Below are 115,343 nucleotides of genomic sequence, written 5' to 3'. Positions count from 1 at the left end.
GCCCCGACGCGCCGTCGATGCTCGCAGCATTCTTCGACGAACTGAGCTCGCGAATGAAGTAGACCGACGGGGAACTCATGCCGGGGCGAGGTATCGATCCTCCTCAGAGCCGATCTGGAGTTCGTCCTCGGCGGCTGCGATGACTGCGTCGACGACCTCAATGGGTAGCCCGGTCTTGGTGGCCACTGCAGCGTGCTCGTGGCCTTCGCTGGCCAGTTTCAGGACGTGGACACACAGAACGGCTGTTTCGGCCTCTGTGGAGCTGTTCGGGGCCGAGTGACGCTGGTCGGTGCTGTCGTCTACAGCTGATGCTTCGAGTCGGACCAGCTGGATCATCAGGTGCGTGGTGACCAGCAGCACCAGCGGCGGCGCAGCAGCGGCCAGCGCGGCCACGGTGAAGGTCGAGCTGTAGTCCACCATCGAGACGTGCACGATGTTGCCGGCCGTCGATGCGATCGACCCGAGAATCAGCAAGGCCCACGCGAACCAGCGGTGTGAGGCGTCGACGACGAGCATGAGTGTTGCGAGGATTACCATTCCGTCGAGCACCAGTGGCAGAACCCATCCCAGTGTTGCCGGGTATCCGCTGGCAGTAGCGAGCTGCCACAACGATATTCCGCTCTTTGTGAAGGCGCTGATACCGATCACCGCATTGCCGATCACCGCGCAACGTTTGATGGTTGTCAGATTCCTCATCAATGTCCTTCGCTGGTGGTGATCGAAAAGTGGCCGGCCGCTGCCGTCGGGCGTGCTAGATCGGCGTGCTTGAGGGTGGGTGTGTTCGACAGTCGGTAAATCGACCACAGGGCGGTGAATGCGATACACCCGCCGATCACTATCTGAGCCGCGGTGTAGTCACCATTGTTCGCAATGACGAATGCATTCCAAGCTGTATGGGCCAGAACGAGTCCCGTGAGACTGCGGAGTCGATAGTAGACGTAGACGGCCACAGCGCCCCATACGAACGCCGACAACGCTTGCCCTGTTCCCTGGTACAGATGGATGGAGGCTCGAAACAGAGCTGAGCTCGCGATGACGATGCCGAGCATCCACGGCTGGACGCGCCAGACCAGTCCGACGACCCCGAAGAGCAACAAGACCGGAAGCGCACTGAAGAACGGTTCCTCGGCCAAGCCGGCGACGAGAAGGTGCGCACTGTTCCACCATTGTGCCGGGTTGCCGTAGTCACTGGTGCGCGAAAGGTTTTCGGCATCCTCGGGGGACAGCAACGAGGCCATGCACAGGCCGATGGGGAACAATCCTGCACTCATCAGCGTCCGCGCTCGCCACGTCCCAGGGAAGCTGTTCGGTTCGGTCTCGTTCGGTTCGATGAACCGGCGCACCGCCGCGACGAGAGCGAGACCGGCAACTGCGGCGAAGAAGAGAATTAGGAAGCCAATTTGAGCGCCGGGCATCGTCGGCGGGGTCGACTCGGTGACTACCTCGGATCCGGTACCGAGATGCCTCTGAACCGAGACTAATGCCTCGAAAGGCCAACACACGACTAGGTAGGCGGCAGCAAGCCCGAGCGGAACAGCAGCGATATACAGGCTTGAGTTCCAGTTGTTGTTGCGATTCATCGCGATTCACTCTTTCTTTGACATTCTCTCGTCGCGGCGACACAGGACAGTCATGGGTGCGGATACGAGTACTGAGCGTGGGTACGGCGGTCGAGGCTGATCAGTTGTCGAGTAGGCCCGCACCGCGGGCAATAGCGGGTAGGTCGATCGGTGGTGCCCATGCGGCCCACACGCGGGTTCGGCCGAGCTCGACGACACGGTCGTCCGGATAGAGCCGCCATGGGCCGACGCGGTCGAGCAGTTCACCGACGAGGGCGTCGGCGTGGAAACGGGTGGGAACGGTGACGAAGTCATCGAGCGGGCCCCGCTTATGTAGTGCCGCGACGGGGCGTGGTGCGCCTCTGGCGATCGCTACCTGCCGCAGGTCCGGAGAGCCGTGGGGACGGAGGATCGCCACGACATGGGGGTCCAGCCATCGTCGCTCTCGCCATTCCTTGCGGACACCGCGGCCACGGGGAAGATCGAGCCCGGTCAAGACAGTTCGTGCATTGTCGAGGGTCTGCTGTTCGACACGTCGGATTTCAGGAAGGGGAAATTGAAGTTGCTGCAACCGGCGGACGGGAATGGCCGCTCGAGCGCGAGGTGAGCCCTGCAGCCAACGCTGAACGGTACGGCGAGTCACCCCGAATGCCGCTGCGACATAGTCGATATCGACACCACCGTTGACCAAGGGGCCGTAGCACGCGGTGAATGCGACCTCGAGCTGTCGTTTGGTCCACCGCGGCCGCTTCGGGTTCATGTCGCTCTAATGGAGTGGTCCGAGAAAGACGCCGTATCCCATTTTGGCCTGCACAGCCATGCTGACGAGGATCAGACCCGCCAACGCAGAAACGACGCGGGTCTTCCACTGCTGAGACTTGGTCTCGAACATGTCTTTCTGATCCCTCCTGCAGAGCGCTGCCGTGCGCGATTCCACCGATACCGTAGCGGTTGCACCGGACACTCCGAACACCTGAACTCGCAGACTCTTATGGTCAGACCGGGTCGATGGAGATGTTGTCGATGCTCTCGAAGGTCCATCCGTCGACGTACCGATCGCTGGCGTAGCCGCTGAGCCACTTCGAGAGCGCTTTGTCGCCGCCGCGTTCGTACGCCGACCACATCGACTCGACATCGGATGGCGACATACCACTCTGATCCGGGGGGATCTGGATGGAACGATTGCGAATGTAGAACCCTCCCCCACCGGCGACGCCTTGTCGGCCCTTGATCTGTACGCGCGCACCGTATTTGGCGATCGACTTGCCCTGTTTGCTCTCTCGGACAGCTTTGATGGCGGCGCGCCGGCCCTGTTGCGTCGTCGCTGCCTGCCGCGACTTGGTGGTGAGCTTGCTCAGAGTCTCGGCCTTCGGCTTCGAGATTCGCTGGCGTCCCTCGGCGGCAACCCAGCGTTCCACCGTACGACGTGAGACTCCGAGATCGCGCGCAGCTGCGGCAGTGTTCACCCCGCCCCGAGTGCCCGGGCCGTACGCGGCGAGGAGCATCCCACGCATGTCAGGGGTGGTGCCGGCCTTGCCGGAGACATCGGCACCACGCCTGCCCGTCAAGCCCTGGAACAGTGAGCTGCGTCGGCGTTCGTCTGCTTCCAGGTTCTCTTTGAAGCCAGCATGCTTGCGCCCGGCCATTGGCTATTCCCCCTTGCCTGTCGTGGCATCCCAGTTCATCGTCAGCGCTTCCTTGCCCTTGTAGCGGCCACCGACGAGGAACTCGAGATGATCGCCGAGTCGAGCGGAGCCCTCCCACTTGTATTGGCCGAACCCTCGACCGAGCTGCTTGTCCTCCCCAGGCCAGGACGCGATCGGATCCGGATCGTTGCTGGTGTAGAGAACCGTGTCGTTCGTGATGGCCACCGGCCACCGGTCGGAGACGGTGCCGATCTTGACGATGCGACGAGTGATGTTCGCCCGCGCTTTGGCGATGATGTGATGGCGTCGCTCAGGCGAGAAACCTGCTCGTCCGGTCATATGAACCGAGGACCCCATCTGGCCGATCGTGCGCGTGTAGACGCCCTTGAGCAGATCTCTGGCCAACTGAGCGTCGACGTCGTCGACGTCCAAAGCTGTTCGTGCGTCCCGGATTCGCTCGTACCACGGATCGAGTACTCGGCCATGTTCGTTCCACACGTAGGCCTCGACAGGTTCGAGCTCGTAGCCGAGTTCTCCGGCGACCTGCAGACTCGGTGTGGTCACCCACAGCAGGCCCGGCCGGCCGCCGAGAGGCATCAATGGATGTGGGATGCGCCAGTCCCCTGCCTCGGGAACCTCTACCCGCCAATAGCCCGGCAGCTTCTTGTCGAACGCTCGCCCGTCTGGATGATGAGTGGCCGATCCGATCGGCATCTCCAAACCGGCGATTCCCGCAGCATGCGAGCCTCCTCGGTCGTACGCGTGGACGTAGATCATCGATGTCTCGTCGCTGGTCGGTTTGCGGGACCATGCGTAATCGTCCTCGAGGGAGCTGATGGTGGCCGGGCCGACGGGAGTCTGTGCCCCGAACATCCGCTCGCGGTCCTTGAATCGAGTCGAGATCATCAGGTCGAAACCTGTGGACTGCGGGGTGATCACCCACGGCATCTTCAACGCGCTGGCGAACAGCGACAATCGACGCGCGAGTTTGCTCGGGGACGGTCGGTCTCCGAGAATAGGGATATCGCGTGGATCGGCGTTCATGCCGGCAGCCAGGACGACCCACACACCGCGGTGCTCGCCCTGGGTGCGCCACACACGGGTCCACGCACCGAGCCGGTCACCGGGCTTGCCCAGGGTCCAACCGTCGGCGATTGCATCTGTGACGAACGCTGTGCCGGCAGTGGCCTCGCCGACGTCTTTGCGTCGCTGCGACGGATCGTCGCTCAGCGTGCTCAGATCCACCCCGAACTTCTCGGTCATCGCCGCGGTCACCCAGATCTGTCCCGGTTCGCTCTGCCACGACGAAGTCTGAGTGCCCAGACGCAGCTCCTGCACCAGCGCGGCGACATGACCGACGTGAGAGATGTTCTGTGGCAAATTGATTCGACTTCCGTCGGGCATCCAAATGCCATCGACGTCCAGGACGGCGGCAGGGGCAGCGAACGGGTTGGCCGCGGTCTTCGCGGGAGCTGAACGCCGAGGCTGCGTGGTCTCGAGCGGCGCACTGGGTTGCGCAACCGTAGGAGCACTCGACTCGGCGGCCTCGGAAGCAGCTCGACGAGCAGGTTCGTTCGACGGCCGCGGGCCAGTGGAGGCGGGTGCAGGCGGCTTCGCTGCGGCTGCGGTATCGGCAACCAGTGCAGCGCGGGAGGCAGCTGTGCTTCCGAACCAGCACTGCGCGTGCAGAACGTGGCCATCGAAGCGAAGGCCCGAGCCCACTCCGCACTTCACGCACGGGACGCTCGGCGAAATATGTTCTGCCACAGCGATATGGCCCTCGGCATCGGGGTAGCTTCCCACTGGAATGTCCTCCTGTTCGGAGTTGTCAGACGTAGCTTCCGCGTCGTTGGCACGAGAGCTGCCCGTCGTCGATGAGGTGTCGCTGTTCGATACCGAGAACAACGTCGCGAGGTCGGCCACTGCGGAGGTCGAACCCGGAACGTCGCTCGGTGTCGTACCGTCCGGTGCATCGTCGGGTCCGCCATCAGCGTCGAAGATGCCGATCTGACCGTCGTCGGGGCCGTCGCCGAGGATCGCCCACAGACGGAGAGCGGTCATCCGCTGCCGCCGTTCCTCACAATGGATGGTGCGTTGGACGGTGTAACGGGGTGTCTTGCCTGCGCGTTCCTCGGCGATCAGAACTCCCTCGTCGTAGAGGGCCCGCAGCGCCGTGCCTCGATCGATCTGTGGAGCATCGGACATCGTCGATGCCGCGGCTTTCAGAACCTGTTCGAGGGCAGTCGATTCGATCAACAGCTGCGCTTCACCGTCGCGTGGTCCGGGGTCGGTGAGCACGTACCCCAACCGGATCCCGCGTGCGTCTTCGCGGTACTTCTTGACGTCCTGATAGTCCGAGACCAACGTCCGTCGCCACCCCAACCGGCCGGCGAGCGGGCGGTCGGGTGCTTCACCGGTACGAACGTCGTCGACGTAGGCCAACCCGGTACGCAGTGCGTGCGCAAGGAGCTCGCGCACCCGCGCCCCGGTACGTGAAGGCAGATCGGGATCGGCCGCAGCGACGACCGCGTCGTGCAATCCGCCGTCGACGACGTCGAGAACTTGCTCGACCTCATCGGCATCGAGCGCGCCGACATCGAGCAGAAAAGCGGTGAACGCCTGCCACCCTGCCCACACTGCACCGACCGCTTCGGCCTGGCGCACGGTCTCACCCTGCTCACGTAAGCCCTCGGCGTAGTGCGCGCCCTCGTTGAAGACCTTTTCCCGCAGTTCCTCGAGGCGGGGGCACAACCACTGCAGGAACGAGGCCATCAGCAGGGCGCGTCCATGTCGAGACTGCTCACTGTCGAGTCGAATCAGCTCGTCGAGTTCGATCTCGTCGGACTGCAACGGCACCACCAACATGCGCTGAGCGCCGGACCCTGGTCGAGGCATGACCTCGGAGGTCACCATCGCGGACGATCGGGGGGCGGTGCCGTCGAGGATGCTCAACCCGTCGCGACTGGAACGGCTCCGTTGTTCGCCGTTGTGGACCATGCGCGCGAACTCTTCGAGCGCTTTCTGTGCAGCCCCCCAGTCTCGTGTGGGAGCGACATCATCGGCCCAGTACAGCGCATCTTTCGACGAATTCAGTTTGATGCGAAGCGCATTGAGAGTGTCACCGTTACCTGACATCGACGATGCCGGCCGCCGACGATCCCACAGCTCACCGAAGTGATGCATCGCGATCGACGCGATCGAGGTCTTGTACGAACCGGGCGAACCAATGAGCGAAAGAACCCAGGGGTTGGGTCCCAAGGCCGCGCGAAAGACGTGCCCGAGCAACGGAGCAGCGATTCGCACCGGCAGACGCGTCAGCATCGATCCCGAATCGACCATGAAGGCATCACGCAATCGAGGTGCATCGGCGATCGGGCACGGCAGGTCGTAACGCGAGAGCGGTCCACTGAGCAGAACCGGCGCAACACGGGCACCGGCAGCACTGATAGCGCCACCCGCGTGCACGTAGAACCACTCGTCGTTTCGGTCCTTACGCCAACCGGTGGAACGGAATCGAACCGTCCGGGCAATCGTCACTCCACCCGCCACTTTCAGGGCGTCGCGAAGTTTGGCGATTCCAGAGGGTTTGGAGTCGTACGTCGGCGGCCCGGGAAGAGAATCCGCCCAGGTGCAGTCCCGATAGTCCTGTGCGTCCACCCGCATACGCATGAACTCGCCCGTATCGGGATGGGTGTACCCGATGACGACAGCGGAAAGCTGTTCGGGCGACGGCGGATTGGCTTCCCGCTGCCCGACGATATCTTCGCGTCCGAGCAGGGTCGGTGCGTCGACGTCGAGGCCGTCGTCCTGCGATTCGAGGTATTCCATCTCCACGATCCGAGCATCGATGCTGAGCACCATTTTGGCGGTCTGCTCGCCATCTCGGTTGGTGACGATTTCGACGAGGCTTCCCTCTACGACCCGATACGTCGGTGCAGATATCTGAGCGCCGCGGGTGGCCGCCCCGACCAGGTGCAGTCGGGGTCCGTCAGGGAGCGGATGTGTCGATTCACCGGCGTCGATGTGGCTGGATCCGGTCGCCGGCGGCACCGCGTCGTGCTCGTCCTCGTCGTGCAGCAGCGGTGGAATCGGAGTGCGCGAAATATCGTGTGCGGCACGGGCAGCCGTGCGGGCAGTACGCCACACAGCGGTAGCGGCATCGACCGCTTCTTGCGACCACTTCGTGCCCTCAGCGGCAGCGAAACTACGCACCGCATCGACGGCTTCGCTCAACGGCTCGAACAGGCGCTCCGCCTCGACGGCCCAGCGCCCAGCGAGGCGGATCTCGTCTGCGCACTCATCCTGGTGACCTGATACTCGCCCGCGCTCGGCACGCGCAGCCGCTTCCTGAGCCGCCTTTTCGACCTCGGCGGCCTTGCCGCGCAGCTTGGCCAGCGCAGCATGTGCCGCAACCTCACCGACATGGACGGGAATCAACCCGTTCCACATATCGTCCGGATCCCACAGCTGGGCCTCGACGTGATCTGTGAAGTCTGATTTGTCATCTGTTGTGCCGGGTAGCAGCAGTTGTACCTCGGCATCAACTGCGCCGAGCAGCGACGCCAGTTCGATGCCGCGCTCGTATCCTGCGGCGTCACGATCGAGCACAACGCGCACTGCGGCACCGGCGAACACCTCGGCGAGCTGTGGCGGAAAGTTCAGGCCACCCTGGGCATTCGTGGTCGCGCACAGACCGAGACGCATCGCGGTCTCGACATCCTTTTCGCCCTCGAGCAGCCACACCGGCTGGCCGGCCGACAGCGCCGCTTGCAGCTGCGGCATCGCGAACAGGACCGGAGTGAACACCGCAGGCTTACGTTTGACGTACGTGCGATTCGGACCGACGAACAACTGCCGGAATCGTTTGTGTTTGACGCCGCACGAGGTGCACTCCTCGCGGATGACCTCCTGCACCAATACGCTGTCGGCATCGGTGTAGGGATAGCGCGCAACTTCCGACCAAGAGTGCTCGACCTCGGGCTCCGGCATCGGACCGGCAATCCGAGCAGGCAGACGCCCCAGACGCCCACGTCGTTTGCCCGCTGCCCGTTGCTGCGGGGATCTACCGACACGCGGTGCGCTCGGATCCCGACTCGGCAAGGGTTCGTCGAACAGATCGGACACACCGATATCGAGACGCTCGGCGATTTCTGCGGCCGTCGCTGAGCAGCCATGGCACCGCAGCAGCACCATTCCAGAACCGTGGTGGCCCGGAGTCCAGGTGACAGACAGCGAAGCGTGACGGTCGTCGTGAACGGGGCATCTCGCCTGAAACTGGGTACTCGATGTGGCTTTGAAGCCGCCGAGCTGCTCGAGGCGTGGACGGATGTTGTCCATCGACCACATGTGGCCGCGGTTGGGAGTCGGTGACGTCACGACTCACCGCCGACACGTAGATGTACGACGCGCGCTGGGTTCGGAGCGCAAATCACGGCGAGGCAGGGGTACTGAGCTATGATGTCAATACACCTCCTGTCGTGTTCGTGGTTGTTCCCGGTGGGTGGTTGGAGCGGAGCGATTCGCTCACTTGTGAATCCGGAAGACCCCCCTTCTCGCCGCCAAGCACGAGGGGGGTTTTTCACTGTCTAGGGGTAGGTCATCACGCGCCCAGCTTGTACTGTGCGGGATCGATTCGATCTTGGATGTAATGCGGCATGGGTAGATCATGGTGCAGCGCCATGACATAGACGTAGTAGTCGCTGAGGTCGAGGCCAAGGGCGTCGGCCTCGTTTTTGTAATGCGCATACTGCGTGTCGGGCGTGCGCACCATTGCGGGTATGCGAGGGCCCTTCGACTCTCTCCCAGGTTTGCTTCCAGCCATGCGATCACATTAAACGGATTCGGTAACAGAAACAGGGAGGCCGCGACATCCGGTGTGTCGCCTGCCTGTCGTGCCACGTTCACATGTTCCTCCGCACCTCGTCCGTACCCGCCCTCGCACCACACATGACAGGTAGATCCGTCTCGATCTACCTCTGTGACAGAAGTGGCGAAATCTCTCGACATTGTCTCTGCGGCACCGGACACGACGAACACCCCAGCTCGTCGAACCGACCCGCTGCGCAAGCCCCTTCATCGATATACGCGTGACCTTGGCTCTTTTATGTGGGGAGCATGGGGAGCATGGAGATAAGGGCAGCTCAAAGGCAAAAAAACGCTCCCCACCGGAGTGGGGAGCATGGTGGGGAGCACGGTGGGGAGCCAGGAGCAAGACGCTCTGGCCCGGCGGATCAAGAGATCAGATAGTCCTCAACGACCGCAGCAATCAGCGCGCTTCGTGAGGGGATGAGCGGACTTGCTTCTACCTGCTCGTCTATCCATCGGGTCTGGGCTACCCACAGATGTGGACGCACCTCCACTCCCCCGCTCGCGACCTTCGGGCGGGCCAGACGCGGCATGCCACCGCGTGGCGATTCGACGGCGCGAGGGGCGAAGAGGCGAACCAAGGTTTCCGGGGTGTGCGCGGCGAAGGCATCCTCGACGATCTCGCCGTAGGACTTCTTCTCCCGCTGAGATCGCGTCTTCCAGGCCTCTTTGACCGTCGCGGGAACGTAGACCGCGATCGGGCGCACATCTTCATCACCGACAATCGCAGCCAACGGCTCCGCTGTAGCGGTGTCGGCCCCGGTTTCGGGTGTGGTGGCTACGTCCTCGGTTGCGGCAGTGCTGCCCCCGGAGGGCGAGGCAGATGTAGCAACCTCGGTCGGAGGCTCTGGTGCAGGTGCTGCAGGAGCATCCGGTGCAGATGTCACGTCCGGAGCCTGTACGTGCGGCTCGTCGACGGCTCTTTCGGCAGCCACGTCGGTCGAGCGTGGTTCCACTGCGGCAGGCCTGGCGAGGGAACCCGTTCCATTGCGAGGGAAAATGTTGGCGAGGCCAGATCCACGGGGAGCGGGCTTGTCGAATTGGTCCGCCAGGCTGGGTCGCTTCTTGCGATCAGTGGTGCTCATGCGGGTGCTACCTCTTCTGCGTGATCGGCTTCGGCAGCAAGCTCGGCCAAGCGTTGCAAGACCTCAGCTGCTAGGGCCTCGTAGTCATCCGCCAACCCGGTTGCATCCCGAGAGAGCAGAAGGCTGGGTGGTTTCACCTTGTCCCTCAGCGCTTTCAACCGAGCCTTCTTTGCGCTAGCAGTAGCGCCTTCGAGTTCGTGAGCTAGGAGCCCATGCCGCCGCGCGTCGGCAGCGGCGCTCTCCATGTAGCGGATTGTCGTGCCGAAGATGGGGGCAATGGTGTCAGGAATGGCTTGCGTAATACTTTCCCTCACCTGGTCCTGGAGCCGTTGTGACCTACTGCCGACCGCAAACAGAAGCATGCCAGCCAATCTCAGTTGCGGATTGTGCTCCCGGGCACGCGCGAAGCGCTCGGCGACGCGGTCGAGGCCGTCGAGGCTGCCATCGTCGGCGCGAGTAGGGATGAGAACGGACGACGTGCAGTACAGCACCGCATCACCGATGATCACGTCGCCTGGCGGGGTATCGAAGAGAACAATGTCGTAGTCGGGAACGATCGGGGCAAGGACTTTGTGGAGGATCTGCCCCAGCGATTCGCCCCCGCGGCTGAGCCTGGAGAGCATCATGCCAGCAACGTCGACGAGCGCAGGACCAGCGGGAATGACGTCTAGACCGGGTCGGACGTCTTTGATGATCGGGGGTTGTCCGCCTGACATCAACGACATCAGAAGTTCTTCACCGGACTGCTTTTCGTAACCGAAATCGCGGGCCAGGTTGCCCTGAGGGTCGAACTCCCCGACGAGAACACGGTAGCCGGCAGCGGCGAACAGGCCTGCGAGGTTGGCAACAACCGTCGTCTTGCCCACTCCCCCTTTACCTTGGGTGACTGCGAGGGAATTTGATATTGCCATCGATAGAACCTTCCTTCCAGAGTCCTGGATCCGCGTGCATCTATTCGAGCGCTGCCGTGGAGAAGCGTGACCGGGAGGCGTTCACGGTGCCGAATCGGTACGTGCGAGCGGCTCGACTTGTCCCGCACGCTCTTGTGCGGGCGGATGCGCAGGTTGTCGTGCGTGGTTGTGTGCGCGAGAGTACGCCCAGTCACGCACGTCAGTCAACACGGTCTAAGTCGCGTAACACCATGCGTATCAATGCTCGCACTCTTACGCGGCAAAACACGCGCAATAAAACATGTAGTGCTGCGCCCTAGTAACAGCGTACCAATACGCACGTTAAGTCGCATATCAACACCCTTGTTAACACGTGAAGAAACACGGGCATTGATGTGCTGACCAAAACGGTATTTAACCCGCGTGTTGACGTGCGGAGTTCTACCCGGTATTGCATGCGTAGTATTACGCGTATTAACCAACGGTGTAACAAGCGTATTTGTACGCCCTCAAACACGCGGTTTAGTACGCGATGAAACCAACGCTTTACTGTGCGAGGAGTACTACGAAGTGCTACGCCCATTGTGTTGGGATGATTGCCCGGTAGACGGTAACGGAGGTAGGGGAGCAGAGCACTGGGATGATGAACGGGATCGAGAGTGGGTAGTTATGTCGGATCAACAAAGCGTCGATATGTGCGAATCAGCGTGCGATTCGAGCTGCGATCATGGCCGCGACTCCCAATCCGCAGGCTCTGCTGGCTTCGCGAAGGCTCAAGCGAAGTGTTGAGGGGAGAGGTATCGGTAGGGGAGTGCGAGGATTGCTACGTAGTTCGACGCGAGCCTGGCACGAATTTCACATAAGACGCCAGGTCAACGGGGGACTGTTCGCGTTCCAATCAGCGTAGATCCGAATAGCTCTGACGCAGTCGGCGGCGGGGATCGCCAGGCTCTCCGCGGGTCGTTCGCTGTTCGGCTATCCGTTGTTCCAGACCGATCTTCGACGCCATTTGGGTGGCCCACAGCAGGGTGGCGTCAGGGACTGATTCTGAGAGTTCAACGGTGAGATCTACAAGGGTGTCTTCGAGCAGTGTCTCGGCGGCTCGGTAGAGGCTCCACAGGTGGCTCAATTCCCAACTAAGAATGAGGGGATTTCCGAACATCATGCGCTCACAGGAACGTTGAATGCGCCGGACTTGAGGGTTGCTCAGAGCTGTCGGATCGTGCGGGTCGGCCCAGGTCGCAAGGTAGCTGCTCTGCTCGCATGTCCACGGCAACAGCAGGAGCGCATCAGTCGCGAAAGTCCAGCTCTGCGTGTCGAGAACGTGTTGTGACTGTTTGAGGGCGCGGCCCAGGGCTCGCTGGCAGGTCGTGGTGTAGTCGGCGAGCGCTAGCCGACATCGCTCCAGTTGTGCCAGGTCGTGCACTGTGTGGAACTGGTCCTGTCCACGAGTGAATTCGGTGGCAACGAGCGCGGCCTCGGTGTCCCACCAGCGAAACTGGGACTGACGATGGAACTCGCGGTGCCATCGTAGGTCGTCGAGCGTTCGGGCTGCGACGCCGCTGCCTGGCGCGGTGGCGGTGTCGGAGAAGCTCATCGTTCAATGGTTGCAGGTAAATGGTGGTGTGTCACCACCCCTCTGGCATCAGTTCTATGACTGTGCCCACGGCCGAAGAGGTAGATGTGGTGGTTTTCCTGGTGAGCTCTGCATGGCGATCGGTTCAAGATCGTCGGTGAACGACGCTGCGTTGAAGAAACATTGGCGGCAGATTGTGGACACACATGAAAGCCATCAAATCAAATAGCACTGAGTCACGAGAACCACATCAGTCCGACATGAGTGTCAAACGATAACAAAATCGTGTTGTGATCACGTGGCAGTGATCATAATCCAACTTGTCTTGGAGTCAAGAGGCAGCGCCGAGTGCAGTTCGGTTGAGAGTCAGTCAACGGCCCGTAGAAGTTGCAGAGGACATTGCTTGCGGCACGGACCGTCAGGGGTCGGTGCCGCGCCGCGTTTGCTTCGGAACTGAACGAGTGCGCGATCGACTACCTTGTTACTGAAATGTTATGTACCGCGTGTTGATCACCACTGTTGTTGAGGTGGAGATAGCCTTTGTCCTGGTGGGGAGGGGATGGGGTCCTCTTGCGGGACGAACACGGGGTTCGTTTTGCAGGGTTCGGTTCGGATCGACGCTGTTCGCGGTGTCCGGGAGACCCGGTATATCTCGTACGTCGCACTCAAGCCTGCGACTCAGGTACACGGGGACATCGGAAGGATCGTGAGTGAGGACCGACAGCGCTGAGAGTGCGAACGTGCCGACATCTCCGCCTGCGCGACAGTCGCTCGGGGCAGCCTTCATGCCACCGCCGCCGGCCGGATCGATAAGTGCTATGTCAGCGGAGGTGGTGCAGTTGAGTTCAAACGAGGAGGAGACATCCTCTGGTGCAGCTGAATTGGGGCACGACGACACGATTGTGCCGTCGACGGTTCATCTTGCTGTCGGGGTTGCACACGGTCTGGCGAAGGAGAGCAAACGGACAGGGAGAACCCACGGCGAGGTGGTCATCACTGCTATCGAGGATGTCCACAGCGATCTCGAAAGCCTTCTGTTTCCGGGAGGCAAGGTCGGCGGAGGTCTGTTCCGCGCCAGGGGAGTAGGTGGGAAGCCGTCTGAGGGTAAGGCGGAGAAGAAGGGAGTCACGGTCGGGTTGTACGCCGATGACTGGGTGATCATCGATCAACTGAAAGACCAGTTCAAGGCCCGTTCCCGCAGCCACCTCATCGGAACTGCCCTCAAAGCACATCTCGGCCTCGACGCCACGACACAAACGGAAAGTGACTGAGCTATGCCCATGTTCGGCAATCTCAAAGAAAAGACATCGACCGCCACAGTGGGGGAGCCGCGCAGCGCAAGAGAGGCATCTCCTAAGCCGGGCCATGACTTCACCGAAGTCGTATCCACCACCAAAGTGCGCCGTCGACGGTCGTACTGGATCGCGGGAGTCGCCTTGATGACCGTCGCAATCGTAGGAGCGGTCTTTTTGGTGAACGCCATGCGCGCCACCACGACAATTCTGGTGCTCGCCCGCGACGTGCCACAGGGGGAGACGATCACCACCGACGACCTCAAAACCGCAGAGGTCAACAGCGATGCGACCATCGCGACCGTTCCTGCCACAGACAAAGCATCGGTCGTGGGCCAGAGCGCAGCAGTTCCGCTCCTGAGCGGATCGGCACTGAACCCATCGTCGTTCACCAACGCCGTAATCCCCAGCGGGGACAACACTTTGGTCGGCATCACCGTCGCAATCGGCAAACTTCCCGCAGAGCCACTGCTCGCAGGCGACAACGTCCGGATCGTCGACACTCCCCGAGATCAAGACGATTCCCCGGTGCAGGGTCCGGTCACCGCGAACGCACAGGTCGTTGCCGTGAAGGACATCCCCGAGACCGGACAGACGACAGTGGACGTTCTGGTCAAGAAAGACGAGGCCAGCTGGATCGCCGCCCGAGCCGCCACCAACCGCGTCGCCATCGTCCTCGACTCCCGGGAGCGCTGAGCCATGCTCGTCACCCTGACCTCGATCTCCGGCTCGCCAGGCGTCTCGACGACCGGCCTGGGCATCGCTCTCACCGCAGACTCCCGCAAGCTGCTGTACATCGAGGCCGATCCGATCGGATCGTCCCCGACGCTGGCCGGGTACTTTCACGCGCGCCGCCGGCACGACCGATCGATCATCCAACTGGTCGAGCCGAACAGGCACGGCCGAATAGGCCCAGCCTTCCAGCACCAAATAGTTAGAATCGGGCCGTTCGATCCAGAGGAGCCGACCAAGGCGCAAGGATGGTTCGTCCCCGGCCTGGTCAATGCAGCTCAAACGGAATCGATGAAGTCGACGTGGGGCCCGTTGGGGGCACATCTGGCGTTGTTGTCGAAACAGGGCGGCGGTGACCTGCTCGTCGACGCCGGTCGCCTCAATCTACGGTCCGGACATCAAGACCTGATCCGTCACAGTGACGTTATCGCCATAATGCTCAGACCGACCAGGACCGCAGTGGCAGCGGTTCGTGCTGGCTTGGGCCCACTACAGCAGCATCTGGAGAATACGAAGTCGCCGGCCAGCATCGGCCTCATTGTCAGGGGTACCGAGCCCTACAGCGCAGCCGAGACCGCCGCGGCGACCGGCCTCGACGTCATCGCAGTCCTTCCCGAATCACCGGTACACGCGCAAGTTTTTTCCGAAGGTGCCTCGCTCAGTAATTGGCGGCGACGTCGATCAAGCTATCTACGCGCAATCGACGGAACCTGGCAAAAGATCGAGCGCTTCCACGAAACGCACCAGCCCGTATGGATCGCCAACTCGCCATACAGCTCACAGCCCGCGTAACGAGCCGACAAGGCCAAAGGGAGAACACCCGCATGACCAACAACGCCCCCGACTTCGACTACGACGAGCGACCAGCCCTACCCGACCTACCGATGTTTGCCGCCGATCCGATCATCCTCGACGATGGCGACAACGAGATAACTCGTTACAGGAGCGGGCAATACGGCTCCTCATCTGCAGGTCTGCTCGCCGCAGCCGGCAAGGACGGTCGCCACTCCCACCCGGAACCCGAGCGACTCGAGACGGTCCCGTTCACATCGCCATCACCATTTCCAGCTGAGCGGTCGGACGTCGCGAGGACCAACCACCAATTGGTCAAGCAACTGACCAAAGAAGCATCCGAAATCCTCTCTCTCCGTAAGACCCAACGAGCAGATCAGGCCCTCAACCCTGAGCTGGGCGTCACTGCCATGACCCCGGACGAGGAGCGTGAGTCGGGCAGGCAGATCGTCATAGATCTCGTCAGCAAAGAAGTGCAGTCCGCGATCGACACCGGTCACGAACAGCTGAGCGTCCAAGAGGAACAGACGCTGGTCAAAGCGGTCTTCGACACGCTGTTCGGACTCGGCCCACTTCAGCCGCTCGTCGACGACCCGAACGTCGAGAACATCCTCATCAACGGCGACAGCGTCATTGTGATGTACCCCGACGGGAGTCTGCAGGCACGACCGCCGATCGCGGACAGCGACGAAGAGCTCTACGACTGGCTCACCAACCTCGCGCAGCGCGCACCCGGTGGTGGACGACCGTTCTCGCAGGTCAACCCCAACCTCCGCCTCAATCTGCCCGGCGACATCCGCTTGTCCGCGATGGGCTACTCGGTCCGCCATCCCAGTATCGCCATCCGCATGCACCGCCACAAGGATGTGACCATCGACAAGATGGTCGAAATGGGTGTTATGCCCCAACTGTTGTCCGAGATCCTCAGCGCCGCAGTCATCGGTGGTGCCTCCATCGTGATCTCCGGGCCCATGGGATCAGGTAAAACAACCAACCTTCGTGCGCTCGCCAACTGCCTTCCCCTGCAAACACGGATCGGCACAGCAGAGACAGAGTACGAACTGTTCCTCGACAAACTCGACGGTCGCAGACCGTATGTTGTTGCAGCCGAGGCAATCACCGGCGGCGGCGAACGAAACGAGCTGACCGGAGCGCTACGCGGCGCGACGACGCTGTCCGACATCCTTTACCAGTTCGTGCGAATGCAGCTCGACCGTGTCATCGTCGGAGAGGTAGCCGGCGGCGAGATCATCGACATGTTCAAAGCAATGCAGATGGCCAAAGGCTCCCTGAGTACCACGCACGCCGAGCATGCCGCCGGCGCGATCGACCGCCTCGTCACCTGCGCCCTCGAAGCAGGAGTGCCGGTCGAGTACGCCTACCGCCAAGTGGCACACCACATCAATCTGATCATTCAGCTGCAGACGGACTACGAATTTACCGACACCGGCGAGAGGCGTCAGGTCCGATTCGTCAGCGAGGTCATCCATATCGAGGCCGGCGAAAACGCCATGCCCGCAGTAACCAAAATTTACGAAGGAAAGCCGGGCGGGACCGGCGAATACGGAACTTTGCCCCCAGCTTTGCTCCGCAAGCTCTACGCAGGCGGTTTCAGTCCGAACCAAATCCCCATCAACACGATCACAGGTGGTGGGCTCTGATGTACACGTTCACGGCCGTCGGTATCGTCCTTGTCTTTGCCGCCGGGATGTGGTTTTTTGCCAACGGAATTCGCGATCGCCGCGACCCGACTGCGCCGACACGCCACCGCACCTCACGTGCGCGGATTGCCCGGCGGACAAAATTACTCCTCGCCATCGGAACTGCCGTCGGCCTTGCTGCATGGCTCCTCAGTGGATGGTTCGTACTCTTCCCCATCATTCCGATCGCAGCAGTAGGCGTCCCCTACCTACTCGGATCGTCAGCCGCCGCCGACGACATCGAACGCCTCAATGCCCTCGAAGAATGGGTGCGCAACCTGACTGGAGTGCTCGCAGCAGGATCCGGCCTCGAACAGGCCATCATCGCAACGCACAGGGGAATGCCTCAAGCATTGCGTCCGGAAATTACGAGCCTCATCACGCGCCTGCGTGGCAATGTGTCGATCGACGAAGCGTTGCTTCGGTTCGCAGACGATCTCGACGATTCCACCGGCGACTACGTGGTCGGTGCACTGCGGCAGGCAGCTCGCCTGCGCGGCTCCGGACTCACCGCAGCCTTGAAGCGACTTTCAGAATCGGTGGCAGAGAACGTGCGCAACCGCAGAACGGCCGAAGCGGAACGGCAAGGGCCCCGCACGACCGCTCGCGGGGTCACCGTCATCACCGTCGTTGTCATCGTTGGGTTGTTCCTGTTCACCAACTACATGGACCCGTACAAACAGCCCCTCCTCCAGCCCGTTCTGTTCCTCGAATTCATCGGTTTCGGCCTGGTGCTCGGGTGGATGAAGCGATACACCTTGCCAGTGAAATACCCCAGGTTCATCGGCACCAAGGACCGCGACGCAGCAAACACCGCACGTGAGAGGAGCGCAGTATGAACAACTTCGAGCTCTGGGCGATCGCCCTTGCCGCTCTCGCCGCTCTCGGCTTGATCCTCCTCGTTCTCCGCATACTGCCGGCCGACCCAGCACTCGGCGATGCCATGGAACGACTGTCCGGTGCAGCCCCGGACCCGTACACCGTCGACACCCGCGGCGGTGACGACCTCACCGGTTCGGATGCCCTGTCCTACAAGGTCGGTGCCCGCTTCTACCCGCGGCTGCGATCGCAGGCGTGGTTCAGGATCCCGACCGCGGACCTGGCGATCCTCCGAGAAACTCCACAAAAGTTCATCGGAGACAAAATCCTTTCCGCTGCAATAGGTCTGATCATCGCGCCGATTTCGATCGCACTCCTGGCGCTGTTCGGCATGGCAGTGCCCCTGACTTTTCCCGTAGCCGGTTCCCTCGTCCTGGCGCTGGTGGGATTCTTCGCGCCCGACGCCGACGTCAAGACTCGCGCCGCTAGTGCCCGACTCGAATTCACCCGAGCATTGGCGGCGTTCATCGACTTCGTTTCGTTGAACCGAAGTGGCGGCGTCGCTGCATTCCAAAGTCTCGAACGCGCTGCCGCAGTGGGCGATAGCTGGGTGTTTCTACGTCTGGATGCCGAGCTTCAGAAAGCGTCCCTCGCCGGACAGGCACCATGGGCTGCTCTGTCCAATCTTGCAGCCGAACTGGCGCTGCCGGAGTTGGGAGATCTCGCGGACATCATGACCTATACCGGCGACCAGGGAGCGAGCGTGGCCGACACTCTTGCCGCGCGGGCCGGAGCGCTCCGCAGTGCCCTGCTCTCGAAAGAACAAGGCGAAGCAGGAGCCAAAACGAAGAAGATGGACGCACCTCTCGGCACCTTGGCCGTGCTGTTCATGATCATGCTGATCGTGCCGGCCGGAGTGAACATCATGGGCGGCGTCTAGACCGAACAACCCGAATGCGTTGTCATTCAACGATCAACTACCAAGTTTGAGCTGTGCAAACACCGATCCGTGCACTTCACCTGCTCGAAGTGTCCGGTCTTGGCGATAGTCTGACCGGCATCCAGAACCGTCATAACCAGGGCTTTTACATATCGAAGGGAAACGTCACATGGCAGCATCGCGCACAATCGCAAACCGGATCGCAGCAACCACCGCAACACTGTTCGCATTGGCACTGTTCTCCTATACCCGGATGACCGAGCGCGCCGGCGGACGCAAAAGCGACAAGGGCTACAGCATGGAGACCGTCGTCATCACCGCCGGCCTCGTCATCCTCGCCATCGCTATCGTCGCCGGAATCACCGTGGTTGCACAGCGCTACCTCAACCGAATCCAGTAACCCCACCACTCGCCCAACGAGACAGGGGAGGACCAGCGTTGCTCACCGACACACATGTACCACTACGCGAATGGCTCACCCGCATACGTCGAGACGACCGCGGCGCAGCCCTCGAAACAGTCGTGGTATTCGGCGTCGTCCTACTGCTCTTCCTCATCGCAATCCAGGCAGCTCTCTACGCTCACGCACGGACCGTAGCGATTTCGACCGGTGAAGAAGCTCTACGACAAGCGCGATCGCAATTCGGCAGCGCTGCGGCCGGAACAGCGGCGGGCTACGCCTTCGCATCCACCGCCGGCCCGACGACCCTTCGAGCACCCGTCATTGTCGTCAACCGAGGCTTGCGAGAAGCAACTGTCCAGATCACCGGACAACCCATCCGCCTCATCCCCTTCTTCTCCCTCGACATCAATGTCAGCGAGACGCTTCCCGTTGAACGAGTCACTGCCCCAGGAACCAGATGAACACCGCGAACAAACTGCGCCAGCTGGCAGCCGCAGCCAGAGCCGACGACCGAGGATCGGCCCTGCAGACTGTCATCGTCGCCCCCGCCACACTGTTCCTGATCGCACTGATCGTCACCTTCGGCGTTCTCGCGCAAGCGCACCAGAAAGTAGTCCACGCCGCGAACGAGGCCGCGCGTACCGCCTCCATCGCGCGAACGGCGTTCTCCGCAGCCCCCGATGCGCAAGCAGCCGCGCGAAACGACCTGGCAGCACGAGGGCTCACCTGTTCCGCTCTCAACGTCAACACCGACCTCGGCGGATTCAGAACTCGCCCCGGCGTCACGGCTTCCGTCTCGGCCACCGTCACGTGCGTCATCTCCCTCGACGCACTCGGATTCCCGCAAGTCATGGGCTCACGGACCATCACAGCAACCGCGACTTCACCCGTCGACACCTACCGGGAGCGCGCCTGATGACCGAAGCACTACGCCGGGCGGTGGCCGCCTGCACACGGCGAGACGCGCACAACGACGCCGGAACCATCGCCATGTGGAGCGTCATCACAGCCATGGCGTTGCTGATCATGATGGGTCTCGTCGTCGACGGCGGCGGCAAAGTTTACGCCAAGCAGCGCGCCGAGCAAGTCGCTGAAGAAGCAGCCCGCGGGGCAGGACAAGCCATCATCGAACCACTCGCAGTCCGCGGTACCAACGTCGTCGTCAACCCGCTGACAGCCCAAGCCAAAGCCACCAAATACCTTGCCGCAGCAGGAATCCCCGGCGTCGTCGTGCAGACCGGACCGACAACACTGCTGATCACCACCACAACGACCTACCAACCCCGTGTCCTCGGTTTGATCGGCGTCGGGCCACAGCAGATCATCGGAACAGCCACCGTCAACCTGAACCGCACCAACCTCGGAATCCCCGGCACACCATGACCAATCGACCGCAGAGCAGACGAGTCGCAGAACTCCACGAGAAGACGGAGGACGTGATTCGACAGCTCGCGGCGCAACGCTGCACGACCCCGGCCACCCTGCAGCCATCGGAAAGGACACCCGCATGACCACCATCCGACGGCGCTTGACTGGTTTGCTCTACCTGATCGTCCTACTCGTCCTCGTCGTCGGAATTCCGCTCGCACTGTGGACATTCCGCGGCAACCCAATACCGACGACGCTGCCCGATCTCGACCAGATCAAAACAGCTCTGACCACCCAAGACGACGGATCACTCTTCCTCGGATTCGTGACCTGGATCGGCTGGCTCGCCTGGGCCACCTTCACCTTCAGCACCGTCATCGAACTCGTCGCAGCACTACGCGGCATCAAAGCACCTCAACTCCGAGGCCTCGGCTTCCAGCAGCGAAGCGCCTCCGTTCTCATAGGCGGAGCGCTCATGCTGGTAACAGCGGGCACCGCCACAGCCCAACCCCTCACCGCCACAGCACTACCGCTCTTCGACGCCCCTGCCCACTCGGCACCGATCCAAGTAACGCAACAAAGCCAACCGCATCCAGCAGAAGCCCCCGCCCGCCCCATCAACGGGGAAACCATCACGGTGCAGCAGGGCGACAGCCTATGGAAACTCGCAGAACGCCACCTTGGCGATGGCTTTCGATACACCGAGATCAAGCAACTCAACGCCGACGTCCTGACCGTCGACGGATGGCTGCAACCAGGATGGAAACTTCAGCTCCCCGCCGCCGCACCCACAACCGTCGACGGGGCCTACACAGTTCGAGAAGGCGACAGTCTCTGGAGCATCGCCGAGCAACATCTGGGTGACGGACACCGCTACAAAGAAATCATCAACGCCGACGGAACTGCACCGTCGACAATCATCCACGTCGGCCAGCAGCTCACCGTCAACGATCAAACCGCCGAGACCGTCACGCCCGAACCGGGTCCGGTTGCTTCCCCCGACCCGGCCCCGGTTGCTGCCGCTCCTGTACCTGCTGCTGTGCCCGAACCGACCGTCGCTCCTGAACCGGCCCCGGTCGCTGCCGCTCCCGAACCGGCTCCGGCTGCCGCTCCTGAACCGGCCCCCGCAGCAGCGCCTGAACTGTCCTCCGCTGCACCTCTCCTGGGTGGCACCGACGTTCCGGAACAAGCGGAGATGGTTCCGGGCGGTGACGAACAGGCTCAGGCAGAAGCGCAGGCCGCTGCCGCCGCCGCTGCGAAGATTTTCGGCATCGAACTCAACAGCGCTTCGTCACAGCTACCTGCTCCGACAGCGGCGGCTCCTGAGCCAGCGCCTGCTCCAGCAGCCCCTGAGCAGGCAGAGGCCCCCGCCCCGTCGGCGGTTCCTGAGCCAGCGCCTGCTCCGGTGGCCGCCCCTGAGCCAGCAGAGGCTCCCGCCCCGGTGGCAGCTTCCGAACCTGCTGCTGAGTCCGCGGGCGCAGATGTTGTGGCACCCGGGCCGGCACCCGCTCAAATGCCTGCTCCAGCGCAGACGTCGTCACCCAGTCCTGCTGCAGCTCCCGCCCCGACTCAGCCAGCCACCCAGATCCCACTGAATACATCGACGACAGACCCGGTATATATCGCCGCCACTGCGCAGCCAAGCGATGTCTCCGAGGATCAGAACAGCACATTGTGGCTCGGTATCTCAGCCCTAGCGGCCATCGGACTGGCTGGGGCCTTCGGGCTGCGCCGGCACCGTCAACAGCACGATCGCCGCAGAGGCGAGACCCTCCCTCAAACCTGGGGCGCTGCAGCAGTTGTGGAAGAACAGATTCATTCTGCAGCGGACAACAACGTCCTCACGCGGCTCGACGAAGCACTGAGGACTATCGCCGAACACGCTCGGACACAGGGCAACGCACTGCCGGCATTACTCGGCGCATTCATCGGTCCCGATGCGGTGGAGCTAGTAATCCTTGATGACTCCGTACTGCCGGACCAGTGGCTCAGATCAGAGACCGGCACCTGGACCCTCCCCGCCGACGTCCGGATCGCCCCAGCACCCACCACAATCAGCCCGTACCCCACGCTCGTGACACTCGGTTCCACAGACGACCGAACCCAAGTTCTTCTCAACCTGGAAGAACTCGGCTACCTCGGCGTCTCAGCTTCACCAGAGCACGCCCGCGGCACTCTCCAGGCCCTGGCCCTCGAACTCGTCGAATCCCCGCTCGCCGACAATCTGCACCTGACGCTGATCGGTTTCGGACAGGAGCTCCCCGAACTGTTCGGCAACGGTCGAATCGAGCACACCGACCAACCAGGCGAAGTGCTGGCCAGACTCGCCCGACAAGCCGAACGTGACCAAGACACCCTCGTCGAACAACACATCGACAGCATTGCAGCGGCCCGTTCGATCTACGACACAAGCGAAATGACCGCCCCCGAAGTAGTTCTCATCGCGAGTCAGTTGACGGCCGACCAACAGCAATCACTCGATCAGATCCTGGCCGCCACACCGCGCGTGGCGTTCGCTGCCGCCAGCACCGCCAGCACCGCCAGCGAGAACACCCAGGCCGCGTGGACACTCGACATCGTCGACCGCAACACCGCAAGCCTTGTCAAACGAGACACCGACGGCGGCTTCGCATTCCAGCCAGCATTTCTCGAGCCGGACCAATATGAAGGCATTACCGCCTACCTCGCGACCGCCACACAGCCAGCTATCCCCACAGAGTCGTCCATGCACGACCCCTGGGCTGCAGCCGAAATCGACGCACACCTCACCGACGCCGAAAGCGCTGAGACCTTCCTCGACTCCGTCACCACGATCGACCCCACCGACCAGCTGCTGCTGAACGGAACTACCGCATCGGAGACCGCCCCCGACGTCACAAACGTTCCGACCTACAGCCCGGACGCCGCGCAGTGGACATCCCCAGAAGCGATCAGGTACGACGACCAGGCCCCACCCATCGCTCCTGTCGCTGGTGACGTACCGGCCCCGGGACATCTCTGGCTCCATCTTCTCGGGAAACCAGCAGTCACCACCCCGACCGGGGAGCCACCCAAGGACGGCCGTGAAGTACTCCTAACCGAGATCGCCGCTCTTCTCTCCATCCACCCGGGAATCAAACACGACTCCATCGACAAAAAGATCTGGCCTGCAGACAATTTCGACAAACTCCCTCTGGAGGATCAGCCGAAAAAGAAGGCGACACGACGCCAGAACTACCTCTCGAGACTGCGAAATTGGTTGGGAGAGACAGAGAACGGTGAGCAGGCATTTCCGAAGCACGGCGACCGCACCGGCCGCACCGGCTACCGACTGCACCCCGATGTCCGATCGGACTGGGACTACTGGCAACAACTGATCGACACCACTCCGGCCGCCGCCACCGATGCGGAATTGCGGACGGCTGCAGAACTGGTAAACGATCAACCATTCGCCGGGACACGGTCAGACCGTTACGGGTGGGCACGAAACCTACAGCAGCACATGATCTCGACCCTCGCGGATGCCCTCGAAGAGCTCGCCACCAGACAAATAAAGACCGGAGATCTTTCCGCCGCGCTCACCACCGCAAACCGCGGCGTCACCGTCGAACCGTTCCGAGAAGGTCTCTGGAGACTGGCGATCATCGCTACCCACGGGAGCGACGAGATCAGCAAGACCCAGGAGCTGATCGACCAACTGCTCGCGAACCTCGCCGACATCGATGTCGACCCAGAACCCGAAACCGACGAACTCTTGCGCGCCCTCGCGCAATTCCACAATGGCGGCAACGCCCTCTACCGGATCGGAGCAATAGCCAGTTGATAGCAGTCGCGTCAATCGAGGTGTCTGAAGTGTCCGGTAAGCACGTTACGGTCCAAACAGCCGCACCATTATCGTTATCGCAGTACAACGCACAGAACAACGTAGGGGGTCCACGATGATCAGCACACGACGTCGCACAGGCGCGGCAATCCTCGCAGTAGCAGCCGCTGCAAGCATCAGCGTCGCATGCGGGAGCGGTGACATTGAGGCGACCCCCGTAACGACCACCACGCAGCCGGTCCTCACGGGACCAGAGGGCGTCGAAAAGTCCCCGGAACAACAGGCGACCGAGCAGGCAACAGCAAAGGTGAATGAGTTCTTCGCCGTTCTCGCGAAGGTCGAGAGCGATCCTGCTGTAGACATCAACATGCTGGACTCTGTTGCGAGTGGAAAGATCCTCGATCAGTTGAAGGCAAACGTGAACCTGCGCCGATCTCAAGGAATTGTCTCCACGGGTGCTGCGACTGTCGCAGATGCATTCGTGACGGAACTGCAGGCACCAAAGGATGCTGACGGGAACCCAATTAAGGAAGAAGCGTCGGCAACATTGCGAGTCTGCATCGACAGCTCGAACTATGACCAGATCCGTCCGGACGGCACGAGTGTGCTCCCTCCTGACCGAGTCCGGCGGGAGCTGGGCAAGCCGACTCTGGAGAACGTGGCGTGGCCAGATTCATCAGGCTGGCGCATTGTTTCCGATGCAGTGACTTCTTCGGGTACCCCATGCGACGCACCATGATCGACGGTTTGGCAAGTAGGCAACTGGAATCCATAAGGGCGGTGGGTCATGCGTAAGCCGCTTGGGGTTATCGCATCAGTGCTTCTAGTTGGAGTGTTCAACGCGAACCCAGTATTTGCGCAGCCGGGGATCGGCACCGGAACTGGCGGTGCCTTCGGCGGAGGCTTGGGTGGTTCGACAGTTGTGGTCGAAGGTACGTACACGAGTGTGCCGTCAGGGGGTGGAACGACTGGATCCGCGCCAGCTGCTGTGGGCGGGGGAGGTGGTGGGAGCGCCGCGCCGTCCGGACCGCCGCTCGAGTTCGTTCCGTCGACTGACGCCGCCAATATGACGCTTGTTCGAAATGCTGATAGTGGTGCCCCGATGGCAGTGAACGTCGTTAATGATGACGGCACAACATGGTCCTGCGAAGCGGCCGGTCCGTGTGTTCAAATTCCGGACGTTGGGGTGCCGGCTACGCCTCCGGTGGTCGACGTTATGACCGTTGTCGGCCAAGCGGTTACGGCAATGCAGTTGGATCCGCCCGGAATAGGCATCACCCCGAACCCCGCAAACACAGGTGCTGTCGGCCTGGTTGGTCTACCCGGCTGGTTCTGGGTCGCTGACCCACGGGAATCGACAGTCGGCCCCGTGACCAGAACTGCAGCAGGACCGGGTGTCATAGTTTCTGCTACAGGGGTCAATACGTCCGTGGTCGTCAATTGGGGGGACGGATCCGTGCCGTCGGTGTGCCCAGGTGCGTTACTGCCCTTCACGCCGTATACCGATGTTGCACAAGGGCTTCCAAGTCCGACGTGCGGCAATATCGTTTATCACAAGACGTCCACTACCGAGCCCGGTGGGACATTCAAGGTCTCCGCGACATCGAATTGGCTCGTCACGTGGACAGCGACGACACCCAACGGGACGGTCGGTGGAGTCATACCCACGCCGCTGACTTCGCGTACTGAAGTTCGGATTGGTGAACTGCAGGTCCTGGTCACAAATTAGAGCCGTGCGCCCCCGCTCCTCGGGTGCGAAATTGAGTCACTCCAGGCTTACCGGTTTGTAGGCTGGTGGAATGCCTGAACGGTTGACTGTCAACGTCACGATGCCACCGGAATTGGCTGGGGGGCAAGTGCAGGCCTACCTGGAAGAGTTGGGGTTCGAGGTCGCCCACACGTCCGCGCCCGATGTGTGGGCGTTAACCGAGCCGGCTGCCAGCATGGACTGTGTCGATTTTATGACCGTTCGCACCCTGTCGGGTTCGGAAGCGGACGTCGATGACGAGCTCGTCGACCTCCCGCAAGACCCTTACGTCTCCAGGCTGGACCATGGGCGAGTCGTTGAGGAGCGCCTTCGCGCGATCAGACAGATGAGCGCGGGTGCGGTGGGATCGTTCCTGTACGGACTCCAGCTACCTGTCATCACCGCCAGCGATCGAGCCTTGTCCGCGGCAGTACAGGACGCGAGTAGGGAGTTGGCCGGAACTTCGGACGACGATGACGAGCATCCGTTCGACCGGCATGCTGTCCACGTTGTTCGCTATGGCAACGCCACGCACCGTCGGATCAGGTTTCCTGGTTTCGTGTTACGTCTGAATCAGGACCCCGAACTTCTCGACGACATACGACGCGGGCCGATCGACGTCGATGAGACCATTTTCGCGTCGGGATCGTCGATCCTGAGCAGTGTCTTGATTCCCGCGAGCCATCTCGGTCCGTTGTTGGCCGCACGGTCTCCATGGGTATGGGCGTTTCAAGCGAACAGGGTGTCGGGTGCGGTGATTTTCACTCTCGGCACAGATATTGTCGGGAGGTCTCCTGTTCCGTACGAAGCGCATCAGGTACTTCCCCGATCACCAGTGGGTCGCCTTCCCCAGCGGCAGGAGCCGCCGGCACCGGAGGCGTGGGGTGCGGCCGTCGCTTGGTGGGTTGCTCAGATGAACTCTGTTCTCGGGCATCTCCTGAACCCATGCCTGTTCGCAGATGCTGACGGTGACTACCTCCCCTATGCGCAGCAGAACCGGTTGATGGAATTTGCGGATCTTCTGCAACGAGTTACCTCGACGCTGCTATCGCTGCACGACGACTACGCAGCCGGAGTTCTGATGTGGTCAGCAATGGACCTGATCGAGGCGACCTGGCTTTCATGGGATCTCACGGCACTGTGCAAGCCCTCGGTTGCGGCGAAAGCGCTGCAGCAAGTTCGAGAACGTATGCCTGCTGATGTTCAGTCCGTCCTGCTTCCGTACGCGGCTTTTGGTGTGGAAGCGTTGACCGAAGTGGGGGACGGGTTCTTCATCAAGAATTACCGTAGGTCGGAGAAGGTAATTCTGAAGCTGCCCGGTGGAGCGGACAAATCCCTGTCACTCGATGACGCAGTGAGTCAGTTCATGCGTTTGCGCAGGAACACTACACACGGGTTCGACAAACCTGATCCCGTCCGTGACCGACTTTTCGCGCAACACAACGGCCGGCTGCCGGCGACACTGATGTACCTGCCGCTGCTGTACTTGATGTACATCATGTCCGATCCTGATGACCTGAGACGTCGTCTGCTCCGTCGATCCGCTCGAAGACGCAGGACGCAGTGAGAGGTGTTCACACACGTTGCCGGTGGTGTGCTGAGACAATATTGCGGTGAGTGTCATGGTGCGCCGGCTGATGGGTGCGGTGTGGCCGACGAGGTTCGGCGCAGCCGAAATTGATGTCGAAAAGGGGGCGCTAGCAGTGGAATCGAACGACCGGGGTGGGCGCGAAAATGCTTCACCGGACTCCGCTGCTGGCGAAGAGATGGCGTCCGAGCTCAACCCGGTGAGTGTCGAGCTGAATCCGGCGGCAATCGAGATGGTGCACGCGAGCATCGAACGGACGCTGGATTCTCAGGAACGCCGAGTGACGAGCATCGATCAGCGCGGGGGTGTGCTGCTGGGATTCGCGGGCATTCTGGTGGGGATCGTGTTGCGCAATCCCGCGGGGATCGGTGTGTGGGAGGTTGCGGGTGCTGCCCTGGCCGGTGCGGCGGCAATCATGGCGGCATTCGTGATTGCACCCAATACCGCGTCGGGGCTCAATCCGGAAGTGGTGTTGGAGGAGTATTCGACAGTCGATGAGACGACGGGCCGGTTCGAGATCGCGTCGACACTGGTGTCGATTTATCAGGTGACAGAGATGCGGCTTCGGAGCAAGCTGATGCGGTTGCGGATCACGACGGGTCTGTTGGCTGGATCTGTGCTGGTGTTGCTCGTGACGGCTATCATTCGGATGTAGGAGGACATCATGGCTACGGTGAACGAGCAGCAGAAACCTGATCGACCGGTGGGCTCGGCGAGCCCGGCGACGGCGTCGCGGCGTCGCAAGGTGGCCTTGCGTCCCAATCCTCGGCTGGTGGGCAACTACGAGGGCAGTTCCCGCACGATCGACGAAGTGCGACGCCAGATAGAGAAGCAGCAGGGGGCGTCGGCGTGACGGCCTCGAAAGATCAGAATCCGCCGGCGGGGTCGTCGGCTCCACGTGCCAGCGCGCGCCCTGTGGTGGTGGTCCCGACATCGGCTGCGGGTGATCGCACCATTGTTCGGGCAGCACCCAACGAGAGAGCTATCCGCAGCATCACTGCGGGGGCTGCACCTCAAAATGTGCGGTCCGCTGTCCGCCGCGAGCACTAATTTCGCGCGCACGCCTTTGCGCTGTGTCGTAGATGATCCAAAATTGGGCTAGCAGACGGTGCCAAACGTGTTCGTCCAGGTCGCCGATCTGCAGCGTCGACTGTGTCTGCTCCCGATCACGCTTGGCCGTTACCTGGGCAGCTGTGGTGATCGATGCAGCAGCGGGGGAGGGCTTACGATGCGGCCACCGACCCGCGTCGAGTGCTCGATGTAGTAGTCGAGCATCGGGTGAAACTCGGCAGGGTAATCCCTTAGCCAAAAGCTTGCACGGTGTTCGACGAATTTCGACGCAAACCCCGCGACACTCAGACAGCGGTGGTGTGGGCAACCGGACCGCATGTATGGATCTCATAGCGATACTCCATTGCCGCGTGTCCGAACGGCGAGGACCAAACGTGGCACAACCAGCCATTGCTTACGACTTTGCGACGGACTCCTGTCACGGGCGGCGAAGTAGCCCTGCAGGTGTGGAAGCGTACGCGGGGTCGTTGAACACGGCGCTGTCTTCGCCGACATGCTCCGCAACGCCAGCGGGGGGTGGCCCGAGGATTTCAGTTTTGATGCAGCCTTTGGTCGAGTCGAGCCAGGTACGGGAATCGGCCCCAAGTCGAAATGGATGGGCCATGTCGTTGGAAATGATGTTGCGCATGATGTTGTACACCGCCGAATTGGGTTGCCGGGCCAGGAGCTGATTCATCAGCGATTGCCGGGTGGGCACCAGGTATTGCGGTTTCTTTCCTGTTGGGGACATGCACTCGAGCATCACGTTGGTCGATGCAATCAACTTCACGAGCTGGATAGCCGTTGCTCGCTTTTCCTGGGCGATGGCCACATTGACGGAAAGTGCGTCGGTATAAAGCGGTATCCCCACTTTTTCGATAGGTTCGGAGCTCAGCGGCATGACTGAATAGGTCGAGGCGTCGACGTTGTCGATGAAGTGGAAGATTTCGGTCAAGCCTACGAAGGCTCGACCGATCCGCTGGTTCCATTTCGTGATTCGGTCGTAGCCCGAGTCGGGATATGTCGCCTGGGCGTACCCGGCGATGTTTCGCAGCACCTGCATGTCGGCGAGGCCTTGCTGATCGAGTCCTGGACAGGGGGGAAGGGCGGGAGTGAGCGGAAACTGGCCCGACTCCTCCATGACGGCCTGCTCGTACATGCACGCGACGGTCGTTCCCCCAGTAAAATCCAACAGCATGCCTTGACCCTGCGCGGGCCAGACTGCTTTCGGATCCCCGTCGCCGAGGATTTTGTGTAATTCTTCGACAGTCATCCCCGGCGCACCCAGTGCTGCGTCAGTGAGACGGCGAATCAAAATTTGCATGCACCCTAAATACGGTATTCCTTGATACTCCGAGGATTCCGTTTTCAGCGATGCGAGAGACCACGGGTAAAAGTCTGCGGTGCCGTCGATATCGAACTCGACACAGAACTGACGCATGTGATCAGCGAAGATGCAGTCGTAGGCAAAAACGTCCACAGTGGACGGCGGATCGCCTTTGTAACAGTCGTAGGTGTAGACGAAATTGAGAGCGACATCCGGTTGGACGCTGTGCCACGCGGCTCTGATGGTGGACTCGAACCATTTCGGTTCGGGCGTGTACGGGTACAAGGCGACGTTCAACGTGGATGCGTCGCTGGCTGGAGGTGGCTGGTTGGTGGGGCCGGAATCCTTGTTCAAACTGCGTCCGAACTCGGTACTGGTCACTGCACACTTCCCGTCATCACACTGTCTGCAGGGGAACGGCGATTGCCTCATACAGTCGCATGATTTTCCGAAAGTGGCAAGGATCACATTTACTTACCCTCGATCCACGGACTGAGGTGACCCACTGTGGTCGATGACCGAATTGTGGGTCGGGACTGGTTGGGCGTGTTTCGTCCGCTGGTCTACCCAGCATTTCCACGATTGTCGTTGCTCGGGCCGAGTCGGCGGGTCGGGTGAGGATCAGGCGGGTGTGGGTGGGCTGATGCCAATGATGTTGCGCCATAATTGAAGCCACGCATCGAGCCACGGCCAGTGTCGCGGCAGGTGCAGTGTGGGTGTGCGTTGTGGCCGCACGAAACGCGCGGCAATGTTGACGATTTGCGCCGTAGCGTTATTCCGCGAGCTTTCGCGTGACGCCCGCCGGAGACGGTTCCGGCGGCGCGCAGCAGGTTGTGGGCGATCGCTGCGCACTGCACCCAGGCAGAGCTCGCGCCAAACGATCCTGACGGCATGTGCGCGAGCGGTCCGTCGATCAGATCCGAGAACACAGTCTCGATGACCGCGTGTGCACGGTGGACGACATCTGCGGTCGTCGTCGGCAGGGTGCTGTTGGTAAAAAACGGGTGATACCGCCACACCGGAAACAATGCATCGCGGTAGCGGGCGTCTTTGACCCGCCGCACGATCAACCGTGCAGAAACAGGATACGCGGTGGAAGAGAAAGCGGTGAACGATGTTTCGGCGACCTCGGCGTCGGAGATCCAGCCGTCGGTGTCGGGGTCGCGGACCGCTCCCGGGTAGCGCACGGGCGTCCACGCGGTGTCAGGGATGGAGGCGATCGCTCGTTGGACGATTCGGTTCTTGATCAGTACGAACGAGAACTTGATGCAGGCGCGTACGACGCGGCTGTTGCCGTAGGCGGAGTCGCCGCGGACCATGATTTTCCCGCTGGCGAGACTGGATGTCGCAGCTCAGCCCTAGTCATCCGGGCGAGCACGGGTGGCCCATTCTAAGTCGACTCTCAGCCCGGTCGCCTGCCCTCCGTACGATCAAGGGGGTGCTGACCGATCCACTGCCGAATTCCGGCTCACTTGAGCGCTATGAGGCTTTGCCCACGATTCTCCAGCTGAGGAGCTACCTCTCGGAGATCCAGGCGGAGCCGACCGAGTGGATCTCGGTTCTACGGAATCGAGGGAGCGGAATCAAGTACAGCTCGCTTCAACCTCTTCTGGTGGCGACATCGGACCAGCGCAAATTCCTCGCCACTACCGATTGGTCCATCAACGACCTCGGCGAGCCCAGTTACAGCTCTGATCGCCTCCCGGCCTTCCGCGACGGCTTGACCTCCAACCCTGATGGCTACGACCTTCATCTGTTCGTCAACGTGTCCTGGGTGCCATCGGCAACCACAGAACCCGTTATCGAATTCACGCCGTCGTTCGTATGGTGGTTGGGCCTGATCACGCGATCGAACGAGACAATGTATCGAACTAATCACGCGGGCCGCGATGAGGAGGTCGTCGAGATCGTCAGACCGAATCCTGGTGAATACGAGGTTCGAGTCAATGCACGGCACCTCCGAAAGTATCTCGCGGCCCGGAGCATGAGCCTGGTGATCCAGCACGCCCATTCTCGGGCTGACGACAGCGTGCATGAAGCTCGGATCGACCTTGAGATTCGCACCAAAGACGCAGCGTTCGCCTACACGGCGTGGGACGCGTATCGGGGGCCTGGTTTCGTAGCGCAGTTGGTTGGGAAACAGGCAGTTTTGCCGTTCGCGTCCGCTGGCGAGCACCCCGACGATCTGCAAAGGCCTGAGCGGTTTCAATCGTTCATCGTTGACATCGACCCCTCGACCGGCGACGAGGTTCGTTTGAGTTGCGAGCGCGATGAAGCGAACTACCTCACCCCAGTCTTCTTCGACACGGATGTTCTGACCCGATACCGCGACAACCCAGACCGCTACACGGTGCTGCGGACCGATGTCTCGTGCCACGGTCGGTGGGCCATCGATGTCGACATCAACGGTGCCAACCTCGTCCAGGTGTGGCTGGGACACCTCATCCGGCTACCCGAGACCGAGCGAGAGCACTGGCTCACACACAACGTCCCGCCGAACGGTGGAATAACCATCACACGTAGCGTGCGGGACCTAGCGGGCCAGTGGGTAGAGGACGAACGCCCTGACCCTGCTCGGCTGAGACGAGCTAAGGCAGAACTCATCGAGGCGTTCACTGGCTACTTCGGTGAGTCGTTGTACAAGCAACTCGGCCCGGCTGACCTCCGTGCGTTCGATGCCTTGGCATTGTGTACCAATCCAACCGAAGGCCAAAGCGACAACGGTGTCATGGTTCTGTCGAAAGGGATCGTGGATGCACTCGATGTCAAGACTCTTCGAGAGTCCTCGGGCGCGGACACGAATAGTCCTTCGCTTGCCTGCCTACAGCTACTCGTCGAGAACTTGGGTGCCGACCCGAATGGTCTCGTCGGACCCCTACGCCAGCTTCAGGGAATCCGATCGGCAGGCTCGGCCCACATGAAGGGCACGAAATTTACGACTGCGCTGTCGGCCGCAGGACTGAATTCTCTTCAGCCGGACAAACAATTCGAGACAATCGTAGATCGGGTTACGATGGCTCTGCAGGGCTTGTCCGAGCTGTTCCGAAGGACGCCCCCGCAAGTGTGATGGTGCCGGTCATTTTGTTCCAGTCTCGCTCTGATCATGGGTTCGCATTGATCTCACCCCACGCGTCTAACGCGTGTTGGTAGGTCGCCACAGCACCCGATTCAGTCGGAGCATCGCAGAGCGCGATCGCAGCCCTGGCAAGCGACGCGAGCGCAAGATCTCCCAGATCCAAGATCGCGTCGTCGCCATGACTGAGCAGAGTAAGCATCGTGGTAGCCATCATCTTCGGATGTTCCAGGACTTCAGCGGGCTGAGGCTGGCCCAACTCGATCAAGGCCAGCGCTTCGAGAAACATCGGTACAGCGAACGCCACCCTCGGATTGATTGCGCTCATAGCGTGAAGGTTAGCAATCGGCCGAATACCGGATGTTCTGGAGAATCTCTGAGACGGTGGAGGTATGACATCGAAACGTACCTCCGCCGGCGACAAACGCGCCCGCAAGGTCCAGCAACGTCGAAAGCGACTTGCACAGCAAGGGGTCTCACGTGAGCAGCACGCTGCGCTGGTGCTCGAGCGCAGCGGTGATCCCTCGTTCGTGCAACGGCGCACCAACGCCGACGGTGGGCGCACTCTGTCGTGGAGCAAGGACATGGTGGGTGGTGCGGAGCTCAACGACTCTCTCGAAGAGCAGCGACAGGCGTTTCGGGACAAGTTCGGCCGAGATCTCGGGCCGAACGATCCATTGTTCTTCGACCCAGCTGCTGACACGCCGCAGGAGATCAGTGAGGAGAACTTGTTGGCGGACGTGGACTCCCTGATCGACAAGGCCCGCGAAGCAGGGGAGAACCCCGCCTACTTCCAAGCATGGCGCGACACCGGGTTCTTGCTCACCGAACACAACATGCATCTGTTCTCCGCGTCGGATATCGACGAATGGAACGCGGCGCTCGAACGGCATTGGGACGAAGCGGCATTCGGGCCGTTCGACGATGCATCTTAGGACCTACGGCATGTTCGGGCGGCTGCAGCGAGTCCGAGAGCGGTGGTGAAATTCCCACGCCGCTGACCGCGCGCACTGAAGTCGGATGGGCGAACTTCGGGTTTTGGTCACCAGTTAGTGCTGTGTCGCGTCGAACGGCAATTGCACCCTCGCACTATTTGCGCTCTAATTATGTACATGACTACTTTGCCGGTCGCGGATGCGCGTGCGCGTCTGTCCAAGATTGTGGACGATGCAGAACAAACCCACGCCCGGTATGAGATCACCCGTAATGGGCACCGGGCTGCTGTGTTGCTCGCTGCCGACGATTTCGATGCGCTGCAGGAGACCATTGCAGTGCTATCGGATCAGGAACTGCTGACATCTCATCTTCGGGGCGTGGCGGAGCTGCCTGAGGGTGACAGTCTCGATGCGAAGGAGTTGGCCGAGGTCATGCGGGTCGCTGGCCGGTCTACCCGCGCGTGAGTGAGCCTGAAGCGCCGTATCGGCTTGTGATTGCTCGATCAGCGTCTCGCGCTATCAGTCACACTCTTCCCGAGAAGGTCGCCGCTGCGGTGTACGAGTTCATCACCGGAGCATTGCTGGAGAATCCGCAGCGGGTCGGGAAGCCCCTGGCCCCGCCGCTTTCGCCCGCCTACAGCGCCCGCAGAGGCACCTACCGGGTTCTCTATCTGATCGACGCCGGGCAGCGCATCGTGCAGGTCACCGCGATCTCACACCGGTCAGATGCCTACCGCTGAGAAGATTGCGTAGCTACCGGATTATGTTGCGGAGATCAAGCCTCGTAGGCGTAAGGCTTCCACCAATGGTGGGTGGGTCGCGGTCTCCATCCAACCAGATTTTCGGTCCGCCTTGCTGCCGAGTGAGTCGGATACTGCGCTTCGCAGAATTCGGAGGGCATCTTCGATCGCCTCGCGATCGGCGTGATCGCGATCGAACCAACTCATGTCCGCGCCGATGACTCGTTCGTACTGCACCAGGGCACCATCCTTGTTCACTCCCGCTGTCTCCATCAGATCTAGTGAACCGATCGAGAAGACCAGAGCCCGAGTGATCGTTGTCGGCATTCCGCGCCGGTTTGCTTGGTAGACGGTCGGATCGACAATCCGGCCCATTGCCGGAATCCACAACACTAGGTGTCCTGTCCACCATGTGTCCGACTCCCATTTCGGTGTGCGGCTTCCCAGCTCCACCCACTGCTCGTCCGACCACGCCACCTGCCCGTACACGACCAACGGCTCAGCCTCGATCCCGTAGTCACGCAATGCCGGAATCAGGCAACGCACCGCAGCAATGCAGGTGCCGGAAAAACCGCCCTCGGTGTAGGCCTGCCAAATCTGGCAATGCCGGTCGATGATCTGCACTTCTGCCGGTGCAGTCACGCCAGGATTCGCAGGGGGACGGATCCCCGCTACCGGTGGTGTGACGTACCCGGCCCGCTGCGCCCATTCTGGCAATGCAGCGGCTCCCGGACCGCTACGCGATCGCCCTGACCCCTTGCCTGCACCCTTGCGTTTCTTGCTCACCGGTGACATTTAGACGCTCCCAACCCACCTCGACTCTCTGCCCCGTCGCAGGAGTTTCGCGTCCCGACCGTACCGGCCAGGTACGACACTTCCCGCACGCTAACGATCACATCCCTGTATTCAGGTTGACATGGTTGACATGACGCGAACAGCCGGGGATGATCAGGGTATGTCCACTGTCGAGAAGGATTTCGAGGTCATGGCGCACCGGCTGGTCGAGGCCAGTGGCGCGCCGGACGAGCGTGATCTGGCGTATGCAATAGCGGGCCTCGGCGGCATCGTCAACGGCCTCAAGGCGCGTCGCGCGTGGAGTGAGCACGTAGGGGAAATCTTGACCCCCAGTCAGGCCCTCGACGTTGCGGGTTGGACGCGTGCTGCCTTGAGCAAGGCTGTGAAAGAGAACCGCGTTCTTCGGTTGACCGGCAGCAACGGCAAATACGGCTACGCCGCCGCAGGCTTCACCGATGCCCAACCGGCGAAGCCGATTCTCGGCATCCAAGAGGTGCTGCGTGTGTGGGCGGGGCAGGACCCGCGTGGATGGTTGGCGGTCGCGTGGCTGACTACCGAACAGCCAGAGCTCGACGGCCGTACACCTCGGCAAGCACTTCTCGACGGGGACGTTCCTACGGCTGCTCGCGCTGCCCGGGCTGCGGTCAGTCGGCTTGCGGCGTGAGCGCTGAACGCGCCGTCGTTCATCTGTTCGAGCCCAAGCCCGTCGGTGAATTGGCGGAGCGATTTCCGTCGTGCGTCTACCCGGCTGGGGCCGAGCTGTTTCGATCGCATCAGGCCAGTCTGGGACCGTGGTGGTACTCATCGAATGGCGGCGGCAGGTTCGACCTCGAAGCCCCTGATGGGACTTGCTACCTGGCCGAAGACGAAGTGGTCACTCTCCTGGAGATTTTCGGTGGCCAACAGGTCGTGCCGAGATACGAGGTCGATGCGCGTGCAGCGTCGACGATCACGTTGGATGCTGATATCAGGCTCGCTGATCTGACTGCGAACACCGGTGTCGCGCTCGGAGTCACGGCAGAAATCTTTACTACCGCCGACTATCCGCTGACGCAGCGGTGGGCGGCCGCGTTACGGGAGGCCGGGTTCGAGGGTCTGCGGTACTGGGCCCGCCACGACCTCGAACATGCCCGGCGGTGCATTGCACTGTTCGGGCAAGCGGGGGTGGCAGGCGAGGAGCATCGTCATACCGTCCAGGCCACGGTCACCCTGTCTGAGCGAGCGGACCTGCTGGAGCGGTGGCGTGAAGAAACTGGTGTCGCGATCTTGGACGTACCAGATCTGTTGTAGCGATCGTGGTCAACCGCCCGCAAGGTATTGCTAACGAAACTTACAGTAAGTACTGTAAGTCTCATGAAGATCAGCGCACGTCCTCTGCTCGACAATTCCGTCGACGCCGAACTGTTCGTCGGCCGGCGAGACGAACTCGCCGCGATATGGGACGGATTGAACGCTGAGCTCAACGTTCTGGTGACGGGGGACCGCGGCACAGGCCGAACGTCGCTGCTTAGACAGCTGCAGCTCGACAGCCGAGAGCCGTTCACCGGTGCCCGCCGCGAAGGCGACTTCCCGATGAGCTTCGTTCGGGTCGAGGGGATCTCGGACGGCCGTGACGTGCTCGCCCGCGTCGTAGAACAGGTCACCGGCGAACCGGCAGTCGACAGTGACGGGCCCGACGTCTTGCTGCGGCGATTGAGTGACTTTCGCCTGCAGTTCATCGACGCCACGCTTCGGAGGTGGGCAGCAGAAAGCGACGACGGCACTGCTCCGCTTGGGACGCGGCTGTATCCGGTGATCATCGTCGACGACGTCACCGCATCGGCCGGGCACGCACTGTTCGGGCGGTACCGCGATGAGGTGTGGGCGACGGGATACCTGTGGGCGGTGTCGGTGCGTGAAAGTGACCGTCAAGGTCTCCTGACTCCGCCTGCAGATGCATTCTTCGAGAAGATCGTCGACGTACCCCCGCTCTCGAGAACGGAAAGCATCAAGTTGATCACTCGCCGCGCGGGAATCGACATGGAACCGCAAGCCAGCACCCTCGCTGATGCGGTAGGGCGAAACCCCCGAGATCTGGTAAGTGCTCTGCGGGGATTCCTGCAGGACCCCGGGTCGTACGAGGACAACTACCTGGCCCTCGCCGATAGAGACAATGCGCTCTGGGCTTTGGGTCGCCCAGCGTCGATGCTGGCGGCCGAAATGAAGGTGCGGGGCCCGGTCAGCGCATCGGATGAAGACTTGCTGGCCGCGTTGGGGTGGACGCGTCCTCGTGCTGTACAAGTCTTCAAGCAACTTTACGAGAAGGGGCTGGTCCGGAGCAGCGAAGTCTCGTCAGGTCCCGGGCGGCCGCGGCGGGTGTACGAGTTGACTCCGCCGGCGGAATGGCTGCGGACCGAACACGCTGATCCGGAGGACCAGAAATGAGTGACGCCCTACTGCGTCAATTGCGGGACTCGAAGGCCTTCGACCCGTCGCCGGATCCGGATCGTATGTGGCAGGTCCATGTGCCGTTCGACGTCCTCACTGGCCCCGTGAGTGGTGACTACGAGCAGCGCTTCATGGACGCTGTTCGGCGGCGTGAGCGTGTGGCTCTGATCGGTGCCAGTGGCTCGGGTAAGTCCTCGATCACCGAGTACGTGATGGACGCTCTTCACTCCGAAAACGTTGCAGCACTGAGGATCAGGATGGGATTTCAGACCGACTCCCTCGTCTCCGATCCGGCTGAATTCCCGCGTCTGTTGGTCAACACCATCGCCAAACAGCTCGACGAGAACCGGGCAGTCCAGAAGATTGCTCGGGAAATGCGTGGAGGTTCCCCACATCGACCGGTCAAATTCTCGGTTGGTCTCCCATGGTTGGCCGGCAATCTCGCGATCGAGCTCGGCAGCGTGGTGAACGAACCATCGCAAGGTGAGGATGTCGTGGATCAGGCCATCAGGGTCCTGGAACTGATTTCGCGCAGTGGCTTGATTCCGACGCTCGTGCTCGATGACACGGACCAGTGGATACGTCGTCCAGGTATCGGCGTCGATCCGGAGCCGCGGATCGCAATGTTCTTCGGCTTGACTCTGAGGATGATCGCCGAGCGACTTCCGGCAGCATGTGTCGTCGCCGTCCATAACGACTACATCGACAGCCCCCACTACAAACAGGCTCGCGAATACCTGAACACGCGAATCACCCTGCCCGCCTTAGCTAATTCAGCCGCGCTGGGGTCGATCATCGGTAGGCGGGCCCGCCAGGCCGCGGGAAATCCGAATCTCGGCGCGGTCGACGTCATCGACGCTGACGCCCTCCAGCATCTCTTCGACCACTACGGGGCCGGTCGCAGTGTCCGCCGGGAGCTGGTCGTATTGCAGGATGCGTTGGTACGAGCGTGTTCTGCAGTAAGTGAGACCATCGCCGCAGCTCACGTCGTCGCTGCGATCGCTGCAGGCTAGGACACGACTACCGGCGTAGGTAGTTCGCAAAATGCATCGCCTGAACTGCAATTCGGGTTTACCAACCCCTTTGCAGCTTCAGTAGTAGGTGTGAAACTGCTTGGCCCTGTCCACCGCATCGAGGACCTCAGCGTCGAGGCCTTGAGCTTCTCGTTCGATCGCGTTTACCCGTCGCTTCATGCCTGCTCTGGCGAGCCACGGCGACCACATCAGTCGACTGAGCTGCGCTGCTGACAAGCGCACACATCGCCCCAGCGCAGTGTTGATTCCCCCGGCTTCTTCCTGACCGTCTTTCTGCTTTACGTCGTCGTCGCTCGTCAGGCGCGCCACAGTGGCCAGTTGGATGTACAAACGCAGTGGCCGTCGCGGAACCCGTGCAATGATCGCGGCCGTCTCAAGCTCGCGGACACTGTCCTTGAAGTGCTGAAACGACGGATCAGTGGACGACGACCCTGCCCATCGGGTGCGTTCGGTGCTCGCCAAGTGCCGGAGAACCTCGCTACGCAGTTGACGGCGTTGCTGACTGCCGATCAGGTACTGGCCCGCAAAGGATCCGATACCGAGAGCTCCGATAATCGAGGCCACACCACTGATATCCATTTCGTAACAGTATTCGGATCCAGAACTTGGGGTCGGTTGACGCAACGTGAGTGGTGAAAAAGGAGAGATTTTTCCGTACCTATTGCGCCTCACGCGGCAGCAGATGTTCCGACTCCCGAATATTTGCCGGTGCTCGAAGTGTCCACCTCCGCAGGCATAATCGTGGACTGTTGGAGCCGATCGACTTTGGAATGGCGAAATTCCTCGCCTAGGGACGGTAGTGCTTCGGTCGCCGACAGATGGTCGGATCCGCGCGTGCGAATCGGAGTAGAAGGCAGTCCTATGTGGCGATGGACCGGAGAGAGTGTGACATGACGGTTGCCGATCAGAAGGTTTCGGAGCGGGAGAATGCCGAGCATCGCGCGCGTCCTCCGCAGAAACGTGCGCAACGGACCCGTGACGCGTTGATTACCGGTGCGGCTCGAACCATCGCATGTGGGGGAAGCGGCGTCACGGTCAACGACCTGATACAGGCTGCAGGGGTGACCAAAGGGGGCATGTACTTCCACTTCCCATCGAAGGACGCTGTTGTTCATGCAGTGGTCGACCAGGCTGCTCGACAATGCGAGTTCCTCCGGGCGCATCGCCCGTCTACAGGAGACACTGTGGCCGATGTTCAGGACTTGCTCGGCGGCTACTTCACTCATGCGAAACGGTATTGGTCTCTGAGGGCAGCAGCGGTGTTGTGGACCGACCTCCACTACGAGGACGTCGCACGGGCCGCGACCTACCACCCTCTCAGGGCCGCGGTCCTGGCCCTTCTGACCAGCAACGGCAGGCTGCCGACGATATCGGTGGACACTGCCGATGCTGTCATGGCCATCGTGTGCGGCGTGACGACCACCGCCGGGCCGGGGGGCTTCGGTGACGGCGGCGATCTCGACACCGTCCTGCGGTTGACGGGGCCCGTGATCGCGGCTGCCGGTGCAGTGGCGGTATGAACAGCGGTGGCGGGGACTCCGGGAAGCCTTGATCTCCGCCGGTTACCCGCGGCCGGTAGTGGGCGACGAGCCGGGCCAGCTCACGTTGTCGTGGGGCACCGGTGTCGGCGTACGAGAGATGTGTGTGAGCCCTTCAGGGGTGGTCGCCCGGACACCGGACGCGGTCTTTGCCTTGGGCCTGTTACGTCAGTCGGCAGCAGACTGGGTATCGCCGCTGCACCCGCTGATCGCAGAGCCGATCGTGCGCACATCCGAATCGCCCTTTCGGGTAGTCGAGCCGGTGACCAACATCGTTCGGAGCGCGTCGGTGATCCGGCGTTCGATGACGTGCCAGGTGAGTTTCCTGGGCTGTCAGTGTGCGGCGTTGTACGCCTCTTCGATGTCGGTGGGGATGCGGCCTCGATCGCCGATCTCGTGACCGTTGTCCGCCGCCCACTGCCGAATTGCGCGAGTCTGCGCCGGGTCACGCTTGGCCGGTGTCCCGGCTGTCGAAGGCGTCGACGCGGTTGCGGGGAAGGGTTTACGTTTGCGTCCGCCAACCCGCGCGGCGTGCTTGATGTAGTAGTCGAGCTTTCTGTGAAACTCGCTGGCGTTCTTTGCTTTCAAGTCGATCACGTACTCGACGCCCTGGACCGCGAACTCGATCGTTTCACCGGAGTCGTCGATGACCGATCCGTCGATGTCGTCGACCAATTGAATCGTTTCTAGCTTGGCCACAGTGAAGAAACCCTCTCGCAAAAATGTATGGAAGACAGCTAAGTGAGCGTATAACGGGTCTGCGTGGTCGTGACAACTGTGGGTGCGGCGCGCGTGGTTCGGATGCAGGATCGAGAGAGTGCGATTATGGGCAGCGCTCCATTCGTGGTCGGCGATGAAGCCCAAGTTACTAGTCGGGCGATGACGTCGACGCCGTCGAATGTCTGGTTGTGCTGTTCTGACGACCGTTCGATCAGGGAAATGAGGCGGACCAGCCCTTCCGCGTATCGGGCCAGGGTCCGCGGCGAGAGGTCGTAAAATCGGTACACCCATATCGTCCCGGAAGTGGCCTCGTTGAGAACGCGCGCGGCCGTGCGCGGATCGATGACAACGCTGCCGCCTACATCAGAGGGGTCGTATTCGCCCGTGTCGGCGGGTCCTTCGACATTCTGCGCGTAGTAGCCCACAACGTTGGTCGCGTCTGTGTAGCGGTACCTCTTCGCTTTCAGTGCGCGGAGCAGGAAGCCCTCGTAGATGTAGTTGTCACCACGCTTGGTGGGGTAGACCGTGCCGTCGTTGTATCCCTGATACGCACTACGCTGATCATCAGCGACATCGACGCCGCCGAACCCCCTGATCAGGATTAACGGTCGGCATTTTATTTCGCCCATCTGAACCTCCACGAGTGTTCGTCGCAGCAGGCACATGCCCCCGCTGTAACTCGTCGTCCTTGACTCAAATCGACGGGTGGAGATACCTGAGGTGCAACCGCGAACCCGCTGAGCTGGTCGTTGCGGCCAGGCCGCTTCTGATGGTCCTCGTGTTGGGGGGCGATGTCACTGGTAGTTAGGGCTGACAACCGTTTGAACGGCAGACCCGTTGGCCTGCGGATGAGAATTCGAGCTGTTCGTGGTGTCCGGTCCTGACGCTAGTGTGCATCGACAGAGACAGCCAACAGGGGCCTTGGCCTATCGGTGGGGGTGAATGATCATGCGAGACAAGAGCGGTGGAGATGTGAACGTCGACGGAAGCGGGGACGCCGTAGGACACGTCGTGGACAGGTTCGCCGCGGTGATGACCGAATTCGACGTCGATACTGCCGGCGTGGGTGTGCCGTGTATCGATTCGGTGTGGCAGGGGGAGTTGCGGGGATGAGGGGCCGGCAGCTCGTCGTTGTTGACGTCCACACCACGGGGCCGTCGTTCGAGGCTCACGAGGCCTTCGAGCTCGCCGCGATCGACGGTGCATCCGGGAGGGTGTGGGATCTCGCGCTGCCTTTGACATCGGCACAGCTCGAACGGGCGGATTCAACATTCCTGCAGCTCAGCGGATACCACCGTCGACGGCTGGTGGAAAAGGCGCAGCATGACGCGTTGACCATTGGAACGGAGCTCGCGGCGCTCAGTGATGTGTTGGCTGGAAACACGCTCGGCGGCGCAGATCCGGAGATCCATGCGGCATTTTTGAGCAAGGTCTTTCACCGGCATGGTGTCCGGTCGCGTTGGCACCACCTGCCCGCAGATATCGCGGCGTTGACCGCCGGTGCCCATGGGATCCCCGCAACCAACATTCCGCGGCTGGAGGTGTGCTGCGAATTGTGGAATGTGCAGCTCGCGGAATTTCCTTCGGCGCTGGATCGGGCGCACGCTGTCGCCGATTGCTTCGCGGCGTTCGACCGCAGAAGCGGACGGGAATCGGTGTCGGCAACGCTCAGAGGCGAGTAGGTGTTGAAGCAGCCGCTTATTGCGCTGGGCCACACCTGAGCCCCGCAGTTCTGTCTCGGTAGTCACGCTATCGCAGGCGGCGAATCCAGACGAATGGTATTCTACGAGTTAATACTCGTATTTGATGGCAGCGGCCGTCACCGTTGGACGTGGGGATCTGATGGATCTGTTCATCGATGTCATAGCCTCAATCGCTTCCTGGTGTGCTCCGATGGTTCTGCTCGTGGCTGCCGCAATCCTCTTGGTGGAATCCGGCTTGCTCGTCGGGTTTCTCCTCCCGGGTACTGGCACGGTTCTGGCGGTCGGTGCTCTCGTGGGGCTGGGCGAACTTGATCCCGTCGTGACGGCGATCGTCCTGATCGCTTCGTCGACAGCAGGGGCTCAGCTGGCCTTTCGGTCCATCAGGCGTGGATCGTGTCGCGCTGATATCGCCGGCGCAGGCCGCTTTGCGCGCCTGATCAACAGGGTGCTTGCTCGGGCACGTCAGTTGTTTTCGGGGGATGCGCGCGTCGGGACAGTGACCACGCATTTCGTCGGAGGCGCGAGGACCTTGGGGCCACGTCTCGCTGCGGGTTCCTCGTTGTCGTTCTCGAGGTTCGCGGTGTTGAATATCGTCGCCGCAACCGTGTGGGTCACTCTTCTGTTGACCACGGGAAGCGTGTTGGGAGCCAACCCCGCGTGGATCCCCTGGGCCACTGGCGCTTTCGTCGTGGCCGTAGTTGGAGTCATCGCAATTCGGGCATTTCGGCGCAGTGACGCTCCGGTTCCCGGCGGCACAATTCCCGCCCGTCGATCTGATCGACGGGGCGGGAATGCGGCTGTGCCGTGCAGTTGTGCCCGTGTCATTCGCGGCCGGCTGATACCCAACTCATGTCGGGTGCTCGGGTTCCGGTGACGGCGTCGGCGAGGGTGTCGAGGACGGCGAGCTGGTCCGCGGTGAGTTCGATGTGCACCGAGCCCGCGTTTTCGGTGACCCGATCCGCATTCCGAGTGCCGGGTATCGGAACGACGGGCAGCGCGAACTGTGTACCTTTCACCCGTAGCCACGCCAATGCGATCTGGGCGGGCGTGGATCCGTGCTGTGACGCGATGTCTGTCAATGGGGCGAGGGCGTCGGTGTTCGTTTCGAATGCGTCGAGTTGAAAGCGGGGTAGATACCGCCGAAAGTCGTTGTCGCCGAGCTGTTCCTGTTTCACTTTTCCGGTGAGCATTCCGCGTCCCAGTGGGGAGTAGGGAACGAATCCGATGCCGAGTCGAGCTGCGGTCGGGACGATGGCGTTCTCGACGTCGCGGCTGAACAAGCTCCATTCGGACTGGACCGCGGCGAGCGGATGGGTCCGGTGCGCTCGTTCTAGTTCGGGGGCGGTTACTTCCGATACTCCGATGTGCCGGACTTTTCCGTCGGCGATGAGCTCGGCCATCGCTCCGATGGTGTCGTCGATCGGGATGTGTGGGTCGACCCGGTGAAGGTAGTAGAGGTCGACGACGTCCACGTCGAGGCGACGCAGGCTGTTGTCGATGCACTGGCGGACGTAAGCCCTGTCTCCGCGGCTTCTGCGGCCGGGTTCGGTTACGGAGGTATCGATACCGAATTTGGTGGCGACGGTGACCTCGTCGCGACGGTCGGCGAGGAGTCTGCCGATCAGTTCCTCGTTGGTCCCGAGGCCGTACACATCTGCGGTGTCGATGAAGTCGATGCCGAGGTTGACGGCGTGATGCAGGGTCTTCAGTGCTTGGTCGGGGTCGGATTCGCCGTACATCGAGGTCAATGCCATGCCGCCGAATCCGAGTGCGGATACTTCGAGGCCTGTTCCGAGGTTCACGTGTGGGAAGTCGGTCATGATGCTGTCTCCTTGGAGGCGCTCGTTTCGGGTCGACCGCGTTCGACTGCCTGTGTGTCCGCGGGTCCGGCCACTGCGGTGAGGTAGGTCCGTATGGCTGCAGGGTTCTGCAGCGAGCCGGTCATGCCCACTATGCGGTCGGGACGCACGACAGCGACACCGCCCTGTCCGAGCTCGCTCGAAACGATCTCGTGGGTGTCGATCACGGTGGGAGTTGCGCTCAGAAGTGTGGTGGGGGAGTGGACCACGACCACGACGTGCAGCCGCGACCCCCACGAGTCGAGGATGGCATGTAAGGCCCGGAGTTCGTCGATACTGGTGATGGTGGCCAGCGCCAGGACTCGTCGGTCATCGAGGAGGTCGGGCAGCAACTTGTCGACCTCTCCGTCGAACTGGACGGGATGCGGGGGCAGGAACTTGCCCGGCGAGATGGTTCGACCGCGCCCGCCCCCGCGGGCCACTGACGGGCCGTAGGCCGTATCGATCTGCGCCAGTTGAGGAACGACACGCCGGGTGAGGAGCCCTGTCGCCGAGAGGATTCCGAGGATTCGGTCGCGGATCCACCGCGAAACGGCAGCACGAGTTGTCCACAGTTTCGTCTGAAGATCGGTCATCGCGGCGACCGATTCTGCGACGGGTCGTCGTTCGAGTTCATATGTTTCGAGTAGTGCTGCATCGGCTCCGTCGACCGCTACTGCTGCAAGTTTCCACGCGAGATTCGCCGCGTCCTGTATTCCGGTGTTCATACCTTGACCTCCCGCAGGACTGTGAATATGTGCAGCGTCGCCGGCAAGGATGAATCGGCCCGACACGTAGCGCGAGGACAGTCTCCGGTGTACTCGAAAGTCGCTCTGCCAAAGCACATTACTGACCCGGAAGCGGCCGAGGCCGCGTTGGCCGAGCATGATGTTGGCGCGATCGGTGATCTGAGTCGGCGGTATGAGCGCAGGGGAAGCGGACTGACGGTGTCCGAGAAATACCCGGTGTCCACCACCTGGGAGCGGGACGACGACCGTCACCCCGTCCGGGTGGAGATGGTACTGAGCCTCCCCGACCGACCCATCGGTTTCTAGGGTGCCGTCCACCAGCAGAAAAGCGTCGTCGTAGCTGTCGCCGTCGAAGTCGATGGCCGCTGTTTTCCGCACGGTGCTGTGTGCACCGTCGGTGCCCACGATCCACTCTGCTGTTGTGGTGAAGCGGATTCCGCTCGGACCGACCAATGACGCCCTCGCCCCGTCGCTGGGCCCGGCAGGGTCCGGATCGAGGGCACCGAGGAACTTGTGCCGCCAGCGGACCGTACCTCCCAGCGCCTGGTAGAGCTCGAGGAGAGCTGCCTCGACGAGGGGCTGCGGAAGGGACAGTGGTTTGTGCAGGCCGGGCTGGTCGAGGCCGGTGAAGTCGACGTGGCCGATCTGTGACCCTTTCGACCAGTACGACGCTCGGTCGAGAGTGACGCCGGCATCGAATACCGCGGGATCGACACCGAGGATGCGCAGGCTCTCCTGGGCGGCACTCCAGAGTACGAGGGCTTTCGGTTCGGTCGAGGGCCCCGACTTGCCGTCGATAATCATGTGGTCGACGTTCCTGCGGGCGAGCTCGCAAGCAAGCGTCAGACCTGTGGGGCCCGCGCCGACGATGAGGACGGTGTGCTCGGTCATGTCCGGACTCCTGACGGGCGAGGCGGGGCGAGGCTGGATTGTTCGGCCGAGATCACGTCCTCGTATCCGGTGGACGGCGCGTCGCGGGGTAGGGGAGAGGCCGCTGCGTGCGGGTCTGCTGCCGCGGGGTCGACGAGGAAGTCCTTGCGTCTGATGAGGGTGAATGCCGCGATCGCACCGATGAGGGTGACGATTCCCGCGATCGTCGTGACCTGATGCAGCGCCGAGATGAACGCGATTTCTGCTGCCACCCCAACGTCCTGCCCGGTCTCTTGCAGCGCCGCGACGGCCCCGGAGGCCACGGCGTCGACGGTGGCGTCGAGCTGGGCCGGAGTCAGGGCGGATCCGTACGCGGTGTCGAGTTCGGATTCGATGGTGCGATGAGCCAAAGCTCCGAGTACCGCCACGCCCAATGCCGCACCGACCTGCTGGAATGTCTCGTTGATCCCAGCTCCCATCCCTGAGTCTTCGGCCCGAACGAGAGCCACTGCCGCGCTCGCACGGGGTGGATTGTGTAGTCCCATACCGAGTCCCGCGATCACAAACCCCGGTAACAACGCCGTCCAGCTGTCACCGACGTCCGCGAATCGAAACAACAGAAACCCGATTCCTGTGCACAACAGCGAGATTCCGATCAGAATCGATGTCGAGATCCGGGCGCTCAGTATTCCGCCCACGGCACCGGATATCAGCAGGACGCCGGTAAGCGGCAGGAACCTCAATCCGGTCTCGATAGCCGAGTAGCCCAGCACGCCTTGCATCCACAGCACCGAGAACAAGATGGTGGCCGTGACGGCGAAGTTGATCGCAAACGTTGCCGCGGACAGGCCGTTGAAGGAACGGTTTCCGAACAGGACCATGTCGAGCATGGGATTGCGGACGCGGCGCTCGACCACAGCGAAGCCGAGGAGGGCGAGCACACCGACCGCCAACGCTACCGCGGTACGTGGGTCGGTCCATCCCACGACGGGTGCCCGGATGATTGCAAAGATCAACGCGAACAGACCTGCGGAGAACAGTGCCAGACCGAGGGGGTCGAGACCGCGGCGCGCGGTCGATGTCTGGTGGTCCCGGACTTTCAGAGCGACGACGGCCAGAATGATCAGTCCCACAGGGATATTGAGGTAGAACACCCATCGCCAGTCCACTTCGGTGAGGATGCCTCCGATCAACGGTCCCGCAGCGATGGCGATGCCCGAGGTGGCCCCGAAGATGCCGAAGGCGGTTCCTCGTTGGCGGCCGTGGAACGTCGCTGCGATCATCGCTGGGCCGACGGCGTACATGATGGCCGCGCCGAGGCCTTGAACTCCACGTGCTGCGTTGAGCAGAGTTGCTGACCCAGCGAGACCGCAAGCCACGGACGCGAGGGTGAAGGCCAGCGCGCCGACGGCGAAGATCCGGGTGCGGCCCAGTCTGTCCGCGATCGAGCCGGCGGTGAGCAGAAACGCGGCCAGTGCCAGGGCGTAGGCGTCGATCACCCATTGCAACTGCTCGAAGCTGGCCGAGAGGTCTCGTTGTATCGCGGGCAGTGCGACGTTGACGACGGTGAGGTCCAAGAACAGCATGAATGTTCCGAGGCAGACCGCTGTCAGCGTCCACCAGCGTTCGGGGGCCGACTGCAGCGGTTCGGGGGTGCTCATGCGGACTCCTCGAGGAGCGCGTCCGCGGTGGGTTGCGCGGCCGGCTGCTGGCGTCCGAACCAGGCGTCGATTGCCTCGATGGCTCCCGCGGTGTCGGTGAAGTGATGTATCTGCATTCCGTGCGCTCGGGCGGCTTGGCAATTGCGTAGGTCGTCGTCGACGAACAGGCATCGAGCGGCAGGGACGCCGAGTCGTTCGGTCGTCCGGCGGTAGATTTCGGGTTCGGGTTTGCGGACACCTTCGTTCGCGGAGACGACCTCGACGCTGAACAGGCCTGTGGGGACGATTCCTCGCCACTCGGGTTCCCATTCTCGGACGTTGTTGGTCAACAGTCCCAGAGTTCGTCCTTCGGATTTCAGCGTGTGCAAGTAGTCGAGAAGTTCCGAGTTGGGGACCCGGCCGGAGAACCATGCCGGCCGGAACTGTGACAGGTCGATAGCGCGTCCGGTCATGGTTTCCAGTGCCGATCCGACTCGGTCGAGGAAGGCCGCTTCGGTGATTTCGCCGCGTTCGAGCGGGGCCATGATCGTTTCGTCCGGGTCATCGTGCGCGGTGAACAGGGCACCCATCAGGTCCTCCGGTTGCACGGACATGTACTCGGTGAACGCCGCGATGGTGTCGGCGATGGGGTTGGTCAGGACGCCGCCGTAGTCGACGACGAGAACGAGGGGACCGGTGTCGATACTGTTGTCGGACATCGTCATCCCACCTCGACCTGCGAGCGGACGATGACGACGTCACCCTGGACGAGTTCGAAAGATGCGACGATCCCAGTCCCGGACTCGGTGGGTGCGGTGTCGATCAAGCGGCAGTAGACAGGAAGCTCGTGTTCGGCGAAGTCGAGGAACTGGATGTCGTAGCGCACCGGGGAACCGACCGACGATTCCGGCAGTGAGTGGGTGTCGAGGACGGCGCACACCGATGCCTGCCTGCACGCTTCGGTCAAGAGCATCCCCGAGACGTGGTCGACCTTGTGATCGGAGAGCGACGGGTGGTTGTTGTCGACGACGACCTCGTACGTCGTGTCGGGGTGTTCGGTGCCGGTGGAGGCGATGACGACGTTCTTCGAGTCCCGCCGGGCAACGCGTGCAGGCGGAAGCGGAACGGCGGCAGAGGTATACGGCTGATCGGGGGTGTTCTTCGCTGCCCGCCCGGCCGCGCGCATCTCGGCGAACATCTGCTTGGGCATGAAGCTCAGGGATCCGACGAATTCGCCGACAGGCACGCCGTCGAGAACGGTCTGGTACCTACCGACTGCCCCGGTCAGGTACCCCTCGACGTGGAACCGCTTCTCGAATTCGACTCGGATGACCAACCGGCCCGGTGTTTCCCCGACCTGGAGGGCAGCGAGGTCGGTCACCGACACCGAGGCCTTGCGGAAGACGAACGCCCAGTCCTTGGGTACTCCGTAGAACTGGTGACTGATCAGGATCGAGGCCTGCCTGCATGCCTCCACGAGGATCATGGGGTCGTACCGGTCGTCGAGTCGGTCGCTGTAGAGGGCATGCCCTCGCGGTAGCTGCGCGGCGACGACGAATCGGTTCTCGCCCGTCGCAGCAGCGTCGGTGAGGAAGACCTCGCTGACAGCTGCGCGGTGGACGAGGCTTCGCGGCACAGTGCGATCGAATGTCAGTTCACTGGCGATATCGAACGGTGGTGTGGTGACAGTCATTTCTTCCCCCAGGAAGGTGGTCGCAGATTTTCTGCTTTGTGCGAAACGCACCGATCGGTACGTGGTTTCAAGTACAGCGCCACGTTTTCGATAAGTCAATTCTTTTCACGTTAATTCCAAATGTTCGGAAAGTGATTCCCGTAACAATATAATTTCAGTTCGAGCGCAGATATACCGCCAGTAATTCGAGCACTATTGTGAGCCTGTGCACACGGTTAAGTGCACAGGCTCGCAATAGTGCGTTCAGCTATTTGATGCCGATCTGATGCGGTCAGTGGGGTTGTCGGGCGTCGAGCCACTGGTCGAGCGAGTCGAAGACGATGGCGGCGTTCCGTGCGTGGCCCATGTAATGGCCTGCGTGAGGAATCGTGATCGCCTTTCTGTCCGATGTTCCGGTGAACGATGCAATATGTTCGTCACCGAATTGCACGCGTGCGTCGTCCTGTCCGTAGAGGCCGAGAACTGGAATGTCTATGCTCGACATTTTGGCCAGGTCGAGAAGAATTCCGGGGCCTTGTGAAAGCATGTCGCCGCACGGGTGTTGGTTCTGATAGGGCGCTGCTGTATCGATTACTTGTTGTTCGGTATCGGCATAGTTTCCTGTCACGAATTCAGTGGTTCCTTGGTCGTAAAAGGTGTAGCCCTTGGCGGCGGGATTGTTTTCCGATGCCGAGCCTCCGGTGAGGCAGCGTGGTGTGGCGGCGAAGAATCTGACGTAGGCCTCGGGTGTCAGTCCGCGATCGGCCCAGTCCATGACGACGAGAGCGTCGACGTCGTCGAAGGTGTAGGCCTCGATCTGGACGATCTGCCCGCCGTTCGACTGGCCGGCGAGGGTGATGTGCCCGAAGGTGGGGGCCGTTCCGGATGCATCCCATTGATAGGTGCCGGTACGCAGCGCTTGGACGATCTGATGGGCCATCGTTGCTTGGGACCCCACGCACATGGCCCCGCCTGCCGGAGCGTCGCTCGTGTCGTATCCGAGTCTGTCGATCGTCAGTGAGGTCTGTCCGCGAGCGGCCATTTCGTAGGTGTGGTGGTATCCCTCGACTGGAAGACGCCAGTACCATTCGCCGGCTGCGATGCCGTGTTCGTAGAGGGTGATGGCGTTGCCGAAACCCTCTGCGGGAGCGGTGAGATGGCCACGGATGGTGTAGGTTCCGCCGTCGGCGGTGCACGGGACGGCTGTGTCGTTGGTGTTGCGGACTGTGAAGGACACCGGTACGTCGATCACGTCCGATCGGGTCGGCTGCGCGGAGGCGATGGCCGTTCCACCGAGAAAGATGGCGGTCGACGCGACGGTTATCGCAATCGCGGCGAGGAGCCGTGAGAGGGGGTGATGGCGGCTGTCGAGCATGGGGTACTCCGATCGGGGCGGGGATGTGGTGGCTGGGAGCGTGCGAGTGCAGTGCTCATACAGGGGTTTTGGGTCTTCCAGGGTCGACTTCGGTACCAGGTGTATCGACGCGTGGAGCATCGGTGATGCCGATGAGCTGGTGCAGGCGTGCCAGTGGGCGCGGTGCCCACCAGTTCCAGCGGCCGGTCAGGGCCATGATGGAGGGGACGAGGATCGCTCGGATGACGGTGGCGTCGATCAGGACCGCCAGTGCCATGCCGATTCCGAGTTGCTGAAGGAAGGTCACCCCGGAAGTGGCGTAGGTGGCGAAGGATGCGGCCAGGATGAGAGCTGCTGCGGTGACGACGGGTGCGGAGCGTGAGATGCCATCGATGATGGATTGGCGATTGTCTCCGGTACGGTCGAATTCTTCTTTGATGCGCGAGAGCAGGAAGACTTCGTAGTCCATCGACAGGCCGTAGGCGATGCAGAACATCAGGATGGGGATGCTCGGCTCGATGGCACCGGTAGGGGTGAAACCCAGCAGCCCAGCAAGATTGCCGTTCTGAAAACCCCACACCAGGACACCGAACATGACCGTCAGTGACAGCAGATTCAGAATGGTGGCTTTGATGGGGGCGATGATCGATCCGGTCATCACGAACAGAATGGCGAAGGTGATCAGTGCAATGAGCACGGCCACGAGCGGGAGCCGGGCGGTGACGCCGTCGGTGTAGTCGTCGAGCATCGCGGGTGAGCCGCCGACGAGTACCTGGCCGGGAGGCTCCACCGACCGTACCGCGGAGACGAATCCGGCTCTGTCGTCCAGTGATTCGCGAGTCGGTACCACCGAGAGGTAGCTGCCTGCGGTGTCGGGAGTGAAACGGACGGCGCCGTTCGGTGGAGCAGTGAGCGCCCTGTCGGGTTCGACGGTGCCCAGTGCGCTGTCCACTCGTAGCACCTGGGGCAGTGCTGCGAGATCGGAGGCGTACCGAGCGAGGCCGTCCGGTGCGATGGTCGGTGCGACGAGCAGAATTGCGTCTGCATCCTCGCTGGCGTAGTCGTCGCGGATGGTGTCGTACAGGGCGCGGACCGGAACCGACTGCGGCAGGATGCGATCGTCCGGTGCGCCGAACCGAACGCCTAGTACCGGCGCTCCGAGCAGTATCAAGATCACCACACCGGCGATCGCGAACACTGCAGGTCGGCCGGTCGTGGCCACGGTGATCCGCCGCCACACGGTACTTCCGTCGGTGTCCGGTTCCTTGCGCCGTAAGGCGCGGTGCCCGAGCAGCACCAATGCGGCCGGGAGTACGACCGTAGCGGCGAGCACGGCGGTGGCGACGACGGCTATCCCGGCGTAGGCGAACGAGGCCAGGAACGGGAACGGGAAGACCAGCAGAACGGCCAGTGACGCGGCGACGGTGGCGCCGGAGAACATGATGGTGCGTCCGGCTGCCTGCGCTGCTCGCTGCACGGCCAACGTCAGGTCAGCGGTGCGGCGGGCTTCCTCTCGGAAGCGGTAGATCAGGAACAGTCCGTAATCGACGCCGAGTGCAATGCCCATCACCAGCGCGATGTTCGCCGCGAAGGTCGATACTTCGGTGAAGGCTGCCACCACGCGCATGATGGCCAGGGTGCCGACGACGGAGAACAGTCCGGTTGCGAAGACCACTGCGGCGAGACGGAGCCGCCGTAGGACGGCCCACAACAGTGCGATCACCAGCGGGGCGATGATCAGCTCTGCTCGGAGAAAGTCGGTCCTGGATTGTTCTGCGACGGAGCGGAACACCTCGTCGCTGCCGCCGAGAGCGATGTCGATGTTCGAGGTAGCCGACCGGCTGAGTGCCTCGTCGAGAGCGGGAAGGACCTGTTGCCGGATTTCGGTGGCGTCGCCCGGTGCCCACGCCTGGATCAGCGCCGAGCTGCCGTCCCCGGCGGCGAGGGTCGGAACCTCTTCGGTCCAGTAGGACCATGTGTCGTCGATGCCGGGGAAGGTGTCGACGAACTCGGTCAGACGTAACCCGTCCGCGGCGACGGCCGAGCTGTCGACGTCGCCGGTCTTCGCGGTGACGAGGATGGTGATGTTGGGTGTGCCGGTCTGAAAGGTGTCGTTGAGCAGCGCCTCGGCTGCCGCAGACGGGGCGTTGGTCGCCTCGAACCTGTTCAGGGACAGTGCATTCATCGCACCGGCAGCGACTGCTGCGAGCACGAGGAAGAGGACGCCGGCCACTACGAGGGTGAGGCCGGGTCGAGTTGTGGCGAATCGGGTGGGCATCGCGGGTCCCCCTGCTACCGTGGATACGAGCGATTGCTCGTGATTTGCGAGAATACGAGCGAAAGCTCGTCTTGTCTACCGGAAAGCCTGGAGTTCACATGCCGAATACCTCGACGCCAACTACCTCTCCTGCACCCAAGCGTCAGGATCGCGGACTCAAGCGCATCGCTGCGATCCTCGACGGTGCGGAGGAGTTGTTCGGAGAAGTCGGGTTCGACGCAGCGACCACGAACGCTATCGCCAGCAAATCGGGCATGTCACCGGGTTCGCTGTACCAGTTCTTCAGAAACAAGGAAGACATCGCCGCAGCATTGGCGGAACGCTACGTCGTGGAGTTGACCGACGCCCAATCGGCCGCGGTCGATCCGCGACCGGACGGCTTCGTGGAATCTCTACCGCAGTTCATCGACCGGGCCGTCGACAATATGGTCGCCTTCAATGCGGCCAATCCGGCTTTCCTGCAACTGTTCTCGCGAGCAGATACCCAGCCTGCCCTGTATACCGCAGTCGTACCATTGCAGAGCGAACTCTCCCAGAGGGTCGCCCAGACCTTGGCCGCACTCGCACCGACCCTGTCCAGCGAACGCATCGACCTCCACGCGCTGGTGGCCTTGCAGATCACCCGCGGAATGATGCCCGTCATCGCCGCAGAAAAAACTAACAAGAAGGACCAGCTCGTGACCGAGCTCAAGGCGGCACTGATTCGTTACCTGTCCGAGGCACTCGCCTCACCCTGACGGAACAGAGACCCGCGCCGCCGCAGGCCGTGCGTACTCCCAGTCTGAAAAAAGCTGCAGCAGTAGCTGTTTTGACGTTTTTCAGTTGTGCTGCCAGCAATCACTGCTTTTCGTACACTATGGGATCCGCGCCGATCGATACTTCGATGCGTGGTGGAGCATTCGGTCGAGGCTCAACGCCCCGCGTCGTATGCTCGGTCAGCGATCGGCGACCTTAGGCGCGCACCCGGCGGCGGACCATGCGACCGGCGTGCATCGCCGCAACTTTGGTCCAATCAGGGTGTGCAATTAGCCGTCACAGCTGGACCGATGACCGCCGGACTCACGCAGGTTCCGGTGTTGCCGCGCCGGTCACCGCATGACCTGGGGGACGGTTCGCTGTTTTTCGTTCTTTGGGTGTGTCGATCAATGCGTTATGTGCAGCATCGCGTACCCAGCCTGTGATTCTGTCGAGGGTTTCGGATGGCAGGTGCCATCGTTGCCAATACAGGGGAATGGTGACGTTGTGGTCGGGGTCGAGGTGAACGAGTGTCCCGTCGGCGAGGTCGCGTGCGATTTGTCCTTCCGGTAGCACGCCCCACCCGAGTCCGAGTCGAGCTGCAGTCAGGAATTCGCGGTTCGATGGGAGGTAGTGGATCGGGGGCTCACGGTGCGCCTTGATCTTGCGTAGATAGGCGTGTTGCAGGTCGTCCTTTTTGTCGAATCGCAGCATCGGGAGGCGGCTGGGATCGCAACCGTCGGAGTCGGCGTCGCGAATGAGTGAGGGTGCGCACGCGGGCCAATAGACCATGGCTCCGAGCGGTTCGACCGTACAGCCAGGTGCTGCGGTGCGTGAGGTCGTCACGGCGGCCATGACCGCGCCTTGACGCAGTAGAGCGTCTGTATGGTCCTGATCTTCGATGTGGAGGTCCAGCAGTATCCGTCGGTCGACGGCTATCGCTTTCATCACCGGTTGGAACCACGTCGAGACCGAATCGGCATTGATAGCAAGTGAAAAGCGCAGCGGTGCAGCAGTATTCGTTGTCGTTGAGCCGCCGCGTAGCTCAGCGTCGGCGTCGACGGTGAGGACTTCGATCTGCCGCGCGAGTCGGAGCAGGGCTTGCCCGTTTCTGGTGGGTAGTACCGGCCTGGTTCGCTGTAGCAGCGCGGCCCCCGACGCTCGTTCGAGCGCGGTAATGCGTTGGCTGACTGCAGAAGACGAGATGTGCAACGCCGTTGCAGCTCCCTCGAACGACCCTGAATCGCAGATCGCGGCAAGTGTGGCGAGCTGATCGTGGTTGTACATCCACAAATACTAAACCTAGATCAGCGATACTTAGGAAACGTGCATCGATGCTGGAGCGGTCGTACCGTTCTTGCCGTGAACAACCCCGTTCTGGCCTATCTCCCCGTCGCTATCGTCTTCGGAATAATCCCAGGTCCTGACGTCATGTTGGCGGTCAAGCACTCGCTTACCGGCGGTGTGCGTCACGGCATCGCCGTAGCTTTGGGTGCGGCGACGGGGTCGATGGCCTGGGGCATCGCTGCGGCCGTGGGGTTGGCGTCCTTGCTCACCAGCGTCCCCGGGGCATTCGACGCGGTACGTATCGCAGGTGCCGCCTACCTGGTGTTTCTAGGAATTCAGAGTATCTGGCAGCGCAAGGGCAGCTTCACCGACGTCGATGCCGCGACTTACAACGCGCACCAGCCGAAGTGGTCGCGAGCGTTCATGACCGGTTTCGTCGCGGACCTGTTGAATCCGAAAATGGGTGCGTTCTACCTGGCGGTGCTGCCGCAGTTCATTCCGCGCGACGGGAACGTTTTCGTTTGGTCCATGCTGCTCATGTCGATCGAGTTCGTGGTGGCGCTGATATGTCTGTCCTCGTACGCACTTCTTGCCTCGTCCGCTCGCCGGTTCTTGGAGAAGGGCCGCTTGGGGGCGTGGCTCGAGCGTGGACTGGGTGTTGTTCTGGTGGGATTCGGCGTCCGGCTGGCCTTCGAGTAAACACCCCCGCCGTCCGAGCCCTTCTCCCTTCGCTCTTTCAACTACTCGACCCGAGCCCGACCTGACTTGATTGTGTAACGACGCCTTGGCCCGGGTCCGCGCCCCGGGCCGTCCAATCCCGCCAGGTCTTGGCTTTGCCGTGCCCTAACCCGAACTTTCCTGTACCGAAACCGAACCATCACGCACACAGAGGGGTACCGATCAATGAGCGAAAAGCTCTGGGGTGGAAGATTCTCCACCGATATCACCGACGATGTACTTCGCTACACAGAGACAGCATCGGTAGACAGCAGAATGCTCGAACACGACCTGTGGCAGAACATCGCTCATGTTCTGATGCTCGGTCGCGCGGGAATCAACACCGAACCCGACACCAAAGCGCTTCTCGCTGGGCTGCTCGACATGGAGAGCAGCCGAGCCGACGGTGGATTGCAGCTCGACGTCCGACAAGAAGATGTGCACCTCAACACCGAATTCATGCTCATCGAACGGATCGGACCCGTCGGCGGCCGCATGCACACCGCACGGTCCCGAAACGATCAGGTGCAGACCGACGCACGCATGGTCACCCGCGAGTGGCTGCTCGATGCCAGCGAAGAACTGCTCATGTTCGTGCAGGATCTGCTCGGGTGCCCCGAGTCGGAACGAGAAGCAGTTCTACCCGGCTACACGCATTCGCAGGCAGCGCAACCGATTTCGGTAGCATTTTGGAAGGCTGCGCACGCACAGGCCTTGCTGCGTGATGCCTCCCGACTGATGGATGCCTGGAAGCGCATCAACATCAATCCGCTCGGCGCGTGTGCGCTCGCCGGAACTACATTCGCCCTGGACCGCGATTACACCTCCCGGCTTCTCGGGTTCGATGCACCGATGGTCAATGCGCTCGATGCGACGTCGACGAGGGACTGGACAGTCGAAGTAGCGGGCGCAGCTGCCAGCGGTGCTGTGAATCTATCTCGCATGCAGGAAGAGATCGTCACCTGGAGCTCGAACGAATACGCTCTCGCCGAAGTGCACGATTCGTTCGCGACCGGTAGCTCGATCATGCCGCAGAAGAAGAATCCGGTGGTTGCAGAACTGGCGCGAGGGAAGTCCGGTCGCGCGGTGGGTGCGCTGGTGCAACTGCTGGTGATGGAGAAGTCGGTCGGTCTCGGGTACAGCTGCGACCTGCAGGAGGACAAACCGGTTTACTGGGGCGCCCTCGATACGTACCTCGACACCATTCGCCTGTGCCGACGCCAGAACCTGCACACCGCGTTCGACGGTGCTCGCGGCAGAGCCCTGTGCTGGGACAACTTCTCGACCGCGACAGAGATCGCCAACATCTTGGTCTCTCGGTTCGACGTTCCTTTCCGCACAGCCCACCGCATCACCGGTGACCTCGTCAACGCCGCCCTCGCAGCCGGTCACACCCTGCGCAACGTCGCGTTCACCACCACTTTCCTCCGCGAGGAACACGACATCGACATCAGTGAGGTCGACATGAAGCAGATATGCGATCCGCTCCACACACTGCGCAGCTACATCTCTGCCGGATCCACCGGACCGACGCGGGTCTCCGAACAGCAGGAGCAAGGCCTGGCCGACGTGACCGACAGACTCGCCGAAATCCGGCAAGCCAGAACCCGCCTCTGGGAGGCGAAGGCGGAATGCCTACGAGCAGCGCGATCCGTCGTCGGCGGCGTGAGCGTGCCCGAACTCGCGATGGAGGTCGGGGTATGAGCATCGTCCTGGCATATTCCGGCGGATTGGACACATCCGTTGCCGTGCACTGGCTCAAAGAGCGCTATCAGACCGAGGTCATCGCGTACTGCGCGAACCTCGGCCAAATCGAGGACCTCGAGGCCGTCTCGAAGCGCGCAACCGCGGCCGGCGCGTCGGAAGTTATCGTCGAAGACGTCCGAGACCTGTTCCTCCACGACTATGCAATCCCGGCTCTCGCCGCCGGCGCTGCATACGAGGGAAAATATCTTCTGGCTGCACCGTTGTCTCGACCGTTGATCGCCGAGCGGCTGGTCAGCATCGCTCGCGAACGCGGTGCATCCGCAGTCGCTCACGGTGCCACGGGCAAGGGAAACGATCAGGTCCGGTTCTACACCTCCGTGCGGGCGTTGGCTCCCGAGCTCGACATCCTCGCACCTGTCATCGATTGGGAAATGACCTCCCGCGGTAGCGAAATTGCCTACGCCGATCGTCACGGTATCGATGTGGGTGTCAGCAAGACGACGCCGTACAGCATCGACACCAATATCTGGGGCACCAGCATCGAGTGCGGGGATCTCGACCTCATCGACCACGCTCCACCGCCCGATGCATGGCAGATCACGACCGCGCCGGTGCAGGCACCGGATCGTCCAACAACGATCACGATCGAGTTCGAAGCAGGCATCCCCGTCGCTCTCGACGGCCGCAAGCTCGACCTGATCGACCTGGTCAGCGAACTCGGGGACACAGCGGCCGCGAACGGTATCGGGCGTACCGAAATTCTCGAGAGCCGCATCGTCGGATTCAAGAGCCGCGGAATCTACGAAGCACCCGCTGCAACAGTTCTTCTCGCTGCACGAACCGATCTCGAAGCACTCGTACTGGACCGAGAGACGCTCCACCACAAGCGGTCCATCGCCGACCAGTACGCAGAGTTGGTCTACTACGGCTACTGGTTCACCGATCTGCGTGCAGCACTCGATGCTTACTGCGCCCGTCTGGCTCACCGCGTGACGGGCACAGTGACCGTCGAGCTGTACAAGGGCTCCGCTCGATGCATCGGCCGGACGTCCCCGAAATACGGCCGATACAGCTCGGCTCTGGCCGATTACGAAGAGGCAGACACCTTTCTACACGAAGCAGGTGCCGGATTCGCGTACTGCTGGGCTCTCCCACTCACCGAAGGAGTTGTCACTCGATGAAAGACACCCGCTCTGTTCTGCTCATCTCCGACGGATCACGGTGGGGCGAACTCGCCCACGACTTTCTCCGCCGCAGATTCGCCGACGTCGACTGGTTTGCCTGGGACTACGGCGATCCAGTAACTCGATCGTTCGATCAGTGGCACGGGTGCGACCTGCTTCTGTCCTTCAAATCGGACTTCATCCTGTCCGAGGCCACACTCGATCGAGTGCGGGAACTGGCCGTGAACTTCCACCCGGCGACCCCGAACTACCGAGGGATCGGCGGATATCGCTACGCGATCGACGACAACCAGACGCAATTCGGGGCCACCTGCCACATCATCACCCCGAAGGTAGATGGCGGTCCGATCATCGCAGTCGACCGATTCGACATCGTCCCAGGCGAATCCGAGACGAGCTTGAGCGAACGCACCGCCGCCGCCGCACTGGCTCAATTCCATCGAATCGTCACCACAATATGCAACGGCACCGCTATCAGCGCCGATCACAGCGAACAATGGGGACAACGTCTCTACACACGCCGCGCCCTCGACGCAGACCGCCGAAAGCGTGGGGAGCTGGTCGAAGCGTGAGAACACTGCACTCACCCTCCGCCACCCACGAGCCCCACGATCGGCCCAGGTCGCCCGAAGCCCATGGCGGTACTGCAGTTCGCAACGGCCCCTTGGCGATCATCGAATTCGACGGTGAAGGACACAACACGTTCTCCACAGACAAGATGCGCGGCATCACCGAGTTGGTCTGGCAGCTAGGGGACACCCCGGATGTCGAGGGGCTGGTTCTGTACGGGGGAGACGGTCGATCCTTCGGTGTCGGCGGTGACTTCAACGAAGTCAAGGACTTCACGGGAGGCTCCGAGGTCAACCGATGGATCGACGCCTGCGTGGACATGTATCGAGCAGTTCTGTCGATCTCGAAACCGACCGTGGCAGTCATCGACAAATACTGCATCGGCATCGGTCTTCAGTTGGCACTGTGCGCCGACTGGCGCATCGGAACGTCGACGTCGGACCTCCGTATGCCCGAGCTCAAGTTGGGTATCTCCTGCATACTCGGAGCTCCGCTCCTGCAACGCCGAGTAGGGCCTGCCGTGGCGAATCGAATGATCATCGGGTGCGATCGATGGCTCGGTACCACCGCACTCTCCGACGGCCTCCTCGATGAACTCGTTGCAGCCCATAGTGACCCGCTCGCTGCAGGATGCACCCGAGCACAGGCACTGGCCGAGTACCAATCGGTGCCGTTTGCCCGCACCAAGGCGTTCGTCAACCACGATCTGCTGCTCGACATGGAACGAGCCCGTATTGCAGCAATAGCCGGCCACCGAGCGGGGTTCGCTGCAGGCGATGCGGCCCAACAGAAGATGCGCACAATTGTCGGAGACAACCCATGACCCCAACCGATCATGGGTGGGTCGTCTTTTCGCACAGCGGCCGCATCCGCCGTGTTGGCGGACATACCGGCCCCGTTCTGAACCGCAACGACGGAACAGTCATGATCACGACGCCGCTGCACGGCGAATGCCGAGTCTTTCTCTCCCGCACCGATGATGCACGGACATGGGCGGTGGGAGCGCAATTCGCGGCGACCGCCGCGAGTGTCGGTCACCGCGCAGGAACCACCACGGCACTTCGCCCCGGGACGACTCTGGTCTGCTCCGCCGACGGAGAGTTGTCGGTGCACCGCGCTGTCCCCCGATCGTCGCCGTCGGGCGGTGTCCCAGGGTGTTCGCTCGAACAGGCCATGGGGTGGCTCGACCATGGATTACGCACTGCAGCAACGGAAATCGCATCGTCGGGTCGTCCCATTCGCTTACTGCTCTCCGGTGGTGTCGACTCCGGACTCCTCGCCTCCTACTTGTGGAGGGCCGGTGCCGACGTCCGTGCACTGACCCTCCGCACACCCTGGGGTGACGAAATCGACGGTGCCTCTCGAACAGCGCGCCACGTCGGTCTGCCGCTCGACGTCATCGACGTCACCGCACAGGAATCGACAGCGGCGATCTACCCGTGCATGCAGCACACTCAATCCGATGATGCAGAAGTCATCACCGTGCATCTGCTGGTGACAGTGGCCTTCGAGTTGGCGCGAGCATGTGGTGCCGACCTCGTGACCGGACTCGGCAGCGATCTGCTCAACGCCGGAAGCGATTTCGGTATGGGCGCAGTCGCCGGCGATCTGAACGAACGTATCGACGACGCCAGCGCATCAGGAATGATGGTGACCGGCCAATTCACCCCAGGGCCGCGCATGTACCACCCGTACTGGAGTCCTGCTCTACTGCACCTTCAACAGAGTGTCCCCGCTCAGCTGAAGACCGTCGACGGCATCGAAAAGTACTACCTCCGCGAGCTCGCGGCCTACCAACTGCCCCGTGAGACTGCGTTCGGGAGAAAAGTCGCAATCCACCAAGGGGCGGGTTTGTCAGCAGGGTTGGACGGCGCGCTCGGAGAACAACTGGCTGCCGTCTGTGCCCAAATCCGGGCACAGACCCTCGATGAGGTCCCTCTGGGAAACCACGATGTTGCGGTCGGCGGTGAGCAGCGGTGACGGCCACCGATCCCGGAGATCTCGCGGCAGTGGCCACCCGGGATGGATTCGCTCTGGTCGGCGACGTCGACTTCGGCAGAAGCGACTTCGAGGTCTTCGTGCAGGGGCTCGGGACTCTCGCCACACATCGGTTCGGCACCGGAAGCGCAGGTCTGCTCGATCTCGACGCAAGCCCGCTACCGGACCGCGTCGTCACCGGGCGCAGTGCCCTGCCTCTGCACACCGACGGCACACTTGTCGGGACCTGTCCCAAATACATTGCGCTGTATTGCAATGCAGTCGATCAGCCCACAGGATCCGGACGCACAGAACTCTGTCTGCAATCGGATCTACTCGATGCAACACTCCCACCGGACCTGAGCACGGTGACCGACGTGGATTGGGAGTACTACGTCACCGACCAATCCCACTTTCCCGACGTCGCGCACCGCTGGCTGTCGATTCCACCTGCAGTGCGATCAGCAACGGGGACAACGCGGTTGAACGTGGCACTCCCGTTCACCGAGGAACGGACCACCCCCGCAGGATGGTCGGTCCGTCTGGCGGGCTCGACCGAAGAAGACAGCCGGGCCGTCTTCGCACGGCTCGACTCCTACCTGCGGGGCAGTACCAGCTTCTACTCGCACGACTGGGCCCCGGGTGATCTTCTCGTCCTCGACAACGAACAGGTTCTGCACGGGCGGACAACGATCGAACCGGGCAGCGTCAGACACTTGTTCCGAGGACAGATCAATGTCTGACGCGCGAGGGTTCCTCGCCGCACTGAACAGCATGCCCCAACAGGATCAGGACGCACTTCACCAGGGACGACGCCATACGACGTTCGGGGAGCTGTCGGCCGCGGCGATGGCATGGCGTGATGCACTGGCACCGGTGATCGACGAAGGCGACGTGGTCGTCGTCGATCATCACCCCGGGGCCGCAGACTTCGTTGCAGCACTACTGGGAACGATGGCCGCCGGCGGCGTGCACCTGGCGAGCCGGACGCGGCATCCAGCATGGGACCGACTGAGCGCACTGGGCCGCCGCTGGCACGCCATTACCGACCACGACATCGACCCCGACCTGCCCGAACTGGCCTCCGTGTTCGATGCAGCAACCCGAAAGCTCCGATACTGCAACCCAACGCGTCAATGCGACGTGACCGAGCACGACACCGTGCGAGGAAGAATCCTCGAAACATCCGGATCGAGTGGTGAGCCGAAATGGGTGTACTGGACCGAGGAATCGCTGTTCGCCGACCGCACCGACTGGTGCCAGCAGCTCGGTCTGACAGCCGACGATGTGATCATCAACATCCACCCCCTCGATTTCGCGCACGGGATGGACGTTCACGTTCTCGCGGGCTTGCTCTCGGGAGCACCCACGGTGCACCTCGACGCCGGTCTCCCGGCCTCTGCCCACGCGAGAGCGATTTGCGACTGGAACGGTACCTATATGAGCGCCCTTCCCTCGCACTACGACGCGATCGCAGCGTCACCGGCGGCATCGGAGCGAATGGGTGAACACCTGACCACCGCACTGACGGGCGGGGCTCTCCTGACGCCGACCACTGCGCGACTGATCCACCAGCGGTGCGGGGTCCACCTACGCAGGCTCTACGGGGCCACCGAGTGCGGCATCATGTGCGCAGATCTGCGGCCACAGTTGCAGAGCGCGGCCGAACTGCGGCCCCTACCCGGGGTGGAGATGCGAGTGCGCCCCATCCACGGAATCGACGCAGATACCTATCGAGTGGGCGAGCCCGAATTCCGCCGAGCGCACCGAGCCGAAGGCTACTGGGGACACCCGGACCGTACACAGAGCGCATTCACGGACGGCTGGTATCGAAGCGGGGACGCGGTGATGGTCCACGACAACGGTGCCATCAACGTCCTGGGCCGCATCGATGACGTATGGACAAACAACCACGGTCAACTCTGTTCGGCAGGCGTCCTGGTCGACGAGATCACCGCACTCGACGAGGTCGACGAGGTCGTCGTCTTCGCCCCAACGGCCACAGGAGCAGACACACCGACGACAGTACTGTGCCGCCTGGCACCCACCGGGGCAGACCTCGGACGAATCCACCTTCGCGTCACCGAAGTGATGAACAGCTGCGGTCTCATCGGAAAGATCACTCTGATGTCCGACTGGCCGAAAACGTCTGTCGGCAAGCCCGACCGGCGCGCATTGCTGGCATGGTGCAGAGCGTCCTGAGTTCGACATCACACGGATCAGAAAGGGCAGACATGAGCGCCGCGTCCCCACAAGGGTTTCACTGCTGGACAACCCATTTAGGACTGGCAGACGAAGGTAAAGACGACTTCTCCATGGTCATCTCCGACAGGCCGTGCACCTCGTCGGTCGTTTTCACGAAGTCACTGTTCGCGGGCCCCTGCGTCACCTTGAGCAAGACCTCGATCGAGCAGACCAGTCCGCGCGGGGTCCTCGTGTTGGCGAAGAACGCCAACGTCGCGACCGGCGCGGAAGGGCTCCGCAACGCCAGCGAGATACGCGCATCCGTCGCACGAACCGTAGGAATCGAACCCGATGCCCTGATAATGGCCTCCACCGGAGTCATCGGAGTGCAATATCCGATGGACACCATCCGCGCCGGACTCGACGGGCTCGGCCAGGGAACACCACTCGACGCGCACGCGGTGGCCCGAGCGATCATGACCACCGACACCCGCGCCAAGGTCTCCGAACGAGCCGTCGGCACCAGCACCATCGTTGGAATCGCGAAGGGCGTCGGGATGATAGAACCGGACATGGCGACCATGCTGTCGTTTGTCTTCACCGACGCCGACGTCCCCCAGGACACGCTCAACCGAATCTTTCGTGACGTTGTCGACCGCACCTACAACTCGGTCTCGATCGACACCGACACCTCCACCAGCGACACAGCGGCGGTCTTCGCCAATGGTGCCGCCGGCCCGGTACCCGATACCGAGTTCGAGCAGGCTCTCGAGGAAGTGTGCACGGATCTGGTGAAAATGATTGCCAGCGACGGCGAAGGTGCGACCAAGCTGATCGTCACTACGGTCTCGGGTGCATCGAGCGAGCGCCAAGCGCGCGTGGTCGGGAAGTCGATCATCAACTCTCCCTTGGTCAAGACGATGATCCACGGTGAAGACCCCAACTGGGGTCGAGTTCTCATGGCTATCGGAAAATGTAGCAACGAGGTGGACATAGAACCCGACAGAATCCGAGTCGCATTCGCGGACATCGATGTGTATCCGAGCTCGTCACTCGACCAGCACGACACCGTCGAGGTGGTTCGTGAACACCTTGCAACTGCCACCGTCGAGATCAACGTAGACCTCGGAATCGGCACCGACACCTGGAGAGTGTTCGGTTGCGACCTCACCGATGAATACATTCGAATAAACGCGGACTACACCACATAGAGATCACTCCAATCACTTCACCAACAGGCCGCAGTAACGTGGAGTGGGCATCCGGCCTCGACGCCTCGACCTGTCGAAGCCGTTACAGCACGTCGCCTGTGGCCGTTGATGTTGCCGGTTCTGCCGGACTCTGGACATGAGCAAATTAAAGACCGAACACGATTCGCGCCGGGGGGCGAAAATGGCTGCAACCGATAGAGAACCTTCAAAAAGGTTCCGAGACAATGCCCATAACGACCGCAATGCCACAACTCTGATCAAAACTTCCGACCACGCATCTAGCGAAGAGCGTAGTCACGAGCTGTACACCGTGTACGGAACCGCGTGTCACGCGCCTGAACGACAGTGTATGACACGACTCACTGCGCGAATAGTCGATGGGGACAGCTTAGCGTCGATTCGGTGCGGACCAGGAGAAATTACTCGTCGACAGGTTGATCTCGAAGCCGATCCACGATTCTCCGTGAGGATTCAATACGTCTTATCGGGCGAAGTAATTCTGTCGCAGAACGGCGTCCAAATATCGCTGAAGAGTGGAGGCATTGGCCTATACTATAGCGATTACAGTTATACAATGACTGTAACCCGTGCCAGCTGTTTAGCGGTAGTCACGTTACGGCAGAGGGTGGGCTCAAGAGAAGACTTCGACGCCGCCTCGGGTCGAGGTCTTCGCGTTGTGCCAAACGCTGAAGGTACGGGGAAAATACTCTCAGATACTTTACATTCTACTTCGAGAGAAATTGGAATGCTGAACACGTTCACGGCTCATAATGTCATCTCAGCCGTTCGATTACTGGCGTGGGAAGGAATGCACCCGCCCCATGGCCACGCACCGCCTGACCAGCAATCCGGCCTCGTAGCGACGGCGCGCTTGATGATCGAGAAGAATCTTTCTGATCCCACGCTCAATCCCGACCTACTCGCGCGCAAACTACATGTATCGGTTCGTCAGCTGCATCGCGCTTTCGAGCGAGAGGAGCGAACTCTGTCCGCTTATATAGCATATGAGCGCATTGAAAGGTGCGCTGCCGATTTGATCGACCCAAGCTTACAACAGATACCGATAGGCGACATCAGTGCGCGGTGGGGGCTTAGTGACCAGTCGAGACTTTCTCGGCTATTTCGCGAGTTGAAGGGTTGCTCGCCTTCGGAATTCAGAAGGTTTTACGCGGAACCCAGCTAATTCGAGAACACATCCACCGATCAATTCCGAGTGGTCAAGACCGGAACGAAGGTTCTCGTACCGGCGCGCCGCGTCGACGTGATCGAACTCGCTGGGCAACAAGTACACGACCGGGTGACGGATTCATCAAGACAAAATTCTTGACCTTGCTCGAGGTAGTGACGGTCCGGCTATCCGTCCACGGTAGCTACCACGCAACTCCGTCACGTCCGCGCGCACTCGCGCCGATCGGGGCATCGCCTTCACGGCATAAGACGATTGATCTGCGGGTTCTCGCGGTAGACGTGGCTGTAGTCGTTGTCGACTTTGGAGGGCCCGACTCCGAGGACTTGATCGTTGGCCGGTTGCGGCTTCCATGGTCTCCTCACGGCCGGCGCAGATGGGTGCCTACCTGCACTGGACCCCGTAGGGGACTTCGACCCCACTTGTCGCACGGTGCCAAAGTTTTGTCGCTTCGCGACGAAGAGCTGTGGAGGTATTTCCGCAATTAATTTCGATAAGTAGCGTCGAAGACATCATCAAGTCGCCGACCTTGCAGGTCGCAATGGTTCATTCGACATGTCGACTTGAGATACAGAAATGATGGGGAGAACCGAAGAAGGAGACTGTGATGATCTCGGCAGATCAATATGCGCGCGATAGCTATGAACGTGAGTTGAAAGCTCACTGGGACGCTAAAACAACCGATGACATCAATCTCCTACTGGGCGCTGATGATGATCTTTACCACCATCACTACGCGATTGGCGATTTCGACCGCTCTATTCTGGATTCCGTAGGTGAGGAGCGAGAGAACGCGATTTTGCGAGAGTTGCATCGAATGGAGAATGATCAAGTCGGACTGATCCTCGACGCCCTCGGTCCTTTGCCGCCCAACTCTCGCGGCATGGATGCCGGGTCAGGTCGCGGGGGAACATCTTTTCGTCTCGCTGGAGCGACGGAGAGCCGAATCGACGGCGTCAATTTTTGCGAACATCACGTCGCGTTCGCCGAGCAGATCGCACGCAAACGCGGTTGGGATAGCCGCGTTCAATTCCACCTCGGGAACATGCTGCAGGCACCATTTCCTGATCACACTTTCGATTTCGTGGTCTCAAACGAGACGACGATGTACGCCGACGCGTACGAAGCAATGGCCGAGTTCTCCCGCCTACTGCGACGGGGCGGTCGCTACGTAATGACCACCTGGTGCCGCAACGACGCAGTCGACCCACGCTCGGACGCGACAAGGCAGATCGATGAACATTACGTATGCCGAATGCACCGCCGAAGCACTTACTTCAAGGCCTTCGCGGCAAACGGCCTGATTCCGTACCGCGTGGCTCAGTACACACACGAAGCTATGCCGTACTGGGAGCTACGCAACAACAGCAAACTCCGCACCGGCGTTGAGGATGCGTTCCTCAGCGGCTACAGCGACGGTTCACTGAACTACCTAGTGATTGCGGCCGAACGCATCTGAGACATCCACCCGGAAACCACAAACTTGAAGGAGCCTGAAATGCCGAACCTCGACGTGGCAGTCCTCGGCCAGCATGACGTACAGCAGCGCCGCTACTGGGATGCCAAAAAATCCGACGATATCAACCTGCTGCTGGGCACTGAAGACGGCTTGTACCACCACCACTACGGAATCGGTGACTACGATCACTCTGTACTCGCTGCACCTGCGGAGCTGCGGGAGTCACTGATCCTGCGCGAACTTCACCGGATGGAGTCGCTGGAAATCAACCTTATCGTCGATGCATTAGGGGAGGTCTCACCGAGCTCTCGTGTCATGGACGCGGGATCGGGGCGAGGCGGAACGACCTTCACAATCGCTGATCGATTCGGCTGCCGGGTAGACGGGGTGAACTACTGCGCTCACCATGTCGAGTTCGCAGAGAAGTTGGCCCGTGAACGCGGGAGCTCGGACCGTGTGCAATTCCACTTCGCAAACATGGTTCAGGCCCCCTTCGAGGACAACACCTTCGATTACATCGTCTCCAACGAAACCACGATGTGTGTCGACCTAGGGGAGGCGTTCACCGAGTTCGCCCGGTTGCTGCGCCCCGGCGGCCGCTATGTCGCAGTCACCTGGTGCCGCAACGACGTAGTTGCTGAGCGTTCCGAGGCATCACGGTTGATCGACGAAGAATATCAGTGCGCTATGCACACCCGCAGTACTTATTTCCAAACTCTGGCAGCAAATGGTCTGGTGCCGTATCACGTTCAGCGATACACCGACGAAGCCATCCCGTACTGGGACCTGCGCAACCAGGCAGCGTTGCGCACAGGTGTCGAGGAACCATTCCTCCAGGGCTTCCGCGAACGCAGCATCGACTACTTGGTTATCGCGTGCGAGCGTCTGTAGCGGTGGCCTGAGATATCCGAGTTATCCACGCGCCAGCGATCCTCGGCATCGGCGCGCCACTTCGTCCTTCTACAAACAATCGAAGGGATTCCGGTATGGCCGGAACGGCTGATTTACCTTTAGAAATGCGACGCAACGGCCTGAACCCGACCGAAGAGCTCGCCCAGGTCCGTGACCGCGACGGTGTTATCCCAGTAGGAGAACTCTACGGGGCCCCGGCTTTTCTCGTCTGCCGTTACGAAGACGTCCGGCGAATCTTCGCAGACTCAAACCGGTTCAGCAACGCCCACACGCCAATGTTCGCAATACCCAGCGGCGGCGATGTGATTGAAGATGAACTAGCCGCCATGCGCGCCGGTAACCTCATCGGACTCGATCCCCCCGACCACACCCGCTTGCGTCATATCCTTGCTGCGGAGTTCTCAGTGCACCGGCTCAGTCGCCTGCAGCCGCGCATCGCAGAGATAGTGGACAGTGCATTGGATGGTCTCGAGCAAGCCGGGCAACCCGCCGACCTTATGGACCGTTACGCGCTACCAGTCTCTTTGCTCGTACTGTGTGAGCTGTTGGGAGTGCCCTATGCCGATCGCGACGAATTGCGAGATCGAACAGCACGCCTCCTGGATCTGTCGGCATCTGCAGAACAACGAGCGGTTGCCCAGCGAGAAGACCGTCGATACATGGCCACCCTGGTTACCCGTGCGCAGGAACAACCCGGTGACGACTTGTTGGGAATTCTGGCGCGCAAGATTGGCGACAACCTCAGCACCGACGAACTTATCAGCATCATCAGTCTGATCATGCTCGGTGGACACGAGACCACAGCAAGCATGATCGGCCTCAGTGTACTGGCCCTTTTGCATCACCCGGAACAAGCCGCCATGATGATCGAGGACCCGAACTGCGTCAATTCCGGAATTGAGGAATTATTGCGGTGGTTGTCGGTCGCCCATTCGCAGCCACCGCGCATGGCAGTAACCGAGGTGCAAATCGCCGGGGTGACCATTCCGGCAGGATCTTTCGTCATCCCGTCCCTATTGGCCGCTAATCGCGACAGCAATCTGACGGACAGACCCGACGACCTCGATATCACCAGGGGAGTAGCCGGTCACCTCGCCTTCGGGCATGGCGTCCATTTCTGTCTTGGGCATTCACTCGCTCGGATGACCCTGCGCACGGCCGTGCCGGCGGTACTGAGGCGCTTTCCCGACCTAGCCCTCTCACCCTCGCACGACGTTCGGCTCCGCTCCGCCAGCATTGTTCTCGGCCTCGAAGAACTACAGCTGACGTGGTGAGAAGCGAGCGGTCATGAAAGTCGTCGTGAACGAGCGGAGGTGTTTCGGCTCCGGTCAGTGCGTGCTCGTCGCGCCCGAGGTCTTCGAGCAGAGTAACGACGGCACAGTCACATTGCTCGTGGACAAACCTTCCCCAGACAACCATTCGCTGGTACGCGCGGCTGCACGTTCCTGCCCAGCTACTGCTATCCGCTTCGAAGAGAATGCGATGCGACAAGAGCCAACCGAATTCAGCTATGACGATCTGCCTGCTCTGATCTCCCGTATGCGGGGAGACGAAAGGCACTCGTTCTCATCCTCATCGACGATGGACGTGCTGTGGGTACTCTACGACGAAATCCTCAACGTATCCCCCGAGAGCCCCGACGACGACGACAGGGACCGCTTCTTGCTGTCCAAAGGTCACGGCCCGATGGCCTACTACGCGGTACTTGCGGCCAAAGGGTTCCTCCGACCAGAGCTCCTCGATACCTGGGCGACAAAGAACTCACCACTCGGCTTCGCGCCGGATCGAACCAAAATCTCGGGTGTAGAAATGTCGGGTGGCTCGCTCGGCCATGGCTTGCCGCTCGCAGTGGGCGTCGCGATGGGACTCCGTATACAAAATCGTCACGCACCGAGAGTCTTCGTGCTCATCGGCGATGGAGAGTTCGATGAGGGCAGCAACCACGAGGCGATGGCTTTTGCAGGACGCGCGCGCTTGAACCAACTGACGGTCATCGTCCTGGACAACGGCACGGCAAGTATGGGTTGGCCGCATGGAATCGATAAACGGTTCGACGGTGAGGGTTGGGACACAATCAACATCAACGGTGCTGACCATGAGGAGATCGCTGCGGCACTGAATCGAGATCACAACGACAGACCGCTCGCGGTGGTCGCCACCGTGACTCGGCAATCGGCCCGTTCGTCCATTCAGCAGAGATGAATCGCCATGAATTCCGCAGACACGCAAGAACCAAAGTCCTTCAACCACACTGACATGTGGACCGCATTCGGAACGACCATGTCTGGTGCATTGGAAACAGACCCCCGCGCCGTAGTTGTGCTGGCCGACATCGGAGCCCACCTCTTCAAAGCGGCCGCGATCGCAGATCCCAACCGCGTGATCAACGTAGGGATCAGGGAACAGCTGATGATGGGGGTAGCCGGCGGGCTCGCCATGTGTGGCATGCGACCCGTGGTACACACAGTCGCCGCCTTTCTCGTCGAGCGGCCTCTTGAACAAATAAAGCTGAACTTCGCCCAGCAAGATGTCGGCGCAGTCCTGGTCAGTTGGGGAGCCTCCTACGACTTGTCGGAGTTCGCCTTCTCCCATTTCACCCCGGGCGATATCACCGTCATCGATTCGATGCCCAACTGGACAGTTCACGTGCCAGGCCATCCACAGGAGGCCGCCGATCTTCTCCTCGAATCGCTACCAGGCGATGGACGGGTCTACCTACGGCTGTCGAGTCAGGTCAACCGTTACCCCCATGCGGTCCGAGGGACATCGTTCACACCTATCAAGTACGGCACCCGCGGAGTCGTCCTCGCAGTCGGGCCCTGTTTAGATGCGGTGCTGTCGGCAACCTCCATGCTCGACGTAACCATCCTCTACGCGGCGACGATTCGCCCCTTCGACGCCACGGGCCTGTGTGCCGCGGTGCAAGCCGTGAACCGTCCGAACGTCGTGTTGGTCGAGCCCTATCTGGCAGGCACCTCGGCGCACCAAGTCTCGTCCAGTCTCGTCAGCCATCCCCATCGGCTGCTCTCCCTGGGCGTTCGACGTGAGATGGAAGATCGCCACTACGGAACCCCCGACGACCACGACCACATTCACGGACTTGACGCCCGTTCCCTGAGTAATTCGATCAATTCCTTCCTCGGCTGAGCACGACCCGCGAGAGAAAGGAATCGGGATGAAGGAATCAACCATGGCACAGACGCAAGCAAGGTTTGATCGGGTGCGATGGGAACCCGGCGTATACGCAATCGTCGGTGCCACCGGAATTGGAAAGAGCGCCGAAGCGAGCAAGTTGGCATTGAGTCACTCGGCTCCGATTGTTGTTGCCGACCGTATCCAGTGTTACTCCGATCTCCTGGTCACCAGTGGTCGAGCGTTCGACGCGAAAGTGGAAGGGCTCAACCGCGTTTGGCTCGACAACCGGACCATACATCAGGGCAACTTCGATCCGGACGAGGCCTTTGACCGGCTGATAAAAGTACTGACCTCGTACGTTGATCGCGGCGAAGCGGTGGTAATGGAGGGCGGTTCGATATCGCTCATTCTTCGATTCGCGCAAACGATATCCAACCTACCGTTCCCAGCTGTCGTGAATGTTATGCCTATTCCTGATAGGCAACACTACTTTGCCCAGCAGTGCGCAAGGGCACGACAAATGTTACGGGGAGATTCAACGGGCAGGAATTTACTCACCGAACTGGCGGAAGCGTGGGTTCTAGGCGATCAGCACAACTTCATAGCCTCGGTTGCGGGTCTGGACTGTGTACTCGACTGGTGCGCCACGCATTCCGTAACACCAGAGGAGTTGGCCAACCGAGACCTCACCACGGAGGTGCTCGACGAACTGGCGGCATCAATGGGTGGCCGGTATGTCGAGCACGGCGTCCTTCAGCAGGAAATATTTTTAAGAACCTTCGGTGCCCCAGGTGTGACCGCCAGATGAGCGGGATCTGGCACACCGACGACGTGCACCTGACATCCGCCGGGGCTGATTTCGGAAACTGCATCCATGCGAAACCGTCCGTCGTTGTCGTGCCACGGACCGTGGCCGACGTGCAGGAAGCCCTGCGCTACACCGCGGCGCGGAACCTATCGCTCGCGGTGCGCGGATCCGGACACTCGACTTACGGGCAATGCCAGGCAGATGGCGGAGTCGTGCTGGACATGAAAAGGTTCAACACCGTCCACGACGTTCGATCGGGGCAGGCCACGATCGATGCGGGTGTGCGATGGAGCGACGTGGTCGCTGCCACGCTCAGCCGCCAGCAAACCCCTCCGGTACTCACCGACTATCTCGGGACCACCGTCGGCGGAACGCTTTCGGTCGGCGGCTTCGGGGGATCGAGTCACGGCTTTGGCTTGCAAACCGACAACGTGGACTCTCTTGCTGTAGTTACCGGATCGGGAGATTTTCGGGAATGCTCCGCCGTATCGAACAGTGAACTTTTCGACGCCGTGCGCGGCGGCCTCGGTCAATTCGGCGTAATCGTCAACGCGACAATCCGTCTGACCGCTGCTCACGAGTCGGTTCGACAGTACAAATTGCAGTATTCCAACCTCGGCGTATTCCTTGGCGACCAACTCCGCGCCATGTCCAACAGACTATTCGACCATGTACAAGGACGAATTCGTGTCGATGCCGACGGCCACTTACGTTATCGACTGGACCTAGCCAAGTACTTCACCCCACCACGAAGGCCAGACGACGATGCGCTGTTGTCATCGCTCCAATACGATTCGTGCGCCGAATACAACTCGGACGTAGATTATGGTGACTTTATCAACCGTATGGCGGATCAGGAGCTTGATCTTCGGCACACAGGTGAGTGGTTCTATCCACATCCATGGGCCAGCCTGCTGATCCCGGCAGACAAGATCGAGCAGTTCATCGAAACTACCAGCTCCTCATTGACGGATGACCTAGGAAACTCCGGGCTGATCATGGTTTACCCGATTCCAACAACACCGATCACCGCACCGTTCATTCCGATTCCTCACTGCGACACATTCTTCATGTTGGCCGTACTTCGAACAGCATCCCCAGGGGCCGAAGCCCGAATGATTGCCAGCAACCGCCTGCTCTATGAACAGGCTCGGGATGTAGGCGGGGTGGCCTACGCAGTCAATGCTGTCCCCATGTCACCGGGAGATTGGTGTACGCACTTCGGTTCGCGATGGCAGGCCATCGCACGGGCTAAGCGTCGCTTCGACCCATACAGGATCCTCGCCCCTGGATACAGAATGTCATTCGACTGATGAACCTTCGACCAATGCCCGCGACTACGGTCTCGGCACAGGCCCGCCCGACCCCCAAGAGCGTCACGGTCTTCTGCGGAGCTATGCCAGGGCGCGGGACCAAATATGGACAGCTCGCAGAGGGGATGGGGCGTGCGATTGCTAGATCGAAGCTGCGCCTCGTTTATGGTGGCGCCCGAGTCGGCCTCATGGGCACCCTCGCGAACGCGGCCTTGGACTCCGGCGGAACCGTCGTTGGCGTGATCCCTGAGAGCTTCACTGCGATACCCGAGGCTGCGCATCATGGACTGACAGAACTACACGTCGTCCATGACATGCACCAACGCAAAGCTCTCATGGCCGAACTCGGTGACGCATTCATTGCCCTCCCCGGCGGTGTCGGAACCGCAGAAGAGTTCTTCGAGGTCCTTACGTGGTCACACCTGGGGCTTCACAATAAACCCTGTGTACTGCTGAACGACAACGAGTATTACCGCCCCTTGCTCTCCTACATCGAGCACGCTGCCGTCGAAGGATTTATCACCCCCGCAACCCGGTCTCGCGTAATCGTCTGCAAAGACATCGAGGGGGCTATCGCGGCCATTCGCTCACCCTAATTAGTGGGACTTCTGCCTGGCCGGTAGATCTGCTCCGTCCTCGGTGCATTCTATATCGCTCACGTTCCACCCAGTTCGTCCGTATACGAAATTTGGAGGCACGTCGATGTCTGTACGAAAATTTCACCTAGGCTGGTTTGTCGGTTTCTTTGCTAACGATTTCACCGGCGACTTCTCGCCGCCTGAAGAGCCATGGGATGGCCGATTCTATGTCGAGATGGCGAAGTCGCTAGAGCGCGCAGGATTCGACTACATGATGTTCGAGGACACGGTGTCGGTACCCGATGCATACGGGCGATCCTTCGATGCGTACCTGAAACACGCCCTGTGGGTGCCGAAACACGACCCAGTGCCGTTGGCGTCGGTGATCGCGGCCGCGACCGACCGCATAGGCGTAATCGCTACGATGTCGACGGCCTTCTATCCCCCATACATGCTGGCACGCACTGTCTCTACGGTCGACCACATCGCTGGTGGGCGCTTTGGATGGAACATCGTCACCACCGGTCAAGATCAGGCCGCGCGCAACTTCGGCATGGATCGTCTGCTGCCGCACGACAAGCGCTACGAGGTAGCACATGAGTACGTCGACCTTGTCCGAGATCTATGGAATTCCTGGGATCGAGACAACATCGTCCGTGACCGCGAGTCAGGGACTTATGTTGCGCCCGGCACTGTTCGGGCAGTGAACCACACTGGGGAGCATTTCCGTTCGGCGGGTCCGCTCAACACGGTGCACCCACCCAATGGGCAACCAGTTTTCGTCCAAGCTGGCGGATCCCCCAAGGGCCGCGACTTCGCCGCGAAGTACGCCGACTCGATTGTTGCCAACGTCAACACCGTGGAGACGATGCGGGAGTTTCGTGACGATGTCCGTAACCGGGCGCAGGCACACGGTCGAGACCCTGACGACATCAAGGTTCTCTTCATCGCGATGCCAGTACTCGGTGCCACTATGGATGAGGCTCAGGCCGCGAATAAACGGAGAATGACCAGCGACCGGGCCATCGAAAACATTCTTTTGCAACTGTCTTTCGTCACCGACATCGACTTCTCTCAGTTTCCGCTCGACGAAGTACCTCCGCAAGACTTGACAACCAATGGCGAGCAGTCATCACTGGAGAGCTTCCTGCAGCACGGTAGCGGTAAAACTCTGCGCGAGCTGACCATTGATTACCTCGCTCCGTCTATCGAACTGGTGGGGACGCCTGATCACGTAGCGGAGCGCATGGGGGAGATCGTCGACGAGGTAGGCGGTGACGGATTCTTGATTTATACCGGGTCGAACTCGCTCACCCGCCGATTCATCGCTGAGATTACCGACGGCCTCGTGCCAGCTTTACAACGAATTGGGCGAACGCGGGTGGGATATTCGTCGGTGTATCTACGTGACAACCTTCGTGAGTTCTAGTTTTGGTGCTCGTTCGCGCCATCTCCCGAGGCCATCCCATGATCAGAAACGCTCCTGGTGGTGCCGGGCTCGTGATCATCGAGCTGCACGTCCCCTATCGAACAGCAATTTAAGTGACAGGAATTTGTGGTGACTGTGGATTACTCTATTCGGGGGCTCGCTCCCAGTGAGGCGCTCTACGTCGACTTGGGAGTTTTCATCGGGTATTCGGTGCGGGCTCGCGGCGATTTGAACATATCGGGGCTCTCGGCGGCATTTGCGACATTGCGACGCTCGTATCCTGTGTTGGCTGCGCACGTGGAGACGATCGATGGAGACCATATGATCGTCAAACCATCCGGTCCGCTGCCCGGCCTCAGCGTGCACACAGGGGATCCCGGTCAGCCGCTGAGCGGGGTGAACCTCAGTGCGGGCCGCGCCCTTTCCGGGCTACACGTCGTCGGCGATTCCGCCTGCGCGAGTGTGACTTTACTAACCCACCACTGCATAGCCGACGGTCGCCATTCTGTAGATTTGCTCAGCGATCTGTGGTCTTTCTACACCGACATTGTGGAAGGAAAGACCCCTGACGCGGTTGTTCATGGCTATCCCGAGTCGCTGGAAAAGCTGTTCTCCGAGAGAGGAATCGACACACCCGATGTCGGCAATGACGAACCATTAGAGTCGGCATTAAACAGGCCGCCGACGGCTGGCTATACCGAGCCACATCGTGCGATGACCCAACTGCGTTGTCGTTTGAGCAGGCGAGTCACGACCGGGCTCATCGACTTCGGACGTCACCATGGAGTTACGGTAAACGGCCTAGTATCTGCCGCTATCATGCGGACCGAGTCAGATCTGAGAAGTGTTCGGCTCGCCGACATCGCCTACCATTTTATTGTGGACCTCAGGCCTCACGTCACACCTGCAGTGGATTCCACCGCGGGAACAAATATTGTCGGCTTCCCCGTCTATCGGGCTACGGCCGAGTCCGTAGAAATCGTGGATCTGGCTCGCAGTTTAAATGAGGAATTGCACATCGATCTCGCCGCCGGCCACCTCCAAAGTGAAGCCCTGACAGCCGCGAAGATGGCAGTGCTGTTGCCTGAACCCAACGAGGTTCGTTGCACCAATGGAGGCACGGTTCCACCATTGCGATCGCCCGCAGGACTCAAACTCGAGGACTGCCGGCCCGCGCCAGCTGGGTTTTCCTTTCCTGTTTACATCGTCCATGGGTATGGCGGTCGACTGAACATCGAGTTTGCTTTGCCGCACGGAGCTTCCCGCTACGACATCGGCCGAGGCCGGGAACGGATCAGAACGCTCGAATCCCACCTTCGTTCCGTGGCGTGATTGACCAGGCACCGGTTCCGTGAGGCCGCGCCACGCAAGGTCAGCGGATCAACCGTTATTCAGACAGTCCCGGTCTCGCAGACGAGGCTCAGCGAAATTCCGCAACGCTTCGGAGATGCGTGGGGCGTTGAGATCGGTGATCGTGGCGAGGTAGACGTTGGCGCGGTGTCCGCGGTGAGCGAGGACGGACAGGAGTTGGAGACTGCGGTTGCAGGTGAGGCGGAGGGTGTCTACGACGCCTTCGAGGGAGTCGATGACGAGGTATGCGGGGGTGAAGTCGTGGGTTGTGGCTTGACCGTTGTCGATCAGAGTTTTGCGTTGGGTTGTGAATCGCCAAACGGAATCCATGATGTCGACAGGGTCCGGGTCGGTGTCCGCGGTGGTCGAGAACGTGGGGGTTCTGGACGGGCCAGTGATCATCCATACGTGCGGAGAGTGGCCGCTGAGGGTGTCGGCGAGGGTGTGTGCGAGGTGCGTCGACGCCGCGGGATCGGCGTTCAGGAGGAGATGACCGTCGCGCTGGGGGTGCCACGTTTTGGTACCCCCAGCGTCGTGCACGTCGATGCGGACAGCGATGTCGGTGTCGGGGTCGTCCAGCTCTGTCAGCATCGTGACGGTTCCTTGTGTTCGAGTAGGGAGGTGGGTCGGCTACGAAGCAATCTGTGCCGTGGGGTTGGTGATGCGGGTGCGGAAGAGGTTGGTGAGCTCGTCCGCTCCGGTTCGACCGTTGTCGGCCATCGGTTCGTTCGCGTAGGAGTTGTGCGAATCGGTGGCGAGCGAGGTGGCGTAGTTGAGCACCTCGTCGAGCACGCGGCCTGGGGTGAGATTATCGGCCAGCCGGTTCAAAAGGGGGAACTCGTCGAGGGGGAGTGCGCGGAGGGTCTTGCGGACCGCGTTGTTGACCTGGCCCACGAGTTTGCCGAGATCGGCCGGTAGAGCCACATAGTTCTGGGCCGCGGCGTTGGTGGAGATCCGCGCTGCGGTGGTGCCGATCGCGATGTACTCGTTGATAGGCAGCTTGGACACCACGGTCCCGATCATCGAACTGAATTGGCTCGCGAAGCTGATGACTTGGGGTGTGAGGGTCGCCAGCAGTGCCGGAACGGCGAACATGTCACCGCGGTGGATTGCATCGGTGAGCTGCGAGACGGTGGTGGCCATCGGGGCGATGTCTGCCCCGGGGATGGTCATTTCTGCGACCTTTGCGCTCAGTGTTGAGACGTTGCCGGCGAGGTCGAGTGCGAGCTGCGGCACGGTGAGCATGTTGCCTGTGGTCACTGCGGTGTTCAGTTTGCCGAGCGTGTCGGTCAGGGGTTGGCCGTCGAGACCGAGAAGCGTGGTGACGACTCCGGCGACCGAAGACGCGGGATCGGTGGCGTCGATCTTCGATCCGAGTTGCCCGATGAACTGTGTGGCGATGGCGTCGTCGGGGGTGTTGCAGTACGTGTCGTCGGGATCGCACACGCTGGCGGTGACGTTGTTGAGAGCTCCGAATCCCTTGGGTCGCGCACCGACGAAGCCGTTGCCGGTGGTCTTGGTTCCGAGTTGAACGCCGGCGGTCGGGCTCTGGCCGGGGTCGGCCATCAGGCCCACGGCAAAGATGCGATCGGCGCTCACCGGGCCCTCGCCGTTTCCGATCTTGCTGGCTAGATCTCCCGCGGCGTCGGCCCCTTGGGAGAAGCCGGTCAGCCCGAACTTGGTGCTCGGGCATTCGGCTGCCTTCTCGGAGATGTGTTGCGATGCGCGATCGATCGCTTCCTTCTTACTGGTTCCGTAGGTCTGGGCCTTGTCGTTCACGATCGTCGCGACGTAGGGAACTGTGTATGTCTGCAGTTCCTGGGATGAGAACTCGGAGTCGAGTGGGTCCACGACGTTGCGGAGCATTCCGACCGGCACATTCGGATCGGCCTGCTCGTTGGTTTCCGTGGTGCCGGGTATGGCCACCAAGATGTTGTCCGGGCATGCCGGAGCACCGGCTTGCGGATCGGCAATGGCGGAGGGAATGACGACGATGCTGGCAGCGACGGCGAGCCCGACTGCGCTGACAACGATCCTCTTGCGTGTACGAGATGCGGTCATGATGTGCGTCCTTTGTAGGTGAGAGCGGGGTTGGTGCAGGTGGACTTCAGCTCGCCAAGGCGGACTCATGGTGTGATCGGGTGTAGAAGAACGTCCGCTTTCCCGGCGAGGGAGTGTTGCCGGTGCGTGCTGCTACTCCGTCGCGGACTCGCGCGACAGCGCGGCTCAAGCGCTGTCGAAGGGCTGCCGGTGAGCAGTTCTCCTCGACGGCGAGCGATGCGAGATCGGCACCTTCGGTGACGAGATATGCACGGATCAGAAGTGAGTGCTCGTCGGCAGTGATGGTCTTGGACTGCACTGCCCATGCAAGAACCGAATGCAATTCCCGTGCCGATACCTCCCCCGGATTGCTGGTCGTGCGGTCATCGGATCCGTCGGCAACCCGGTGGAGCTGGTCGGGTTCGGCCGGCGTTTCCACCGCAGATTCGCAGGTCTTGGTGATCAGACCCAGCGTCCGAAGCGAGAGTGCCCCGGCAATCCCAGTGCCGCCGGGACGGTGCGAAGCGATCACCTCGTAGAACGCGGCGATGGTACGCGAGGCACGTTCTTCGCGGCTGTGATCGGTTCCGTCCAGCCGCGCGTAGCGATGGATTCGGACCAGCTTGGGGAGCATCAACCGGACCAAAACTGTGCCGGCGAGGGCGCTGCCTGCACTGTGCTCGGTGAGCAGAAGGGACAGGGTGGCGTCACTGTCCTGAGCGGCAAGCTCAGCGATGTCGGCCACGGAGCGAGCGGACGACCATGCGGGGTGTCGATCGGCCCACGTGCGGACTTCGCGGCCTGCGAGAGCGTCGACACAGAGATTGGTCCACTCGGCGTTGATCGTCGTAAACAGCGATGTGCTGTATCCGAGTGGGGTGGAGGAATGCGAGGAAGGCTGCGGCGAGGTCACTGGGGCGCTCCTGATAGAGGCAACTGAAGTTCGATCGCCTCTGACACAAACAGCGCCTTATATCCGCTGAGCTGCGGATTCTTACTCGAAAAGGCGGAGCTGTTATACCCGCCGGGTCCGGCGGAACCAGAAAACGGCAGCGCCCCGCGTTCGACATAGACCGCTGTGACCTGCGGTTACACGGCGACGGTGATAACAGCCCGACGAATCGCAGCGGGGCGGTGAAAAAAAGTTCGAGAAATTTCCGGTCGCCTCTGTCACAGACCCGCCCGCGAAGGGATCTACCTGTTCTCAGAAGCCCGTACACGGCGGGCTACCGACAGGAGGACCCCGGATGGACGACCACGATCCGTCGGCCGCATTGCTCTCGGACACCGCTCGCGTGCACTCGGTGTCCGAAGAGATCCGCGGCCTCGCGGCGCAACTCGGCGACAATCCGCTCAGCGCAGAGATCGCCAGCCGCGTCCGCGAGGTCGTGCTCGGTGAGCCGGCCGAGCAGGCGCGGGCAGCGCTCGAACGGATGATGGCGACCCGGGGTCGAGGCGCTCTGCGATTGGTCGACGAGGGCTTCGTACCCGCCACGGTCGAGCCGTCTCGGCACGAGGAGATCTCATGAAGATCCATCTCCGTAAGAAGGGCTCGAACAAGCCGACAGAAGCTGCGCCGGCCACCGAGCTTCATCAGTGGGCCGGCAAGCAAGCGGTCGCGACCAAGGCGATGAAGTGGGGTCTGTTCGCGGCGATCGGCTCCGGAGTGGTGGCACTGGTTCTCGTCTTGGCCGGCGTCGGGTCCACGACGCCGATCCAGAGCAAGGCAAACCCTCAGACGGTCATCGACACAGCCCGCGAAGCAGCAGCGACCGACCTCGCGCAGGACTTCGTGTTGACGTGGTTGCAATCCAAGCGAGGAGACGAGAAAGCCCTCGCGCGCTTCGTCCGCACCGACGGCATGTCGCTTCCGGCTCAGGCGAGCTATACCGCGTCCGAACCTCGAATCGCGAGCGTGAAAGCAATCGACCCGCCGGCGCGAAATCAGGGTCCCACAGGATCGACATCGCAAGGAGGACCGCTACAGGCGGCCGGCCAGAACTACGCGATCGTTGTGTCGGTCTCGGTGGTTCCGATCGGGGCAGACCCGGCGACGAAGCCGGAACGTCGATACTTCTCGGTCCCTGTCGTGTTCGTGGGAGACGACGCGCGGGCTGCAGCAGTCCCTGCTGCTGTGGCGGCCCCGGCAACCGGCGGTGACCTCACACTCGGCTACCGATTCCGAGTCGGCCTCGATCACTCGCTCACCCAGTCGATCAGCCAGTTCCTCTCGGCAATGGTTGCCGGTGCCGGAGAAATTTCTCGCTACACCTCACCCGGCACACCGATCCGTGCCGTCACCCCCGCGCCGTACACCAGTGTCCAGATCACCGACCTCGTCTCGGACACCGACTTCTCGGCGGGTGCGTCCGGATCCCCGGCAGATGGTGCGACGGTACGGGTGCTCGCCACCGCGACCGTCACAGCCACGGACCGAGCGCAGACCTCGACCGTGCAATACCCGCTGACAGCGATCGCCCGGGGTGGCCGGTGGGAAGTATCCGCGCTCGACCCGATGCCGTTGCTCGCGAACTCGACCGGACTCAGCGCAGCAACCCCAACCATTGCGGTGCCGACCTCGACTGGTGCCAGCACTACCTCCTCCGTTCCCGCAGCGCCCGTTCAACCGAACTGACGCTCTGCTCCCCCTATCCGAAAGGTACGAACAATGACCATTACCTCGATCCTGGCCGATCCGTCGTCGACCGTCGTCGCCGAAGGAATCATCGAATGGGCCAACAACAAAGGTGCGGAGGTGCAGGGCCTCATCCGCACTCTCGTGGGCGTCGGCGTCGCCGGGTTCATCGCCGCGATTGCTTTCAAAAGTCACTTCGCCATTGCCAAAACACTGGTGGCGATCGTGGTCGGCGGGGCACTGATCTGGGTGATGTGGAACATCACCGCCGTCAAAGACAGTGTCGGCGACGAGCTTCCCGGCTCCGCCTCGCCACAAAGCAGCGAGGTCGTCGTGGTGCCCGATCCGATCGCGGCGTTCATCTGACACTGCTCGGCCAACTCACGAACACCTCGATTCAACGACCCCCGCAGGAGTGTGACCGACCATGACCGAACAGCAGGCCTCCTCGCGGAGCGTGGTCAAGATGTTCACCAAAGCGCGCAATTTTCCGCAGCTGATCGGCAAAGCGCCAGACGGCCGAAAGATCCCCGGTGGCCCCTACACCCTGACCCAGTTCGTCGGCGCGGGTATTGCAGGCGGACTGCTGTGGCTGACCCAGTCGCTGTGGGCGCAGGGCAGTGTCATCACCAACGGTGTCATCTTCCTCGGTGTCACCGGCGGCACCCTGTGGGCGTTGGGGAGGCTGCCGCAGGGAGCACGGAATCCGATCTCAGTAGTCCGGGGTGTCGGGCGCGCGGCTACCGGGGCGATGTCACCGTCGAGGATCAATGGCGAGCCGATCCGGATCAAACGCCCTCACGCGGTACTGGGGTCGGTGATCATCCTCGACACCCCGCCAAGCCACGACGCTGCTATCAGTGAACCAGCAGTCATCAGAGCATCCAGCGATCGAGTAGAGAACGCCGCGGCACCGGTGGAGCTCGACGACAACGCAGCGCCGGCCGCACCAGCATTCAGACCTCTGACCCAACCGCGGCCGGAGCGAAAGATCGCACCAGCGCCAGCCCGGCCGCGATCGGACGGCGAACGCCAGCGCTCGCAGAGTCCAGCCCTGGCCGAAGCGTTCGGCGTCGCCAACCTGGCACCGGCGAGCAGCGTTCAGCAGCTGCTTGCCATGGCTGCAGCGGCCCCCACCCCGACCCGAGAGAAGGCGTAATGCAACAACCGAACCGGCTCGTCACCTCGAACTTGCGCTGGACCCGCTCCGGAGTCGTCTGGGCGGACTACGTCCTGACCGGAATCCCGTACGGGTACCGGCCGATCGAAGACCGACAGACCGCGCGGGCGATGCACAAGATGTTGCTGCGCGCTCTTCCTGGCGAATCTCTCCTGCTCAGTGTCGCGGTCAGTCTGGACCCAATGACCATCGTCGAGCGCATGGAACGGGGTGTCGATCTCGATCTCCATCCCGCGTGGGCAGACGAATGCGACGCCACGATCGACCGCCTGGAGGAGATCCGACCCGGCCAGCGAATCTACTGGCTGTCCATCCCCCTGGCCAACCACGGCTTCGGTGACACCGTCAAGGCCGCAACGTCCGCCGCATGGTCCTCGGTGGCCGATCTGCTGGGGATGCCGCCCTCGTCGATTCCCGTCGAGGAGAGAGAACGCCGCGCAGCTCAGGCCGCGCAGATCGCCGCGGCCATCCCTGCCTTCTACGATGCGACCCCCGCAACCCCCTCCCAGATGGTGTGGCTGCACCAACATGCTCTGCAGCGCGGCCTCGGCCTCGATACCGACATGCCCACCGCTCTAGATCATCCGGCAGGCACTGCTCGAGGATCCTTCACTGCCGCGCGGCTCGACGAAGGGGCTCAAAGCGATCGCCCCGAATCGGGCTGGCGGGCCAAGGCGCCGACCTTGTCGCGTGTGCTCAAAGTCGACCAGCCGTGGGAGGTAACGCCACCGCCGGCCAGCTATCAGTGCTTCCTGGTGCTCGCCGCCACTCCTTCGGGCGGCACGCTGTTTCCAGGCTCGGAGTACCTGACCCTCGCGGACAACCTGGGCGGCGTCGATGTCGACTGGGCAATTCGGTTCAAGAACTCCGCTGCATCGGAGGTTCTGAAGAAGAACCGCCGCGCCTTGGTGCAGATGAACGATCAATACACCCAGCGAGAAGACGAATTGAGCACCGGCAGCGTCCTCGACGACGCTGCCGTCGCCCTCGCGGAATACAACGCGCTTCTGGAGGCGGACGCAATGGAGATGGAAGTGCAATCCACCACCGTCTTCTGTGTCGCCGCCGCGGACGAAGAGACGGCCATCGCATATCAGCGCGAGCTGGCGAAGGAGTTCGAGGGTTCGACCTACAGGTTGCAGTCACCGATCGGATTCCAGGAGGAGCTGTTCTGGGCAATGACACCCGGCGTGCCGACGCCGGCGATCTGCAACGAGTTCGCGCAGATCACCACATCCGAACATTTCGCCGCGTACGTACCGGTCACCCGCAACGATCTCGGCGACGGAGACGGCCCGCTGATCGCACTCAACATTTCCTCGGCCCGCACTGGCGTCGTGCACCACGACATCGCCAAGAAAGCGTCACGTGACGTTTCGGGTTCGGTGGGAGTGTGTGGCAACTTGGGATCAGGCAAGTCCGGCTACTTGAAAACAACCGGTAACCAGGTCGTCGACCGCGGCGGCCAAGTCATCGTGGTCGACCGGACCCCTCTGGGCGAATACGCACTGTGGGCCGAAGCGATCACCGACGCGGTGGTCGTCGATACCGCAGCACCGGACGTCACGATGGACCCTCTTCGGCTGTTCTCGCCCGCACGAGGAGGGGAAGTTGCGGTGTCTATTCTGTTGCCGCTGTTGCAACTTCAGCCCGACGACCGTTTGGGGGTACTGCTGTCTCAAGTGCTCGAGCCGGAATACCGCGCTCGCTTCGGCAATTTCACTACCCCAGGCCTGGTTTCGCACCTCGAGAAGGACTGCACCCTCGACGGAGCTGCCGAGCTTGCCGGAAAGTTGAAGGTCTACGCGACCAAATCCTATGCAGCAGCGCTGTTTCGGCCGGACCTAGAGCCGTTCAATCCACGCGCAGGAGCCATCGTCTTCCGCACTCACACACTGGAATTGCCCTCGGAGCGAGAAGTGGAGAACGAGCATCTGTTCAAGCAGATGTCGCTCCAGAAGCGGGTAGGGCGAATGATGTACACCCTCATCGCGCAGATCGCCCGCGGCATTTGCTTCGCGGACCCCAACACCCTCGCGGTCTTCCTGCTCGACGAATGCCATCACCTGACGCGCTCGAGCGAAGGTGTCGAGATCATCATCGACTTCATTCGAGACGGCCGCAAACACGACGCCGCGGTGATGCTCGGATCGCACGACCCCGAAGCAGACTTCGGCTCCGAGACGCTGCGAGGGCTCATCCCCACCCGGCTCGTGTTCCGGCAGACGGATCGACGACTAGCGCAAAAATCGTTGAAGTGGCTCGGCGTCGGGGAAGACGATCTCGGACTGCTCAAAGAGCTGATGGAGAACACATCGCCCGTCGAAGGCAAAGACGGATACGTCGCACCGCATCGCCGCGGAGAGGGCTACATGCGCGATCCCGCCGGCAACGTCGGCCGCATCAAGGTCTTACTTCCGGCATCGGAAGCGAGATACCAAGCGGCGAGTACGACTCCGAAAGAATCGACTACCGAGCGCGCTGCGGAGTTGGCGACATGGTGATGTCGAAACGAGTTGTGCGCCGGCCAGGTTCGATTGGCGGCGGCGTCAAGATGGTTCTCGAGCTCGTGCTGTGGTCGTGGATCCCGCGGTCGTGGTGCAGTGTTCTCGCTCGCTTCCTCGGCCCTGTCTTCAAGTGGGTAGTGGCATCTCGAATCCGCCGCGCGATCGTCACAGGTGTCGCTGTCTGGCACATGATCGGTCTGCTGGCGATCGCCCTGGCGTCACCGGCTCATGCCGACCCGGGTGAAACCCTGCCCACCAACAGCACATTCAGCTGGATGGAAGTCCGTGACTCTCACGGAATTCTGGTCTGGGACTACTTCATGTCCATCGACGAAGGCTCGGTCGGGCACCCGATGTACACCGTGTTCTCCACCTTCATCATGCTCGAGTACGAGGTGTACCGCGGGGTGACCGGCTTCGCGATTTGGTTCGTCACCTACGCCTTGCGGTTCGAGTGGCTCGAATTGTTGACTGCGCCGTTCCGTTCGATCGGCGATGCCATGCAAACGGTCACCGATCAGTTCCAGCTCACGGGCCTTCTTCTCACCGCTGCTGCAGGCATCGGAGCGTGGTGGGTCATTCGCGGACGGTGGACGACGGGAGTGTACGAACTCCTGATGGCAGCAGCGATCGCCGCTGCGGCAGTGGGGATCCTGTCCAATCCAGTCGAACGGGTCGCAGGACAAGACGGCCTGATCATGCAGGCGCGCGACGCCGGCGTGCAGCTTGCGGCAGGCCTGGCCAACAAGGGAGACACGACGTCGAGTTCCGACGAACTCATCGACCAGATCTCGGAACAGATGGCCGACACGTTCATCAGGCAACCCACCCAACTGCTGAACTTCGGCCGAGTCATCGACGGCTCGCCCGACGGAGAACGTTGCACTCAAGCCTGGGACGCCGGCCACGAAAAAGCAGACGGCAACACACGAGACACCCTCAAAGACAACATCAAAGGCTGCGGCGGCGAAGGCGCAAAACAGATGAAGGACTTCGCCGATCACCCCGGACCGGGACAGGTCGGGTCCGGGGTCGCGATGCTACTGGCCGGTGTCATCCTGCTCGGATTCGCCACAATTCTGGCGTTCACCCTCATCCTCGCGGTACTCACCGCCCTCGCATCGGCCGTCAAGGGAATTGTGGTGACCGTCGTTGGAATTCTGCCCGGATCCGGCCGCGGAGCATTGTGGAAAACCCTCGCCGCGGTGCTGATGTCGATGGTCATCGTTATCTTCGCGGTGGTGTTCCTCGTCGGATACATGATCGTGATCGGACAGTTGTTCAGAGGAGACGGCGACTCTCCGCTGATGATGAAATTCATCCTGACCGACATCGTTCTGATCGCGGGCATCATTCTCTACCGCCGCGCAGTGAAAGGACTACGCAAAGCTTCCGACGCCCTCGCACGCAAGCTCGGAAGCAGACCAGGAGCCGCGCCCACCGCGATATCGACCAAGACACCGACCAGCCCCCTCGCCCAAGCTGCCTACGCCGGACAAGTGGCCCGCCAGGCCTATCAAGGTGGAAAGGGACTGGCCAAGACAGCCAGCCATGCAACGGCCCGAACCGCCAAGGCGAGTAAAGCTCTCGTCGACGGGACGGCAGCCGCCAGCAGCGCAGCCACACTTGGAACTGCTGCCGTGGTCTACTCGGCCGGGAAGATTGCAACCGCGGGCGTCAAGAAGGTCGTCGGTCGACGGAGCGACGCCAAAGCTACCCAGGCGGCCACCGACACCACCAATGCTTCCGAAACCCACCCCAGCCTTCGCAAACCGATCAACATCGACCTTCCCCCGACGCAGTCGGTCGTCGGCTCCGGTCACTCCCACACTCCGGTCTCCAGCCCCGTCGGAGACCGATCGGCGGTCCGCTCTCACGGCGACAAGACAACGAACGCACCCGGTATCAAGCGGCCGGTGGCCACCGCTCCCGCACTGTCGACTCCAGGAAACCGAGAAGTTCGGGCCAGCCGCGCCACGGTGACCGGCCCTGGAGGCGGACGATTCCGTGAGTACTCCACCGATGAGGGCTCGCCGCTTCTGCTTCCCGACCGGTCCACGCGGCCGTCGAGTGCTCCGCGTCGTGCCCGACCGACCGTCCAACCAGGTGCCACCACGAATCCGACGGAAATCCTCCATCGAGCTGCGTCAGGCGCACGGCGATGACCTTGGTGGCCCCGCCTGAGACAGCGGTGTCGCCGAACTCGAAAGCGCCACGTCGATGGTGGAAACTCGCCCTGGCGGTCGGTATCGCCGCTCTCGGTGTACTCGTCGTCATTCCATTGATGGTCGTCGTACTCGTCACATCGTCAGGTTCCAGCGGTTGTGCCCCCACGGTCTCGTCCGGTACCGGTGGTGATGATGCATCGCCGTTGACCCCGTCCGGTCCCATCGGCAAGCCGACCCGCGATGGCACGACCACGATGACGTCCCCCTTCGGGCAGCGGTGGGGCACGATGCACCAAGGCGTCGACTTCGCGGGCCCGATCGGCACCCCGATCTACGCAGCCCTCGACGGCACTGTGGTCAAAGCCGGACCCGCTCAAGGCTTCGGAATGTGGATCGTCCTCGACTCGATCGTCGACGGAAAACCGGTCTCCACCGTGTACGGGCACATGTATCCCAACGGCGTCCTCGTCAAGGAGGGACAACAGGTCAAGGTCGGCGACCACATCGCCGACATCGGCAACGCCGGCGGCTCCACCGGACCACATCTGCACTTCGAGTACTGGGAAGGCGGCCGTTTACAGGGCGGAACCGCTATCGACCCGATGAGCAAACTCGGTCAGGCGGGAAGCCCCCAATCGTCCGGCGCTGATTCACCGACCGGCGCCGGTACCGCTGTCGATTGTGGCTTCGGCACGGCCGGCGGAGATCTCCGAACCGGATCCGTGCCGCCGGAGTTCGAGCCGTGGATCCGCAAAGCAGGAGCCGTGTGCCCAGGCGTGGGTGCTCCCCTGATCGCATCCCAACTCTCCGCCGAGAACGGTTTCCGCTACGGCCCGTCCGCTCCGGTATCGAGCACCGGAGCGTTGGGGCCCGCACAATTCATGCCGGGAACCTGGGCAACGTGGGGCAAGGATTACGACGGAGACGGGCGAGCCGACCCGAACTCCATCGGAGATGCAGTGATCTCACAAGCCCACTTCATGTGCGCCATCAACGGAGATATCACCGCAGCCATCGCCGCGAGAAAAGTGAAGGGCGACCCAACTGCACTGACGATTGCCGCCTACAACGCGGGCCCCGCCGCGGTGCTCGCAGCCGGTGGAATGCCATCCGGCGGTGACTACACCACACAAACACAGCCCTATGTGGCGAAGATTCTGGCCGGCCAAGCGCAGTACACATCCGAAGGTTCCACAGGCCGGTTCGTGCCGACCGGAGCTGACGGAGACAATGTCGTCGAGGCTGCACGCCAGTACCTCGGAACCCCCTACGTCTGGGGCGGCGGAGATATCAACGGCCCCTCCCGAGGAGGATTCGACTGCTCAGGACTGACCAGTTTCGCCTACTTCGCGGGCAAGCACATCACCCTGCCCCGCACATCCGAGGCCCAATGGGGAGTGGGTTCGGAGATCCCGATCGATCAAGCGATGCCCGGTGATCTCGTCTTCGGATCATTCGAGGCGAACGGCCCTGGGCACGTCGGTATCTACATCGGCGGCGGTCAGATGATCCACGCCCCCACCACCGGAGACGTCGTCAAACAAGCTCCACTCATGGCTGGAATGAAAGCCCGGAGGATCTGATGTCCCTTGCCGGCCGACGTCTTATAGCCGTCCTCCTCGTCGTTGTAGCCGTGGTGACCATCGCCTGGTCCTGCAGCTCACCCGCCACCGATGAGCCGGAATCGGCACCGGAGACAACGAGCGCGCCAACCGCGCCGTCGCTACCCGAAATCAACACACAGCCAACCGAGACAACCGCTGTACCCGCTCCGATCAGCAGCGCCGCCACAGACGCGGAGACCGCAATCCGTCAAGCACTGACGACCGCCTTCACCTGGTACCCCAGCACCGACACGAGCTCGACCGACGCGTTTCTACGCGCCCGCCGATGGTTCACCGACAACCTCGCTGCAAAACTCTCCACCCCTGCAACGACCGAGCGAGGCCCCGGTGCCCAGTGGGAACAGTGGAAGAAAGAAGACGCCGAAATCACCGCAACCGTCTCGATCGGCTGCTCCGGATGCCCGGCAGATACCGCCGAGCGCATCTATCGAGTCGCGGAGATAACGCAATCGGCCGTCACCTCGGATGCCACGGTCCCCGTCGACTCCACCACGACCGTGTGGGTATCGGCAGTGCCGACCGCAGCCGGGTGGAGTGTGGACACTCTCGATTTCTGACCCTCGCCGCACATGACCCGGAGAGGGTCGCCGGCCACTGAACCGATCGCCCTGTACAGGCAACATGGAACGCACTATTTCCCGTGATCGGTGCCGCCGTTCATAGCCCTGTCGCGCTACGTGACAACCGGCTTCCGTCGGCCCTTAGCTCGCGGATCCGCGAGGAGGAGCCCCACCCCAGGCCGGTCGGGGTGGCTTGCGTATACCGAATCTCGTGGCAGTCACGCCGACGCTGGGGTTGGCGGATGGACGTTGCCCGAGGGTGCGTAAGAGAGGAATCGAACCGCATCCGATGAGCAGTTGATGAGGCGCCGATGCTGCCGCGAATTGGTGGTTATATGCCCCGGATGTGGGAAGGTCGCTGCAAGCCTTACTCGCTTCGCATCGCCGTTTGCAGCGTACCCCCCATGTCAAGGGGTGTCGAGCGCACATAGCTGTTCCCGCGACGGTCAGTCGCAACACGGAACGCGACTTGCCCGTCCCCAATCGCACCCTCACCGATAGAGCACTGGTGACCGATCGGTGCGCCACTGATGGGGCCATGAACGCATGCGCTGCAGCGCGAGATGAAAGGTTGTCGGAAAAAGATTCACCGCGGCTGTCACAGAAGTCGACGCACCTGGATCTACCTGTTCTCGAGAAGGCACGACGAGACAGGGAGTCCCCATGAGCGCACCGACACGACTACACGTAGCGAGGGCACGTTCGAGGAGCAGTCGATCTACGGCCGGCCCCCTGAGTCCTGTCATCGATCGAGGAGCGCTGCCGAACTTCGCTCGGATCGAGACCCTCAGGCTCGACGATCCCACCAACCGGATCGTGACCCTCGCAACCACCGACGAGGTCTGGTCGCTCGTCGTCGAGTGGAATTCGAGCAACCTGCTCGTCGACACCGAAGACGAACGATTGATCAGACTTGTCGATGCGGCTCTCCGCGCTGCGCACTGCCAGCCTCACGCCGCGTGCCGTTTCACCCTCGACTACAACCCGACCCATCTCAACAACGAAGTCGGCCGACGCAGCGTGGCCTTGACCGCAACGATGCGCCCAACTTCCGGTGACGGGATCCTGATCACGATCACCCGGGATGCATGATGTGCGCGCTACCCAACCCGACTCAGGCACCCCTCGACGGATACCGGTCGCTACGTGATGCACCCTCGCTCGACCCCCAGAACAATCCGTGGATCCGCAACTGTGTGCTCTACGTTGCCGGTGGAGTCGTGTCGGCAGCACTGGGCCCGATCCTGAACCTCGACACAGCGATCGCATGGGGTGGAGCAGCACTCGGCGTCGGCGCGGGCGCGGCCGTCAGCTACAACGGCTATCGCGCCACGATCCGAGCCGAAGAGACCGATCGTGCGATCGAGCAGCTCTGCCGGCTGACCGCGTCACCGCCGACCCGTGATGTCCTGACGGCGACTCGGTGGAGCGGCCAGTGGCCCGGCCGTCCGGGCAGAATCACCGTCCGCTACCAGTCGGCCGCGCTCCTTCTCGACGAACAGTGGGAGCCCCGCGTCGTCGAATTGCTCTCCCAGCAGAGCTGGGGCCGGTACCGGATCCAGAAGCACAACACACGCAAACGCCGTCTCGTTCTCGTCCCGGACACACGGTCCGTCTCCGAGACGCATGTCTCGCCCGAACTCGTCAAAGCCACGCGCACGATTCTCGCGCTGCTAGGGCCGACCGGAAAGATCACCAGACACGAGACGGACCCGAGCACCGGGGATCTTGTAGCTGTCGAAGCCACCCATGAGGTCGGACATCGACTCGAGTCCGAGGGCTATCGGGCCCGAGTACAACGAGTAGTGAGCGTCAATCTGCCCGGTCGGTGGCGTGCTCGCTGGAACCTCGAAACGGACTGGGTGCGTTTCGAGGTGCGCCCGACCTTTCCGAAGAAGCTCTACAACCCGGCCGGCCTCGGCGACGCGGAATCCACGACCGATCTCGGCGACCTCGCGCACTCCGACTACGACTCGGTCGCGATTTCGTACGGCGAGGACGAGGACGGCAACCCCATGGTGTGGCGGCCGGCGATCGACCCACACTTCATGCTCGTCGGTGCATCCGGAACCGGAAAGACCGTCACCGCACACACCCTGCTGACACAGCTCACCGCGCACGGTTGGCCGGTATGGGTCGTCGACGGAAAAGGGGTCGAGTTCTTGGGCTTCCAGGACTGGCCGAATGTACAGATCGTCGCCAGCCACATGGAGCACCAGGTCGCGGTCATCTATCGGTTCTGGAATCTCATGGAAACCCGGTACTCGCTGATCGTCAACGGAGAAGCTACCGAGGCCGACTTTGAGCCCGTCGTTCTGTTCATCGACGAGTACGCCGACTTCCGAGGCAACCTGCTCAACTGGTACTCGAGCATCAAAGGTAAGGGTGATCCCACCAAGCCGAAGACCCTCCAGGAAGTGGCGTCGATCGGACGAAAAGGCCGCACAGCGAAGTGCCACATGGTGCTGGGAACGCAGCGACCCGATGCCGAGTACTTCGGCGGCGACATGCGAGACAACTTTCGCCAGCGCGTATCGATGGGCCGTCTGAGTCCGCAGGGCGCGTTGATGATGTGGGAATCGGCAACCACTGGAGTCGGTATCCCGCGCGGATGTCGTGGGCGGGCGACCAGTGTCAACGACCACAACCAAGCGGTCGAAATTCAGACCTACTTCACTCCCGACCCCCGCAAGACTGAGCCCGGGGCCGACGACGCAGCGGTGCTGGACCGCCTGCGTCCTCTCGAAGTGCGGCACGAGCGGTTGGTGATCCTCGACCCGGATCCCGGCGGCACCGTGGACGGCGACGAAGAGATCCGTTTCCATCACGTCTCCGGCGCGCCCTGGGCGCGCGCGTCGGACCATCCCAATCTCGATCCCGTCGCCAGGCGAAAGACGCGCGCGGACAGTGATTCAGCTCGTCGCGCATCGTCGCCGATGGCAATGCTCAATCTCGACACCCCCACCGTTCGCCAGCCCAAGCCCGACGCGCAGACGCCGAAAGAAAAAGCCGTGTCCGGCGTCCCGGGCTCTCCGATGCACAAGGACCGCCCGCACCTGCAGGTGGTCCCCGACGCCGGTACCGACGTCGACGACTGGGAGGGCTACGGCGAATCCGAAGACACTGCTCCGGTCGACCTCGTTGCCGGCGACCTAGTTCTCCTCGACGAGGACGCCGGGATCTGGGTCGTCGTCGACAACGAACCCGACATCTACGGAGACGAGTCGGGTGACGACATGGTCGGGCTGACCTGGCGTGGCGACGGCGACGACGAGGGGGTGCTCGACATTCCTCTCGACGCGACTGTTCAAGTTCGTCGCCCCCTTGCCCTCGCCACCTGAATCACTCTGCGACACACACGATCAGAAGAGGAACAACCACATGTCCCAACACGGCAACAACAGCAAAGCCCTCTCCGACGACGATCAGATGGCGCTGATCTGGATCGCCCCACTCGCAGCCACCATGGCTCTCGGATCCGCAGGCCTGTGGTGGTCGACGGCAATCGCCTGGCTGGTCGAGCACTCCATTCTGATCGCCAGCGAGGCATCCCCGATGGTGCAGATCCCAGCATCGGACGGTGCCGGGCTCGACGGTCGACGACTGATCATCGCTCTCGCCGTCGTCGTCGCCCTCGGTGCCGTCGCGATCAGCGCCGGCCGCTCGGCCTACTCAGCCCGACAGGCTCGACTGCACCGAGGAGACCGGGGATGAGAACGAAAGCCACCAGTGGTCGCCGCGCAGAACTACGCGCGATCGCGAGCAGAGAATCGTTCACGATGCCGCTCGGTCAGTGTGTCCGAGACAGCAACTGGGCCGCCCGCGAAACGGCGGTCGCAGAGCTGCTGCAGTCACGGATCCCACGTCTCGAACGGCGCCGGAAAGCAACCGTCGCTGCAGCGCATCTCCTCGAATCGTGCGAGACCTGCCCGCTCGCGGCCTTCGTCGCATGCCGCACAAGAGCCGAGGCAGATAGCTATACCGGCGTCGCGGCAGGCGGACTGTACGACCGAGGAACTCTCATCACCGAAGAAAAACGACCCGACGGTCTGGACGCGATGCACTCCCGCGAGGTAGTGTCCCCAACATCTGATGTGCGGTCTGACCAACCGCATCAACTGAAAAGGGATGCACCATGACTGACGTCGACGTGGTTTCGCGTACGCAAAACAATCTTTCCCCCGCACTGTGTGATGCAGTGCCCGATAGCAATACAATGAATCCTGACCGGAATACCGGTTCATGGAGTCGCTCGACGACGTCGAGGGGTGGTTCCTTCGGCCCGACGAGCGACGGCAGTGACGCTGCGCGTGCGCGACGTCGCTCCACTCCCGCGGCGGGATCTAACAGAACATCCCGCCGCGGGAGTGCCTCGTCGGTACCCTCCGGACCCGCCCGCCGCCACCTGCTGTCGTTGCGGCTCGGCGGTATGCCCGACCAAATGATCCTCGATCTCACGAAGCTCAGCCTCAGTGATGTGGAGACAGTCGCCAACCACAAATGCTTCGAGACCACCGCAAGCATCTCGAAAGCTATTCTCGACGTCACCTTCCACCCCACCCGGGGACGGGCGATGACCTTAGGTGTCGGAGCTCAGCGACGGATCCGGGCCCTCGTCGCGATGGGCTACTCGGTGCAAGCGCTGTCCGAACTGACCGGGCTGTCGGTGCCCAAGCTTTCGACGTTGCCATCGGATCAAGTTGTCCCCAGTGAACTCTGGTCCGTCATCAACGACGTCTACGACCAGATCTCCATGACACCCGGCCCCGACGAGCAGGTCCGGAATGCAGCCCGTGAGCAGGGATGGGCGACGCCTCTTGCTTGGGACGATGACGAAATCGACGACCCCCGAGCACGTCCACATTCGCCCCGAGGCATCCGCGGCGTGGACGAGGCGGCCGTCTACCGTCGCCTGTGCGGCGAATGGAGACTGCCGCTCACTCTTGCAGAGCAAGCCGAGATCGTAGGAATTTCGCTCCGTCGGCGGTGGTCAACCGAGCACCTGGCCGACGTACTCGGAATCGATCTCGACTCAGCGGTGAAAAAGAAGGTCCGCTACCGTGCCCGGATGGCCGTGCACGCCGCTCGCTCCGATGGTGAACGAGAAGCCGATGTTGCGTAGCGACTACGTCAGAAGTGTCGTGGTCGCTCTGGCGGCAGGCGTCCTATGGGCCTTGATCGAGGCGTCGTCGGCATCCTGGGCCAGCACTCAGGCATCAACTGCTGCGACTGTCGGCCGCGTCTCGATTGTCGCGATAGCAGTGATCGTCGGGGTAGCTCTGTCGGCCGCGCTGCGGACCACCGTCATCGCGGTGTGTGCACGGGTCGAGATCTCCGTCGACGAGGCGGCGCTGGGGACGAAAATTCCCGTCATCGTCTCCGGTGTCGTGTGGGGCGTCATCTCCGCTTTCGTCAGTACTCCGACGAGTGCGCCGCCGGCGGCAATGCTGTTCTTGGCTCTGGTAGTGCCCTGGATTGCGTGGATCGACCAACGCGTGCAACGGATTCCGACTGCTCTTGCGTATCTGGCCGCCAGCGGAACTGCAGCAATGATCTTGCTCACCGGTGTCGTTCACGGCACCTGGGGCGCGGTCGGTCGCGCCCTTCTGGCCGGCCTGGCCGCCGGCATATTGTTCTTCGCGCTTGCAGTGCTTCTGCGCGGCGGAATCGGTATCGGCGATGCGCGACTGGTGGTCTCGCTCGCGATGGTCCTAGGCTACGTCGGCTGGACATCCCTCGGTGCGGCGCTGGTGTTCTCGATCCTGACGGCTTTCGTCGGAGTGATAGTCGTGCGGGTCCTTCGAGCGATCAGATCCGAGCCTGCACGGTCGCATATCGCGCTGGGCCCGTACCTCGCACTCGGCACCGCGCTCACTCTCGTCGCATCCTGATCCGCCTGCGCGCAGTTGCGTCCTGCTTTTTCTTCCCTCCCCGAACTCGACAGCTCCCGAAGAGGTGATTGCCATCATGGCGAAGACACATCAGACCGCATGGACAGCCATTGCCGCAGCCGTGATGGTCGCTGTGGCGGCCGCGGCTGCCGTGGTGATCACGACGGATCACCACGAGGCCGACACTGCGCCACCACCACCCCAGGTCTTCCACGACGTCATCACCGTTGCGAGCCTTCTCGACGCCCTGCCCGTCGTCGACGATATCGACAGCACGGCCAGGTGGCCCGACGGTCAGCGCTTGGCGGAACTTCTCGTGCGGCCGCCAGGCAGCGATCACGGATGCGACACCAGGAACATCGCATTGGCAGCGGAGCTCGAGGCCGTCACATTCGCTGCCGGAACGGACAATTGCGTTGTGGCACAGGGCGTGTTGAATGATCCATACACCGGTGTCACCGTCGAATTCGATGCAGCATCTGAGAAAGATGCTGCAGCAAGCGATTACGTCTACCCGCTGGACGCGGCGTGGGCGTTGGGTGCTGCTGCATGGGCACCCGAACAGCAGCAACGCTTTGTCAGCGACGTACAGACCAACATCATCGTCGCCAGCGCGCAGGCAGTTGAACATCGAGCCCAACGTGGGCTTTCTCAGTGGCATCCGAGCAACGACGACCTCGCATGTGCATTTGCGGCGAAATATCTTCGTGTGGCGCAGACATACGCCTTGCCCATCACCCGCGGTGATGCTGTCGCGGCCACGCAACTCTGCGGTCTCGGCAACACCGCGGTGACAACTGCGGGCGAGACCGAACCGGCGAACTGACCACACGATCGGCCACACAAATCTCCTCCCCAAGAGGAAATGAAAGTCCCTCGCACACAACATGAAAGAAGGAATCTCATGCCCAAGACCGCCGACCAGGCCGATGCAACCACCCGCGAGATCCTCGGCCCGCAGTTCACCGCAATGCGCAACCTTGTCGAAGCAGCCGAGAACAGCCGGCAGAAGGCCGAAGCAGTCGCCAAAGCGCAGGCCGAACATGTCGACTCGACCGCCGAATTCATCGTGGCCTACGACGCCGCCAAAGCTGCAGGCTTCACCACCGCCCAACTGAAGAAGGGCGGCTACGTCCGGCCATCACTGAAGGGAGTCGCAAAACCGGCCACCAGCAAGAAAGAACCCACGCAGACCCCGCCGGCAGAAACCGCCGCCACCGGCGGCGAACCCCACGGGCACGACAGTGGGCAGCAGAACCATGCCGCACCGGCGTCGGAGGAACACCGGAGTGATCACCACAACGAGCACGGCGAGCACGACGCCATGGCGAGCTGACATGACATCCCGTCGACAACCAGAGGGGGCTGTGCGATGAGCACCGACCGAACCGACGCGATCACCCATATCGAGCTGGCCTGCGACGTCTGCGCGCTGGAACCCAGGGACGGGGGAGCGGGACCGCGGGGCGCATGGTGGGCGGTGGCCATGAAAGATTGCTGCGCCGGCGGACAGCTCATGGCCCACCTCGCGTGCGACGAGCACTTCTTCGATCTGATTTCACAGAAGCTGCCCGGCGTATGCACGAGTTGTGGCCACCTGAGCCGGACCCTGTCCGACGTCGTCGATGTCGCATGGACGATAGGAACCGGAACCGACCTGCCCGGCCGGCCGGGACGATGACCCAAGCTGTCGCACTGCTCGGTGGAGGCGTCCGCCGAGCGTGCACTTGCTGCAGCGCTGTCGAATACTTCGGCGGCGCTGCAGGTCGAGTCGGTACCGCCGCCCCCCGCGGGGCCGCAGTACCGACTCTGTATCCGGGACCGCAAGACCCCCTCCGGGTGAGGTCCGATGTCCTCCGCGCGCCGTAGTCGTAACCGCGTCACCCCAGACGGGGGCGCGTTCGACCCCGATCGAGGATCCAGCGGAGAGCTGGAGAAGAAGCAAGGGGTGGTGCTCCCGCACGCATCCTTCGCCGACCGAGCCGCGAATCGCGAGCATGCCCGCGGCCTCGATACCGACATCGAAGGACTGCCCGGTCTGACACGCGCGCGCCGCGACCTCGAACGCGCCTTCCCCCGCAACACCGCCGCGCCGATCACGAACGAACGAAAAAGACGTTCGCTGCCGGCCGCGATCGAACTCCGTCGAAGCCTCAGCGCCCGCCAGCGCAATGCGCGATCAGCCACCAAAAGGACTGTCGAGCAGAGCGTTCCCCGAGCCCAGCACCGTGCGATGAGCACACTGATCGGAGATCCAGAAAATTGGAAACGCACCAACGACGCATTGTCCGATGTCAACGGTGATGCAGTTCGGCTCGACGACGACCAGCGCCGCCACATCCAGAGAGTCGACCGCGCAATCCAGCGATACGAGCGTGAGTCCGGACGTGGACACCTGGTCTACACCGTTGTGAGCTTGCCCCACGCCGTCATCCATCCATCCGAGCTACCCGAGACCCTCTCACCCGGCTCGGTCATAGCTTTCGACCGCTTCACCGGCGCCCGCCACTCGATCCACGAACTCGACGCACACAGCCATCCGACGGACGCCGTATTCGAGATCCAAACAACACGAGGGCTGTACCTCGGAGCATCGGACAAGGGCGACGACACGAGCCACCTCCTCCCACGGGGCACCCGCTACCGAGTCGTCAACTCGCACTTCGTCCCCTACGAGCGACCAGGTCAGAGGGTCAGGGAAAGGCTCGTCGTGCAACTCGAAGACATCGACACGGACTGACCATCAGCGAAAGGAACAAACAGACATGCCCACCGAAAAGGCCTCACCGCCACCACACCGACGAGAACGCCGCGCACCATGGCAATTTCATCCAGACATCATGCCGCGCGCCGACTTTCGCGCCGTCCAAGCCGAAGACCCCCAGACCGGACCCATCGACGGAGCCATCGACACCGGCGAAGAATCGGAATAGAGACGGTCACTTGTCATGGGCCCTGCGCGATCGGATGCTCTCGTCGAGCCACTCCGCACCATGATGACGGCCACAAAACGTGATACGCGCCCAAAACAAACCTCATCGGTTGCTTCTAACGTAGCCAGGGTGGAGCATACGAGTCATGCCTGTCTCTGAACTTCTGCGCCTCGGCAATGCTCGACCAATCGTCCGATGGGGCGACCCTGTCCTGCACACATCGGCTCGACCGGTGACCGACTTCGGTCCTGATCTGCAAAGTCTGCTTGCCGATATGTTCGCGACCAATACTGCTGCGGACGGTGCCGGCCTCGCCGCTCAGCAGGTAGGCATCGACCTTGCGGTGTTCATCTACGATTGCAGTGACGAGACCGGGACACGGCGAACTGGTGTCGTCTGCAATCCGGTAGTCGAACTCGCCGAAGGAAACGATCGACACCTCATCGATTTCGGTGAAGGATGCTTGTCCCTCCCCGGCGCATACACCGACCTCGCACGGCCAGAGTTCTCTATCTGTCGAGGACAGGACCAGTACGGTAACCAGATCGAACTCAACGCAGGCGGCACGCTCGGGCGTTGTTTCCAACACGAAACCGATCACATCAACGGTATCGTTTTCGGCGACCGCCTCTCGAAGCGCAAACGTAAACAGCTCTATCGTGACCACGAGACGGTCTCTGAGCAGTACAGCAACGATTGGCCAACACGATAGATTCTGCTCCGGAAGCAGTGACCGCTCTGCTCCGCCTACCCACCCGGTGACGTCAAGACCTTCACGAAGCCTGACATTCATCTACACGAAACAGTAGGTCGAACCCTCAACGCATCCATGGCTCGCTATTGCACGGCAACGGACCATATGGTCTTGTATCCTGGGCTAGGGAACAGGAGTTCGGGGAACATATGCCTTACGCAATGGCTGCGGCGTCGCTACGGGCCGCGATTCCAGAGGTAGTGACGGCGTACAGAACCACTTTGCTACGCGAGAATAGTCCCCTCGGGATCAATCCGGGGGTGTGGTCACAGTGCCGCCGCCAAGCACTGGCAATCCTCAACGAGTGCGTAGATGCATTAGGCCTTCCCACGTCTTCGACTACTCGGTCGGCGATTCCAGACGAGTACACCCGGTTGCTCGGCTCGCATCGAGCCCTACAGGCAATACCGGCTTCGGAGTCCGTGCGAGCTGTGGAGATTCTGTGGTCATCCCTTGAGCCTGCAATAGAGCTGGCCGCCAAAGAGGCACCCTTGACACACCGACCTGGGGTCTGGAGACGCATCAACGCCGCTTTTCGCCTTGCTGCCGGTGGCCGCCTTCACACGGGCATGCTCAGCTACGAGGAGACCCGAGGCCATTTGAGGGACAGGCAACTTCGAGTGCTTGAGGCCGCGTCAGACGCATCTTTGACCAACCGGGAGCTTGAAGTCTTGGAGGCTGTGGCGTTCGCGATGACCAACCGGCAGATCGCTCGCACTCTGAATATTTCAGAGCTCACAGTCAAGCGGCATCTGTCCAACGCCTATCTGAAACTTGGGGCGTCGTCCCGTATGGACGCGTTGCACAGGCTATTCGGCAGCCGCATCTAGCGGCCCGCAATTTCATACCGCGCGCACCAGGAGGGTGCCGAGCATCGCGAGGTTTGCTGCGTACTGGGTGGCCATGAAAGCGCGGTACCCGCAGCGCCGTGCCTTCAGGTCATAGTCGTTCGCCCGCGCGCATAGCGCCATCACCCAGAGAGCTCCAGCAGTCAACGGCAATGTTCCGAACAGTGCGAGCGGTGCCCATAGCAGTGAGGCGATCGGTGCGCATACTCCAACGACAGTCGTTCCGAATATGGCCAGCCGCCGTGCAGAGCTGAGTCCACGTTGCGCTGCCAGAGTGCGCCTCCCACCAATGGCGTCCCCGTGGGCATCGGATAGGTCCTTCACGACCGCTCCCACCAACGCCATCCATGTTGCCATCGATGCGCAGAAGACTTGTTCCGTACGCCCAAATCCTCCGCCGCCGGCGGCCGCTCCGGCAGCATAACTTGCCCAGCCGAGGCCGAATATCACTACAGAAGAAGACAAACTCCAACGCTTGGCAGCCAGTGGCGGTGCCGAGTACACCCACCCAAGCGTCAGGAAGGCGAAGGTCCAGCACCACATCTCGCGCCCCGCAACTGCAGCCATCAGCAGGGCTGTGATCGCCGTAGCCACGCTGACCCACCGGGCTGTACGGACTGCCAGTTCCCCCCGCGCAATCGGTCGCTGCGACGCGTTTGCCACATCCTCAAGGACGTCAGTCACACCATTGAACAAGTACGTCGATATCACGACGGCCCACCAGGTCAACGCGCCGGCCGCTAATTGTCCGACACCGACAGGCCCTGCAGTCGCTGATACGCCGGCAATTCCAACCGCGAATCGAAGCAGATAGACACCTTGGACCTGCGGTCTGGCCTCCACGAAGCACAACCATGCATTTCTTGCGGGACTCGACGCGCCCCCAGGACGACCTACCTGTGTGCCGTGCTTGACCGACTCACACCGATACGACCACCCATCTGACACAGCCGGAGCCTAGCTGTCGCAGTGCACGAAGGTTTCTGCCCGGACTTGTCTTCGCTAAAACTACATCCAAAGTTGTAGTTTTCTGAGGTATTACCTACTCCCTTCGTGCCACAAAGGGGACCAACGTATTCGCTGCTAGGCAGACTCGACTGGTACCGAAATGCACAGCAGGCGTACTGCAACTCTCCGAGTAAGCGAGGACCATGAGCAATCCGTTCGACGATGAAGACGGCAGCTATTTCGTTCTCACCAACGAGGAGGGGCAGCACTCTCTCTGGCCGGTCTTTATCGACGTCCCGGCCGGTTGGTCAAGAGTGTTCGGCGAGGCCAAGCGGACTGCTTGTCTGGAGTACGTCGACACCCACTGGACCGATTTGCGCCCCAAGTCACTCGCCATTGCTCAGGCCGAAAACCGCAGCCAGACAACTAATGTCGGACCAACTATGCGGCCGGGAACGACCAATTCGGTTGAGGGCATCCCAGCCGATGCCTACCACAACGAAATTAGGTCGTAGCTCGATGGGAGCACAGTCAGGCTCGTCCGTCGCGGACGTTGTTGGGGTCGGTTTTGGACCCTCCAACCTCGCTCTCGCGATAGCTCTTCAAGAGTCCATCCAGCCCGGACCGGTGCCGGCAAAGTTCAGCATGAAGTTCTACGAGCTCCAGCCTCGTTTCGGCTGGCACCGTGGGATGCTCATGGAGGATGCGACCATGCAGGTCTCTTTTCTCAAAGACCTTGCCACCATGCGCAATCCGATGAGTCGGTATACGTTTGTGTCCTACCTCCGAGAGAAAGAGAGAATTGCTGAGTTCATCAACAGCAAAACTCTCTACCCACTGCGGGTGGAGTTTCATGACTACCTGGAGTGGGCAGCTAGCCAATTTCAGTCAAACGTCTCGTACGGGTCCGAGATCAAAGACATCCGACCAGTAGTCGAGAATGGCGTGGTGGAGTACGTCGATGTAGTCGGCCCAGATGACGTTGTTCAGCGGGCGCGGAACATCGTGATCGGAATGGGTTTGACGCCTCGACTTCCCGATGGTGTCAACAGATCTGAGCGGATCTGGCACAGCTCCCAACTGCTGGGCAGAGCAGCCGCAGTTACATACGTCCCTCAAAATTTTGTCGTCGTGGGCTCTGGCCAAAGTGCCGCCGAAGTTGCTGACTACCTTCATCGGACTTTCCCTCGCGCCAATGTGCACACCGTCCTGTCCCGCTACGGCTACAGCGTCGCCGATGACAGCCCGTATGCGAATGGAATTTTCGATCCGGAGGGAGTTGACCGGTTCTTCTCCGCTCCGACCGACGAGAAGCAGAGGCTCCTCGAATACCACGCCAACACCAATTACTCAGTGGTCGATCTCGATATTTCACAGTCGCTGTATCTCAAGAGCTACCAGGAGAAGGTCCTGGGCAAACAGCGGTTACGGATGATCAACACCTCGCGCGTCACATCCGTCGACGAGGACACAGACGGCGTACGGGTCGAGGTCACATCCTCGGCCACCGGTCTGACCCATACCATCGAAGCAGACGTGATCGTCTACGCCACCGGCTACCGGCCAAGTGACCCGGCACCGCTACTCCAGGGCCTGATGCGCGAATGTAAGCACGACGAGCAGGGACGGCTCAGCGTGGGACGCGACTACCGAGTGACGACGTCGGATGCGGTGCGCGCCGGTATCTATGTGCACGGTGCCAGTACCGAACACAGCCATGGACTTTCTGCTGGTCTCCTGTCCAACACTGCAGTCAGATCCGGTGAAATCGCCCAATCCATTCTCAGGAGATGACCATGTACGTCCCCCGGATCTACAAGGCAAGTGATCGGACATGGCTGCGCCGCGTGGTTGCGCAGTACCCTTTTGCGGCTCTGATCTCAAACGGCCCCAAGGCCCCGTACGCCACCCATTTGCCAGTCATCTGTGCTCCCTGCGCCCCTTCAGAGAGCGAGGACTTAGAAGGATCGACACTGTTTGGGCACATGAACCGGGCCAATCCCCACTGGGACTCGCTCGTCGACGGTGCGGATGCCCAACTTATTTTCACCGGGCCTCATGGGTATGTCACCCCAAGTGTCTACCAACGCGATTCTGTAGCACCGACCTGGAACTACGTCTCGGTACATCTCCGAGGAAAGCTGCAACCTGTTGCCGATTTCGAGGAGACGCTCAAGGTCGTTCAATTGACAGTCAGTACGTACGAGCAGAAATTCGGCAGCGGGTGGGAGATGGACAGTTCGCTGGACCACTACCGAAGGATCGGTCCGGCTGTGGGTGCATTCAGTTTTGAGGTGGAATCGGCGGATGGCATGTTCAAGCTCAGCCAGGAGCAGAACCTCGAGACCAGGCGACGGGTGGCGGACCACTTCAGCGCGAACCACGCCGGGCGAGGCAAAGAACTAGCTTCGTTCATGCGGGAGTACAGCCATGGTGACTACAACAACTTCTGATGGGGACATGTCGGACGCACCGACGGAACCCACGGCCCGGGAGCCTTTTGCGCCAAAAGAGCATTCCGTGCCCGCCATTTGTAAACCTTCAATTTCGCACCGGCTCAGCCATTTCGGCCTGGTCTGTTCATCGGTTTACGGATGCAAGCGGAGTTTATAAATTGTGCTACTGCTCTCACGCACCTTGTCCGCCGCCATTCCGACTCGTCGAGCAGGTCAATCGTTCTACCTTCGGAATGAAGTTGGGATTCCGGGGGATTGCTTCCGGACCAAAATCCGGCAAAAGAGCCGACCGGCGAACGTGACCAAGTCGGTGTCATCGCCAGAGAAAGCCAGAAGGTTGGTAATGGATTACGACGTTGTTGTTGTTGGGGCGCGATGTGCCGGCGCTTCGGTGGCACTGCTGTTAGCCAGACAGGGGCGAAGTGTTCTGCTGGTCGATAGGGCCTCCTTTCCGGCGGACACCATGTCCACGTTGTATATCCAGCACCCTGGGGTCGTGAGACTCGCACAGTGGGGGATGCTCGATGATGTTGTGGCCTCCGGTTGTCCGCCTTTGGGCACTATTAGTCACGATGTGGATGGACTGAGTCTGATCGCTGCTACCCCGGCGAAGGACGGTGTTAATGCCGCTTACGCACCACGGCGGTACATACTCGACGATCTACTCATTCGAGCTGCCGTGTCAGCGGGCGCGGAGTTCTCGGATCGGACGTCGGTCCTAGAATTGATTTGGCACGACGAACGCGTCGCCGGAGTTCGCCTCCGGAGTGGAAATTCGACCACATCGGTGTCTGCTCGATTGGTTATTGGGGCCGACGGTATGCGATCAAAGGTCGCGGAACTTGTTCAGGCACCGATCCTCCGATCGGCACCCATAGCAAGCTGCGTGTACTACACCTTCTGGCAAGGCTTGCGAACAGGATTCGGATTCCATGAGCGAGTCGGCCGCTGGATAGCCCGTATTCCAACACATGACGACCTGACAATTGTGGCAGCTTACCTGCCGCAGAGCGAATTCTCGGTCGTTCGGCGGGACCCGCAGAGGGCGTACTTGTCCGCGATCGAATCGACAGCGCCGGATTTATACGAACAAATTATGGCACTCGACCGAGTGGATCGGTGGTGGGGTACGGGGGACCAACGCAACTATTTCCGTAAATCGCACGGTCCGGGCTGGGCATTGACGGGGGATGCGGCTCACCACCTTGACTCGATCAGCGCCCGCGGCATCACCAATGCGCTGATTCAAGCCGACCTGCTCACCGATTCTATTTCCGGGGTGGATGTCGGGAACTCGGTCGCAGTAGATGAGGCGATGGTGCACTTTGCACTGTCGACAGGAGCTGTTCTAGAGGAGCCGTACATGAGTACTCTCGCCCTGGCGAAGCTTCAACCGACGAAGTCCCGGTTGCGCATGCTGCATGCCATTGCCAATTCGCCCGAACTTACATCTCGGTACTTCGGTTTGGTTTCGGGGGCCATCGGGATGCGCGAATTTATGTCGGCCGAGCTCGTCGACTTGTTGTAGCTTGCTGATGAAATATTTCGGGTCTGAATCTAACGCTGAGGGTGGTCACCCGAGTGGTTCGCAAGGAAGTGTTTTGCTGGGCGCTGAAAGGGTTGAGCATTGATCCCGTTGTCTTTTGCGCAGCGTAGGCTGTGGTTTATCCACCAGTTGGAGGGATTGTCGTCAACTTACAATATTCCTCTGGTCTTACGCCTGACTGGTGAGCTCAGTGTTCATTCGCTGGGCAGGGCAATCGGCGATGTCGTGAGTCGACACGAAAGTTTGCGGACTGTTTTCCCCTCCCATGAGGGTGTGCCGGAGCAGCGTGTTCTTGGCTCGGCCGACGCAGACTTCGGCTGGGACGTAGTCGAAGCGTCAGGGTGGTCGACAGACGCGTTGAACGATGCAGTCGCACAGGCAGTGGGATACAAATTCGACCTCAGCTTTGAGATTCCGTTCCGAGCGCAGCTCTTCAGACTATCGGCCGATCAGCATGTATTGGTGCTCCTGATGCATCACATCGCGTCAGACGGCCAGTCCCTCACGCCCCTCGTACGCGACGTCGGGCTGGCGTACAGGGCCCATGTGGGCGTAGAGGTGCCTGCCTGGGTGCCGTTGCCATTGCGATATCGGGATTACACGCTCCGTCAGCGTGAGTCGCTCGGCGACGAGTCCGACCCCGACAGTGCGCTGAGCCGGCACCTCCTTTACTGGAAGAACACGCTAGCCGGATACGAGGGGCGGCTTGAGCTCCCAACCGACCGCCCTTATCCGGTCGTGGCCGACTATCGAGGCAATCGAATCCCCATCGAATGGCCCGTGTCGATGCAAGAGCAGGTGCGACAGTTGGCCCGGGAGCATCGTTCTACCGGCTTCATGGTGATTTCGACGGCGCTGGCGGTGCTGTTGTCCGAACTAAGCGGCACCTCCGATGTCGCTTTCGGTGTTCCAACTACGGGCCGACGTGACGCTGATCTTGCGGAGATGGTCGGTTTCTTCGCCAACACAGTAGTGCTCCGCGTTGATGTGTCTGCCAGTTCGACGTTCCGTCGCCTCTTGCAAAAAGTACGGGACGCGGTTTTGGACGCATTGGCCCACCAGGATGTCCCGTTCGACGCGCTGGTGGATCTCGTCAAACCTGCTCGGTCACAATCGCATCACCCACTGGTCCAGGTCATGCTCGGATGGCAGAACCAGATCTCCACGGAGTTGGACTTGCCGGGGGTGCTGGCAGAGGCGGTACCCACCATTTCTCGACAGGCCCGGATGGACTTGACCTTCAGTCTCCGGGAGCGGTACTCCGAGTTCGGCGAGCCGCAGGGAATCGACGGAGTGGTCGAGTACCGCTCTGATGTCTACGACGCTGCATCGGTCGAGACCATGATCGTCAGGCTTGGGCGAATCATCGCCGAGATGATCGCCGTGATCGACCAGCCAGTCATCTCGATCGACGTACTAGACAGAAACGAACACACTCATCTTGACCGCCTGGGCAATCGTTCTGCGCACTCTCAGACTGCCGCCAGTATATCCATAGCCGAACTGTTTGCAGCACAGGCGAATCGAGCGCCGGAAGCGCACGCCATGGTTTTCGAGGATCAGGTATGGACTTACAGGGAAGTTGACGAGGCCTCCACGCAACTGGCACATCTACTAGCCGTTCGTGGGGTACGCGGAGGAGAAGTTGTTGCTCTCATGCTCCCGCGTTCCAACAAGACAGTAATCGCGATCCTGGCAGTGTTGAAACTGGGCGCAACCTATGTACCCATTGACATCAAGCACCCCGATGAGCGGGTGGCGTTCATCTTGGGCGATGCCGCTCCAGCTGCCCTCGTGACCACTGCCGAACTGACTTGCCGGGTAGACTGTTTTGGTATCGAAGTTGTGGATGTCGACGACGCGATTGCCGTGCAGCCGGTTACGGCTCTGCCTGCGCCAGAGGCCGGCCAAGTCGCGTACATCATCTACACCTCCGGTACCACCGGTGTCCCCAAAGGGGTTGCCGTTACCCAGGCGAGCGTCACGCGATTGTTCAGCTCGACGGCTCCGGGGTTCGTGCCGTCCTCAAACCAGGTGTGGTCACTCTTCCACTCCTACGCGTTCGATGTGTCGGTATGGGAGATGTGGGGCGCGCTGCTACACGGTGGCCGACTGGTTGTCGTACCTGGAGAAATTGCCCAGTCCGCCAACGACTTTCATCAACTACTGCGAGACCAGAACGTATCCGTTCTGAGTCAGACACCGTCAGCATTTTATGCTCTGCAGGCAGTCGACATGCGCCGGCCGGGCGAGTCTCGGCTGAGCGGTCTAGAAGCGATTGTCTTCGCAGGCGAAGCTCTCGAACCGTCGAAGTTGCGACCTTGGCTAGATCAGCTGGATTCCTGGCCGCACCTGATCAACATGTACGGCACCACAGAGACCACCGTCCACGCATCGTTCCGGAGGATCGTTTCTTCTGACCTCGACAGCCATGTCAGTCCCGTGGGCGGTCCGCTTGCTGACCTTGCCTTCTTCGTATTGAATACCGGTCTCCGCCGCGTGCCGGTAGGAGTAGTCGGAGAGTTGTATGTGGCAGGTCATGGTGTCGGCCTGGGCTACTTGAAACGCATGGGGCTGACGGCGTCGCGGTTTGTTGCTTCTCCGCTCGGCCCGCCGGGCTCGCGGATGTACCGGACGGGTGACGTAGTGCGGTGGAACCGCGAGGGCGAGCTGGAGTATGTGGGCCGCTCGGACGACCAGGTGAAGATCCGTGGTTTTCGTGTTGAACCGGGTGAGGTCGAGGCTGCTCTTTCCCGTGTCGCGGGGGTGGAGCGCGCCGCGGTCGTGGTGAGGTCTTCGAGTTCGGGCAAGCAGCTGATCGGCTACGTCGTACCTGCGGAGACCGGTCCAAAAGTAAATGGTGCTGTGGTGCGTGGTGATGTGGCCGCGCACCTACCGGAGTACATGGTCCCCACAGTGGTGATGATCGTCGATGACCTACCGCTTACGGTCAACGGCAAGTTAGACAAGCAGGCATTGCCGAATCCAGAGTTCGCAGGCGGATCCTACCGAAATCCGTCGACCTTGGTTGAGGGAATTTTGGCTGAAATCTTTGCGCGTGTGCTGGACCTACCGCGGGTAGGGGTGGACGACTCGTTCTTCGACCTCGGCGGAAATTCGCTATCGGCGATGCGAGTGATCGCGGCCGTGCAGGAGTCGTTTGATTCATCGATCGGCGTGAAGGCGCTCTGGGAAGCCTCAACGGTATCGGGGTTCGCACGGTTGGTGGGTGGATCGCCGGGTGGCGGCGTGGCATGGGTCCCAGTAGCTCGTCCCAAGCGATTGCCGTTGTCGTTCGCTCAGCGTCGGCTGTGGTTCATCCACCAGATGGAAGGGCAGTCGGCGACGTACAACATACCGCTACTGATTCAGATTACCGGTTCTTTGGATGTCTGTGCGCTGCGCGCGGCGATCGCTGATGTTGTGGAGCGGCACGAGAGTCTGCGGACAGTGTTTCCAGCGGTGGCTGGTGTGCCGGAGCAGCGTGTCCTTGCAGCTGAGACTGACTTCGACTGGGACATCATTGACGCCACCACCTGGACGGAACTTCAAATATCCGACGCAGCGCGTGTTCGGGGTCAGCATGCTTTCGACCTAGCCGAAGACCTTCCTTTCCGCGCGGCGCTGTTTGTCGTGTCTGCCACTGACCATCGTCTGGTCGTGGTCATGCACCACATTGCAGTCGACGGGGGGTCACTTCCTCCGCTCCTGCGTGACCTATGGAGCGCCTACGGAGTCCGCGCTGCGGGCGAGTCGCCTTCCTGGTCGCCACTTCCCGTCCAGTACGCCGACTACACGCTTTGGCAACACGCTCTGCTGGGTGACGAAGCGGATTCGCAAAGCGTGCTCGCCGGGCAGTTGAAATTCTGGGAACACGCCCTGAAAGATCTACCCAGCAGGTTGGAGCTTCCCACGGACCGGTCGTACCCGGCGGAGACCGACACGAATGGGGGTCGAGTCGTCGTCGACCTGCCCGCGGATTTCCATGAATTGGCGCAGCGGATCGCGCGGGAACGCAATGCGACGACGTTCATGGTGATGTCGGCGGCGCTTTCGGTGCTGTTGGCGCGTTTGAGCGGGAGCGCGGATGTGGCGTTCGGGGTGCCGACGGCGGGGCGGGGGCGAACCGAGTTTGACGGCATGGTCGGGTTTTTCGTCAACACGCTGGTGTTGCGTACGCGGGTTTCAGCCGAGATGAACTTCGGTGATTTGTTGGAGGAGGTACGGGAGCGGAGCCTGGACGCGTTCGCGAACCAAGATGTGCCGTTCGATGCGCTTGTCGAGCGCCTCAATCCGGTCCGTACGCAGGCTCACCATCCGTTGATCCAAATCCTGTTCGCCTGGCAGAACGACCCGGTCCCCGACATCTCGGTGCCGGGTCTCGACGTGGAGACGGCGTCAGTCGACATCGGAGCCGCTCGAATGGACCTGGCATTCAGCCTGCGCGAGCGGTTCACTGCGGACGGTCAGCCCGATGGGATCAGCGGAATCGTCGAGTACCGCACCGACATCTTCAACGCCGAGACCGTAAAGCGCATGGCGGCTCGGTGGCAGCAGCTATTGATTGCGATGGCGGCGGGCCCGGATCGTCCTTTGGCTTCGTTCGACATCCTGGGTGAGGATGAGCTGACGCAGCTGGACGTACTGGGTAACAGGTCGGCTGTGACGGAGTCCGTTGCTGGCGTGTCGATTCCGGAGTTGTTCGCCGAGCAGGTGAGGGTGCGGCCGGACGTCATAGCGGTGGTGTTCGAGGGTCGGTCGTGGACGTATCAGGAGTTGGACGACACATCGACGCAGTTGGCTCATTTGTTGGCTGGGCGTGGGGTGGGAGTAGAGGACGTTGTTGCACTGTTGCTGCCACGTTCGGAACACACTGTGATAGCCATACTTTCGGTGCTGAAGCTGGGTTCTGCTTACTTGCCGATCGACATCAACACCCCTGACGAGCGCCTGGCATTCGTTCTACAAGACGCTGCGCCGGCCGCGATTTTGACCACGGTGAGCCTCGCTGGTCGCGTCAGTAAGTCCGGGGTCCCACTGATAGATGTCGAGGATCCCAAGGTCGCTGAACAGCCGACGACGACGTTGCCGGTGCCGAATGCTGACCTCCTCGCGTACATCATCTACACCTCAGGAACGACAGGCACACCCAAAGGCGTCTCGGTCACCCACCGCGGCGTCAATGACCTCATCGCTACCCACATCGCGCGCCTCGCCAATGTCGAGGACCCGACCACCGGCACTCTGGAACCCCACCACCACGTATGGACGCTGTTCCATTCATACGCATTCGACTTCGCGGTCTGGGAGATGTGCGGCGCGCTTCTGCACGGGGGACGGCTGGTCGTGGTTCCCGAAGAGGTTGCCTACTCTCCTTCCGATTTCCATAACCTGCTCGTAAACGAAGAAGTAACGGTGCTGACCCAGACACCGTCGGCGTTGGCACGGCTGTCTCCCGAGGGGCTACCGTCGATCGCGCTACTTCTACTCGGGGGAGAGACGTGCCCAGCCCAGCTAATCGAGCGATGGGTGACGCCTGAGCGAGCCGTGATCAATGCTTATGGCCCGACCGAGTGCACCGTCTACGTTTCGATGACCGAACCGCTAGTCCCTACAGGGGCAGTGCCGATCGGTGCCGCTGGCTCCGGCACTGCGTTGTTTGTGTTGGATTCCGGTTTGCGGCGGGTTCCGATCGGTGTGGTTGGTGAGTTGTATGTCGCGGGGCGGGGTGTGGCACGCGGTTATGTGCGACGGCCGGGCTTGACGGCATCGCGATTCGTCGCGTGTCCGCTCGGCCCTTTGGGTTCGCGGATGTATCGCACCGGCGATCTGGTTCGTTGGAATCACGACGGCGAGCTGGAGTATGTGGGTCGCTCTGACGATCAGGTGAAGATTCGTGGTTACCGCATCGAAATCGGTGAGATCGAATCGGTGCTCCGGACGGCCCCCGGAGTAGGACAGGCTGCGGTCGTCGTCCATGAGGACCACCCAGGGTACAAACGGCTGATCGGCTACGTCGTTCCCCACACAGACTGGGCGGGCGAGTTGGATGGCAACCAATTGCGCCGCTTGACCGACGCGTGGCTGCCCGAATATATGTCGCTTGCGGCGGTCGTGGTCCTCGATGCATTGCCCATGACGAGTAACGGCAAGCTTGACAAAAAGAGGCTTCCGGTACCTCAACTAGGACAATCGAACCAATACCGAGCACCGACTACTCCACTCGAGGAGAGCCTGGTTGACATCTACGCGCGCGTACTGAATGTGGAGAAAGTTGGAGTCGACGATTCGTTCTTCGATCTAGGCGGCGACAGCATCTCGTCCATTCAGGTGGTGTCCCGGGCCCGGCAAGTCGGTTTGTACTGCAAGCCCCGCGACATCCTGGTGGAGCGAACCGTGGCACGACTTGCCCACGCTCTCCAGCTCTCGGTCCCGGAGCAGTCTCTCCTTCGGCCGGCTGAGGCTGGGCCCGTCACGGCAACGCCGATCATGCGGTGGCTGGCATCTCTCACGGCACCGACAGACGAGTTCAACCAAACCATGTTGTTCCAGGGGCCGCAGCAGGCGAAGTACAGCGACGTGGTGTTGTTACTACAGGCATTGGTCGATCGGCACGCCATGCTCCGGTTGCAGGTGGACAACGCCCCGACTGAGGACGCGGACAACTGCATCGTCCTACCAACAGGCTCGATCAGCGCAGCCGACTGTGTAACCCCCGTCGTGGACTTCTCCGATACCACGTTTGCCAATGCCTTGAGCCGTCTTGACCCGCGTCGAGGAGCCATGGTGCATGGGCTGTGGGCTGAGCGCACCCGCCAGCTGTTGCTCATCGTCCACCACCTCGCGGTCGACGCGGTCTCCTGGGGAATCATCCAAAGGGATCTCGCAACGGGTTGGCGCTGCCTCACCGAGCGGCGAGAAATTACCCTGGATGCCAGCGGCACCTCGTTCCGTGAGTGGTCAACGATGTTGGCGCAGTACGCTGCCGAGCGGAAAGTCACTGACCAGCTTCCGCATTGGCAGCGCATTGAAGCCGTTGCCACCCTGCTGCCCAGCCCGCACCCGACTCCTGGTATCTGGCGCGATGTGGAGCATCTGTCGGTCAGCATCGACACGGAGCTAACCGAAGTGCTGGTAACCGACGTGACTGCGGCTCTGCACATCAACGTTCAGGATCTGCTGCTCATCGCACTCGGTTCTGCCCTCGCTGAACAGCACCAGCACTTCGACGTCCCTTTCCGCATCGACGTGGAGAGCCACGGACGTCGCGATGAAATCGGCAGTGGGATCGATTTGACCAACACCGTCGGATGGTTCACCGCAAAGCACCCGGTCGCTTTGAACGTCGTACCCATGGACCGTGACACTGTTCTGACCGGGGGCTCGGACATGGGTATCTGGATAAAGGACGCCAAGGAACAGCTGCGTGCCCACCCCGACGGAATCACCTACGGTCTTCTCAAGTATCTAGGCACCAACAATCTGTCTGGCGTAGATCCCGCCATCGGCTTCAACTACCTCGGCCGGCGCAGCGTGAGCCAGCTCGACGCACCCCTCGAAGATTGGCGGATCCTCGGACCGACTGAATCGCCTGATGCTCGACGCTTTGGTTCCCGCTCGATGCTGTTGCCGCACACAGTCGGCATCAATGCAGCCGTGCTAGCCGAAGGTTCGCAGTCAGAACTACACGTGTCCTGGAGTTGGACGAGCACACAGGTGGATCGCTCCTATATCACCGAGCTGTACGCGCGCTGGTATGACGTTCTAGCTGGAATTGCGGCGTACGTGCAGAACGGCGGCGGAGGACTGACTCCCTCCGACGTCCTGCCGGCGGTGGTCAATCAGCGGCAGATCGATCAACTCGCACAAATCGTGGAACCAGCAGACCTTCTCCCGCTGACTCCGCTTCAAACCGGGCTGCTTTTCCATCGCCGTTCCGGCAGTAATGAACCCGTAGAGCTGTACACCGTGCAACTGGGTATCGAGATTGCTGGCGTACTCGACGTGCCGCGCTTGCGCGAGGCCGCTCATACAGTCGTCGGACGCCACCCCAACCTAATGGCTCGGTTCGTCTCCGAGGGTTTCCCCGAGCCGGTGCAGATCATTCCGACACGCCCAGACATACCGTGGACGGTAGTTAACGGCTACGAGTGCGATCAGAGGCTGCTGGATGCAGAGCTCGCCGCCTGCGGCAACCTCGTAGATGAGGCACCGCTACGGATTCTCCTTCATCAGACTGGGACGAATAAGCACACGCTGGTGCTATCCGTCCATCACATCGTGGTGGACGGTTGGTCAATCCAGATTCTGCTCAAAGAGATGTTCGCCGTCTACGAACGGGAGACTCTGGCACCCGCGCCCACCTTCCGAAATTACGTCGAGTGGCTATCCGCCCAGGACTGGAGCGCGGCGCGGCGGCATTGGCAGAAGCTGCTGGCGGGACTTCAAACGCCGACCTTGTTAGATCCAGGAGATCGCTTCACTGATGCGCGATCGCTGTTGCGAGTCGACCTCCCTATCGACGTCACGCGTTCTGTTGAGCAGTTGGCTCGCTCGCAAAACACGACCATGAACATCGTGCTACAGGCCGCCTGGGGCCGTCTGCTGGGCGCATTGACTGGCAGCGGAGACGTCGTCTTCGGCACTACCGTATCGGGGCGGCCAGCAGAACTGTTCGGCAGCGAGTCGGCGGTGGGCATGTTCATCAACACCGTCCCGGTAAGAGCATCCCTGACCGCGACGACGACCACGGCTGAACTGATCGGCATGCTGCGGGACGACTACCACGATGGGCTAGACCACCAGTTCGTGGCCCTGGCCGATATCCAGCGCGCCGCGGGACATCAACAACTGTTCGACACCCTCTTCGTCTACGAGAACTACCCACTGAGGATGTCCGGCGGGCAGCTCGAGACAAACGGACTGAGCGTACGCATAGCCTCAAGTCGCGAGTTCACTCACTATCCAATCGCCTTACAGATCTGGCCCGGTCCACAGCTGAGGGTGCGGCTGGAATACCGCATGGCGGTCCTCGACGAGCGGTTGGCCAAGCAAATCCTGGTATGGCTCCAGACACTATTGATTGCGATGGCGGCGGGCCCGGATCGTCCTTTGGCTTCGTTCGACATCCTGGGTGAGGATGAGCTGACGCAGCTGGACGTACTGGGTAACAGGTCGGCTGTGACGGAGTCCGTTGCTGGCGTGTCGATTCCGGAGTTGTTCGCCGAGCAGGTGAGGGTGCGGCCGGACGTCATAGCGGTGGTGTTCGAGGGTCGGTCGTGGACGTATCAGGAGTTGGACGACACATCGACGCAGTTGGCTCATTTGTTGGCTGGGCGTGGGGTGGGAGTAGAGGACGTTGTTGCACTGTTGCTGCCACGTTCGGAACACACTGTGATAGCCATACTTTCGGTGCTGAAGCTGGGTTCTGCTTACTTGCCGATCGACATCAACACCCCTGACGAGCGCCTGGCATTCGTTCTACAAGACGCCAAACCAGCAGCAATAGTGACAACGGTAGCGCAATTGCACCGGGTCGATGAGAGCAAAGTGGCAGTCGTGACCCTCGGGGGCAGGGTCACCGTCGAACCTCCCACTGTCACCTTTCCATTCCCCCATCCAGAACTGACGGCCTATGTCATCTACACCTCAGGAACGACAGGCACACCCAAAGGCGTCTCGGTCACCCACCAGAACGTGACGCAACTGTTCACCAGACCCGCACGGACGTCCGAATTGTCGCCAGGACAGGTGTGGTCGATGTTCCATTCGTACTCGTTCGATGTGTCGGTGTGGGAGATGTGGGGCGCTCTGCTGCACGGTGGCCGCTTAGTCATAGCCTCTGAGGACACGGCCAACTCTGCCACCGACTTTCATGACCTACTTGTGAACGAAAGTGTTTCGGTTCTGACCCAGACCCCGTCCGCCCTCGGCCGGCTGTCACCGCAGCGGCTGAGCGCATTG

Annotated in this window: 102 protein-coding genes and 1 pseudogene (1 of these 103 running past the window's edge); 74 read left to right on the top strand and 29 right to left on the bottom strand. The window is 61.5% G+C overall.

Annotation, left to right across the window (positions count from 1 at the left end):
- Positions 1-62: the end of a putative endonuclease domain-containing protein gene (locus RFA01S_RS25110; RefSeq protein ID WP_072692241.1), read on the top strand. 940 nt of this gene lie to the left of the window's left edge; the window shows 62 of its 1,002 coding nt (coding positions 941-1,002); the start codon falls outside the window, past its left edge; the stop codon is at positions 60-62.
- A gap of 13 nt (positions 63-75) precedes the next feature.
- Here RFA01S_RS25110 and RFA01S_RS25105 read toward each other — a convergent pair whose 3' ends face one another.
- The 10 genes from RFA01S_RS25105 to RFA01S_RS25060 form a co-directional block, all read right to left on the bottom strand.
- A complete protein-coding gene (locus RFA01S_RS25105) occupies positions 76-696 on the bottom strand; it encodes a DUF2637 domain-containing protein (protein WP_015586059.1) in 621 nt (206 codons plus the stop codon).
- Positions 696-1,580, bottom strand: coding sequence for a CPBP family intramembrane glutamic endopeptidase (locus RFA01S_RS25100; protein WP_015586060.1), 885 nt, complete (start codon positions 1,578-1,580; stop codon positions 696-698). The genes RFA01S_RS25105 and RFA01S_RS25100 overlap by 1 nt, the downstream gene beginning before the upstream one ends.
- A gap of 100 nt (positions 1,581-1,680) precedes the next feature.
- Positions 1,681-2,319 carry a hypothetical protein gene (locus RFA01S_RS25095; RefSeq protein ID WP_015586061.1) on the bottom strand — a complete coding sequence of 213 codons (639 nt, stop codon included), beginning with the start codon at positions 2,317-2,319 and terminating at the stop codon, positions 1,681-1,683.
- Positions 2,320-2,325: 6 nt separating this feature from the next.
- Entirely contained in the window at positions 2,326-2,451 is a 126-nt protein-coding gene (locus RFA01S_RS28345) for a hypothetical protein (RefSeq protein WP_254924250.1), read from the bottom strand.
- A 103-nt stretch (positions 2,452-2,554) separates the two neighbouring features.
- On the bottom strand, positions 2,555-3,205 hold the full coding sequence (locus RFA01S_RS25085) for a helix-turn-helix domain-containing protein (protein WP_015586063.1): 651 nt from the start codon (positions 3,203-3,205) through the stop codon (positions 2,555-2,557).
- 3 nt (positions 3,206-3,208) lie between these two features.
- Entirely contained in the window at positions 3,209-8,581 is a 5,373-nt protein-coding gene (locus RFA01S_RS25080) for a telomere-binding protein (RefSeq protein WP_032364989.1), read from the bottom strand.
- 223 nt (positions 8,582-8,804) lie between these two features.
- Positions 8,805-8,975, bottom strand: a complete 171-nt coding sequence (locus tag RFA01S_RS27975; protein ID WP_015586065.1) for a hypothetical protein — start codon at positions 8,973-8,975, stop codon at positions 8,805-8,807.
- A 460-nt stretch (positions 8,976-9,435) separates the two neighbouring features.
- Positions 9,436-10,155 carry a hypothetical protein gene (locus RFA01S_RS25070; protein ID WP_015586066.1) on the bottom strand — a complete coding sequence of 240 codons (720 nt, stop codon included), beginning with the start codon at positions 10,153-10,155 and terminating at the stop codon, positions 9,436-9,438.
- The gene (locus RFA01S_RS25065; protein ID WP_015586067.1) at positions 10,152-11,066 is read right to left on the bottom strand and encodes a ParA family protein; all 915 of its coding nucleotides are present in this window, start codon (positions 11,064-11,066) and stop codon (positions 10,152-10,154) included. The genes RFA01S_RS25070 and RFA01S_RS25065 overlap by 4 nt, the downstream gene beginning before the upstream one ends.
- A gap of 877 nt (positions 11,067-11,943) precedes the next feature.
- A complete protein-coding gene (locus RFA01S_RS25060; RefSeq protein ID WP_015586069.1) occupies positions 11,944-12,642 on the bottom strand; it encodes a hypothetical protein in 699 nt (232 codons plus the stop codon).
- Positions 12,643-13,331: 689 nt separating this feature from the next.
- Between RFA01S_RS25060 and RFA01S_RS25055 the strand changes: the two genes are divergently transcribed.
- From RFA01S_RS25055 to RFA01S_RS24980, 15 genes are all read left to right on the top strand, one after another.
- On the top strand, positions 13,332-13,892 hold the full coding sequence (locus RFA01S_RS25055) for a hypothetical protein (RefSeq protein ID WP_139278540.1): 561 nt from the start codon (positions 13,332-13,334) through the stop codon (positions 13,890-13,892).
- 168 nt (positions 13,893-14,060) lie between these two features.
- The gene (locus tag RFA01S_RS25050; RefSeq protein ID WP_230591630.1) at positions 14,061-14,609 is read left to right on the top strand and encodes an SAF domain-containing protein; all 549 of its coding nucleotides are present in this window, start codon (positions 14,061-14,063) and stop codon (positions 14,607-14,609) included.
- A gap of 3 nt (positions 14,610-14,612) precedes the next feature.
- Positions 14,613-15,437 carry a hypothetical protein gene (locus tag RFA01S_RS25045; RefSeq protein ID WP_015586073.1) on the top strand — a complete coding sequence of 275 codons (825 nt, stop codon included), beginning with the start codon at positions 14,613-14,615 and terminating at the stop codon, positions 15,435-15,437.
- Positions 15,438-15,469: 32 nt separating this feature from the next.
- Positions 15,470-17,098 (top strand): TadA family conjugal transfer-associated ATPase, encoded by a 1,629-nt coding sequence (locus RFA01S_RS25040; RefSeq protein ID WP_015586074.1) that lies wholly within the window; start codon positions 15,470-15,472, stop codon positions 17,096-17,098.
- The gene (locus RFA01S_RS25035; RefSeq protein ID WP_052047795.1) at positions 17,098-17,976 is read left to right on the top strand and encodes a type II secretion system F family protein; all 879 of its coding nucleotides are present in this window, start codon (positions 17,098-17,100) and stop codon (positions 17,974-17,976) included. The genes RFA01S_RS25040 and RFA01S_RS25035 overlap by 1 nt, the downstream gene beginning before the upstream one ends.
- Complete coding sequence (locus RFA01S_RS25030) at positions 17,973-18,896, top strand: type II secretion system F family protein (RefSeq protein ID WP_032364991.1); 924 nt, start codon at positions 17,973-17,975, stop codon at positions 18,894-18,896. The genes RFA01S_RS25035 and RFA01S_RS25030 overlap by 4 nt, the downstream gene beginning before the upstream one ends.
- A gap of 169 nt (positions 18,897-19,065) precedes the next feature.
- Positions 19,066-19,296 carry a hypothetical protein gene (locus tag RFA01S_RS25025; protein WP_015586077.1) on the top strand — a complete coding sequence of 77 codons (231 nt, stop codon included), beginning with the start codon at positions 19,066-19,068 and terminating at the stop codon, positions 19,294-19,296.
- A 38-nt stretch (positions 19,297-19,334) separates the two neighbouring features.
- Positions 19,335-19,760, top strand: a complete 426-nt coding sequence (locus tag RFA01S_RS25020) for a type II secretion system protein (RefSeq protein WP_015586078.1) — start codon at positions 19,335-19,337, stop codon at positions 19,758-19,760.
- A complete protein-coding gene (locus RFA01S_RS25015; RefSeq protein WP_015586079.1) occupies positions 19,757-20,215 on the top strand; it encodes a TadE family protein in 459 nt (152 codons plus the stop codon). The genes RFA01S_RS25020 and RFA01S_RS25015 overlap by 4 nt, the downstream gene beginning before the upstream one ends.
- Complete coding sequence (locus RFA01S_RS25010; RefSeq protein WP_015586080.1) at positions 20,215-20,682, top strand: pilus assembly protein TadG-related protein; 468 nt, start codon at positions 20,215-20,217, stop codon at positions 20,680-20,682. The genes RFA01S_RS25015 and RFA01S_RS25010 overlap by 1 nt, the downstream gene beginning before the upstream one ends.
- 124 nt (positions 20,683-20,806) lie before the next feature.
- The gene (locus RFA01S_RS28420; RefSeq protein ID WP_015586082.1) at positions 20,807-24,469 is read left to right on the top strand and encodes an AfsR/SARP family transcriptional regulator; all 3,663 of its coding nucleotides are present in this window, start codon (positions 20,807-20,809) and stop codon (positions 24,467-24,469) included.
- Positions 24,470-24,584: 115 nt separating this feature from the next.
- The gene (locus tag RFA01S_RS25000; protein ID WP_015586083.1) at positions 24,585-25,208 is read left to right on the top strand and encodes a hypothetical protein; all 624 of its coding nucleotides are present in this window, start codon (positions 24,585-24,587) and stop codon (positions 25,206-25,208) included.
- A 1,060-nt stretch (positions 25,209-26,268) separates the two neighbouring features.
- Entirely contained in the window at positions 26,269-27,783 is a 1,515-nt protein-coding gene (locus tag RFA01S_RS24990; protein WP_015586085.1) for a hypothetical protein, read from the top strand.
- 46 nt (positions 27,784-27,829) lie between these two features.
- A complete protein-coding gene (locus RFA01S_RS24985; protein WP_139278539.1) occupies positions 27,830-28,459 on the top strand; it encodes a hypothetical protein in 630 nt (209 codons plus the stop codon).
- Between the two features lie 9 nt (positions 28,460-28,468).
- A complete protein-coding gene (locus RFA01S_RS24980) occupies positions 28,469-28,657 on the top strand; it encodes a hypothetical protein (protein ID WP_015586087.1) in 189 nt (62 codons plus the stop codon).
- Between the two features lie 636 nt (positions 28,658-29,293).
- Here RFA01S_RS24980 and bcmE read toward each other — a convergent pair.
- Positions 29,294-30,562 carry a thiamine pyridinylase gene (bcmE, locus tag RFA01S_RS24975; protein WP_032364993.1) on the bottom strand — a complete coding sequence of 423 codons (1,269 nt, stop codon included), beginning with the start codon at positions 30,560-30,562 and terminating at the stop codon, positions 29,294-29,296.
- Positions 30,563-30,802: 240 nt separating this feature from the next.
- A pseudogene (locus RFA01S_RS24970) lies at positions 30,803-31,509 on the bottom strand (transposase); the annotation flags it as partial.
- A gap of 110 nt (positions 31,510-31,619) precedes the next feature.
- Here RFA01S_RS24970 and RFA01S_RS24965 point away from each other — a divergent pair.
- Positions 31,620-33,248 carry a hypothetical protein gene (locus RFA01S_RS24965; RefSeq protein ID WP_052049375.1) on the top strand — a complete coding sequence of 543 codons (1,629 nt, stop codon included), beginning with the start codon at positions 31,620-31,622 and terminating at the stop codon, positions 33,246-33,248.
- Positions 33,249-33,282: 34 nt separating this feature from the next.
- On the opposite strand, the gene RFA01S_RS24960 is transcribed toward RFA01S_RS24965, so the two are convergent.
- On the bottom strand, positions 33,283-33,582 hold the full coding sequence (locus tag RFA01S_RS24960) for a hypothetical protein (RefSeq protein WP_015586093.1): 300 nt from the start codon (positions 33,580-33,582) through the stop codon (positions 33,283-33,285).
- Positions 33,583-33,646: 64 nt separating this feature from the next.
- On the opposite strand from RFA01S_RS24960, the gene RFA01S_RS24955 reads away from it, so the two are divergent.
- The 3 genes from RFA01S_RS24955 (at position 33,647) to RFA01S_RS24945 (ending at position 34,929) form a co-directional block, all read left to right on the top strand.
- Positions 33,647-34,189: a hypothetical protein gene (locus RFA01S_RS24955; protein WP_015586094.1), complete on the top strand. Its 543-nt coding sequence runs from the start codon at positions 33,647-33,649 to the stop codon at positions 34,187-34,189.
- Positions 34,190-34,366: 177 nt separating this feature from the next.
- Positions 34,367-34,654, top strand: coding sequence for a type II toxin-antitoxin system Phd/YefM family antitoxin (locus RFA01S_RS24950; protein ID WP_230591632.1), 288 nt, complete (start codon positions 34,367-34,369; stop codon positions 34,652-34,654).
- Positions 34,655-34,680: 26 nt separating this feature from the next.
- Entirely contained in the window at positions 34,681-34,929 is a 249-nt protein-coding gene (locus RFA01S_RS24945; protein ID WP_371828030.1) for a type II toxin-antitoxin system RelE family toxin, read from the top strand.
- 21 nt (positions 34,930-34,950) lie between these two features.
- Here RFA01S_RS24945 and RFA01S_RS24940 read toward each other — a convergent pair whose 3' ends face one another.
- Positions 34,951-35,571: a hypothetical protein gene (locus RFA01S_RS24940; protein WP_032364994.1), complete on the bottom strand. Its 621-nt coding sequence runs from the start codon at positions 35,569-35,571 to the stop codon at positions 34,951-34,953.
- A gap of 313 nt (positions 35,572-35,884) precedes the next feature.
- Between RFA01S_RS24940 and RFA01S_RS24935 the strand changes: the two genes are divergently transcribed.
- The 4 genes from RFA01S_RS24935 (at position 35,885) to RFA01S_RS24920 (ending at position 39,164) form a co-directional block, all read left to right on the top strand.
- Positions 35,885-36,388, top strand: a complete 504-nt coding sequence (locus RFA01S_RS24935; protein ID WP_015586098.1) for a hypothetical protein — start codon at positions 35,885-35,887, stop codon at positions 36,386-36,388.
- Positions 36,385-37,014, top strand: a complete 630-nt coding sequence (locus RFA01S_RS24930; RefSeq protein WP_015586099.1) for an RES family NAD+ phosphorylase — start codon at positions 36,385-36,387, stop codon at positions 37,012-37,014. The genes RFA01S_RS24935 and RFA01S_RS24930 overlap by 4 nt, the downstream gene beginning before the upstream one ends.
- Before the next feature lie 63 nt (positions 37,015-37,077).
- On the top strand, positions 37,078-38,148 hold the full coding sequence (locus RFA01S_RS24925; RefSeq protein WP_015586100.1) for an ATPase AAA: 1,071 nt from the start codon (positions 37,078-37,080) through the stop codon (positions 38,146-38,148).
- On the top strand, positions 38,145-39,164 hold the full coding sequence (locus RFA01S_RS24920; RefSeq protein ID WP_032364995.1) for a P-loop NTPase family protein: 1,020 nt from the start codon (positions 38,145-38,147) through the stop codon (positions 39,162-39,164). Before RFA01S_RS24925 ends, RFA01S_RS24920 begins: the two co-directional genes overlap by 4 nt.
- Positions 39,165-39,242: 78 nt before the next feature.
- Here RFA01S_RS24920 and RFA01S_RS24915 read toward each other — a convergent pair whose 3' ends face one another.
- Positions 39,243-39,764, bottom strand: coding sequence for a hypothetical protein (locus RFA01S_RS24915; protein WP_015586102.1), 522 nt, complete (start codon positions 39,762-39,764; stop codon positions 39,243-39,245).
- A 311-nt stretch (positions 39,765-40,075) separates the two neighbouring features.
- Between RFA01S_RS24915 and RFA01S_RS24910 the strand changes: the two genes are divergently transcribed.
- Positions 40,076-40,705, top strand: a complete 630-nt coding sequence (locus RFA01S_RS24910) for a TetR family transcriptional regulator (protein ID WP_015586103.1) — start codon at positions 40,076-40,078, stop codon at positions 40,703-40,705.
- A 351-nt stretch (positions 40,706-41,056) separates the two neighbouring features.
- Here RFA01S_RS24910 and RFA01S_RS28325 read toward each other — a convergent pair whose 3' ends face one another.
- Both RFA01S_RS28325 and RFA01S_RS28320 read right to left on the bottom strand, forming a co-directional pair.
- Positions 41,057-41,422 carry a histone-like nucleoid-structuring protein Lsr2 gene (locus tag RFA01S_RS28325; RefSeq protein WP_015586104.1) on the bottom strand — a complete coding sequence of 122 codons (366 nt, stop codon included), beginning with the start codon at positions 41,420-41,422 and terminating at the stop codon, positions 41,057-41,059.
- Between the two features lie 38 nt (positions 41,423-41,460).
- A complete protein-coding gene (locus RFA01S_RS28320; protein WP_230591901.1) occupies positions 41,461-42,084 on the bottom strand; it encodes a hypothetical protein in 624 nt (207 codons plus the stop codon).
- Between the two features lie 307 nt (positions 42,085-42,391).
- Here RFA01S_RS28320 and RFA01S_RS27970 point away from each other — a divergent pair, with 307 nt between their 5' ends.
- Positions 42,392-42,556, top strand: a complete 165-nt coding sequence (locus RFA01S_RS27970; RefSeq protein WP_155289035.1) for a hypothetical protein — start codon at positions 42,392-42,394, stop codon at positions 42,554-42,556.
- A gap of 101 nt (positions 42,557-42,657) precedes the next feature.
- Positions 42,658-43,125, top strand: a complete 468-nt coding sequence (locus RFA01S_RS24895) for a hypothetical protein (RefSeq protein WP_139278538.1) — start codon at positions 42,658-42,660, stop codon at positions 43,123-43,125.
- Positions 43,126-43,967: 842 nt separating this feature from the next.
- Here RFA01S_RS24895 and RFA01S_RS24885 read toward each other — a convergent pair.
- From RFA01S_RS24885 to RFA01S_RS24855, 7 genes are all read right to left on the bottom strand, one after another.
- Positions 43,968-44,966: an aldo/keto reductase gene (locus RFA01S_RS24885; protein ID WP_015586110.1), complete on the bottom strand. Its 999-nt coding sequence runs from the start codon at positions 44,964-44,966 to the stop codon at positions 43,968-43,970.
- Entirely contained in the window at positions 44,963-46,624 is a 1,662-nt protein-coding gene (locus RFA01S_RS24880) for an FAD-dependent monooxygenase (RefSeq protein ID WP_015586111.1), read from the bottom strand. The genes RFA01S_RS24885 and RFA01S_RS24880 overlap by 4 nt, the downstream gene beginning before the upstream one ends.
- Positions 46,621-48,264 (bottom strand): MFS transporter, encoded by a 1,644-nt coding sequence (locus tag RFA01S_RS24875; RefSeq protein WP_015586112.1) that lies wholly within the window; start codon positions 48,262-48,264, stop codon positions 46,621-46,623. Before RFA01S_RS24875 ends, RFA01S_RS24880 begins: the two co-directional genes overlap by 4 nt.
- Complete coding sequence (locus RFA01S_RS24870) at positions 48,261-48,962, bottom strand: HAD family hydrolase (protein ID WP_052047793.1); 702 nt, start codon at positions 48,960-48,962, stop codon at positions 48,261-48,263. The genes RFA01S_RS24875 and RFA01S_RS24870 overlap by 4 nt, the downstream gene beginning before the upstream one ends.
- 2 nt (positions 48,963-48,964) lie before the next feature.
- Positions 48,965-49,936 (bottom strand): ScbA/BarX family gamma-butyrolactone biosynthesis protein, encoded by a 972-nt coding sequence (locus RFA01S_RS24865; protein WP_015586114.1) that lies wholly within the window; start codon positions 49,934-49,936, stop codon positions 48,965-48,967.
- Positions 49,937-50,207: 271 nt separating this feature from the next.
- Positions 50,208-51,290 carry an alpha/beta fold hydrolase gene (locus RFA01S_RS24860; protein WP_015586115.1) on the bottom strand — a complete coding sequence of 361 codons (1,083 nt, stop codon included), beginning with the start codon at positions 51,288-51,290 and terminating at the stop codon, positions 50,208-50,210.
- A 55-nt stretch (positions 51,291-51,345) separates the two neighbouring features.
- Entirely contained in the window at positions 51,346-53,547 is a 2,202-nt protein-coding gene (locus tag RFA01S_RS24855) for an MMPL family transporter (protein ID WP_052069823.1), read from the bottom strand.
- A gap of 98 nt (positions 53,548-53,645) precedes the next feature.
- Between RFA01S_RS24855 and RFA01S_RS24850 the strand changes: the two genes are divergently transcribed.
- Positions 53,646-54,284, top strand: coding sequence for a TetR/AcrR family transcriptional regulator (locus tag RFA01S_RS24850; protein WP_015586117.1), 639 nt, complete (start codon positions 53,646-53,648; stop codon positions 54,282-54,284).
- Between the two features lie 322 nt (positions 54,285-54,606).
- On the opposite strand, the gene RFA01S_RS24845 is transcribed toward RFA01S_RS24850, so the two are convergent.
- A complete protein-coding gene (locus tag RFA01S_RS24845; RefSeq protein ID WP_015586118.1) occupies positions 54,607-55,569 on the bottom strand; it encodes a LysR family transcriptional regulator ArgP in 963 nt (320 codons plus the stop codon).
- Positions 55,570-55,644: 75 nt separating this feature from the next.
- On the opposite strand from RFA01S_RS24845, the gene RFA01S_RS24840 reads away from it, so the two are divergent.
- The 20 genes from RFA01S_RS24840 to RFA01S_RS24740 all read left to right on the top strand — a co-directional run bounded on the left by RFA01S_RS24840 (position 55,645) and on the right by RFA01S_RS24740 (position 77,271).
- Complete coding sequence (locus RFA01S_RS24840; protein WP_032364998.1) at positions 55,645-56,268, top strand: LysE family translocator; 624 nt, start codon at positions 55,645-55,647, stop codon at positions 56,266-56,268.
- 204 nt (positions 56,269-56,472) lie between these two features.
- On the top strand, positions 56,473-57,990 hold the full coding sequence (gene argH / locus RFA01S_RS24835; protein WP_052047792.1) for an argininosuccinate lyase: 1,518 nt from the start codon (positions 56,473-56,475) through the stop codon (positions 57,988-57,990).
- Positions 57,987-59,174 (top strand): argininosuccinate synthase, encoded by a 1,188-nt coding sequence (locus RFA01S_RS24830; RefSeq protein WP_015586121.1) that lies wholly within the window; start codon positions 57,987-57,989, stop codon positions 59,172-59,174. The genes argH and RFA01S_RS24830 overlap by 4 nt, the downstream gene beginning before the upstream one ends.
- Positions 59,171-59,749 (top strand): formyltransferase family protein, encoded by a 579-nt coding sequence (locus RFA01S_RS24825; RefSeq protein ID WP_032364999.1) that lies wholly within the window; start codon positions 59,171-59,173, stop codon positions 59,747-59,749. The genes RFA01S_RS24830 and RFA01S_RS24825 overlap by 4 nt, the downstream gene beginning before the upstream one ends.
- Positions 59,746-60,570, top strand: a complete 825-nt coding sequence (locus RFA01S_RS24820; protein WP_052047791.1) for an enoyl-CoA hydratase/isomerase family protein — start codon at positions 59,746-59,748, stop codon at positions 60,568-60,570. Before RFA01S_RS24825 ends, RFA01S_RS24820 begins: the two co-directional genes overlap by 4 nt.
- Entirely contained in the window at positions 60,567-61,727 is a 1,161-nt protein-coding gene (locus RFA01S_RS24815; RefSeq protein ID WP_052053091.1) for an asparagine synthase C-terminal domain-containing protein, read from the top strand. Before RFA01S_RS24820 ends, RFA01S_RS24815 begins: the two co-directional genes overlap by 4 nt.
- Positions 61,724-62,467, top strand: a complete 744-nt coding sequence (locus RFA01S_RS24810) for a TauD/TfdA family dioxygenase (protein ID WP_015586125.1) — start codon at positions 61,724-61,726, stop codon at positions 62,465-62,467. The genes RFA01S_RS24815 and RFA01S_RS24810 overlap by 4 nt, the downstream gene beginning before the upstream one ends.
- Positions 62,460-63,926, top strand: a complete 1,467-nt coding sequence (locus RFA01S_RS24805) for a class I adenylate-forming enzyme family protein (RefSeq protein ID WP_032365002.1) — start codon at positions 62,460-62,462, stop codon at positions 63,924-63,926. Before RFA01S_RS24810 ends, RFA01S_RS24805 begins: the two co-directional genes overlap by 8 nt.
- Positions 63,908-65,119, top strand: coding sequence for a bifunctional glutamate N-acetyltransferase/amino-acid acetyltransferase ArgJ (gene argJ / locus RFA01S_RS24800; protein WP_306430905.1), 1,212 nt, complete (start codon positions 63,908-63,910; stop codon positions 65,117-65,119). The genes RFA01S_RS24805 and argJ overlap by 19 nt, the downstream gene beginning before the upstream one ends.
- 136 nt (positions 65,120-65,255) lie before the next feature.
- Positions 65,256-66,302, top strand: coding sequence for a helix-turn-helix domain-containing protein (locus tag RFA01S_RS28595; protein ID WP_080730062.1), 1,047 nt, complete (start codon positions 65,256-65,258; stop codon positions 66,300-66,302).
- Between the two features lie 610 nt (positions 66,303-66,912).
- Positions 66,913-67,764, top strand: coding sequence for an SAM-dependent methyltransferase (locus tag RFA01S_RS24790; protein WP_015586129.1), 852 nt, complete (start codon positions 66,913-66,915; stop codon positions 67,762-67,764).
- A gap of 39 nt (positions 67,765-67,803) precedes the next feature.
- Positions 67,804-68,655: an SAM-dependent methyltransferase gene (locus RFA01S_RS24785; RefSeq protein WP_032365004.1), complete on the top strand. Its 852-nt coding sequence runs from the start codon at positions 67,804-67,806 to the stop codon at positions 68,653-68,655.
- A gap of 95 nt (positions 68,656-68,750) precedes the next feature.
- The gene (locus tag RFA01S_RS24780) at positions 68,751-69,950 is read left to right on the top strand and encodes a cytochrome P450 (RefSeq protein WP_015586131.1); all 1,200 of its coding nucleotides are present in this window, start codon (positions 68,751-68,753) and stop codon (positions 69,948-69,950) included.
- Between the two features lie 13 nt (positions 69,951-69,963).
- Positions 69,964-70,878: a thiamine pyrophosphate-binding protein gene (locus tag RFA01S_RS24770; protein WP_080730063.1), complete on the top strand. Its 915-nt coding sequence runs from the start codon at positions 69,964-69,966 to the stop codon at positions 70,876-70,878.
- Between the two features lie 6 nt (positions 70,879-70,884).
- Positions 70,885-71,823, top strand: coding sequence for a transketolase family protein (locus tag RFA01S_RS24765; protein WP_015586133.1), 939 nt, complete (start codon positions 70,885-70,887; stop codon positions 71,821-71,823).
- A gap of 28 nt (positions 71,824-71,851) precedes the next feature.
- Complete coding sequence (gene fas4, locus RFA01S_RS24760; protein WP_015586134.1) at positions 71,852-72,619, top strand: adenylate dimethylallyltransferase Fas4; 768 nt, start codon at positions 71,852-71,854, stop codon at positions 72,617-72,619.
- Complete coding sequence (locus RFA01S_RS24755; RefSeq protein ID WP_032365005.1) at positions 72,616-73,932, top strand: FAD-binding protein; 1,317 nt, start codon at positions 72,616-72,618, stop codon at positions 73,930-73,932. Before fas4 ends, RFA01S_RS24755 begins: the two co-directional genes overlap by 4 nt.
- Positions 73,932-74,528, top strand: coding sequence for an LOG family protein (locus RFA01S_RS24750; RefSeq protein ID WP_015586136.1), 597 nt, complete (start codon positions 73,932-73,934; stop codon positions 74,526-74,528). Before RFA01S_RS24755 ends, RFA01S_RS24750 begins: the two co-directional genes overlap by 1 nt.
- A 106-nt stretch (positions 74,529-74,634) precedes the next feature.
- Positions 74,635-75,939 carry an NtaA/DmoA family FMN-dependent monooxygenase gene (locus RFA01S_RS24745; protein ID WP_015586137.1) on the top strand — a complete coding sequence of 435 codons (1,305 nt, stop codon included), beginning with the start codon at positions 74,635-74,637 and terminating at the stop codon, positions 75,937-75,939.
- A 129-nt stretch (positions 75,940-76,068) separates the two neighbouring features.
- Positions 76,069-77,271 carry a phthiocerol/phthiodiolone dimycocerosyl transferase family protein gene (locus RFA01S_RS24740; protein WP_032365006.1) on the top strand — a complete coding sequence of 401 codons (1,203 nt, stop codon included), beginning with the start codon at positions 76,069-76,071 and terminating at the stop codon, positions 77,269-77,271.
- 48 nt (positions 77,272-77,319) lie between these two features.
- Here RFA01S_RS24740 and RFA01S_RS24735 read toward each other — a convergent pair whose 3' ends face one another.
- The 3 genes from RFA01S_RS24735 to RFA01S_RS24725 are packed head-to-tail and all read right to left on the bottom strand — an operon-like array spanning position 77,320 to position 80,242.
- On the bottom strand, positions 77,320-77,880 hold the full coding sequence (locus RFA01S_RS24735) for a hypothetical protein (RefSeq protein WP_015586139.1): 561 nt from the start codon (positions 77,878-77,880) through the stop codon (positions 77,320-77,322).
- 39 nt (positions 77,881-77,919) lie between these two features.
- Positions 77,920-79,350 (bottom strand): cutinase family protein, encoded by a 1,431-nt coding sequence (locus RFA01S_RS24730; RefSeq protein ID WP_015586140.1) that lies wholly within the window; start codon positions 79,348-79,350, stop codon positions 77,920-77,922.
- A 46-nt stretch (positions 79,351-79,396) separates the two neighbouring features.
- Positions 79,397-80,242: a hypothetical protein gene (locus RFA01S_RS24725; RefSeq protein ID WP_015586141.1), complete on the bottom strand. Its 846-nt coding sequence runs from the start codon at positions 80,240-80,242 to the stop codon at positions 79,397-79,399.
- Between the two features lie 334 nt (positions 80,243-80,576).
- Between RFA01S_RS24725 and RFA01S_RS24720 the strand changes: the two genes are divergently transcribed.
- The 21 genes from RFA01S_RS24720 to RFA01S_RS28455 all read left to right on the top strand — a co-directional run bounded on the left by RFA01S_RS24720 (position 80,577) and on the right by RFA01S_RS28455 (position 100,412).
- Positions 80,577-80,858, top strand: coding sequence for a hypothetical protein (locus RFA01S_RS24720; protein ID WP_015586142.1), 282 nt, complete (start codon positions 80,577-80,579; stop codon positions 80,856-80,858).
- A complete protein-coding gene (locus RFA01S_RS24715) occupies positions 80,855-81,964 on the top strand; it encodes a conjugal transfer protein (protein WP_015586143.1) in 1,110 nt (369 codons plus the stop codon). Before RFA01S_RS24720 ends, RFA01S_RS24715 begins: the two co-directional genes overlap by 4 nt.
- A 33-nt stretch (positions 81,965-81,997) precedes the next feature.
- Positions 81,998-82,330 (top strand): hypothetical protein, encoded by a 333-nt coding sequence (locus tag RFA01S_RS24710; protein ID WP_015586144.1) that lies wholly within the window; start codon positions 81,998-82,000, stop codon positions 82,328-82,330.
- 61 nt (positions 82,331-82,391) lie between these two features.
- The gene (locus RFA01S_RS24705; RefSeq protein WP_015586145.1) at positions 82,392-83,123 is read left to right on the top strand and encodes a hypothetical protein; all 732 of its coding nucleotides are present in this window, start codon (positions 82,392-82,394) and stop codon (positions 83,121-83,123) included.
- A complete protein-coding gene (locus RFA01S_RS24700) occupies positions 83,123-85,648 on the top strand; it encodes an ATP-binding protein (protein ID WP_015586146.1) in 2,526 nt (841 codons plus the stop codon). The genes RFA01S_RS24705 and RFA01S_RS24700 overlap by 1 nt, the downstream gene beginning before the upstream one ends.
- Positions 85,642-87,816 (top strand): hypothetical protein, encoded by a 2,175-nt coding sequence (locus tag RFA01S_RS24695; RefSeq protein ID WP_052049377.1) that lies wholly within the window; start codon positions 85,642-85,644, stop codon positions 87,814-87,816. The genes RFA01S_RS24700 and RFA01S_RS24695 overlap by 7 nt, the downstream gene beginning before the upstream one ends.
- Positions 87,817-87,935: 119 nt before the next feature.
- Positions 87,936-89,402: a peptidoglycan DD-metalloendopeptidase family protein gene (locus tag RFA01S_RS24690; RefSeq protein WP_072692242.1), complete on the top strand. Its 1,467-nt coding sequence runs from the start codon at positions 87,936-87,938 to the stop codon at positions 89,400-89,402.
- A complete protein-coding gene (locus RFA01S_RS28315) occupies positions 89,402-90,001 on the top strand; it encodes a hypothetical protein (RefSeq protein ID WP_015586149.1) in 600 nt (199 codons plus the stop codon). Before RFA01S_RS24690 ends, RFA01S_RS28315 begins: the two co-directional genes overlap by 1 nt.
- Before the next feature lie 666 nt (positions 90,002-90,667).
- Positions 90,668-91,096, top strand: a complete 429-nt coding sequence (locus RFA01S_RS24680) for a hypothetical protein (RefSeq protein WP_015586151.1) — start codon at positions 90,668-90,670, stop codon at positions 91,094-91,096.
- Positions 91,093-93,345: an FtsK/SpoIIIE domain-containing protein gene (locus RFA01S_RS24675; RefSeq protein WP_015586152.1), complete on the top strand. Its 2,253-nt coding sequence runs from the start codon at positions 91,093-91,095 to the stop codon at positions 93,343-93,345. The genes RFA01S_RS24680 and RFA01S_RS24675 overlap by 4 nt, the downstream gene beginning before the upstream one ends.
- 40 nt (positions 93,346-93,385) lie before the next feature.
- The gene (locus RFA01S_RS24670) at positions 93,386-93,718 is read left to right on the top strand and encodes a hypothetical protein (RefSeq protein WP_015586153.1); all 333 of its coding nucleotides are present in this window, start codon (positions 93,386-93,388) and stop codon (positions 93,716-93,718) included.
- On the top strand, positions 93,715-94,143 hold the full coding sequence (locus RFA01S_RS24665; RefSeq protein ID WP_015586154.1) for a hypothetical protein: 429 nt from the start codon (positions 93,715-93,717) through the stop codon (positions 94,141-94,143). Before RFA01S_RS24670 ends, RFA01S_RS24665 begins: the two co-directional genes overlap by 4 nt.
- A gap of 302 nt (positions 94,144-94,445) precedes the next feature.
- Positions 94,446-95,126, top strand: coding sequence for a hypothetical protein (locus RFA01S_RS24660; protein WP_052049379.1), 681 nt, complete (start codon positions 94,446-94,448; stop codon positions 95,124-95,126).
- Positions 95,116-95,895, top strand: coding sequence for an A24 family peptidase (locus RFA01S_RS24655; RefSeq protein WP_015586156.1), 780 nt, complete (start codon positions 95,116-95,118; stop codon positions 95,893-95,895). Before RFA01S_RS24660 ends, RFA01S_RS24655 begins: the two co-directional genes overlap by 11 nt.
- 76 nt (positions 95,896-95,971) lie before the next feature.
- Entirely contained in the window at positions 95,972-96,721 is a 750-nt protein-coding gene (locus RFA01S_RS24650) for a hypothetical protein (protein WP_015586157.1), read from the top strand.
- Positions 96,722-96,799: 78 nt separating this feature from the next.
- The gene (locus tag RFA01S_RS24645; protein ID WP_015586158.1) at positions 96,800-97,231 is read left to right on the top strand and encodes a hypothetical protein; all 432 of its coding nucleotides are present in this window, start codon (positions 96,800-96,802) and stop codon (positions 97,229-97,231) included.
- A 36-nt stretch (positions 97,232-97,267) separates the two neighbouring features.
- Positions 97,268-97,576 (top strand): hypothetical protein, encoded by a 309-nt coding sequence (locus tag RFA01S_RS24640; protein WP_015586159.1) that lies wholly within the window; start codon positions 97,268-97,270, stop codon positions 97,574-97,576.
- Positions 97,577-97,744: 168 nt separating this feature from the next.
- Entirely contained in the window at positions 97,745-98,635 is an 891-nt protein-coding gene (locus RFA01S_RS24635) for a hypothetical protein (RefSeq protein ID WP_015586160.1), read from the top strand.
- A 25-nt stretch (positions 98,636-98,660) separates the two neighbouring features.
- Positions 98,661-98,828, top strand: a complete 168-nt coding sequence (locus RFA01S_RS27955; RefSeq protein WP_155289036.1) for a hypothetical protein — start codon at positions 98,661-98,663, stop codon at positions 98,826-98,828.
- A gap of 145 nt (positions 98,829-98,973) precedes the next feature.
- A complete protein-coding gene (gene def / locus RFA01S_RS24630) occupies positions 98,974-99,540 on the top strand; it encodes a peptide deformylase (RefSeq protein WP_015586162.1) in 567 nt (188 codons plus the stop codon).
- Positions 99,541-99,731: 191 nt separating this feature from the next.
- Positions 99,732-100,412, top strand: a complete 681-nt coding sequence (locus tag RFA01S_RS28455; protein ID WP_015586163.1) for a helix-turn-helix transcriptional regulator — start codon at positions 99,732-99,734, stop codon at positions 100,410-100,412.
- A gap of 12 nt (positions 100,413-100,424) precedes the next feature.
- Here RFA01S_RS28455 and RFA01S_RS24620 read toward each other — a convergent pair whose 3' ends face one another.
- Complete coding sequence (locus tag RFA01S_RS24620; RefSeq protein ID WP_015586164.1) at positions 100,425-101,273, bottom strand: UbiA family prenyltransferase; 849 nt, start codon at positions 101,271-101,273, stop codon at positions 100,425-100,427.
- Positions 101,274-101,581: 308 nt separating this feature from the next.
- On the opposite strand from RFA01S_RS24620, the gene RFA01S_RS27345 reads away from it, so the two are divergent.
- The 5 genes from RFA01S_RS27345 to RFA01S_RS24595 all read left to right on the top strand — a co-directional run.
- Entirely contained in the window at positions 101,582-101,893 is a 312-nt protein-coding gene (locus tag RFA01S_RS27345; RefSeq protein ID WP_015586165.1) for an MbtH family protein, read from the top strand.
- Entirely contained in the window at positions 101,865-103,172 is a 1,308-nt protein-coding gene (locus tag RFA01S_RS24610; RefSeq protein ID WP_441344164.1) for a lysine N(6)-hydroxylase/L-ornithine N(5)-oxygenase family protein, read from the top strand. The genes RFA01S_RS27345 and RFA01S_RS24610 overlap by 29 nt, the downstream gene beginning before the upstream one ends.
- A complete protein-coding gene (locus tag RFA01S_RS24605) occupies positions 103,169-103,831 on the top strand; it encodes an FMN-binding negative transcriptional regulator (RefSeq protein WP_202902192.1) in 663 nt (220 codons plus the stop codon). Before RFA01S_RS24610 ends, RFA01S_RS24605 begins: the two co-directional genes overlap by 4 nt.
- Positions 103,832-104,177: 346 nt before the next feature.
- A complete protein-coding gene (locus RFA01S_RS24600) occupies positions 104,178-105,362 on the top strand; it encodes an NAD(P)/FAD-dependent oxidoreductase (RefSeq protein ID WP_015586168.1) in 1,185 nt (394 codons plus the stop codon).
- A gap of 99 nt (positions 105,363-105,461) precedes the next feature.
- Positions 105,462-115,343: non-ribosomal peptide synthetase (locus RFA01S_RS24595; RefSeq protein WP_139278537.1), on the top strand; the 9,882-nt coding region annotated here is incomplete at its 3' end.

It is taken from the genome of Rhodococcoides fascians NBRC 12155 = LMG 3623, from assembly GCF_001894785.1.
Classification (GTDB): Bacteria; Actinomycetota; Actinomycetes; order Mycobacteriales; family Mycobacteriaceae; genus Rhodococcoides; species Rhodococcoides fascians.
Note: the sequence above shows the minus strand (reverse complement) of the source record. Positions and strands in the feature narration are given on the sequence as shown.

Coding starts and splice junctions, on each gene's coding strand:
- RFA01S_RS25105 (WP_015586059.1), bottom strand. CDS start 696: ATGAGGAATCTGACAACCATCAAACGTTGCGCGGTGATCGGCAATGCG.
- RFA01S_RS25100 (WP_015586060.1), bottom strand. CDS start 1,580: ATGAATCGCAACAACAACTGGAACTCAAGCCTGTATATCGCTGCTGTT.
- RFA01S_RS25095 (WP_015586061.1), bottom strand. CDS start 2,319: ATGAACCCGAAGCGGCCGCGGTGGACCAAACGACAGCTCGAGGTCGCA.
- RFA01S_RS28345 (WP_254924250.1), bottom strand. CDS start 2,451: ATGTTCGAGACCAAGTCTCAGCAGTGGAAGACCCGCGTCGTTTCTGCG.
- RFA01S_RS25085 (WP_015586063.1), bottom strand. CDS start 3,205: ATGGCCGGGCGCAAGCATGCTGGCTTCAAAGAGAACCTGGAAGCAGAC.
- RFA01S_RS27975 (WP_015586065.1), bottom strand. CDS start 8,975: ATGGTGCGCACGCCCGACACGCAGTATGCGCATTACAAAAACGAGGCC.
- RFA01S_RS25070 (WP_015586066.1), bottom strand. CDS start 10,155: ATGAGCACCACTGATCGCAAGAAGCGACCCAGCCTGGCGGACCAATTC.
- RFA01S_RS25065 (WP_015586067.1), bottom strand. CDS start 11,066: ATGGCAATATCAAATTCCCTCGCAGTCACCCAAGGTAAAGGGGGAGTG.
- RFA01S_RS25060 (WP_015586069.1), bottom strand. CDS start 12,642: ATGAGCTTCTCCGACACCGCCACCGCGCCAGGCAGCGGCGTCGCAGCC.
- RFA01S_RS25050 (WP_230591630.1), top strand. CDS start 14,061: ATGACCGTCGCAATCGTAGGAGCGGTCTTTTTGGTGAACGCCATGCGC.
- RFA01S_RS25045 (WP_015586073.1), top strand. CDS start 14,613: ATGCTCGTCACCCTGACCTCGATCTCCGGCTCGCCAGGCGTCTCGACG.
- RFA01S_RS25040 (WP_015586074.1), top strand. CDS start 15,470: ATGACCAACAACGCCCCCGACTTCGACTACGACGAGCGACCAGCCCTA.
- RFA01S_RS25035 (WP_052047795.1), top strand. CDS start 17,098: ATGTACACGTTCACGGCCGTCGGTATCGTCCTTGTCTTTGCCGCCGGG.
- RFA01S_RS25030 (WP_032364991.1), top strand. CDS start 17,973: ATGAACAACTTCGAGCTCTGGGCGATCGCCCTTGCCGCTCTCGCCGCT.
- RFA01S_RS25025 (WP_015586077.1), top strand. CDS start 19,066: ATGGCAGCATCGCGCACAATCGCAAACCGGATCGCAGCAACCACCGCA.
- RFA01S_RS25015 (WP_015586079.1), top strand. CDS start 19,757: ATGAACACCGCGAACAAACTGCGCCAGCTGGCAGCCGCAGCCAGAGCC.
- RFA01S_RS25010 (WP_015586080.1), top strand. CDS start 20,215: ATGACCGAAGCACTACGCCGGGCGGTGGCCGCCTGCACACGGCGAGAC.
- RFA01S_RS28420 (WP_015586082.1), top strand. CDS start 20,807: ATGACCACCATCCGACGGCGCTTGACTGGTTTGCTCTACCTGATCGTC.
- RFA01S_RS25000 (WP_015586083.1), top strand. CDS start 24,585: ATGATCAGCACACGACGTCGCACAGGCGCGGCAATCCTCGCAGTAGCA.
- RFA01S_RS24990 (WP_015586085.1), top strand. CDS start 26,269: ATGCCTGAACGGTTGACTGTCAACGTCACGATGCCACCGGAATTGGCT.
- RFA01S_RS24980 (WP_015586087.1), top strand. CDS start 28,469: ATGGCTACGGTGAACGAGCAGCAGAAACCTGATCGACCGGTGGGCTCG.
- RFA01S_RS24960 (WP_015586093.1), bottom strand. CDS start 33,582: ATGAGCGCAATCAATCCGAGGGTGGCGTTCGCTGTACCGATGTTTCTC.
- RFA01S_RS24955 (WP_015586094.1), top strand. CDS start 33,647: ATGACATCGAAACGTACCTCCGCCGGCGACAAACGCGCCCGCAAGGTC.
- RFA01S_RS24950 (WP_230591632.1), top strand. CDS start 34,367: ATGACTACTTTGCCGGTCGCGGATGCGCGTGCGCGTCTGTCCAAGATT.
- RFA01S_RS24935 (WP_015586098.1), top strand. CDS start 35,885: ATGTCCACTGTCGAGAAGGATTTCGAGGTCATGGCGCACCGGCTGGTC.
- RFA01S_RS24925 (WP_015586100.1), top strand. CDS start 37,078: ATGAAGATCAGCGCACGTCCTCTGCTCGACAATTCCGTCGACGCCGAA.
- RFA01S_RS24920 (WP_032364995.1), top strand. CDS start 38,145: ATGAGTGACGCCCTACTGCGTCAATTGCGGGACTCGAAGGCCTTCGAC.
- RFA01S_RS24915 (WP_015586102.1), bottom strand. CDS start 39,764: ATGGATATCAGTGGTGTGGCCTCGATTATCGGAGCTCTCGGTATCGGA.
- RFA01S_RS24910 (WP_015586103.1), top strand. CDS start 40,076: ATGACGGTTGCCGATCAGAAGGTTTCGGAGCGGGAGAATGCCGAGCAT.
- RFA01S_RS27970 (WP_155289035.1), top strand. CDS start 42,392: ATGCGAGACAAGAGCGGTGGAGATGTGAACGTCGACGGAAGCGGGGAC.
- RFA01S_RS24885 (WP_015586110.1), bottom strand. CDS start 44,966: ATGACCGACTTCCCACACGTGAACCTCGGAACAGGCCTCGAAGTATCC.
- RFA01S_RS24880 (WP_015586111.1), bottom strand. CDS start 46,624: ATGACCGAGCACACCGTCCTCATCGTCGGCGCGGGCCCCACAGGTCTG.
- RFA01S_RS24875 (WP_015586112.1), bottom strand. CDS start 48,264: ATGAGCACCCCCGAACCGCTGCAGTCGGCCCCCGAACGCTGGTGGACG.
- RFA01S_RS24870 (WP_052047793.1), bottom strand. CDS start 48,962: ATGTCCGACAACAGTATCGACACCGGTCCCCTCGTTCTCGTCGTCGAC.
- RFA01S_RS24865 (WP_015586114.1), bottom strand. CDS start 49,936: ATGACTGTCACCACACCACCGTTCGATATCGCCAGTGAACTGACATTC.
- RFA01S_RS24860 (WP_015586115.1), bottom strand. CDS start 51,290: ATGCTCGACAGCCGCCATCACCCCCTCTCACGGCTCCTCGCCGCGATT.
- RFA01S_RS24855 (WP_052069823.1), bottom strand. CDS start 53,547: ATGCCCACCCGATTCGCCACAACTCGACCCGGCCTCACCCTCGTAGTG.
- RFA01S_RS24850 (WP_015586117.1), top strand. CDS start 53,646: ATGCCGAATACCTCGACGCCAACTACCTCTCCTGCACCCAAGCGTCAG.
- RFA01S_RS24845 (WP_015586118.1), bottom strand. CDS start 55,569: ATGTACAACCACGATCAGCTCGCCACACTTGCCGCGATCTGCGATTCA.
- argH (WP_052047792.1), top strand. CDS start 56,473: ATGAGCGAAAAGCTCTGGGGTGGAAGATTCTCCACCGATATCACCGAC.
- RFA01S_RS24830 (WP_015586121.1), top strand. CDS start 57,987: ATGAGCATCGTCCTGGCATATTCCGGCGGATTGGACACATCCGTTGCC.
- RFA01S_RS24825 (WP_032364999.1), top strand. CDS start 59,171: ATGAAAGACACCCGCTCTGTTCTGCTCATCTCCGACGGATCACGGTGG.
- RFA01S_RS24815 (WP_052053091.1), top strand. CDS start 60,567: ATGACCCCAACCGATCATGGGTGGGTCGTCTTTTCGCACAGCGGCCGC.
- RFA01S_RS24805 (WP_032365002.1), top strand. CDS start 62,460: ATGTCTGACGCGCGAGGGTTCCTCGCCGCACTGAACAGCATGCCCCAA.
- argJ (WP_306430905.1), top strand. CDS start 63,908: ATGGTGCAGAGCGTCCTGAGTTCGACATCACACGGATCAGAAAGGGCA.
- RFA01S_RS28595 (WP_080730062.1), top strand. CDS start 65,256: ATGAGCAAATTAAAGACCGAACACGATTCGCGCCGGGGGGCGAAAATG.
- RFA01S_RS24790 (WP_015586129.1), top strand. CDS start 66,913: ATGATCTCGGCAGATCAATATGCGCGCGATAGCTATGAACGTGAGTTG.
- RFA01S_RS24785 (WP_032365004.1), top strand. CDS start 67,804: ATGCCGAACCTCGACGTGGCAGTCCTCGGCCAGCATGACGTACAGCAG.
- RFA01S_RS24780 (WP_015586131.1), top strand. CDS start 68,751: ATGGCCGGAACGGCTGATTTACCTTTAGAAATGCGACGCAACGGCCTG.
- RFA01S_RS24770 (WP_080730063.1), top strand. CDS start 69,964: ATGAAAGTCGTCGTGAACGAGCGGAGGTGTTTCGGCTCCGGTCAGTGC.
- RFA01S_RS24765 (WP_015586133.1), top strand. CDS start 70,885: ATGAATTCCGCAGACACGCAAGAACCAAAGTCCTTCAACCACACTGAC.
- fas4 (WP_015586134.1), top strand. CDS start 71,852: ATGAAGGAATCAACCATGGCACAGACGCAAGCAAGGTTTGATCGGGTG.
- RFA01S_RS24755 (WP_032365005.1), top strand. CDS start 72,616: ATGAGCGGGATCTGGCACACCGACGACGTGCACCTGACATCCGCCGGG.
- RFA01S_RS24750 (WP_015586136.1), top strand. CDS start 73,932: ATGAACCTTCGACCAATGCCCGCGACTACGGTCTCGGCACAGGCCCGC.
- RFA01S_RS24745 (WP_015586137.1), top strand. CDS start 74,635: ATGTCTGTACGAAAATTTCACCTAGGCTGGTTTGTCGGTTTCTTTGCT.
- RFA01S_RS24735 (WP_015586139.1), bottom strand. CDS start 77,880: ATGCTGACAGAGCTGGACGACCCCGACACCGACATCGCTGTCCGCATC.
- RFA01S_RS24730 (WP_015586140.1), bottom strand. CDS start 79,350: ATGACCGCATCTCGTACACGCAAGAGGATCGTTGTCAGCGCAGTCGGG.
- RFA01S_RS24720 (WP_015586142.1), top strand. CDS start 80,577: ATGGACGACCACGATCCGTCGGCCGCATTGCTCTCGGACACCGCTCGC.
- RFA01S_RS24715 (WP_015586143.1), top strand. CDS start 80,855: ATGAAGATCCATCTCCGTAAGAAGGGCTCGAACAAGCCGACAGAAGCT.
- RFA01S_RS24710 (WP_015586144.1), top strand. CDS start 81,998: ATGACCATTACCTCGATCCTGGCCGATCCGTCGTCGACCGTCGTCGCC.
- RFA01S_RS24705 (WP_015586145.1), top strand. CDS start 82,392: ATGACCGAACAGCAGGCCTCCTCGCGGAGCGTGGTCAAGATGTTCACC.
- RFA01S_RS24700 (WP_015586146.1), top strand. CDS start 83,123: ATGCAACAACCGAACCGGCTCGTCACCTCGAACTTGCGCTGGACCCGC.
- RFA01S_RS24695 (WP_052049377.1), top strand. CDS start 85,642: ATGGTGATGTCGAAACGAGTTGTGCGCCGGCCAGGTTCGATTGGCGGC.
- RFA01S_RS24690 (WP_072692242.1), top strand. CDS start 87,936: ATGGTCGTCGTACTCGTCACATCGTCAGGTTCCAGCGGTTGTGCCCCC.
- RFA01S_RS28315 (WP_015586149.1), top strand. CDS start 89,402: ATGTCCCTTGCCGGCCGACGTCTTATAGCCGTCCTCCTCGTCGTTGTA.
- RFA01S_RS24680 (WP_015586151.1), top strand. CDS start 90,668: ATGAGCGCACCGACACGACTACACGTAGCGAGGGCACGTTCGAGGAGC.
- RFA01S_RS24675 (WP_015586152.1), top strand. CDS start 91,093: ATGATGTGCGCGCTACCCAACCCGACTCAGGCACCCCTCGACGGATAC.
- RFA01S_RS24670 (WP_015586153.1), top strand. CDS start 93,386: ATGTCCCAACACGGCAACAACAGCAAAGCCCTCTCCGACGACGATCAG.
- RFA01S_RS24665 (WP_015586154.1), top strand. CDS start 93,715: ATGAGAACGAAAGCCACCAGTGGTCGCCGCGCAGAACTACGCGCGATC.
- RFA01S_RS24660 (WP_052049379.1), top strand. CDS start 94,446: ATGATCCTCGATCTCACGAAGCTCAGCCTCAGTGATGTGGAGACAGTC.
- RFA01S_RS24655 (WP_015586156.1), top strand. CDS start 95,116: ATGTTGCGTAGCGACTACGTCAGAAGTGTCGTGGTCGCTCTGGCGGCA.
- RFA01S_RS24650 (WP_015586157.1), top strand. CDS start 95,972: ATGGCGAAGACACATCAGACCGCATGGACAGCCATTGCCGCAGCCGTG.
- RFA01S_RS24645 (WP_015586158.1), top strand. CDS start 96,800: ATGCCCAAGACCGCCGACCAGGCCGATGCAACCACCCGCGAGATCCTC.
- RFA01S_RS24640 (WP_015586159.1), top strand. CDS start 97,268: ATGAGCACCGACCGAACCGACGCGATCACCCATATCGAGCTGGCCTGC.
- RFA01S_RS24635 (WP_015586160.1), top strand. CDS start 97,745: ATGTCCTCCGCGCGCCGTAGTCGTAACCGCGTCACCCCAGACGGGGGC.
- RFA01S_RS27955 (WP_155289036.1), top strand. CDS start 98,661: ATGCCCACCGAAAAGGCCTCACCGCCACCACACCGACGAGAACGCCGC.
- def (WP_015586162.1), top strand. CDS start 98,974: ATGCCTGTCTCTGAACTTCTGCGCCTCGGCAATGCTCGACCAATCGTC.
- RFA01S_RS28455 (WP_015586163.1), top strand. CDS start 99,732: ATGCCTTACGCAATGGCTGCGGCGTCGCTACGGGCCGCGATTCCAGAG.
- RFA01S_RS27345 (WP_015586165.1), top strand. CDS start 101,582: ATGAGCAATCCGTTCGACGATGAAGACGGCAGCTATTTCGTTCTCACC.
- RFA01S_RS24610 (WP_441344164.1), top strand. CDS start 101,865: ATGCCTACCACAACGAAATTAGGTCGTAGCTCGATGGGAGCACAGTCA.
- RFA01S_RS24605 (WP_202902192.1), top strand. CDS start 103,169: ATGACCATGTACGTCCCCCGGATCTACAAGGCAAGTGATCGGACATGG.
- RFA01S_RS24600 (WP_015586168.1), top strand. CDS start 104,178: ATGGATTACGACGTTGTTGTTGTTGGGGCGCGATGTGCCGGCGCTTCG.